Below are 115,343 nucleotides of genomic sequence, written 5' to 3'. Positions count from 1 at the left end.
TCGGATGGTTGGGATCCGACTAGAATGCCTGTTCTTCCGCAGCCTTACGGGGAAGAAGACGATACACCTCCGCACACATCGTCCAAAATAACACCGGAAACACCGAACGGCCTGAACGGCTGGTATACGGTGCCGGTTACTGTTGAATTGAGTGCGGAAGACGACGGTTCAACTGTTACCGAAACCGTCTACAGTTTAGACGGTACCACCTGGATTCCGTACTCGGGGCCGATCGTTCTGGACCGGGAAGCGGCCGCGGCTGCGATATACTATCGCTCCGTCAACGCTGCAGGTCTTGAGGAAAGCATCCAATCCATTGTATTGAACATGGATCTGTCCCCACCGGAAATTCACGTAGAAACACCGGCACAGGAGGGAGGATGGAATGTCTCCAGGGATTGGACGCCGATCATTGAAATGAGCGATTCTGTTTCCGGCGTCGACGACAGCCGGACGGTTATCAAGCTGGACGGTAATCCCGTTCAACCCGGTGAAGCCATCCCGCTGTATCAGCTTCTGCTCGGGAGTCATGTGTTAACCGTTGAAGGAGCAGATCTTGCGGGCAATACGTCAGTAGCTGAGATTGAATTTCAGACGGTGACGAGCACCGGCGATATGATCGCTTTGATCGAACGGTTCCTGAGCAGCGGAGAGATTGGGAATGCCGGTATCGCCAACAGTTTGACGAAGAAGCTGGAGAAGGGAAATATGGGCAGCTTTGAGAACGAGGTCCGGGCACAGCGGGGCAAACATGTGTCAGAACTGGCGGCGGACATCCTGCTGCGGCATGCCGAGGCATTAAGGGAAGGGATTATATTAGCTCTAAAGCCCTCAAATTTTGAATCACGCTGGATATCATGATGCTTCTATTCCAGAACAACACAAAAACAGGGATGATGAGATCCCTGTTTTTGTGTTGTTCTGGCTCCCGTAGTTCTCGGATCCTGAACGTTCACATAGTGTTCCATTTCAGTATGACTGCAATCACATGTACGGAGACAGGAGTTTCATATACTTGGGTTGTAAGAGTGAAATAGTTCACAAAGACGGGGTTTAGTCTAAGGAGGTTTGACTATGAGTTCATTCACGCTTCAGAGCCAGGTATCCGATATTGTTACATCCATCCCGCAAACGGCGGATTTATTCCGATCACTCCGGATTGATTTTTGTTGTGGAGGGCAGGTGCCACTGGAAGAAGCAGCTAAACAGCGTAATTTGGAACCTGCCGCCGTACTGGAGAAGGTTCAATCCCTGGAGAACAAGTTTGCCGACTATCAGGAAAGCCGTCCGGCTTCACTGAAGGAATCCGAATTGATTGAATACATCCAGCATAAACATCATGCCTTCTTGCTGGATGAATTACCTGCTTTAACGCCGTATGTGACGAAGTTGGCCCGTGTACATGGGGAGCATCATCCCGAGCTTCTCCGGGTGCAGGAGCTTTTCTCGGATCTGAAAAACGAACTGCTGGATCATACGAAGGATGAGGACGAGCATGTATTCCCGCTTATCTTGAAATTTGTTGCAGAGCCTAACCACCAAGCTGCAGCGGAGCTTAAACTGCATGTGTCTGAGCTGGAAGATGAACATGCTCACGCCGGCAGATTGCTTCAAGAGCTCAGGGAAGTAACCGCTGATTTCGAACTTCCCTCGGATGCCTGCGGCACGTATCGGCTGGTCTATCAACGGTTGGCCATGCTTGAAAAGGACACCTTCGAGCATATCCATCTGGAAAACAACATATTGTTTGAGTGGATTCGACAAGCGGTATAACGTTGGTTAGAACCCCTTCTAAGCTGGGTGAGGAATTGCTCGGATGACTATCGAACGTGTAAAATAACGCCCTAACAATAACGCCCTAACCTTATGGTTAGGGCGTTATTGTTAGAGCGTGATTAGCGTGCAGACTCCTTCCCCGGGAGGGAGAAGAGATCAAATAAAATTCACTTAACTATTCCCTGTATTCAGTCGATAAATATATCAGTTGGAATTATTCGACACAGGAGGGTTCATATGGATTATTCGAAATTGGGAAAACAATTCATAGGCGGGGAATGGCGAGACGGTAAAAGCGGTAAAACGCTGCCTGACATCAATCCATATAATGATGAGGTCATTACGGCTTTTCAAATCGCGAGCGTTGCAGACATTGATGATGCCTATCAGGCTGCCTATCAAGCTAAGCTGGAATGGGACAAAATTAACCCTTACCGTAAACGCGACATCCTTGAAAATGCTGTTCAATATATTGAGTCGCATGAGGAAGATATTACGTCCATTATCGTTCAGGAGCTGGGCGGAACGCGTCTGAAGGCGGCATTCGAGATCGGTCTTGTGAAAAATATGATTAAGGAAGCGGCTACGTTCCCCCTTAGAATGGAGGGGAAGATTTTACCTTCCACTGAAGATGGCAAGGAGAACCGACTGTATCGGATCCCGGCTGGCGTGGTTGGGGTTATCAGTCCATTTAATTTTCCTTTCTTCTTGTCCATGAAGTCCGTCGCCCCGGCATTAGGTGCCGGCAACGGCGTCGTGCTGAAGCCGCATGAGGATTCACCGATTACGGGTGGAACGCTGATCGGCAAGATTTTCGAAGAAGCGGGTATACCGAAGGGCCTGTTGAATGTAGTGGTGACAGATATCAAGGAGATTGGCGATGCGTTCGTGGAGCATCCGATTCCGAGAATCATTTCTTTCACGGGTTCGACTAAGGTTGGAAGCCATATTGGTCAGTTGGCCGTCAAGCACTTCAAAAAGCCGCTGCTGGAGCTCGGCGGGAACAGCGCGTTCATTATACTGGAAGATGCTGATATCGATTATGCGGTACAAGCGGCAACGTTCAGCAGATTCACGCATCAAGGCCAGATCTGTATGTCGGCCAACCGGATTCTCGTGCAGAAGCCGATCTATCAGGAATTTGTAGATAAATACAAAGCAAAGGTTTCCACCCTAACAACAGGTGATCCGAGCGATCCGCAGACCATTATCGGGCCCGTCATCAACCATCGGCAGGCAAAGACACTGCAAAAGCTGATTGAGAAGGGCATTGAGCAAGGTGCAGTTCCACTGGTGCAAGGGAATATCACCGGCAGAATGGTGGAGCCTACCGTCCTCGTTAATGTCAAACCGGATATGGAGGTAGCACAAGAGGAGTTGTTCGGCCCGGTTGTGTGTATCATCCCGTTCGAAACGGAAGAGGAAGGAATCGCAATCGCTAACGATACACGTTTCGGGCTTAGCGGAGCTATTCACACCTCCAATCTTGAACGTGGGGTTGAAATGGCGAAGAAGGTCCACACAGGCATGATCCATGTAAATGATGTCACGATTAACGACGAGCCGATTGTAGCATTTGGCGGAGAGAAGCAGTCGGGGTTGGGTCGTCTGAATGGACAATGGAGCCTGGATGAATTTACGACCATGAAATGGATATCGGTTCATTACGGACAAAGGAAATTCCCGTATTAAGGGTTGGGGGAGATAGGCATGAATAATGTGACTGAAGAGCAAACACAGCATGAGCTGATCAGCGCCTTTGTAAAGGTGGCTCCATTGCTGAAAAGTCTTACGAATGATGACATCACGATTGGCATTTATGATACGGAGAAGCTTATCATCAACATTCCAGGAAGAACCTTTTCGCTGAATGTCAAGCCTGGGGACCCGCTAGTGGAGGGGGATATCGTAACCGATGCCATCCGCAATAATAAAGCTTTATCGGCTGTCGTTCCGAAAGAGCTGTTTGGATTTCCGCTAGCTGCACGCGCGATCCCGCTTCACGACGAACAAGGCAGGGTTATCGGCGGTGTAGGCATGGGGACAAGTCTTGAAAAAGCGAATGCGCTGTTTGAGATGGCCGAGAGTTTTTCGGCAATTGTTGAACAGACCACGGCGTCCATTGAAGACATCAGCCAATCGATTGCTCACCTTACCGAACGTGTAACCGATGTAACGAATCAAATGACGGATGTCAGCTCCAGCGCGCAGCAGATTGGAAAGATTTCCAGCGTTGTTAAGGAGATTTCGGATCAGAGCAATATGTTAGGTCTTAATGCTTCTATCGAAGCGGCAAGAGCTGGGGAAGTCGGGAGGGGGTTCTCGGTCGTTGCCGATGAGATTCGGAAGTTGGCGACAAGCTCCAAAGAGAACGTGGATCAAATTAATGGCATTACGAAGAATATTCAGGAATTTTTGCAGCGCTTAAATCATGCTTTTTCCGATATCCACACGCTTACCGATACCCAGTCAAGGGCGATTCAGGAATTCTCTGCAACGATCCATGAGATTAGTATCAAAGCAGAGGAGTTAGCGCAGGTAGCTGAAGAAAGCCTGTATGCAAAAGAAAACAAGCAATAGAAACTCAGAATACTCTGTGTAACTTAATTTTATACAGGCCGATAGAGCAGAAATACACCTATGATGTATTTCTGCTCTTTATTCGATATGCTGTGGCAATGCACCATGATGCCGATGAACTCTCCGTCGTGATCTTCAAAAGATATCCGGTTCATATCTAATGTTGATATGCTTTTTAAGCTAATCGCTAGGGTATTTTCGATTAGTTGCTTGGTTTATCATTATGTAAGGGGTAGTTTTGAAAGCGGTAACATTAAGGCGTGACAAAGATCCGTATAGGTCCACGAATCCATTTGAAGAAAGGTACAGTGAAGAGGATGACAAAGACAAGCAAAACCATATTGTTTCAAGGTGACTCCATAACGGACGGGAAGTGGGGGCGCGACAACGATCTTAATCATATTCATGGACATGGCTACGTATATCTTATTGCTGCTCAGCTGGGCTATGCACTAGCGGAAAGCCAGCCACAGTTCATCAATCGAGGAATCAGCGGCCATCGCGTCTCGGATTTGTACGCGCGTTGGAATGAAGATGCGATTAGCCTGCGACCTGACCTGATCAGTATGTTGGTTGGCGTTAACGACGCAGGTCGGATCATCGAAGGCTCGCCAAGCGGAGCTACCGACAGGTTCGAAAAAGCATATCGTCACATACTGGAGGAAACGAAAGAAGTACTTCCACAGACGGGACTGGTTTTATGTGAGCCATTCGTACTGAAAACGGGCGCCACCGTGCAGAATTGGGACAAATGGCGTCAACGGCTGGATGAATATAGCCTAGTTGTCCGGCAATTGGCTCGAGAGTTTGAAACGCTGTTTGTCCCTCTGCAAGAAGCGTTTGATCATGCGGCAAAACGAGCAGGCGCAGAGTATTGGATATGGGATGGCATTCATCCCACGACAGCCGGGCATCAATTGATTTCACGTGAATGGCTGAGGGTCGTGCAGAATAGCCCATTCGCTATAAGTTGAACAGATACATAAAGTAACTCGCTCGAAAGTTCACAGATAATCAAGTCAGTCATGTTCTTGTGCTGGTTGCACCTTATGATTTTAAAAAATCGACTGTGATGATCCCGGCCGGTTCGAAGCCTGGCTGTGTGCTCAAGATTGGATCAGCTATAGATCATACGCAGATTATGGAGGGAACACTTCAAGAAAAGACACATATGCGAATCATGCACGTTCTGCCGAATCTTCATTCCATATTAGCCGCCACAGAACACGGTTCGGGAATAAGTGTCCGATATTTAATGAACATTGTTTTTTATCTGGCTAAGTGATAGATCGACTAAGCCATCTTCTATGATCCCTCTATGGGATGGGAATAATGTTGAAGCTCATCCCAATGAGGCGTAGCTATGTTCGCGCGTATCTTCAAATGATCAAAAGCTTGGTGTAACGCAGTCATCTCGTTTGATGACACAGCCTTATCACTCAGCAGGATTTTGCCAATCGGGGTTGACAACATTATCTTCAACAGGATGTAGAACAGCTTTCTTTTGTTGCGTGCGAATTGCTTTTGAGCGGCAGGTGAAACCGTATAGCCGTTTTTCTCCAATACTTGATGCCCTTCATCTACCGCATGAATGACCAGATTAAGAAGCTTCTTGTCTTTTGCGGCTCTGCGCAAATTACCGTTATATGAAGAAGCTATGGAATTCAAAGGCAAGATCATAACGAAATGACTTTTCAGCCACTCATCCATATTTGTAATGTAAGTCCATTTATATTTGGTGTTAACCAAAGCTTGATCGATCACTGAGCGCCATGACAGATCCACTCCTAAACCACCGATCGTTATGTTGGTTCTTGGGCCGCGCACGCTAATGATCCGGCCATTCTCCCTCCAGCCGGCAATCGACTGAAAAGCGAACGCAACCTGTTTCGCTACCGGACTATGGGTTTGCAAATACTTCTCCATTTCCCCAGGGCTTGCATTGTTACCCATTATAACGATATGGCAGCTATGATTCGCCGCAAGGGCAGGCAGCACAGCCTCGAAATCCGGATATTTCATTACAACAAAAATAAGGTCATAAACATCGTCCGGCTGTAGTTCTCGGATGACCCTTACTTGATTAACCGTGGTTTGAAACTGAAAATAATGCCGAATGACATTGCCGTTCTTTTCCAACTCCTCTGCTCGTCGTCCTCTTGCCAGCATCGTGACGTTGTGCCCTCCACACACCAGCTCGTGGGCTAAATAACTGCCCAGAACCCCTGCGCCGTAAACTAATATTCTCATCGTGGGTCCCTCCATTTTGGGTTAAACGATTGGATCAAACCATGTTTGCTCAAGCGCATCCCTTGTCTCTTTAACAAAGTTTTTAAATATTCGTTCCAAAATTTAAAAACCACAGCTTGATTCTATATGGACATCAACCAGGATGTCAATTAGTTTTTAAATATTGACTGTGAAATTTAAAAACTATTCGCATTATGTTAAACTACTTGTAGTGATGAACACGGGAAGTGAGTGAAGAGTGATGAATAAATTCGAAATCAGAACGCAGCAAAAGAAGGATGCGATCATTCATGCGGCATTAAAGCTTTTTAAAGAAAAAGGCTTCGTCCATGTTAGCATTAAAGACATTGCCGATGAATCCGGCGTATCGTCGGTATCGCTGTATAACTACTTCGGCAGCAAAGAAGGGGTGGTCAAGGAATGTGCGAATGTTCTGATGCAACATACGATCCAAATGGCTGAGGAGCTTTTGCATCAAAATATCGACTTTAAAGATAAGATATCTCGGATTTTGGAGATCTGTGCAGATCAAGACTATCAATTGCTTGGTACACCGGGTGCCGTGGAGGATCAGGTGCTAGCGAGCTTATATAGTGAAAACACGAATCAAATTAGAATTGCGCTTATTCAGGAATTTATTGAGCTGGGGAAGAAGGAAGGGGCGATTCATTCCTCTGTTTCGCTAGAGACCCTATTGGAATTATTAAGTGTCGTCGGGACGCTCCAAGCTTCATGGGCAAGAGCTGGGAATTATAAAACTAAGATGGCGGAACTTATCCAGCTTCTCTTATATGGTTTCGTTGGACGCCGCTAAAATCAATCATAAAATGACCTCCGATGATCCAAGTGGGAGGTTATTTACATACCGCGATGCTGACGAAACCACCCAAAAAAGGAAATTCGCTCCCCAAGGAGAACCATATATTACTTGGAGGAGGATGCATCTATGCCTAAAACCATACTTGTAGTCGATGATGATCCGGATATCATTGACATGCTTAAACTTTATCTGGACGCAGAGGGATATAAGACGCTCGAAGCTTTCGACGGGAAAGCTGCCCTTGAGCATCTGCGAAGCAGGCACGTGGATCTCGCACTCTTCGATATCATGATGCCGCTCATCGACGGATTCCAGCTGCTCCGCAAAATGCGGCAGGATTATAAAATCCCGGTTATTCTCATCTCGGCCAAAAATCAGGAGATTGATAAAATAACCGGACTCAAGCTGGGGGCAGACGATTATGTGTCCAAGCCGTTCAGCCCGCTCGAAGTGATGGCGAGAATTCAGGCACAGTTAAGACGCTCCTGTGAGTTTAATGAGCCGTTGGAAGCTCCAGCGGTATCCGAAACCTGCGTCGGGGACTTGCAGTTGGATCACCGGGAATGCATGTTATACATCAAGGGAACGCCGATTTCGCTGAGTGCGATCGAGTACAGATTATTGAAGCTGTTCATGGGGGAGCCGGGGCGCGTATTTACGAAGAAGCAAATTTTTGAGCATGCCTGGGATGAACTTTATTTGGCTGACGATAATGCCGTCATGGTCCAAATCAGCAGGCTTCGCGACAAAATCGAGGCTTGTCCCAGGAAGCCTGTCTATATCAAAACCATTCGCGGACTCGGTTACCGGTTTGCGAAGAAAGATGAGTTACAGCCATGAATTCACCTAATCGCCTGCAGCGATCGCTGATTCGCCAATATGTTTTTTTCTTTGTTACCATTGCGCTGATTGCCGCGTTTTCGCTATTTGTATTAAATGCGCTGATCATGGATTATTTTATGGAGGCTCCCGGACCGGTCAAGGCGGAGGCTGGAGCCATAGGCAGTCCGACAGCCGTGCCAGGCATGGACAGCAATCAGCATGAGAAGGTGTTTTATGGAATGGCACTGAAAACGCTGCTGCTGTTTCTCGCTTTGTTTGCAATTACCGTATATGTCTTCGGAAGATGGACGGCATCCCGGCTCACGACCCCGCTCCGATCGATTGCGGATGGTATCCGCAGCATTGCACGCGGACATTACCATGAAAGATTACATTTTCGAGCGAGCTATGAACTTGCGCAGATTCAGGATGATTTCAATGATATGGCTGAACGGCTCGAACGGATGGAGAGGGAAAAGCGAGAGCTTGCAGAGAGCAAGCAGCGAATGCTGATCGACATTTCCCATGACCTGAAGACACCGATGACCACCATTCAGGGCTATATCGAAGCGATGGAAGTGGGGCTCGTTGATTCGGAAGAGAGAAGGCAAAAAATCCTGCATTTGATTTCCGACAAAGCCAGTCTGATGTCGGAGCTGATTGACGGTATCTTCGAGCTGTCCAAGCTGGATAGTCCCGACTATCCTTTTGCCGTTGAGGCATCCGACATTACAGAATTCACACGGGAAATTGCAGCCGAGTATTACGAGGTGTTCGAAGAACAGAAGTTTCATTTCCTTTACGATATTCCTGATAGTGAAATCATCGTCCCATTCAACACGACCTGGTTATATCGGGCGGTTTCCAATATCCTGTCAAACGCTATTCAATACAATCCGCCCGGTACCGCTGTTGAACTGAAATTGGCAGCAACGGGGGGAGGAGTCGAAATTCACATTACAGACGATGGCATCGGAATCCCGGATGTGTTAAAGGAAAAGGTCTTCGATGCCTTTGTCCGCGGAGACCAGGCCCGAAAAAGCGATGGGGGGACGGGTCTGGGTCTTGCTATTGCCAAACAAGTGGTTGAAAAACATGGGGGTAACATCAGGCTGATCACGAACGGGTGCACGAAATTCATTCTTTTTCTTCCTAACGAATTGTAAGATAACTGAAAGATTAAGGAAAGTGGAGCGAAAGAGTTATCCGGTAACCTCAGAAGTAGAACCAACATTTTAAGGGATACAGGAGGACTGGAGAGATTGGAAATTCACAAAGAGAAAGAAAAAGAAAAAGGCGTTACTTTTTTTCGAAGAATCATGGCAAACCGGAAGCGACTTAGGCCGTTGTCCCCGGGGTGGAAAGGTGCGTCGCTTGGGCTCGGCGCCACCGGCTTTATTCTTATTCTGATACAGGCCAACTATCTATTGATGGGGCATGGTATCGCGATATTCAGCGTAGGCACATTCCTGTTTCTCTTTGCGGCAGCCCTTATAAGCGGCCTAGCATCAATGTTGCTGCATGGGGTCAAGAAACTACCAAGCCGTTATATTTGGATGTTGCTGTATTCCCTGATCATGTTTTTGTTCTGTTTTATTGTGCAGCCGGGCGTATCGGCAGTCTTCATCGTCTCTTTGGCCATTGTTTTATCTTTATTTGGTGCATTGGCTTATAAATTTGCAGCGGGAAGCTACAAGCAAGTGTCTAAAACCAGGAAAATCGGCGCGATGACCTGTTTGTCCTTGATCACCATCGCGATCTGCGCGGGCAGCTTCTGGCTGATTCGGGCCGGAGATGATGCCGCTCCGGACATCACATTGAAACAGCTGAAAACCTCAACCCGGTATGTAGATTCGACGATGAATAACCCGGCCGAACAAGGTGAGTATCCCGTCCAAAGCCTGTTATACGGAAGTCCTGACAACTATCGGACAGAATTTAACCAAAGCGGTTCCCTAACCACCCAAACGGTGGATGCGTCCAGGTTTGTTGAGAAATGGTCGTCGTTGCGCACGAAGTCGCTTGGGTTCGGACCCGAGGCCATGCCGTTAAACGGAAGAGTGTGGTATCCCGAAGGGGAGGGCACCTTTCCGCTTGTTTTGATTGTACATGGCAATCACTTAATGAATGATTATTCCGATCCGGGTTATGAATATCTCGGCAGGCTGCTCGCGAGCAAAGGGTATATATTTGTCTCCGTGGATGAAAATTTCCTCAATTTCTCCCCATATGAGGATCTATTCCTGATCAGCCCGCTGCTAAGTGAAAATCCGGCAAGGGGTCTGCTGCTGCTGGAGCATTTGCAAACCTGGAAGGACTGGAACAGCGATCCGGACAACCCGTTTTACCAAAAGGTCGATATGGAACGAATCGCCCTCATCGGTCATTCCCGGGGCGGCGAAGCGGTCGCGATCGCGGCAGCGTATAACAAACTTGGCCGTCATCCGGACCATGGGGATATCAAGTTTGATTATAACTTTTCGATCCGCTCGCTCATTTCCATTGCGGGAACGGACGGGCAATATAAGCCCCAAGGCAAACCTCTGCCGCTGCAAGACGTAAATTATCTGTCTTTGCATGGAGCTCATGATATGGATGTCAACAGCCTGGACGGTGCGAAGCAATATCACCGGATTCGTTATACCAAGGGCACAAATTACATGAAATCGCTGGTCTATATTTATGGAGCCAACCACGGCCAGTTTAACGGAGGCTGGGGCAGAGGGGATGGGGCAGGGTTGGGGAACCAACTGTTTAACCTACGTCAAATTATGCCACGGGATGAGCAGGAAACCATCGCAAAAGTGTTCATATCTTCGTTCCTGGATGCCACGCTGAAGGACCAACGGCAATTTAGGGAGGTGTTCAAGGATTTGGGTTACGCCAAGGAATGGATTCCCGACAATCTGTATGTGGGCAATTATTACGATTCGCAGACGACCTTGATCGCCGATTTTCATGAAGACATCGATCTGCTGAGCACCACGCTTCCTGGCGGCAGCCTGCGGGGCGAGAACCTGCAGCAATGGAAGGAAGAAAAGGTTAAGACAAAATGGGGCGAAGCGGATTACAGCGCGGTTCGCTTAGGCTGGAATTCGAACGGTTCGTCCGAGCCTGCGTCCTATACGGTTACTTTGCCGGATAACGGGGTGGAAACAGGAAGGGATAGCTCGATCGTATTTTCGCTGGCAGATGCACGCAAAACAGAAGAAAGCGGCGACCCGAAAGAGCTTATCAATTTTACGATTACGGTTGAAGATAGGAAGGGCCATCAGGCAACTCTTCCCCTCAGCCACATATCCAAGTTGCCGCCTGTTATTGAAGGTAAACTTCTCAAATGGCCATTTTCGTATGCAGGCAATACTTCAGAACCCGTATTTCAAAGTTATGATTTCCAATTAGACGATTATCACAAAATGAATCCGGACTTCAACCCGCAGCAGTTGAGCAAGATTCGCATCGAGTTCAATCTAACCAAGCGGGGAAGCATTCTGCTTCGTGATGTTGGCATTCGATCATAACATATATGGTCTGATAGGATGACTTTGATGACTGCCAGTCGATAATTACACTATACGCTGAAGAAGCCGCCATACTGGCGGCTTCCTTTGATTTAGGTTGAGTAGCGGGCTCAAACCGTTACAGCAAGCTGTGATACGTATCCGTTTTAGGAAAATGAATCGTGACCTTGGTATACGCTCCCGCCTCCGACTGGATGGATAAATGATGGCCCAGCTTATGCACTAATTGCTTTGCGAGGTAAAGACCCATGCCGGTCGATTTGGCATGGCTTCTTCCGATGGAACCGGTAAATCCTTTTTCAAAAACTCGATGAAGATCCTCCGGCTGAATCCCGATGCCCGAATCTATAATATGCATCCTTTTTTCCTGTCGGTCCTCCTCGGCGATGAATGTGATGGTTCCGCCTTCATTCGTATATTTCAAAGCATTCGCAACGATTTGATCAAGGATGAATCCGAGCCATTTCCGGTCGGTATGAACCGTTTGCCGAATGTCCTCCATATGAAACCGAATCCGCTTGTTGATAAACGTTTTCGCGAATTTTTTCGCGCAGGTTTTAATGATCGCGTCTAATGGTTCTTCCGTGATGAAATAATCTTTGGAGAACGAATCAATTCGAGAATAGTATAATGCCTGCTCCACATAATTTTCAATTTTGTCGAGCTCATCCTCAAGTTTATCGGCAAGGGAATCGGCTGTTTCCCCGGTGCTATTCTCCATTAACAAACGACTTGCCGCTATGGGAAGTTTCACCTCATGTATCCAGGACAAGATAAATTCCTGATGATCGATCTTCTCTTCATTCAGTTTCCGAAGGTCACGTTCATGCTGACGATGCAATTTGGTGAAAAGCTCGAGATACAGCCGTTGTTGCAAGTTTTGTGGTTCAGGGGCAACGACAGGCCAATCTTCTCGGTCCAGATGGATCAGTTGCTGAAGCTTCCGGTAATAGGATCTTCGATAATAATAGCCAATCAGCAAGTAACCTGAGACCAAGGCAAAGCAAACGATATGAATGTACAGCAAGTTGCCAGACACGAGGGCCGGGTTGAAGGATAAAGTCATGATTATTGAAATAAAGCCCATCATACCCGCGTACAACATCAAAAAATAACGTTTGTCCTTTATGTATTGTATGAAACTCATGGGACCATATAACCTTGCCCTTTCTTGGTAACAATCCAGTTTTCCTTGCCGATGCCGGCCAGTTTTTTACGCAAGCGGACGATGTTAACGGTTAACGTGTTTTCGTCCACGAAGCTTTCATCCTGCCAAAGATGACGCATGATTTTCTTGCGGTCAACAACCTTTCCCTTTTGCTGCATGAGGATTTTCAGTATACTGACCTCCGTTTTGGTAAGCTCCGCTTTTTCCCCTTCATACGAGAGAATACCTTTCTCCGGATGGAACATGACCCCCTCATGTTCGAGCACATCCGATTGCATGTCCGAATAGGAATAGGTTCGGCGCAGCAGCGCATTAACTTTAGCGGTCAACACATCCATATGGAACGGCTTCTGAATATAATCGTCCCCGCCCATATTCACTGACATAACAACATCCATGGGCGAATCGCGGGAAGAAAGGAAGATCACCGGTACATTGGAAATTTCTCTTATCTTCTGACACCAGTAAAATCCATCATACGAAGGCAGGTTAATATCCATGATCACAAGATGGGGTTGGTTATGAATAAAGCACTGTACGACAAGGTCAAAGTTTTCGACGATTACCGTTTCCAGGCTCCATTTGGTTAAAGCTAACTGGATCATCCCGCGTATGGTCGGGTCATCCTCTACGATCATGATTTTCATAAACGATCCTCCCGGGCGTTACTAGCGGCAAATTAAACACATTGTATACGATCTTCCCGCGGCAGACAAGCAAGTATCCGGGGCAGCTTCCTTTGTCTAATGTGACAGGAATGTAAGGTAGAGGGGGAAGTTGTAAGCTAAAGTAAAGGTGACCTGTATTAAGATCAGGATAAGGAATACATGATGTCGAAAATGTATTGACCTTGTTTCTATTTGATAACCAGGAAGGATAGATCAACATGAAAATGGTAGTGAACGCTTCTCAGATCAGAAAGGTTTATGGTGTAAAAGGAAATGTATATACCGCCTTGGATGATATCGATTTGACCGTGCAGGAGGGAGAGTTCGTGGGAATCATGGGGCCGTCCGGCGCAGGCAAGTCGACTTTGCTCCATGTGCTTGCGACAATTGATCAGCCTACCTCGGGAGAGGTGATGATTGACGGGGTAGACGTACTGAAGATGGATGAGGAGCAATTATCCGCTTTTCGCCGGGATAAACTGGGATTCATTTTTCAAGATTACAATTTGCTGGACACTTTAACGGTGAAGGAGAACATCTTGCTGCCCTTGGCTCTGGCCAAGATGAATGTCAAAGAACTGGAGCATAGAGTGGAGGAGATCGCGGACAAATTCGGCATCACCCCGATTCTGGAGAAATACCCGTATCAGATTTCAGGAGGGCAAAAACAGCGGACTGCGGCTTCACGCGCCATGATTTCCGGCCCCAGCCTGCTGCTGGCCGATGAGCCGACCGGCGCTCTGGATTCGAAATCGGCGACTGACCTGCTGGAGAGCCTGAAGGACCTGAATGAATATGATCAGGCTACGATTCTGATGGTCACCCATGACACGTTTGCAGCAAGCTATTGCAAGCGCGTGCTGTTTATTAAGGACGGTCGCATTTTCACGGAACTGACGAAAGGCGAAACATCCCGCAAACACTTTTTCAAAAAAATACTGGATGTATTGACCGTACTGGGAGGGAATGCAAGTGACCTTGTTTGACATCGTGAAAAAGAACATGAAAGGGAACTTCAAAAACTACACGATCTACTTCATTTCCATCCTGTTCAGCGTCATTATCTATTATACTTTTCTTTCTTTGCAATACAGCCAAGAAATTACGAGTTCAATCGAATCATCGCAGAGCATGCGATCCGTTTTTATGATAGCATCCATCATTTTGATCGTATTTGTTACTGTCTTTATTATGTATTCCAACCGTTTTTTCTCCAGGCAGCGTAAAAAGGAAGTAGGATTGTACGCGTTACTTGGTCTACCCAAAAAAAAGATCGGAAAAATGCTGTTTTATGAAAACCTGATCATTGGGGTAACGGTTTTAATCATAGGAATCTTGATTGGCACATTGTTGTCCAAGCTGTTCGCTATGATCTTAATCAAGCTGCTGGGGACGCCGGTACAGGTAGGCATGGCTTTCTCTCTTCGAGCTCTGATTCATACGCTCATCGTGTTCATGGTGATTATTTTGGCGACATCGATCCAAGGCTATCGATTGATCTACAGCTTTAAACTCATCGAATTGTTTCGAGCGGAGCAGGAAGGGGAGCAGGAGCCGAAAGCGTCGTTTCTATCGGCAGTGGGTGCAGTTCTCTTTTTGACTGCGGGATATGGATTCGCCTTTCGCGATTTTTCAGTCTCCGAAGAAATTCTTGTCAATCTGAGTGTGATGACTGTCGGAATTATCGCTGGAACGCTTCTGCTCTTCTCCTCGCTGGTCATTGTCTTGCTGAGAACCGCCAAGAAGAGAAAACGAAGTTATTATAAAGGCATGAATTTGGTCATCACCTCTAATTTGGTGTACCGGATTAAAGGGAACGCTCGTTTGTTAAGCGTCATTTCCCTGTTATCCGCTGCGGCGTTGTGTGCCTTCAGTGTCGGTTTAGGCGCATACTATACGTTTGACAAAACATCGAAGCTTACCGCGCCATTTAGCTACATGTATATTGCCCAGGACAACGCCTTTAATCAAAATGTAGACGATATCATACGCCGGGATGAAGCGCATCCGATTATCGCGCAAATGACGATTCCGGTGCTGGAGACAAAAGGGGAGGCTTCCAAACCGGAAATCCTTCCGGAGAGAATGATCGAAGCAGACAAAACCCCGCTCAAAGTGGTCTCGATCGATCAATACAACCAGGTGGCAGCTGCGCTGCGCCTCCCTGTACTTGATCCGATCGAACAGGATGAAGCTATAGCGATCCGGCCCATGTATACGGACTATGAATGGCCCGATTATGAAGGCGAAACGGTTGATATCGAATTGCCGGATCAACGAATAACCCTTGCCTTTGCGGGGATGACCGTAGAAAGAATCATCAATTGGAGTTATCCGGATGTGATGATTGTTGTAAATGACGCCATTTACGACAAAATGGAGGCGCAAGTTTCTCCGACCCGCTATGTCGGGTATGCCGTGCAGGAACAGAAGACGACGAAGCACACGGCTGATGCGCTGGCGTCGCTGAAGACTCCGGAATCGAATTTATCTTCATATTATTCCGAATATCGGCTTGGAATCGAAGAAGCGGCCTTTAATGTGTTTATCTTAGGATTTCTTGGGCTCGTTTTTGTCATGGCAACAGGCAGCATGATCTATTTCAAGCAGCTGACTGAAGCAACAGCAGACAAACCACGGTACGACATTCTAAAAAAAATCGGTGTAAGCGGAAAAGAAGTAAGTATCGCAATCATTAGGCAGAACGCATTTATTTTTGCTTTGCCGCTTATGATCGGGCTTGCACATTACATGGTCATCCTGCAATTGTTGAAAAGATTATTCAGCAATATGGCAGGTGCTAGTCTTATGCTGCCCATCCTGATCTGCGTGGCTGTGTTTTTCCTGATCTACACGGTTTATTATGTGCTCACGGTCAACTCCATCAGCAGGATCGTCAATGGAAAGTCTGCCCCCGTGGCTAGAATTGCGGCTATTGCAATCATGGTCTGTCTATTGGTTCTGATTGGAATCTTCTTCGGCACGGAAACCCCTGCAGCGCAGGATGAGAGGGGCCAGGCAGAGAAAATCCAATTACAGCTGCCAGAACCTACTGGAGAATATTCTGTGGGAACGATGGAAATGCATTTCAAGGATGACAACCGGGTGGACCCATGGAAACAGGACAGAGACAGGGAACTCATGATCAGCATATGGTACCCCGCCACGGGAAAAAGCGAGCAGAAGGCTGTGTACATGCAGCCCGAAGCAGCAAAGTATTACGATGAAAACGCAATCTCCACGATCGGATTGGATCCCGGTCGGGTCGATCTCTCCGGTATCGGCACTCACGCTTGGTTAAATGCACCGCCGGCGAACAACGACGTTGGGTGGCCGCTCCTCATCTACTCACCTGGCGGGTCTGTTCCAAGAAACTTCGGGACGGCTGTAGTCGAAGACTTGGCCAGCAGAGGTTATGTGGTCGTTACAGTCGATCATACGTATGAAACCTCTGCGGTCCAATTTCCCGATGGACGTGTGGCAACGGAGTCATTACCGCCTTTCAGTGCAGAGACGGTTTTGAAGATGCTGGAGGTAAGAGTGGATGATATCCAATATGTATTGGACCAACTCGAACTCATCAAGGAAGGCCGTCAACCAGGCGATCAACCATTGCCCGCTGGACTTCAACAAACATGGGACCTGTCTAAGATCGGAATATTCGGACATTCCGCCGGCGGGGCTACTGCTGCTCAGGTGATGTACGAGGATGATCGCTTTGACGCTGGCATCGACATGGACGGAACGATGGGGCACATGCCCGATAACCCGCTCCCGGTAGCGCAGCACGGATTGGATCGCCCCTTCATGCTCATGAATTCAGGCTACAATAAGGAGGGCGAGGTTGATTCCCATCTTACCGCGATGGACCGTCTATCGTTCTGGCAGCATACGACCGGATGGAAACTCGATCTAAGTATTCCCGAGGGAGCACATTATACGTTTACAGATTATCAGACGCTGCTTCCACAGCTTCAAGATAAGCTGAGCCTTTCGCCGCGAGTAGTCCAGCAATCTATCGGAACTGCCGAACCGAAACAGACAATCGCTGCCCATCGAGATTATGTCGCTGCCTTTTTCGATTTTCATTTAAAGGGTGCTCCACAGCCGCTGCTGGACTCCCCGTTTGAAGACTATCCTATGGTTGATTTTATAAAGTAAAGACATTTCCTTCCTCGGTTTTGTCACAATCTTGATCGCTTATCAATAGAAAAAAACAGTATAATAAAAACAAACAAAAACAAACAAAGACATTCGGATAAGGCGGTGGTAAGCATGAATCAGGAGTTTTTGCATCCGGCAGATCTGCTCCTTCAATTTATCAATCGTATTTATAACCATGGCATGACGACCACATCCGGGGGTAATCTGTCTATCAGGGACGAGAACGGAGATATTTGGATAACACCCGCCGGGGTGGACAAAGGCTCCCTTACACGGGGAGATATGGTATGCGTGAAGGAGGATGGTACGCCCCTCGGAATTCACAAACCATCCAGCGAATTTCCCTTCCACAGGCTTATCTATCAAGCCCGTCCGGATTTGAAAGCGATCATTCATGCCCATCCGCCAGCGTTGGTTTCGTTCAGCATTGTCCGGCGCATTCCCGATACCAGGCTGCTTCCGAACGAACGACAGATTTGCGGCGAGATCGGGATTGCACCTTACGCCCTGCCTGGAAGCGAACAGCTCGGGGAGAACATTGCGGCTGTTTTCAAGAGCGGGATCGACACGGTCATGCTGGAGAACCATGGGGTTGTGGTCGGAGCCGGGGATCTTCCGCAAGCGTTTAACCGGTTTGAAACCCTGGACTTCTGTGCGAGGCTGGAAATCGAGGCGCGGCGAATCGGAAATCCCGTCCTGTTGACTGATGAGGATTACGACATTGTCCGCAACAAAAGCACGCTGCAGCTGGATACGTATATCCGCGACACCTGCACGTCGGAAGAAAAAGAAATTCGCCGGGACATGTGCGCACTCATGCGGCGTGCGTATAAACAAGGTCTGTTTACAAGCACGCAGGGCACTTTTTCCCATCGTTTATTTGGTCATGATTTTGTCATTACACCCTACGGCAAAGACCGTAACCATCTGGAGCCGGGTGATCTCGTCCGTATAGAGAACGGCAAAGCCGAGGCCGGCAAACAGCCAAGCAAATCCGTCTTCCTCCACGAAGCGATCTACAAAATGCAGCCGCATGTCGATTCGGTGATTATCGCGCACCCGCCTAACATCATGGCATTTGCCGTAACGGATGCCGTATTCGATTCAAGAACGATTCCGGAGAGTTATATCTTGCTTCGCGGAATGCCCAAGCTTCCCTTTAATGCGGTTTACAATGAGCCCGAGCGTACCGCTTCGCTGTTTAGACCCGATACGCCGATCGCCATCGTGAACAATAATTGTGTCATCGTTGCGGGACAGAGCCTGCTCAATGCTTTTGATCGATTGGAAGTTGCAGAGTACAGCGCCAAGTCCATTCTGTCGGCCAGAACGCTTGGGAATGTCATACACATCGATGACGATCGGATTCGCGAGCTCGAATCAGCATTTAATCTGGATTAGTAAAAGAATGGAATATCTTCAGCTGTACCAAGGCTGCCGCGTGAATAGTGCGGCAGCCTTTCGTTTGTTCCGGCTTAGACATATCGACATCGGCCTTCACAGTATTTTGGGGAATCCGGCACATTCTCGGAAACGATTCGATATGCGTGTTTTCAAGCTGATATTTACAACAATATTAATTTTGTCTATTATATAAATAGATTAATTATATTTTTGTTTATCAATCGGTTTATATTAATATGTTCAAACCTATATCAAATAGGCAGCTATGAACACAGTTGTGGTTACGATTTAATTCTTAGAAAAGAGGAGACACAATGAATATACCTGCTTCTACAAATCATAAACCTGTGATTATTTCGGACAACTATGGGAAAGTGGATGGGCGATTCGCATATAAGACAGATGTAAGTGCATTATCTTTGGGTTTGAGCGAGCAGAACGAGGATGGTAGGGCGCATATTGCTGCCAAAGTATGGAGAGCTGCTGAGGAACAAGGGGCCGGTCCAATGGATGAGTTACCTCTTCATCGAATTCTGGATTTATCCATCCTCATTTGCAGTGCCCTGACACATTTTAGCGAAGCCTATAGATTTGAAGATTTATATGACCCGCAACATCCTGTGATCGACCGGATCGGATTGCAGGGGAACGCCATGACGGTAGCCGTTTGCACGGATAATGAACAGATTCAGGAGGATATCAAGCTGTTCAACGAGGCATTGAGCGACAACAGCGAGATGATAGGAGAACGTCTTCGCACTTTGACGAGAATGTTAGAAGAATTGGGTTATGTACGATGAGTAAGCTGCCGGATTGGGAGTGATGAACCCATTCCCGCGTTCAGAGTTAACGAGAGTTTGGAGGTGAGCGGTCATGAAAGACCAGAATAATAATGAAACTTACGTGCTGTCTCCTGGGAGAGTATTGACCGAGGAAGAAAAAAGTCTTGTCTGGAAAAAACCATTATCACATAAAGCAAGCGAGGAAGAACGGCGAATCACGAATGAAATCAAGCGTAATTGGCATCGCGGCGAGATGAAAATCGCCACGATTTTATTGGAAGGGGATGCCGGTTCCGGAAAAACGCAGCTTGCCAAGGCGTTGTCCGCAAACCTCAGGTTACCCTATACCAAAGTAACTTGTTTTGCCGATATGGATAAATCGGATATCCTCGGAGCCATTTTACCGGTTATTTCATCTGATCGAATGAAGCAGTTGGAATCAGCGGACCAAGCGGCCTTGAAAGCATTATACGAAAGCGACGGCTTTCGAAGCTCGACGGAGATTTTGATGGAGGCGCTGGAGATTACACAAGAGATGGCTTCCGCAAAGATGAAGCAATTATTGAAGCTGGCCGCGAATATGGCTCAGGATGGAGCTGTAGAATATCGATTTTACGCTTCCGAGATCGTCCGAGCTTTTCAGAAGGGCTATCTGCTGGAAATCCAGGAACCGAACGTGATTCGGGATGCCGGCGTATTAATGGCATTGAATTCCGCATTGGAGCCGGGTGGCAGTCTTAATCTCCCAACGGAGATCGTGCAGCGGCATCCGGATTTCATAGCGGTGATCACGGCAAATCGTAGTTACGCCGGATCCAGGCCGCTTAACGAGGCATTGCGTGACCGAGTGCAGCATACGGAGAAGATGGACCTCCCGACCAAAGAGATTATGATCGAGCGAGCGATGGCCAAAACCGGCTATCAAAATGATGAAATGCTGGATGTGCTGGCAAGGGTCATTATCCTATTGGATAAAACTGCCCGAGCTAATGCCATTAAAGGCGTGGCTGGCATGCGCTCTTATTTCTATTGGGTGGATGCCGTTGCGCAAGGTGCTTGTGCAACGGCATCCCTTTATCATAAGGTGATTTACAAGATAACAACCGATTCGGAAGAGATCACACTGCTGGAAGAAGCGCTGAAAGGCGAAGGTTTGCTGGATATGCTGGAGGAAGTCCCGGTTGAAATGAATAAAAAACGAAGCGCAGAGGCAGTGGAGATCGCGACATGGGAGAGCGATATAGACCTGGATTCCATTCCTGACGGGCAAGCTGAGGAAGAAGGGCTCCAGTTAAAAAAGTCCGCTGAAAGCGAAGACAGCACATCCATCCTCGCGAATGAATCAGCGGATATGGAAAGCACGGATTCGGGGGAGGACGGATCACCGCAATATCACCAAGCCAATCCTGAACCCATGACAGAGGAGGAGATACAGAAGGAGCGGGACTTCCGCAAAAAGCTGAATCAAGTCTCCAGGGCCATCGTGTCCGATTCGATTCATCAGGCTGTAAAGCTGATCGTTCACCGTCCTGATGTTGACCCGATCCAGCAGGAGGAATATCGGAGTCTGCGTAAGGACATTATGCCCATCGTGCGGGAAATCGCCAGACAGACGATGCCGCTGTTGGAGCACGAGATAATCACGGAATATGCCAAGAACCATTACTATGGTTCTAAGTTTCAGGCAGACAGCGTGGCTTACCGTGATTTCAGGTATTTTGCCAAGAAACGTCCTCCGACGGAATTCCCTGGTCTTGTCGTCGGTTTGAGGGTCGATGAATCTGCATCGATGGCTGCTTTCGGGAGACTCGAGGCGGCTAAGCGGGCGGTCATCGCGGTCTATGAATTCTGCCAAATTTGCCATATACCTGTTTTAATTTATGGGGATACTGCGGATGTTTCCCGTTTGGAGCAGATGTCCATCTTCGCTTATGCTGATTACGATCAACCGGATGTCCGCGACCGGTTCAGGCTGATGGGAATTCGGGCAAGAAGCAATAATCGGGATGGTATGGCTTTAAGAATTATGGCGGAACGGTTAGCAAATTCACCGAAACAAACGAAGCTGCTGATAAGCATCAGCGACGGGCAGCCTAAAGCCATGGATGACTATACCGGTAGTTTGGCGATTCAAGACATGCGGCAGACTCTATCCGAATACGAAAGAAAAGGGGTCAAATTTCTGGCGGCAGCCATTGGCCAAGACAAGGATGTCATTAGTCAGATCTATGGTGCCGAGAGGTTTTTGGATATAACCAACCTGAATGAGCTGCCAGCCAAGCTGGTGCGGATCATTTCTCGATACTTGTAACATCATACCGAACAGCTACAGCCTGCGTGTCATAGTGACATGCGGGCTTGTTTGCTACTGATGTCTGTGAATACCTAAACATATCTCCCGGTTCGTTCTTGGTAAACTGGACATGTGCCCCGTTCAAACATTATAGTTAAAAGAATGAAGAGCGCGTCGTTTTGTCGGTTTTTTTCGGTGTCGTGAATCGATGCTCAGCTTTACAACTTGAATATGTATACATAAGTAAGGGAGGACATGTATGGAGCAACCCCGTATTTGGCCGGACCGGTTCAAGCGCTTTTTTCTGAACAATAAATTTGTGCTTCTTTTGCTTGTTCTGTTGCTGGTTGGACTCAATGTGTTGGTTTTAAGCAAAATTTCGTTTGTGCTGCATCCGCTCGCCGTGTTAATCAAGACGATCGTTTTGCCGATCATTTTATCAGGAATACTCTATTATTTGCTGAATCCTCTGGTGGATGTGATGGGGAAATGGAAAATCAAACGAGGATGGTCCATCCTGATCCTCTATCTGGTTATAGCCGGTATTCTAACGATTGTGGTGCTCGCGGTCATTCCGGTGCTGCGCAACCAGATTATGGGGCTGATTGATAACTTTCCGACATATAGCGAAAAGGTTAGACAGCAGTTTGAAGATCTAACGGGCAGCGAGTTGTATAACCAGATTCAAGAAACCATGAACATTAACTCCCAGGAATGGTGGACCACCGTCACGCAGAAGGCAACGGAACTTCTAAACCACACGTGGAGCAGAGTTGGCGGGTTTCTGGGTGCATTCACAGAGGTTGTGTTGTCGATCGTGACGGTACCTTTTGTACTGTTTTATATGCTGAAAGACGGCAAGAAGCTCCCTCTGAAAATATTGTCTTTCCTGCCGACGAAGAGTCGTTCCGGAATTTTGCATGTGCTTCAGGATATCAATCATCAGATCAGCTCGTTTATCCGCGGGCAGATTATTGTGAGCTTCTGTATTGGTATTCTGCTGTATATCGGTTACATGATCATCGGTTTGGATTACGCGTTGATTCTGGCGATTATTGCATCATTCACCAGCGTGGTGCCTTATCTGGGACCCGCCATTGCGATTACGCCTGCGCTCATTGTGGCTCTGGTTACTTCTCCGGTGATGCTGCTGAAGATGGTGGCGGTATGGACGATCGTGCAATTAATCGAAGGGAAGTTCATCTCACCGCAAATCATGGGTAAAACGCTCAAGATTCACCCCATTACCATTATCTTTGTTATACTCACGGCCGGCAATCTGTTCGGTGTGGTTGGCATTTTGTTAGCCGTTCCCGGCTATGCGGTCCTTAAGGTTTGTGTATCGCATATCTTCGAATGGTTCAAGGACACGTCGGGATTATATGATCCTCGGAATAGCAACACGCCGAAATAGTCTTTTGGCTTGTGTCAGTCCATATGATTTGCTCTTAAAGTCGCCATGTTGGCGGCTTTTTTTAACCATATTCTTCAATGAATCAGAAGGTAAGTTTAGCCATGCTCATCCATGAAGCGTGGATTCATTGCAAAAACAAATCCGATTTACTATAATGGATATCATAGGTCTATATAATTCGAATTTAAGGGAGGTAACCGCTATACAGTTTTCCAAAAGCGTTGATTACGCTCTGCACGCATTAATCCACTTGGCTCATTCGGAGCGTGATCAGAACATCGGAATCAAGGAGTTATCGGCGACGCTGGGCGTCTCGGAAAGCTACTTATCCAAAATCATGTCCAAGCTGAGGCAGGATGGTATCGTGCGGGCTGTACCGGGAGTGAACGGAGGCTACGAGCTGGCCAAGCAGGCCGATCAGATTACATTCCTTGAAGTGATACAGGTCATTGAAGGAAGACAGCAGTTGTTTGAATGCTCCAATCTCAATTCGCGGCAGCATCGCCTGCTAGCCGAAGAGAAGGCTGCCAAGATGCACGAGGATAATCCCCGGGAGTGCGTATGTCTGGTCAAACAGGTGATGGACGGCGCCGAACGGCAATTGTACCAATACTTGGAGGAGCAAACGATCCAGTCGGTATTGGATGCGGCATCGAAGCGTGGCAGCTGTGCGGAAAACAAGAAGTGATGAACTTCTTGTTTTTTAATATGATTAAGCCGAAAGTTTGGGAGGGATCGTAATCGATAAACTCTTAGAGAAATTAAACGGGTTTAGAGAAAGAGAACATTGGCTTTTACTTCGTCACCTGCTGAATACTGCAATATACGATTCGACGAATGGTGAGCATGAAGACAGAGTGTTCGGTCAGAGACTGTATAACCTGATGGAAATACACATAGATGCCGTTAACAACCAGCGACTGCAAGAAGAGAAACGTCAAACTCATGTCCATGTTGTGTTCAGTCTCTCTGAAGCCGGTTCATTAAAAGTTGCGCTTAGTAAAGTTGGTAAACGGGAGGAATCTCGGGTAGTCGCGTTTAATGATTGGTTTTCAGTCGGTCCGATCACGGAATTGAGCACAAATGAAGGGCAGCTCCGAAGGCGAATGTGGTTGATGGAACATGACAGGGATTCATATTATTTAGACATTATAAACCAGGAACACCAAATTGAGCGTATGATAGATACACTAAAGAATATACCGGAGAACAAAACCGTTGTGATATGGTGCGGAGATAACGCCCATGATCAGACGGGACTTCGTTTTGCAATGTATCTGCTGAGGGAGCGGAAGAGTCCAGTCCATGTGGTCAATGTGACACAAATACTCACAGAAACGGGGCAGGGTAATCCTCCAATAGCGCAGGCATTGGTCGAACGAGACAAATACATCGATATTGTTAGAAATTATGGTGAGGGGATCCTTCTGAATTCTGATCTAAGGAAGCGATATGAATCAGAATGGATGGAGTTGGCAGGACAGGATGATGTGCTTCGACTCTGGGAAGAGGGAAAAGTGATAGGCTGCCAAGAGGATAAACTGGACGAGGTTATTGTTAAATCGGTCATGGAGTTGCTAGATAAACACCATCCAGGTGCTTTGGTTAACGCTGGAGAAGTCGTGACAAAATTAATGGAAATTTCACAGCAACGTATAAGTTATCCCTTCATTATGTACAGAATCTGGTGTTTAGTCAGTGATCGTATCCTGACGTTCAAGGGTCAACCGGGCTTTCCTCATCAATTCTTGCTAGGATTATCGCGTGTTTAAGAAGTCGCCACTGGCGGCTTTTTGTTGTGACTTTGACTGTTCTTAACCCATTTAAGAAAAGCAACTCGGATTTCATGCAATTTAATATTGACCGAATGTTCAGTCTTAAATTATATTAGAATCATAATCTGGATGAATCATCCATTGGAGAGAGGAGTTTTCAAATGGATTTAGCTTATCAAACTCAAGGCAGTGGGACACCTGTTGTGTTGGTACACAGTCCAGGTGTGGATTCAAGAGAATGGAACTATATTGCCCCGCATTTAGCGCGGAGCCATCAAGTCATCACGTATGATGGTCGGGGAACGGGAAGATCCCCAGCGCCGCAAAAACCAACCAGCTTGGTTGAAGACCTTCGGGCATTGCTCGATCATCTGCAAATTAACAGCGCTTCGCTTGTCGGTCATTCCATGGGAGGGCAGGCCGTTACGGATTTTGCCTTGACTTACCCTTCCAGGGTTGACCATTTAGTATTAATCGCACCATCGCTAACCGGATTCGATCACGCCCAGCCATTCATCGATTGGATGGCCCAAGTAAATGCATGCGCACCCGATGTTGACCGTCTGGTCGAACAATCGTTGAGCGGGCCTAATTATCGTGTGACGATGTCCAGCTCTGAACGGGACTTTTTGCGCGAGATGCACACGTTGTATATGACCAGAGTGTTTAGTGAGTGGAAGAGCTTCGAGGTGATATGGCCCATGCCGCCAGCGATCGAGCGGTTGGAGGAGCTTGCTGCAGGGACGCTGTTTATTCAGGGAACGGTTGAATGGGAGGATATGCAACGAATTGCGGAACAGTTCAAGCGTGTTCAAGACATCCGTTTCGAGGTAATCGAGGGGGCTGACCATATGGCTACCCTGACGCATGCAGACGAACTTGCTGGTTTGATTGCTGCTTTTTTAGCGAGAGGATAATGGAACAATCGCGGCATGAATTACAAGGGAATCAATAAATTTTTTGCTTGATAGAGAGGCAATGTATACACGCAAAAAGCCGCAAAATTGCGGCTTTTTAATGATTTTATACAGTTAGAGTAGATGAAACGACATAAATTCATTGCGACTTGTTTAATAACGGTATGTGGGAGCGACACGGTTCCAAACTCCCCGATCGCCTCGATTCCTCACTTTTTGTCTTTGTTCCCCGGTGCAGACGGTTGCTCTTTTTTAGGCGTTTCCTTGCTCGTCTCAAAGTTAATCGGCGGTAAGCCGTTTGCTTGCCACACCGTTCCTCTACGCTCGTACTCGAATAACTTCTCTATGGCATTCGCAATCTGTGGTCCGACTTCACGCTCAACCAAATACAATGCCACATCAAGTCCGGAAGTAACACCTCCGCCAGTTACCAAGCGAGGGCCATCTTCCACGATTCTTGCATCGACCGGAATTGCACCGAGAGCCCCTAATGCACCCATGCCAATCTGATTGGTGACAGCATATCTGTCTTTCAACAATCCATCCATAGCCAGCAGCAATGAACCTCCACACACGGTAGCCACCGTAACGTCCTTATTATTCATAGCTTGTTTCATCATCGTTGTTAACCCCGTATCCTTAGCCTGCCTCAATAAGTTGGGAATAGCATCTGCGGTATTCCCCGCTGGCTTCCCCGAAGCGCCAGGAACTACAATAACCCCGGAACGATTAGGGTCTAACACATCTTGCGCTTCGAGGGCAGGTCCATTCAGCCCGCTCGGTACCGAACGCTTACCTTCTGCAGATACTAATTCTACAGTGACTTTTCCACCAGTGTACATTCCGGCAGCAGCAAATACTTCATATGGCGCTAATGCGTCCAGCAGATCAAACCCATCGAATAATACGATTTGTACATGCACGCTTTTACCCTTGGATGGATCTGGGTTCTTGTTTCTTTCTGCGCTTGCTGCGGGGGCTAATAGACATAGAACGAGCGTTAACGACGTGAGTAAACTAAGTATTTTTTTCATCCTGATACCAATTCCTTTCGATTTGTTCTGATGATGATTTCAGGAATAACTAGCAGCAGCGCAATCGAGCCGTAAACGCCGATGGTGTAGCTAGTAGGGTAAACGTACCCGAATCCCTGATGAAAAAGGGAAGTAATGAGATGGATCAACATGTTTGTGAAGCAAAAGGCATAACTACGAATCATCCAGTTGCGATGTCGAACGATCCTTTTCCTCTTGATTTGCACGAGCGCCGTAATGGTGATAACCAGCCAGATCATATTCAGCAGATTGAATCCCATACTGCTTATTTTGCCGCCTGTCGCGTAGGGGGCCATATATCCGGAAGTTAGCACAACCAGCAGTACGGATACGATATATACATAGCCGTTTATGCGATGCAGCCTGCGGCTTCGTTCAAATATTCGATTCGAAAAGTTAATCAGTCCCGATGCCATGGCCACACATGCGAATGCAACATGAACGTACATGACATTAAGCCAGACCGGGAGATTGAGTTCGCGCTTCAGCCCGGACTTATGGATTAAAAATCCCGAAGCATCTGGATCGATCCAATAGTTTTTCACCAAGGCGTGTAGTATAAATAGAATGCTGACACAGGCCAGCAATAGATATAACGATTTTCGTTTTTTCATCCGTTCGCAACTCCCGAAGCTCCATATTTGATACACACCATTTCAGAATACGGAAAAACACGATCGACATACATACCTGGAAGCCAGAGCGCGTGTATGCCGCGGATTTTCTTTCTTACGATTAGGTAACCCGATTTCCTGTTAACTTGGATGCAGGCAGTAAGCCAGCTTTGGCTATACCAACCATGTGATCTCCATCGGCGACAACTTCAAACTTGAGATTCAAGCGCATGGGTTTCGTGATTCGTAGTGACCAGGCCAGCTTGTTATCCTGAAGTACAGGGTTCATAAACTCAATGGTTTCATCCCCCTGCGTTGCCGTGCCATGGATCAAATCGTCCCTTGTCAATATAGAGAGCTTGACCTCCATCTTCCCGACGGGCGTAGCGATAGTGGTCTCCCAATCCCCGTCGAAGACCGATGCCTGTATGATTTTGTTATGCTGGGAGCTGGGCGTGGGTATCATTGCTGTTTTGTTCAACGCGGCATTTGGTTCGTCGCTCGTCACTGATTTATTAACGTTAGGCTTTATCCCTGTATCCTTCCAAACCGTGCCTCTTCGTTCATATTCGAATAATTGCTCAACCGCGTGAGCGATACGAGGCCCAAGTTCACGTTCCACCAGATATAGCGCTACATCGAGTCCTGAAGTTACACCGCCACCGGTAACCAGATTGCCGTCGTCCACAACGCGAGCCGAGATGGGAACTGCTCCGGTTGCACCAAGTAAGTCCATGCCCAGATGGTTCGTTACCGCCGGCCGGCCTTCTAAGAGGCCTCCCATTGCAAGAATCAGGGAACCGCCACAGACCGTAGCGACTGTAATGTCTTTTTGCTGGAGAGCCTGCTTGATCATGCCAGTCAATTCGGTATTCATGGCCCGGCCCAGAATAGCCGGAACCGAATCGGGCCCATCTCCCTCGACGTCGCCGGACGCGCCAGGTACGAGAATGATGCCCGCTCGTTCAGGGTCCAGTCTGCCACTCGCTTCAATCCTCAACCCGTTGATGCCGCTGGGCACGGATCTTGGTCCCTCGGCGGTGACCAATTCTACGTTTAAGGCATTTTCAGCATTCATGGCTGCAGCACAGAATACCTCGTAAGGCGCTATCGCATCCAGAAGGTCGAAGCCGTCAAACAACACAATTTGAACGTTAAGCATCCATAAATCCTCCAAGTCTCTATTTAGTCAAAAGATCTTTCAGCTTGCGATACTCCGTCTCATCAATTTCACCATTGGCCATTCGGTTCTTCAGAATCATAGCGATGTCATTCTTTTGATGACCGTTTTTGTAACGATAACGAATCGCGTATACTCGAACCGCCAGGAAAGAAAACAGCGTGAGACAAAACAAAGCGCCGAAAGGAAAGAACGAGAAGGCGTTATTTTCCAAACCCATATGTATACCTCCTTTATCAAGGTGTGCGGGACGATCACCCGAAGTTGGGGCTGGTCGTGTGCGCAAATAGAAGCATACCAAACGAATATCTCAAACAAAGATGAAAAAAGGTCACAAAAGTATAAACAAATCATCACAATACATCCGCTCGCATTAGTTCTTATTAAAAAAAATGATAAACTAGGAAAGCAAAGGTGGGATAAACATGAGCGAATCAAAGACGATTCTGGTTGTAGACGACGACCAGGATATTGTTGAGCTATTAAGGGATTTTCTAGAGAATGACCACTTTCAAGTGAAAACCGCTTGCGACACCGCTCAAGCGTGGGACATATTTAAGGAAAGCTCTGTTGATTGTATTGTTCTTGACATTATGATGCCGGGACAAAATGGATTTGAGTTTTGCCGCCGGATTCGGGCGGAGAGCAATGTACCAATCCTGTTTTTGAGTGCTCGCAGCGATGATGTGGATAAGATTCGAGGCCTTACTCTCGGAGGCGATGATTACATCGTCAAAACCGCTTCGCCGGGTGAGATCGTTGCCAGAGTAAAAGCCGTATTGCGGCGTTCCGCTTCCCCACAACAATTGGATAACAGGGTCTTGGATTACGGCCGCATCAAGTTAAACCTGTCCACTAGAGAAGTACTAGTGGATGGAAACAACATCGTGCTCACACCCAGGGAATATGAGCTGCTGCGGTTATTTGCGGAACATCCGAGACATGTTTTCTCCTATGAACAATTACTTGCAAAGTTTTGGGATGGGGTGGGCGACAGGCATACAATTCGGGTCCATCTTAGTCGGCTTCGCGAGAAAATCGAAGCTGATCCGAATAAACCGATATTCCTGGTCAACGTATGGGGAGTAGGGTATCGCTTTGAGGGAGGGTAATATGAGGTCACTCCGCATTCGTACGTTTACTATGCTTTGCTTCTTCTTTATCCTCTTATTGCCGTGGATCTTCTTTGTTACTGCGCACTTTATGGAAACCAAGACACTCAGCTTCGAACAAGGTCGGCTGCAAAACGAGACCCTGCAACGAAATATATCGGAAATGACGCAGCGAATTGAATCGGACACAGACCAATGGACAGATCCAGTCTGGCAAAACCAATTGTATTCCGCGCTTCGTGAAGCGAAGATGGATGTGCTCATTCAATCCGCAGAAGATCGGGAAATTTATCGTTCCAACCCTGACCGACGAGGCACTAATTTATCAACCGAGCGGTTCTCCGTCATCGAGGACGGCCAGCTGCTGGGAAGGGTTATTCTGTACTTACCTAAGTCTAATCAATTTCAAGTGATGTCGGCTTTTGTCGGGCTGCTGCTTGCGATCTTTGTTGTCGGCATGGAAATGAGGCGATTCGTTCTCAAACCACTCGAGAAGATGGGAAATGCAGCAAGACAAATTGCAACAGGGGATTGGGATGTTCGGTTACCCATGTCCAGGGTCACCGAAATCGCTGAAGTCCGCGATGGATTCGATGTTATGGTCAAGGGACTTGAGCAGTCCTATCGAAAACAGGCTGAACTGGAAGAGGAACGCCGATTCGTCATTGCGGCTGTTGCGCATGATTTACGGACACCGTTGTTCGCTTTGCGAGGCTACTTGGATGGTCTGGAGCAAGGGATCGCTCAATCTCCGGAGAAAATAGTCCAATATGTTGCAGTCTGCAAGGACAAATCGGCCCAATTGGATCGTTTGGTAGAGGATCTTTTCACTTTTACAAAAATGGAGTATGTGGAGTCGCAACTGAATAATAAAACGGTGGATTTTAACCAGGTCGTCCGGAATTCGATGGATAGTCTAAGTCCGCTGGCTCGGCAAAAAGGAGTTTCCATCTCGTTCCATGTAACGGATCGGTGCATCATCCATGGAGATATGCATTTATTAGAGCGAGCCATGAACAATCTTCTGGATAATGCCGTAAGACACACAGCTGCGGGTGGTGAAATCGAAGTCCAGTGTAATAAAGTCGGTGATAAGGTTAAGTTTACGATACGCGATACCGGGCCGGGCTTCTCTGGGGAAGAGCTTGAGCGTGTATTTGAACCTCTATATCGCGGGGAAGCATCCAGAAGTCGTTCAACCGGTGGCAGCGGATTAGGCTTAACCATTTCACAAAGAATTGTTAGGCAGCACGGAGGCGAACTTGCCGCAAGCAACCATCCGGAAGGTGGAGCACTGCTTGAAGGATGGCTACCTGCAGCAGCTTCAGGACAGTTGGAATCGGATTGAAAAAGCCGCGAAAATGCGGTTTTTTTTGTTTTGAAGGAATCAAATGCATGTCCGTACGGACATTTCTCCCTTTACAATTGCAGCACCATGTTGTACAGTTGGTTATACGAGTAATCAACCTAACAACTAAGGGGATGATAACGGTCAGAAAGGAGGCTTCACCTTGAAAGCTTTGTTGGATGAATCCCAGCCCATTTTTCAACAAATCGCTCAAATGATAATGGATGATATTGTGGATGGTGTAGTGAAGGAAGGAGAGCGCGTCCCTTCTGAGAACGAGTTGTCCCGATTTTATAACATTAACCGTGCTACTGCGCGTAAAGGGCTTCAAGCCTTGGTAGACCTGGACATCATTTACAAACAGAGAGGAATAGGAATGTTTGTAAAGGAAGGGGCCAGGAAACAGGTGCTGCGTGACAAACAAAAGCATTATCGGGAGTATTATATTCGTCCGATGCTGGAAGAGGCGAGGCGAATCGGCATGACGGTCGAGGAGGTTATGGAGTGCATAGTGGAGGAGGAGGGGAACTTATGATTTCTTTAAAGCAGGTATCTTTTTCCTACGAAGATGTTCCCGTGATCAAGGAATTGTCATACGTTGAACAAAATCCAGTCATTACGGGATTATGGGGACGGAACGGTGTGGGCAAAACGACGTTGATGAAACTGATTGCGGGGCATCAGATTCCTAGTCAGGGAAACATTGAGGTTATGGGCCACCGGCCATACAATAACCAGGAAGCCCAACGACATTTGTGTTACATGCAGGAAGATCATCCATTCAGTGATATTTGGACCATACGCGATGCCTTGCGGTTTTATCAATATTTCAAACCGAACTGGAATCAGGAATTGGCAGAAGAGCTGCTGGAAACGTTTAAACTGCCGCAGCATAAAAAAGCCAAGAAGCTGTCGACCGGGATGAAAACGGCGTTACAGGTTGTGATCGGTTTGGCCAGCCAGGCGGATGTTACGATCTTGGATGAACCGACCAACGGGCTTGATGCAGGAATGCGAAAAAAGTTCTATGAACGGCTGCTGGATAGCTATGATGCGTTTCCTCGCCTGATCATGGTGTCGACACATCAAATCGAGGAATTACAACCATTGCTGGAATCCATCGTGGTTGTTCATGACGGAAAGCTGCTGTTACATGAGCCGATGGAAGAGGTGCGGGAACGGGGGATCTGGATAACCGGTGAACACGAACGAGTGAATCAATTAATCGGTAACCAAAAGATCCTAAATGAAAGCACCATCGGTTCCGTGAAGAAAGTTATGATTGATGTCCCGTTCTCCGACGAATGGAGAGAGCTAGGCCGCAGTAATGGAATTTCCGTGGAGAAAGCGCATCTTCAGGATTATTTGCTTCATATGACGGATAATGTGAAGGAGGGGGTACGATGAGCGCGACGTACGGCACGTTTCGTTTAATCTATGAAGATGCAAGCTGGTTCTTGGGGAAGCTGCTTCTGCTGTACATTACGCTGCCATTAACCGCAGCCTGGATTATTATCGGGACATCCTTTGATATGGATAAGACACTCAGTTCTATTTCAAGCCCCGCGTATTTTTTCTTTATCCCGTTCTATGGGATCATGGGGTTCAAAAGCCTTCTACCTATTGCTGTCAGCCTTGGAGGCACACGAACTCAAATGCTGAAAAGCTTTTATGTCATCGGCGTTTCAAGTGTATTTGTGTATATGCTAGTCTTAAACCTCTTACAATGTATATTATGGACATTATACGATCGCGGAGTCAGCTCGGTATCCATTACGCATGCGGGGATGTTTCATTCCAGTGAGTACCAATTTTTGCCTTACTTATGGATCGATCTCATGGTCGGACTAATCTTGTTCGGCGGCGCTTTTTTTATCTACTGCATAACGTATCGTGCGGGCATGACAAGGACATTAATCGGTATCATGATCATTGCCATCGCAGTTATGTTTCTTTACTACTCGGGAATGCTTGAAGCACCTATAGTATGGTTGTCGACATTAAATATGAATGCAATGACCGGTTTCACGATAGCCGGAATCGCAGGTTTGGCAGCGCTGTTAACCACCTATCCGATGATGCGTAATGCTTCACTGCAACCGAAACAACAGAGAGAGTGACTACAGCATCCTCCCCGTTCACATATCCGGATAATAAGGACGCGAATATGTTCCCCTTTAAGTAGACAGTGTGTTTCCCGGCGCATCAAAGTCTATTTGGAGGGGATTTCTTTCATGGGTTCAATACAAATTCTTGTAATGTATTGAGTTCCCAATCAGCCGGATTTGGAAGAGCGAGACCTTTTGATTAAAATAATCAACGCTAGAATCAAAGGGACCCAGATCTGGAAGATAGGAAAATGGTATTTCAAATTTTGAGCAAACCCGATCCAGATATGATAAATAAAGTTCGGAGAGACGAACGAAATGGTAAAGATGAAAGCACCCACGATCACGGTTGTTTTTTTATGGCTGACATTGATCAGGCTGGAAAGACCGAGTACGGCGCCGAGGTAGAATGCGGTCATTTTAACGAATATGCCAATATAGATCAGCAGGATGATTAACGGGTCCAGACGCTCCAGAAAATCGGCAATTTCAATGAGACGAACCGACCGAAGCAGCGGAAAAGTCGATATGCTCGTTATGGTGGGATCCAGAATCGCAAGATTTAAAATATTGAATATCAATAAAAAGATACCTACGAATATATAGGACGACAAGGATGCCTTGGACAGCGTTTTCTTGTCTTCGAGATGACTCCAAAACATGAGAAATACTACGATCTGACCGAACGGAAAACTAATCACCTCCGGCAATGATGCTCGCAGCACGGGCAGGATTCCGTTTTCTAATATGGGCATAAGGCGCTCAAGATGAATGATATTTGAACCGATGAACATGAGAACGATCAGGATATACCCGATCAACGTGAAAGGAAGCAGGAATTCGGTGACGCGAAAGAATACCTCAATGCCTTTCCATACGGCATAACCGGACAGCAACACCATTAAGAGAATCAGGAAGTACAGCGGTGTGCTGGGGAGAAAGGAGATATTGATAATGTCCGCGAACTCGCGGGTATTCCTCATGGATTCATACGCAAAATAAACGATATAGGCTGCAGTAATGATGGAACCGATATATTTGCCGAAGTGCTGATTTAAAATTTGGGGAAGAGCATGCTCCGAATTTTGGTTCTGGATATATAAATAGATGAACAGCAGTAACATTCCCGTGATCATCGCAACCAGCACGACCAGCCACGCATCTTGTTTAGCTTCAATCCCCAGTTCATACAAAGGGGTGCTGCCGATCATAAACAAGATGGTCATGGCAATGATTTGGTATTTACCGATCTTCTCCATTTGGGACCTCCTTGTTATAGGTATCGATAGCGTTCTACTTATTGGGTTCAATCAAATTCGAGAAGGGTTTATTGATCATATTCGTGTGTTCAACGGTGACTTTTACATTCAGTTTAAGTTCCAGTTCCTGGAGCGGTCTCTCCGAATTTGTAAGGTGTTTGCTGGCAGCAGGATACTTTCTGTGAATCATATCCATGAAACCAACCACGTCCACATTCAAATCCTTCATTCTCTTCCACGAAGCCAGCACCTCATCCTTGATCTGCTTGGCAATCGTATCCTCGAGTTTCGAAATAACGTCCGGGTTCGTCAAATCCATCGTACAGCTGGTTTCATCGAGAGCCCCCACTGTTTGAATATGGATCATCATGTTGACCGAACCGTTGACCATTTTGGGGTCCACTTGGGTCGATGATTGGATGACTCGGTAACTCGACAACCGGGAAGCGTCTCGATCGCTGCATGGGGTAACAATGATCAGGTTATGGACGCTGTTCGAGAGCCAAGCGACGCCTCTGCTTTCTTTACGCTTCATCCATCCCACCAGTTTGTCTCCTCGAAATACGCCCAAATCGCCAAGTTTGAGTACCGCTTGATTACGCGTTGACTTTAAGGCATCCAAGTTAGATTGTTCCTCTTGGTTGCCGGACACCCTTAACTCTGGAGCCATGGCGCTTTTGTAGGGATTGGCGACCATCGATGCAAAATCAATCAATTTAATATTTTTTACTTGGGACAGATTTTCTTGTCCTTGGGTAATGACCCGTTGAATCGCGTTTCCTGTTATTTTCTCTAATGGAATGAGCACTTCCAATAGATTGGAGGCTTTATCCTTGGTCAGGAGAACCGACATCGTTTCCCGACTTTCCACCGGACGGAGGAAAAAATCAAGGATTTGCCGTACGCCTTCATTCCGAACGACTTGTTCATTGATAATCAGTACGGAGTTATGGGCAAAAAACAGCGCACGCGGCGCTTCTAAATTCGCGTTCTGCATCGCTTCGCGAATGGTCTTGCCCCTGGTGGAGAAGATGGTGATCGGAGATTGGCTTCCCCCGGCTCCGCCGCCGGTCTGGGTGGCGATGGACTGCGGAATGACGACTTGGAAGGAGATGACCCATTCGTCCTCGCTGCGGTCTATGGACGTCGCCGATACAATACTAAGCGAGTTTAACTCTTGACTATCCCAGCAACCATTGAGCAGCAGTGAGGCAGCCAACATGAGAATCAGGAGATTCAGCTTCCGGTTCATCTGTTCTTCACCTCCGAGTTATACCGGTTATATATTATTTCTTGCCATCGGAAGGCGATGGACGCTGGTTCATTTTTTGCCGTTTCGCGTTAGTACGGTTGATAAGGGTCGGTCTTGTCAGCATGGCCCACCATGGAACACGGACCAGAACGTCTTTTTGGTCTGATGGGATAAATGGAGCGAACGGAGTAAGATATGGCAAACCGAATGATCGCAAGCCGGATAGGTGGATCAGCATGGCGATTAATCCTGCCATAATTCCAAAGAGCCCTAAAGTTGCCGCCAATATCATAAAACCAAAACGGAGCAGTCTGGCGGAGTTGGCTATGCTCACAGAAGGCGCAACAAAGCTTGCAATGGCGGTAAATGCAACGATGATAACCATGGCAGCAGACACTAAGCCGGCCTGTACAGCAGCTTGACCCAGAACCAACGCGCCTACGATGGAGATCGCGGAGCCCATTGCTCTTGGCATACGAACACCGGCTTCCCTTAATACTTCGAACGTAATTTCCATAGCCAAGGCTTCGACAACGGCGGGAAAAGGGATGCCTTCCCGCTGTGCTGCAAGGCTGATCAGCAAGGTCGTTGGCAGCATTTCTTGATGAAACGTGGAGATGGCAATATAAAGTGAAGGGAGAAGCATCGATACCATAAAGGAAATGATGCGCAACAGCCGCAAAAAGGTCGCGATATCGAACTTTTGGTAGTAATCCTCGCTCGATTGAAACAGTTTGAAGATGGTGATGGGGGCGATCAACACAAACGGTGTCCCATCAACCAAAACGGCAACTTTCCCTTCCAGAATCGCACCAGCGATAGCATCCGGGCGCTCCGTATTAGTAATGGTAGGGAAGGGGGTGAACGTTGTATCTTGTATAAACTCTTCGATATACCCGCTCTCCAGGATGCTGTCGGTATCGATCTGGTCTAAACGATTCAATATTTCTTGCACGATCTTATCATTGGCGATGCCATTCAAATACATAACGGCAACATCCGTTTGGGTGACGCGGCCAATCTTGCGGTCCACGATCCAGAGGTCTGGGCTTTTAATTTTACGACGGATTAAGGCCGTATTCGTACGGATATTTTCGGTGAATCCTTCTTTCGGGCCGCGAACGACGGTCTGAGATTGGGGCTCTTCTACACCGCGTTCCTCTCCACCGATAGAGCTGGCGATAATGCCTCGGGATGAACCGTCTATGAGAATGACAGTATTGCCTTCAAGCATAGCGGAGATCAAGGATTCCACATGCTCAAAATCGCTAATGCTGCCTATGGATAAGAAACGGTTTTTGATGATGGACAAGATTTCTGCAGGGTTAGAGGTATGATGCAGCTTTTCATCGAAATCCTTTGAGGTTAAGGATTCCATAATCGAGTGATTGATGGTGAGCGTATCAACCAGTCCATCGATATAAATGACGGCCAGGGTGCAATCGCTTCCGAACATATGACTTAGGGTGCGAATGATGATATCCCGACTGTGGCCGGTTTGTTCTCTGATTCTATGTAAATTCTGATCCAAGCGGTCGGAGAGACGAGAGGATTCGGCGGTTTGCTCCGTTTGCTCGCTATGATGAAGGAGTGCCGTTTTCGAATGGGTTCGCTTTGTTCGTTTAAAAAAGGGCATGGGATCAGCTCGCTTTGACAAGATTCATACGATCTAAAGTTCCCTATTTCGGGTTTAATATTCTTTGCAAGGTGAAGACTTCATCCATATTTGGAGGCAGGTTAGTTTATCTATAAATGTTTTGTAGACTGACAGATCGACGAATCGGTGGTACCTTATAATTAGCTGATATCTCGCTAATAAAAGGATGAATGGCTTGGAGGCTTAGGGCTGTGAAAAATAAGCTTGAAACACGAATCGAAGGGGACCGCATAGTGCTCCGCCCCGTAAGGGAAGATGAATTTGATGCCTATTTCGGATTATTGCAGGATGCCGAGTCTAACCGGTTAACGGGAACGCAGCAGGCGTTTACCAAGGATTCGATTGCCGCCTGGATTCATAAAATCGGATACGCCCATGAGGATCGACTGGATATGATGATTGCGGAGAAGGAAACGGACGGTTTAATTGGTGAAGTGGTCCTGAACGAAATCAACCTCAACAACCGCAGCTGCAATATTCGCATATCGATCTCCGGTCAGTACAGCAATAAAGGATACGGCACGGAGGCCATGAAGCTCATGCTGCGTCATGGTTTCGAAAGTTTACGTCTACACCGAATAGAGTTAGGTGTATATGCGTTTAATCCTCGGGCCATACATGTCTATGAAAAGCTTGGTTTTAAACGGGAGGGTATCCTGCGGGACTCGATATGTTGGGACGGAAGATTCCATGATATGATTTTGATGTCGATTTTGGAGGAAGAATATCGGCAACTGCCATAGTTATTCGTATATGCTTTATATCAACAGAACAAAATTACACAGGTACAAGAAGTCGCCAGTATCGGCGACTTCTTTTTTTGCTATTTTAAAAGGAGTTTCTTTTTCTTAATGAAAGGTGACGAGAACCGAAATTTCATGGGGCTCAGCCCAACCAGCAGAATCAAGCTGTATGCCCAGAAGAGCCAGGCTGCCAATAGGGGGAGGCTCTGCTCTGAGATTAAAGGGAAAGCGACATCATGGAAAAGAATCGAAAAAATGTCCATGAACATGCCAGGCAGAGCAATCTGGACGGAACGGCGGATACGATCTGAATACGGAACCTTAAGAAATGAGAACAACGGTGCGATGCATCCATAAATTAAAGGGATGGCGGCAGCAAAACTCAAGGCGGTTCTAAACGGGTGCCTGATATCAATCAGCAGGTTCCCCCCATAATGAAAGATGATCGTCGCGATCAGCCAAAGGACGAATCCCCACAATAAGAAAAGACCAGCATGCCGGCTTTTGATCCGTTGTGCGTTCATCGCTTCACCTCATTGGTCATGAAATCAAAAAACACGTGCAAAGCGGTAAAAACATCCTCCTTCGGAAACTCCTCGTCCAACAAAGCCTGCACGGCCAGCCCGTCTATTATAGCATTCATTAAAATTCCCCACTGATCCATGGATATGTTCTTTATGGGTGATTCCCCCCACCGGGCTGTAAGAATATCAGTCAGATGTTTGTTTTCTTCTTGAATCATGGAACCCATTCGATTGCGGTTCTCTTTGATCTGAAAGCTAGCAGCTAATGAAGAGAAAAACAATCGATGGTAAACAGAATGATAATCGCATCTTTCCTTGGCTTCTTGTATGGCTTCTTCAACAGATCGATTGTTATGCTCCACTGAAACCCATGAAGCATTACATAGGCTCTCAACGAGTTCAATTATTAATTGCTCTTTGGTTCGAAAATGGTAATAGACCGTTCCCTGACTGACATTTGCTTGATCAGCCACTGCTTTCAAAGTTAATTTATCCATACCTTTTTCTGCAACACACTTTTGGGCAGCTTCGAGCAGTTCTTGTTTGCTGATGACGTTTGGTTTCGCCATGACCGTTTCACCTTCCTTGTATGTGAGTTATTCGAACAACTAACTCTAATGTATAAAAAATAAACTCGATTTGTCAAATGGAGGAATCGGAATACGCTCTGCTATTCTTGTTAACAGAATTATTTACATGTGTCCAAAAGTCGTAATTTAAGCTATCGTAATCCGTCAGCTTAATCATCTATCGGTCTTGGGCGTTCAGCTTTCATTCTCCTGTGTATCATAACCCTTCCACTTCTCTCCCCAATCTTGCATGGTGTAGTACACCCGAAGGAAATCCTTTCCCTTATCTGACAGGGAATACTCGACGGTTACGGGTACAGTTGCAAACACTTTACGATGGATGATATGGGCCTGCTCCAAGGAGCGCAGAACATCCGTTAACGATTTGGTGCTAATGTTACCTAAGCCTCTCCTTAGTGCATTGAATCGTCGAGGAGCTGTAGCAAGTTCACCGATGACCCAGAACGTCCACTTACTCCCAAGTATTTGCATGGCCTCCTCCATCGAAACAGAACATTCTTCTTTTTGGCTGTGTGTATACATCGAACCCACCTCGCTATTACTTATAGTAAGCAGCTTTATCTAATTAAACTAAATAAGAATAAAGTGCCTTCTGTTACCTCATGGTTGATTCCATTATACTTCGTAGTAATTCAATCATGGGAAAGAAATATATCGTTGAGGAGAGAATCACAATGCGTACGATTGTAATAGCCGGAGGAACCGATGGGATCGGAAGAGAATTAGCCTTACAACTTCTACGTAATGGAGAGCATGTCATTATTATCGGTCGTAGTTCTGAGAAAGGCGATGATTTGCGACTAGAGGCAGCCCGGTTAGATGGAGAAGATAGATTCTTATTTCTCAAAGCAGATTTAAGCCTCGTCTCTGAAAATATTCGGATAGTCAACGAAGTGAAGCATAGAGTGAACGACATCGATCAATTGATTCTCTGCGCTCAATCCCAAAAATTCAACAAAGTATATCGTGAGACGAAAGAAGGATTTGAACATCATTTTGCATTATATTATTTGAGTCGATTTACTCTGAGCTTTAAATTCCAAGAGCTACTTAAAAGAAGTGCGGCCCCGCTTATTATCAACGTATGTGCTCCGGGCGTGAAGGGGGACATTAGATGGGATGATTTGCAGCTGCAAACTGAGGAGTCATTTAATAGCATTAAAGCTATCATGCATGGAAGCCGACTTAATAACCAGCTAGGCTTGGCATTTGCCCAAAGTGCTGCAGATACGAATATAAAGTATGTATTATTCAATCCCGGAGCCGTTCAAACAAAAGGGGTGATGGAAGCATTCAGTAACAAGCTGTTACAAATATTGGTCAAATTCATTTATAAAATTATCGGACTGCCAGTCCAGAAAGCAATAGAACCGATTCTTCATTTCATAAAGTTGCCGCCTAAAGATTCACTGACTGCTTATAAACAAAACAAGAAATTAGATATTGCTCAAGTTATATTAAACAAAAATCAATCCGAAAGGCTGCTTCGCCTCACATTAGAATTGATTAAACGAAAACACAGTGAATTCAAGATCAACTAGGATTGTGGTAGCTCTTGCGAGTTATTAGCTTCGGATTACAAGCAGTGCCGATTTGAACCCGGTACCTTCGGGAGGTATCAATTTTGTATCACGACGATCCACTCGTATATTGTCTGCAATCTTCATTAATATGCTGTATAATAACGTTTCGAGTATTACTCGCATGGCAAAAGAACGAAGCCTACAGCTACCGTGATGACTCCTGCAACTTGGCTGAGCTTAATATAAGAAGTCCAATACAGGATGACAAACTTCATCCTTTACACGATCGAGAATAAATAACATTACAATAAACCGTAGTCAAAGGAGCATTATATATGAAGCCATATACTTCTGACCGAATTAAAATCCCGCCGGGATTATGGGAAGGAATACAACAATTAGGGATTTCCGCCCATGCCGTGGCACGCAAAGCGGAATTGCCGCTCACCGTCATTACTGAGCAGGAAGTCACCACCGCCCAATATTTCGCGATCTGGCAGGCCTATTCCGATCTCATGGGGGACGCTGCCCAAGGCATCATCCAGCTTGCGACCGCTTTTGAAACGGCGAAATACCCGCCGACCGTCTTAGCTCCTTACCACGCTCGTGACTACCGGGATGCTATAAACCGAATGGCTCGGTATAAGCAGCTATGTCCACCCGAAGGCTTGCTAATCTCCGAGGAGGGCGAACGATGTACCATCGAGCTGGAATGGCTGAACCTAAGCGATCAACCTGGTCCGGCGCTGCTTGTTGGTATTACACTGGCATGTCTTCTGGAGCTTGGACGACGGGGCACAGGTCAACCGCTGACCGCGCAATTGGTTGAATTTTCGCAGCCTATGGGCGATTTACAAGCTCTTGAAGCTTATTTTGGCTGTCGCATCCGGACGGGCGCAAACCATAATCGATTAACGCTCTATCGAAGAGATCTGGACCGACCTTTTATCTCGTATAACGAAGAATTGCTGGAGATTCTGACTCCCGCTCTGGATCGTTCGCTTGATGAACTACAGAGCCACCGCTCCATTACTGACCTGGTCAAATGGATCATGAAACGCAGTCTCACAGGAGGGCGCCCTGACATTCAGTCCGTGGCGAAGGAGCTCAATATGAGTGATCGTACGTTACAGCGCAGGCTGACGGATGCAAATGCAAGCTTCAAGCAATTGTTGACACAAGCAAGACATGAGCAGGCCATCGAGTACTTGGCAGACCCCTCGCTCGATATCAAAGAAGTTGCCTTTTTGATTGGATATGAAGATCAGAACTCGTTCTACCGAGCATTCCGTCTTTGGGAAGGAGATACTCCATCCCATTGGCGCACTGAACATTTTAATAGTCTTTCGCTATCCGAACACCGACAAGATATGCTGACCATGGATTCATAACGTTTGGACATCAAAACACAGGTTTCTTTATCAATTACCATTGGCGTGTTATACAAGTACTTTGGCGCGATATGCTAGTTACCCAGCTATCTATACAATGTAATATGAACACTATCCAGAGCACAAAGGAGATATGTTTATATTATGGATATGGGATTAAACAATAAAACAGCGTTGGTTACAGGATCTACGAAAGGGATAGGCAAGGCTATTGCCATTGAACTTGCCAGAGAAGGTGTCCATGTTCTTATCAACGGACGAAATGATGAAGAGGTACAACGAACCGTTAATGAAATCAAGTCGGATTTCCCGAATACAAGTCCTCAGAATGCGACCGCCGATTTGGTGGATATCGGGCAAAGAGAGGCTATATTTGATAAATACCCTCACGTGGATATTCTGGTTAACAATATGGGGATATACGAAATCATGCAGTACGAGGATGTTAACGATGACGTTTGGGATACCTACTTCCGTACGAATGTGCTTGCAGCCAACGGATTAACTCAATTTTATTTGCCAGGCATGCTAAAGAACGATTTTGGACGTATTATCTTCATGGCGAGTGAAGAAGCCATGATGCCTTCTGGACAAATGCCGCAGTATGCCATGACAAAATCCATGCTGCTATCCTTGGCAAAAAGCTTGTCCAAATTAACGAAAGGTACAGAAGTAACAGTCAATACGATTTTGCCCGGCCCGACGCTCTCCGAGAACGTGCAGCATATTATCGAGGGCATATACGCCAATGAAGATATGACCTTTGCGGAAAAAGAGAAAGCTTTCATGAGTACAAACCTGCCTCAATCCGAAATTCAACGATTTATTAGGCCGTTCGAAATCGGAAGACTGGCTGCATTCCTGTGCAGTCCTTATGCATCCGCGTTTAAAGGTTCACCAATCCGTATGGATGGGGGAATGGTGCCTACGATTTTCTAACTTATATACATCGGCTATATTAAAAGCTTGGGATCTAAAAGAGATCTCCAAGCTTTTTTAGTATTCATACGCAGCGTCCCTGATCCGAAGCTGGTTTTTTACTCACCTATTAATTCCAGCCTGGTCATTCTTTTCTGATATACAATTCGAGACAATCCAACGCTGATCTCATATAGAAGGAACAGGGGCACAATGACGAGGATGTCCGACACGATATCCGGCGGTGTAATGGTTACGGCTGCAATCGTCAGCAGCAAATAGGAGATTTTCCGCATTTTAGCTAAGCGGAGCGGATTCAGGATGCCAATCGAGGTCAAGAACATGATAACGACGGGCATTTCGAACAGCACACCAAACGGTACGGTCATATGCACCATAAAACGGAAGTATCTCTCGGCGGTATATGCTGTTATGAACTGGTGCGACAGCGAATCCAGGAAGGACAGGACCATGGGGTATATGACAAAGTAGCCAAAGGCCAAACCCAATAGAAAAAGGGCTCCGATCGCAGGAATGTAAGCCAGGGATGCACGCCGCTCAACAGTACTCAATCCGGGTACGACGAACCGCCATACCTGAAATCCGGCAACAGGCATCGTCACCGCAAGAGCTATAACGCCTGCAATCATGAAGTATACCCAAATCACGTCCGTTGGTCCCAGTATCTGAAGCTGACCCTCCACGTCGCGAGTCAGCATTTCATACAGCGGTTCAACATATAGAAAAGCGGCACAAAGGGCTACCAAAAAGGTGCCCAATGTGATGAGAATCCGCTTGCGGAGCTCTGTTAAGTGCTCTATTATATGCTGCTCCTGTTCTTGCTCGTGCTGGGTCATTTCAATTTATCTCCATCATGGATATCTTCGCTCGAAACCAGTTCACGCGTTGAGTTTTTGAACTCGCTCAGTGTTCGACCGAAGGCACGGCCCAGTTCAGGCAGCTTCGAAGGACCGAAAATAATCAAGGCGATCAACAGAATGAGGATCAGCCCTGTCACTCCGATGTTTCCCAGAGGCATATGATCAACTCCTTTATTTATTTTTTATCCGATGCCATATGCAGCAGCTCAGTAATATCTCTGGCGATCGACTCGTCGCGCGGCGCATCATGCAGCTTCGAGGCAATTCGGTCGATCAGCGCAGGAGCTTGAGGATTCGTTACCGTTAGAATTTGCACTTCTTCATTAAACATCTTCTTCACTTGCTCTTTGGCTTGCGACATATTATCGTTGTCCACGTTCTTTGCTCCGCTTACTCCTTCATCCGGCTCGCCTTTGCCTGACATTCCTTCCGTCTGACTTAACACCTTTTGCTGCATGTTGTCATAGTGGTTAGAAGAAACGCGTGATTCTGCACGTGCCAGAATAATCGTGTCATTGAGGACAAAAGCTTTCACTCCATCAATGCCCAGACCTGCAAGTCTTGACTGGACATGGGAAGAGACACCGCCTTCATGCAGGCTGGATGAGCCGATCATGCTGTACACGGACATGCCCATCCCGCTTGTGGTATTGCCATGGACATTGGTTGTTTCGGTTTTCGGTCCATGATAGCTAGGGATCACGTCGGTGCTGTGCAAGTGAACGGCATCGGCATTATTCTGCTCCACGGATTGCGCGTTTTGTTGAATGTCGTCGGTTTGATTTAAGCAGGCTGTTAAAGAAAGAAGCAGTGCCGAGCCCATAATCGGGCCTTTCCACCTGCTCCACAATTGATTCATGAGCATTCGCCTCCATATCGGTTAGTAATTTTATCATGCCCGGATGGAGAATAATGTATGAATGAAATTTTGATGGGGACAATACCCATTATTCAAAAATGAAGAAGAGTAGGGGTGCTGAGAGTTTGAGCGAACAAAACGAACAACAAACCAAACCATCGAAGCCTGACGGCTCGCAGACGATGACACGGCGGAAGTTTCTGAGAAACTCCGGTTATGCCGTGGGAGGTGTCGTGCTGGGCGGTGTACTCGGATATCTTTTGCCGAAGCGTGAAACCCCGCCTGCAGCACCGGCACCTGAACAGAATGATAACAACTACAACCAAGCATTAATGTTCTTTAACCAGGAGCAATACAGGATCACGGAAGCAGCCGTAGAGCGTATTTTTCCTGCGGATGAGAACGGTCCGGGCGCTAAAGAGCTCGGCGCAGCATTCTTCATCGACCACCAACTGGCCGGTGACTGGGGGTTCAATGCAAGAGATTATATGCAGCCCCCATTCTATGTTGGAGAGAAAACGCAAGGTTATCAGGGCCGATTAAGACGACGGGAGATATTCTACATTGGTCTGCGCGAGATTCAGAACTACAGCCAAAAGAAGTATCAGAAAGATTTCCCCAGCCTGTCACCAGAGGAACAGGATGCCGTGTTAACTGCCTTCCAGAACGATGAGGTCAAATTGACAACGATCTCGGCCAGCGGGTTCTTTAACCTGCTCCGCAGCAGCACATTGGAAGGGGTCTACAGTGATCCGTTGTATGGCGGGAACAAAAACATGCAGGGCTGGACGATGCGTCAATATCCGGGTAACCAAATGGCGTACACGAATATTATCGAGAAGAATTTCACCGTCATCCCGCCGAAGAGTTTAAAGGATCACCTATAACAGCTCATCTATAGCGAAAGGAGTACGCATATGGCCAAAAAATTACCGAAAACGGATGTTGTCATTATCGGCGTCGGCTGGGCTGGCGGGATTATCGCTTCGGAATTGACCAAGAAGGGATTATCCGTTGTCGGATTGGAACGAGGTAAAGAAAGGGTAACGGAAGACTATTACATGGCTCACGATGAACTCCGTTACGCGCTTCGATACGATTTGATGCAGGACCTCTCCAAAGAAACGATTACATTTCGGAGCACCGAAAAAATACGTGCACTGCCGATGAGGCAGTATGGATCGTTTCTGTTAGGGGAGGGACTAGGTGGAGCCGGCGTACACTGGAACGGGCAAACGTTCCGTTTCCTGCCCTACGATTTTAAAATTCGGAGCATGACGGAAGAACGATATGGGAAAGATAAAATACCGCCGGAAATGACGATCCAGGACTGGGGCATTACCTACGATCAGCTCGAGCCGTTTTTTGATAAGTTCGAGAAGACGACCGGCATCTCTGGCGAAGAAAATCCCATGGCAGGAAAACGTTCGAATCCGTATCCGACACCGCCTATGCTTCACACGCCATCCATGAAGATGTTTGCGGAAGCGGCGAAAAACCTGAAACTCAATCCGTATACGGTGCCTTCAGCCAATTTGTCGGAAAGCTACACGAACCCGGATGGCATTTCAAGAGCGGCCTGCCAGTATTGCGGATACTGCGAGCGGTTTGGCTGCGAATACGGAGCGAAAGCGGATCCTGTCGTTACCGTGATTCCTGTTGCGAAAAAAACCGGAAAGTTCGAAATCCGCACCCATTCCTATGTTCGTAGAATTCTGCATAAGGGCGGTAAGGCAACGGGCGTCATGTACACGGACCTAACGACCGGTGAGGAAATCGAACAGCCGGCCGATATCGTTGTCTCGACGGGATATGTATTTAACAATACCCGTTTGATGCTTCTCTCGAAAATCGGCAAACCATACGACTCGTCCAGCGGGACGGGCGTGATTGGCAAAAACTATGCCTATCAGGTGATCAAGGGGAATGCCGCCGGATTTTTTGAGGACAAATTCAATCTGTTTGCCGGTGCAGGAAGCCTAGGGATGAGCGTGGACGATTTTAACGGCGACAATTTCGATCACTCGGACCTGAAGTTCATTCATGGGGGGAATATTGCCCATACGGTAACCGGCCAACGACCTATTCAAAACAATCCGGTTCCGGAGGAATCACCGCGTTGGGGTAAAGAATTTAAGGCGAATTCCTTGAAGTATGCCAACAGTGTACTGACCGTAGGGTCTCAAGGTTCCTCGATGCCTTATCGGCATCATTACCTGGATTTGGATCCCACCTATAAGGACGCATTCGGAGACCCGTTGATTCGAATCACGTTTGATTTCGAAGAGCAGGATCGCCAGTTGGCCAGGTATCTTTCCGATCGCTGCGCGGAGATTGTGCAGGAGATGGGAGGCCAGAATATCATGAAATTGAAGGAACTGGGACCTTACGAAATTACGACATACCAATCGACTCATAATACCGGCGGGGTGATTATGGGAGAGAACCCTGGCAATTCGGCCGTCAACAACTACATGCAAATGTGGGATATGGAAAACTTGTTTGTGGTAGGCGCATCCGCTTTCCCGCATAATAGCGGCTATAATCCGACCGGCACGGTCGGGGCTCTTGCTTATCGCACAGTGGATGGAATTATGGAATACAGCAAAAAGGGCGGGCTGTTAGTATAGCTTGCATTTTACAAAAGGAGGCAGTTTCAACCATGTTCAGAAAAGGATTACTGTTAGTATTGCTATTGACTTTTGCTCTTGCTGTGGTGGCATGTGGTGGTAATGATGCAGCAGATCCGGCTCCGGCTCCAGCAGATAATGGGGGACAAGCTCCACAGGAAGGAGCAACCGGCGGGGATGCCAACAACGATGCAGCGATGACGCTGTACAATGCCAATTGCATGGCTTGCCATGCTACCGACTTAGGCGGGGGCGGAAACTTTCCCAGCCTCCAAAACGTAGGCTCCAAGCACGATGCCAGCGAAATTGCAGGTATCATTTCGAATGGGCGGAATGGAATGCCGGCATTCCAAGGCAGGCTGACGGAAGACGAAATTAATGTGCTGTCCCAATGGTTGGCTGCCAAAAAATAAGGCGAACAGGATATGAAAGTGTGAGGACCCTCATGCTACAATGCAGATATAAATCGCGTTGTAGTCATGGGGGTTTTCTCACATGGTTACAGCGTAAGAATGGAACACTTTTGGAGGTGGACTGTGAAGTCATGACAGAGATTTTCGTATCCTCCTATAGCACATGCTCGATAAAGTGCCGGACGGTGGTGTGCTTTTTTGCCGGTGTCCTGACCTATCGAAATAATTTTGAAGATGCTGCAAGCGAGGTTGCCCGAAGATACCCGAATGCCAAAATCTTGATGATCTTTCCTTACGGGATGGCAAACGGCATATCGGGTTCCTCGTTAGTCCGTCTACTGGCCCGGCAGCTTACGCAAGTCGGCTATGATTTGGTTCGAGAGCAGTCTCAGCGGGTTATGGAAGCAGGACAAATCATCCATGAGCATGCAGCTGGTGCGAAGCAGCTGATCCTGATCGGGCACAGCGCTGGAGGCGTGATCGCTTATAAGGCAGGGCTTTATTTGGAGGAGAAGTTTAATTATCGGGGAATCCATGTGTTTGCTGTAGGATGTCCAAGGTTTTATTTGAAGGATATTCCTTACAATGACCGGTTTACATATATCACGGGTCAGAATCCGGACAGGATCACTAGAATTGGCAGTTGGCGCATGCCGGGTTCCAAGGTGTACCGTGGAAGGCCGGGGCGTGAGATTCAACTGGATTTTAATCCGGATCATCAAGGATGGCGGTTTCATGCCTCTTATTTTCTGAAATCGGCCTGGACGGATTCAAACGAAGCATTCCATACCAATTCAGTCGATCTTATATCCAAAATCCATGAATTACACCCTAAAAAGTAAACATTACGTAATAAATATTATGTAAACTAAATGTGCAAGCATCCACTGGCAGATAGAGTTGGTCCATGGTGTATTGTATGTACAAAAGAAGCCGTTCCTCTCGTTAATGGTTTGGGTCGCCCCTCCATAACAGCTAAATAAAATGACGTCATGGATTCGCCAAGTGACCGGGGATGATCCGGGCAAAAATATGGGGCCACCACCCGGGCTCTTTATAAGTCCGCTCTCGCTAACAACCTGTTAACCGTTATCAAGGAATAAGAGGCATTAGAACTATCATGCTTCCTTCTTAACTTTGCGAATTTCTTAAGTTGTTTCCTTAGCAGAAAAGGTTATACTTATCAATAGGTTAATTTGAAAGTCATCAGGGGGATATGTTAATGGCAAAACAAGACGAAGTTTCATTACAGAAGAAATTGAGGCCAAGGCATATCAGCTTTATGGCGATGGGCGGCGTCATCGGCACCGGGATATTTAAAGGAAGTTCCGAGACGATCAGTCTTGCCGGTCCGGGCGTTATTTTCTCTTATATCTTTGCAGGACTGCTGCTTCTGGTGGTTATGGGAGCAATGACGGAAATGGCTACGGTGTATCCGGGCCGGAACATGAAAGATTTTGTACGGGAAGCCTTTGGAAAAAGGGTTTCTTTTGTCATGGGCTGGATGTATTGTTTCATGTGGCTGTCGGTATGCGTGATTGAAGTGATTGCGGCAGGCAGCTTTCTGCAATACTGGTTTCCGGGGGTTCCGCTCTGGATGCTGAGCTTGGCAAGCGCAGCGCTCATTATTTTAATTAATATGATGAGTGTTGGGAGCTTTGGCGAAGTGGAATTTTGGCTTGCCGGGATCAAAATCGCCATGATTATTAGTTTTATTGTGCTGGGAAGTCTTCTGATGTTTGGCATTATTCCGAGTTCAGACACCCCATACCTTCAAAATTTCACCGCTCACGGCGGGTTTTTACCAAACGGATGGTTCGCCATATTCTCGGCTCTGCTTGTCGTTACCTTTTCGTATGGCGGCTCCGAGCTGATAGGTCTCACATTAACCGAGACTGAGAATGCGGAGAAAATCCTGCCGAAAGTGGTGCGCAATTTTATTTTGCGGGTGATATTGTTCTTTACGCTGCCGATTCTGATCATATGCGGATTGATTCCGTGGAATCAGCTCGGGGGAGAGGCAAGTCCCTTCGTTCAAGTGTTGTCCGCTACGGGTTTGCAGGGAACAGCCCACATTATGAATTTTATTTTGGTGACGGCTGTGCTGTCGGCAGCCAACTCCGGTATCTATGGTGCGACGCGCATGATCTATTCCATGGCAGCCGCCGGGGAGGCTCCACGGAGCCTGGCCAAGACCACGAGCAAAGGCATTCCGCTTAATACGCTGAAACTCTGCGCGATCATACTATTAGCGGGTTCCATGCTTGGATTGATTGCGCAAGATCAGCTGTTTCGGGTTCTGATGGCGGTGCCGGGGTTTGTCGTTGTGCTCGTGTGGATCTGTATTTGCTTCTCGCAGCTGAAGCTGCGCAAAGCTTATCCGATGCAGCCAAGCTTTAAGGTATGGGGATTCCCCTATATAACCGGGGTCACTGCGCTCTGCCTGTCGGTGATCGCTGTCCTGTTTCTGATAGACGGACAGAACCGGGTCAGCATCAGCGTATGTCTGTCCGTCCTGCTGCTATTGGTTGTCTGGTCCATCATGAAATTCAAAAAAGGGAATAGAAACGGATAGCGGAGCGGATGTCAGGCTTCTATTTCACGTTAAATCGGACAAGCTGAATATAGTGTCATGATCCGGTTGCGAGCCGCATTGCTGCAATCAAGAAAACAGAATAAACAAAGAGTAGGCGACAGAGGAATCAATCCTCTGTCGTCTTTTTATATGTGTGAGAACAAGTAAAGAAAGTGAAAGGAATGTAAAAAAGGAGTAATTGATAGCGCTTTCTTCTGGAAATTATAATGAATTATACATAAATTGGAGTCGCCTAGGTAGGAGCGTGTTCATTAAAAAAGCTATTGACAAGGGTGCTGATGGGTATGATGGTACAGAAATTTTGCAGTCTGAAATGGCTGTATACAGCCGGAATCTTAATTTTGATCATCGTGACTATCATTTTTATCGCAAAGCCTGAATTTTCACAACCATATCATGAGGACACTTATATCGCGACAGTTGACGGAGAAGTGATTCATGTGAGCGAATTTCAAAGAGCTGTTCATGCCAATCGAGCTGAAATGATCAAGTATTTCCATGAAAAATATGATGCAGCGCAGTCGACCGAATTTTGGTCCACGCCATACTTAAATGAAACTCCGCTTGAGTTGATCAAAAAGAAGGCGCTCGAAGACAGCATCCATCTTAAAATTCGACAGATCCTTGCCAAAGAGCAGGGCGTGCTCTCTGATATCAGTTACGACGGTTTTGTACAAAACCTCATGCTTGAAAACGAGAGAAGGCAACAAGCAATCAAGAAAAATCAGGTTGTTTTCGGACCCGCTCAATATACGGAGGAAACCTATTTAGAATATGTGATGGGAACCACGGCATTAGCGGTCAAAAACCACCTGATGGAGCGTGACTGGAAGCTGAATGAACAACAGCTAATCACGTTTTACGAGGAGAATAAGAGACGGTTGTACCATGCGCCACCAACCGTGAAGGTGCGACAATTATCATTATCTTTTCTTGATGCCAATCGGAATGTCGATACCCTTCTCAAAACTCGGGTGATAAGAAAATTAGAGACTGCTAGGCAGAAAATAACATCCGGTATTTCATTTGAGCAAGCAGCAAAGGACATCCATCAAAATAGCCAGATTACGGAGCAGTTATATAACTTGGATAGCCACAGGCACAACGCCAGAAGTCCGGTAGCTCAAGCTTCTGCCGACCTTCAACCAGGAGAGGTTAGCGAAATAATTGAAGAGAACGGCCGCTTCTATCTCATCCAATGCGTGGAGAAAGATCAGAGGGGAACCAAGTTTCTGGCATTTGACGGAATAAGAGAACAAGTGTTAAAGGACTACATCGATAACAAATATGAAGAGTACATACGTGAGCGAATAACCGATGCGCACGTTGTATTGAATGAGGAGTTGTACAGTAAATTTCAAATGTAACTGCCCATTTGGCATTACATAAATAAAAATGAAAGGAATGAAGATGATTGAGGCAATCGTTTATCAAAAAGTTGATCTGTATGGTTTCTATCTTTTCCTTGGTTTGCCATTGGGTTACCGCTTCACCGTCGGACGCTTTAGCTGCCGGAACCACTTATTATGTGGACAGTACAGGGGGGGATGACAGGAATAACGGCACAAGCCAAGACTCTGCGTGGAGATCGTTAGACAAAGTTAACGCGACTACCTTTGCCCCAGGCGACAAAATCTTGTTCAAAGCCGGGGAAAGCTGGAATGGCAGGCTGTGGCCTAAAGGTTCCGGTTCAAGCGGAAAACCGATCATTATCGATATGTACGGTTCCGGAAGCAAACCGCTAATCGCAGGGATAACGTCCGAACTGGAAGCCGTCTTTTTGAAAAATCAGGAGTACTGGGAAATCAACAACCTGGAGGTGACAAACAGCTCGCCGCTGCCTTTTGATCGAGATTGGGAGAATCCGCGGGGCCAAAGGCGTGGTGTTTATATCTTGAATGAGGAAGCTGGTATATTAAAACACATCTATATCCAAAACATGAACATCCATGATGTCGATGGATCGTATACAACACGCTCGGGAGGCATTATTTTCGATTCGGTTGGATCGACTATGCCCAGCGCATTTAACGATATTCTCATTGACGGTAATATACTGACGGACGTGGATGCCTATGGCATTTACATTGGCTCCAATTGTATCTTGCGCTACGGAATGGGCGATTTATGGCCGTGGGTACCTAAACCATATGGACCTTGGACGCCGTCCACCCAAGTGAAAATATCCAATAATACCGTCATCAGAGCAGCAACTGGAGGGATCGCCTGGAATGTCACCGATGGAGCGGTGGTCGAGCGCAACACCGTCCAACAAGCTACGTATCTGGCAACCAATGCTTCCATTTGGTGGGCGTATGCGGACAATAACCTCGTTCAATTCAACGAATCGTTTGCCAGTGTGAACGGCGCGGAAGACGGGCATGGCTTCGACGTGGATGCAGGAAACATCAATTCGTTGGTTCAGTACAATTACAGTCATGATAACGCTGGCGGCTTCATGCTGTTCGTAAACGACACTTATAACACAATCAATACCATCGTCAGATACAACATCAGCCAAAACGACAGAAAAAGCATATTCCGTTACAGCGGATCCATTGATAACGTCTACAATTACAATAATACGATTTACGTAGGAAAATCATCAGGCAACCCGGTGATGAGCGATTACTTCACCAAGGCTTCGGGAGCCCCGCGCAACATTCATAATTTTAATAATGTGTATTACAGCGTAGGCGATAAGGGATGGGACTTGACGGGTCAAACGTTTGATTACAACGCATATTACGGAGGAAACACATTGGTGCAGGCTGATGCCCATAAGATAACGGACGATCCAAAATTTGTTGATCCCGGAAGCGGCGGCAATGGCATGGATACAGTGAATGGGTACCAATTGCAAGCGACTTCACCATTAATAGGCGCAGGCATACGCATAAACGATAACGGAGGAAGGGATTATTTCGGAAACCCGTTATATAATGGAGCTCCTGATATCGGTGCCCACGAATATGAGGGTAGTGTTCCGCCAGCCGGGAACATGCCTGATCCGATCGTCATCGTTCCGAAACGGCCTGCCAGCACACCTGTGGACAATCTAGCTACGCAGGCAGCTGCAAGTACGACATTTCAAACGTCGTCTTCAGGACCAATTGAAAATATTATTGATAATGATTACGACACGGCATGGGAAACCGATACTTCGCCTTCATTTCCGAACGATATCACGCTTGATTTTGGCGAGCAAACGCTTATGGCCAATCAATTGAAGCTTAATACTAGATACGGAAAAGATTTGGGGATTACGAACTTTGATCTTGAATACCGTAATGGTTCGGCATGGATTCCCCTACGCACCAATATCAATCTGACTTGGGATTTGAACACGGGCGCAAATGAGATCAAATCCGTGGAATTTCCACTTACTCGATTCTCTCAAATCAGATTGAAGGTCCATGAGGGTGCTAACCCATCGGGGCGAATCGCACTGAACGAGCTTGAATTGTATAACAATCCTGAACTATCCAAAGATATGGTCACCACGACCTTTGCGACGGGGGCAGGTACCATTACGAACATCATCGACAACAATTTGAACTCTGCATGGGGAAGTACCGGAGATGTAACCTTTCCAGGTTATATTACCCTTGACTACGGCAATCATAGGGTACCGGTCAACAAGGTTACGTTAGTCACGTTTTTTGGGATCGGCCAGGGTATTACTAATTTTGACGTGGAGTATTTCGACGGTAGCCGTTGGGTGACGGCATTATCTGGCACATCGGTGGAATGGAAGCTGAACGACAGCACCAAAGAACGCCAGAGCGTTTCTTTCCCAACGGTAAACGCCTATAAACTTCGGTTAAAGGTTAATGACGGGAATCGGATATGGGGGAACATCGCGTTAAATGAACTCATCGTTGAGCATACCGCAGATAACATACCCGTTACTGGAATAATAATGGATACACCGGAGCTTGTGTTTAATTCCTCTTCCGGCCGAAGTAAAGAGCTCCACGCAGCGGTTATGCCGGATCATGCAACCAATAAGAATATGAAATGGAGCACGAATCAAGAGCAGGTGGCAACGGTAGACGATCATGGCATCGTGACTGCCGTAGAGGAAGGAAAGGCTGTCATCACGGCCACGACGGAAGATGGTGATTTTCAGGCCTCCAGCCACATTACGGTGGATTGGACAGCTCCGGAGATTACGATACATCAAGTTGTAACATCAGAATATAACACGGGTGTGTTTCAACCCATATTTGAAGTGGCAGACCTTCTGTCAGGTGTCGACCAAGCAAAAACCGAAGTCATCTTGGATGGAAACGTATTAACGGATTTAACTGAAATACCGTTATATAAACTTGAGCAGGGTACACATACGTTTACGGTAAAAGCAATTGATTTGGCAGGGAACTCATCTATACAATCCGTAGACTTTCAAGTGAAAACAAGTTATGCCGCTCTTGAGGAACTGGTTCATCGTTTCGCAGACGAGGGAACCATTGATAGCAAAGGGATTGCTAACAGTCTGCTGAAAAAATTGCAAAAACAAAATCTGCGCAGTTTCATTTCAGAAGTCTATGCACAAAAAGGGAATCATATCACCGCCGAGGTTGCGGAATATTTGTTACGAGATGCAGCAACTTTACAAGAGTTATAACCTAAAATTCCAATTATTTATCTCGCATTCTCACAGCTAGAACGGATTCATATAGAAAAGCCGGGTCTTCCTACATGAAGGAATCCGGCTTTTTATGTTTGATCAGTGCGTTATTTCTTGGATGGCACATCCGTTTTGTATTCAATAACTTGTAATACTTTTGGTTCAATAGCTTTTAACATTTGTTCCATTGAAAGGTTGTTGTTCGGAATTTCCCCGTTAGCTTCACCTTGGATTTGTATATCAACCTGAGTTTTTGCAATGACATCCACAATTTGTTGTTTCGAGACATTTTTAGAGGCTGCGATCTCCACTACAGATCTACCTTTTGCTAATTCTTGTTTGAGTTCAATTGGGCTCATGTTTAGTAAAGAAAAGAGTTTGTCGTCATTCAAATAGGCATCTGCAAAATAATCTGGCTTGCCATTGGTAGTGTAGAAACCTTCTACTTTATGGTTTGCAGATTTCGTTTCACCTCCAATTAGAGAAACACTGATTGAATTGCCCTGAACGAATACCTGATATAAGGGTGTTTCTGATCCCTTTTGGGAGTAGTTCAGCATCAACGTTTTTTGATCCGGGTTCTCCATTTGCTCCATAGCAAACTCATACTCTTCGATATTGCCATACATTTTATTTATGAGATGATCAACCTTCGACTTGATGTCTTGATCGGTTAAAGCAGTGAGTGGCTTCTCCTTAGGCTCCCAATTCTCTTGAATCACATGTTCAATCTCACCTGTCATACTGTTTGTATGCAGTGTAATCTTTTTGCCGGTTCCCCCTTTTTCCTGGAGGATGATGCTGGTTTGGACACCTTGAACGTTGCTTGCCTCGATAATCTCAAACGATTTTGTTTCAGGAAATGCGCGATACAGCTTCTCAAGTGTTGCTTTGCCAACCTCATCCGTTTTGACTTGTTCAATCGTCATCGGTGTTCTAGTTAGCATTTCAATGAGCGGAGGGGCAGCAAATGCTGCGGTTGGAATCAAAATCGCAGTCGTCACTATTCCAGCTATTAATCGTTTTTTCATAGGTTTCTCGCTCCTTTTTTGTTGCACATATTGTGAATAGGATCGTGCTATTCGGTTGGAAATTGCCGGAGGGCAATCCATCGTTTCTGCTTCCTTGCGCAAGTGTTCACGGATAATGCGTTCAATAGTCATTGATCTTTTCCATCCTTTCCGGGGGGAGATTCCATATGTTTTTTCGAAGCGCCTGGATGCCTGCATGATATCTGGACTTGACTGTACCCAGCGGGATGTCGATTATGGTCGCGATTTCCTCCAGCGTATAGTCGTGAAAAAAGCGGAGGATAATGACAGCTCGCTGTTTATCCGTCAGTTTTTGGATAGCCTGCGATATCATTTGGTTCGTGCCGTCCATCAACACAGAAGGTTGATCCCAATGCGGCTCTTCCCGAGAGAAGGAACGGATGCGTTCAAAAATTCGGAATCTCCGCCAGCGCTTGACCCGAAATCTCTGCACTTGACGGATGACCAAGCCGTGCAGCCAGAAATGGAAAGGCCGATTCGTATCGTAATTGGCAAGTGACGTCCACATTTGCATATAAATCTCATTCATGACATCTTCCCGATCCTGCTGATGATCTACCAGAAAGGAAACGGTTCGATAGACGTCCTGATAGGTGGCATCATACATCGTATGAAATGCCTGTTGATCACCGTCTTTCATTTGTTTGAGTAATTCGTACATACATTCACTTTGCATTCAGAGGGCCCTCCTGGGTAAGCGGCTTACACCCTATATTGTCTCTCTATTTAAAAAAGGTTCGGTTTTTCTCTTATTTTTTTTGAGAAGAAGTAGGACAACCCGGCTACTTTAACTATTATATAGTCCGTCTGCATATGTCTTATCTTCGACTGCACAGATAGGTGCAATGTCACAAAAGCCTTGTTTAGTTAGAAATTTATATTTCTTTCATATTTAAAAGAATCAAGCAGATTGAGGAATAATAGCGAAACTAAAAAAACTCGTATCCTTTCACGGATACGGGTTTTTTAATCATGGAGAGATTTCGAGGTGTCAGATATCTTTCAAAATCAATTACGTCATGCAGGTAATGGCGAGATCATTGCAGATCTCGAAGAAGAGAGTAGATTGAACGTTAATGGTTAATATCGCATTTGTTCATAATGAAGGAGATTTGATTCTCCAATCGGTTGAGTTGTTCCTGTGTTTCCTGGTCTTCTGTACCCTGTTCCCGCAGAGCGGCAAGCTCTAGCTTGAGCTGATGGAGATCGTCGCTGGCATTCGCGCAGTTATAGTCGCTTTCCAAATTGTCGAGCATCATCGTTCCTCCTTGGTTGTATGATGTTGTTCATCACTAGTATGGAGGATACTTCCAAAGTTATTCATGGCCTTCCGTTAAACGAGCTTTTTTCGAATCGCGCCCGAAATCAAGTCGATCAAGGTAATCATGACGATAATTCCGAGCAAAATAATGCCGACGCGGTCCCAATTTCGTGAGCTCAGCGCGAAAATAAGCGGTGTCCCGATGCCGCCTGCGCCGATCACGCCCAGGATGGTGGCGGAGCGGAGATTAATTTCGAAGCGGTAGAGGATATACGACAGAAAACCGGGCAGTACCTGTGGCAAAACGGCGAACCGGACGATTTGCAACCGTGTCGCGCCAGTAGCGATCAATGCTTCGGTCGGGCCCGTATCGATCTGTTCCACCTCTTCGGAGAACAGTTTGCCGAGCATGCCTACTGAATGCAGACCGAGTGCCAGCACACCTGCAAAAGAGCCGGGGCCCACTGCCTTAATGAACAACAGTGCCATTACGATTTCAGGAAAGACGCGGACCAGACTGAGCAGCACTTTGCCTGATCCGGAGGCGAATATGGACCCGGTCATATTGGCCGCGGCCCAGAAAGCGAACGGGATACAGATGACCGCCGAGATGATCGTCCCCAGAATGGATATAGCCAGCGTATCCAGCAAGCCTCGCAGCAAATCCTCTCCGCCTGGTAAATAGACAAAATCCCAATCGGGTGAAAGCAAACCTGAGAAAATAGCCTTTGTCACCTGACCAGCCGTCTCCTTAATGCCAGAGTACGGAATACCGGAGAAGGCCCAGACATAAACGACGGCCAGCATAACGTAGATAAGCCAGCGGAGCGGGCTTTTTTTCGGTTGGGGAACGATGTCGTCCCATGATTGGCTCATAACAATTTCTCCCGCAATTTCGCACTAAGATAGTCGATCAAGAGGACAACCATCAGGGTGAAGATGATGATCATGCATGTCTTGTCGTACTCAAAAAAACCGAGTGTCACTTCATAATAATGACCGATCCCGCCAGCTCCCACCAGACCGAGCACGGCAGCGGCACGGACATTGATTTCGAACGTGTACAGCGTATAAGAAGCGAAGTGTGCCCGAATCTGCGGGATTGCACCGTATACGATCACTTGCGGCAGATTTGCTCCGGCAGCGGTCATCGCTTCCAGCGGTCCAGGATCTATCGCTTCCAGCGCTTCATAGGTGAGTTTAGCTATCAGACCCAGTGAAAAGACGGATAAGGCAAAAATCCCCGGTAACGGACCGAGTCCTGCTATGGCAACAAATAAGGCGGCGAGCAGAAGGTCGGGAATCGCGCGGATCAAGTTTAGCAGAAAGCGAACCGGATAGGTGATCCACCGATTTTTGACCATGTTATCTGCACAGAGCAGCGCCACCGGAACGGCCAGGACGGCGCCCAGCGTGGTCCCGATCAGCGCCATGCGTATCGTTTCCAGCATGGCTTCCAAAATGTTGTCGAGATAGCTCCATTTCGGCGGGAACATTTCCCGCAGCAGGTCGAGCATATTCGGCAGACCTTCCACAAGCTCCATGAAGGAAGCGTCCGTCTGCAGCGCACTGCCCCAGACGAGAAGGAGCAGGAAAGCCGTAGTCATGTAATACTTCAGTTTTCCAGGTGGTTTCGGGCGAAGAAGGGGAGATTGAGCTGATGGTTTGAACGGCGCCGTTTCCAGTTCCATCTTCATACAGCCGTATCCTCCAATACCTCATTCTTGCCGAATGGTTGTCCGTATATTTCCGTAAACCGCTCGTCCGTCGCTTCCGATACAGGTCCGTCAAATACAACTTCCCCGGCGCGTAATCCGATAATCCGCGTAGCATACTGCCGGGCCAGATCGATCGAATGCAGATTCACGATCGTCGTAATTTCGGATTCCGCGTTAATTCGTTTTAAATCATCCATGACCTGCTTCGTAGTCAAAGGATCGAGAGAAGCAACCGGCTCGTCCGCCAGTATGATCTTGGCTTCCTGCGCGAGCACTCGGGCAATCGCGACTCGCTGCTGCTGCCCGCCAGATAGCTCGTCGGCCCGGGCATAGGCTTTCTGGACGATGCCTACCCGGTCGAGTGCCTGAAAAGCGAGATCTACATCGGCCTTTGGAAATCGGCCGAGCATGGTAAGCAGGGTGGAGTGGTATCCGACGCGTCCGGCGAGCACATTGCGGAGCACGGAGGAGCGCTTCACAAGGTTAAAGCTTTGAAAGATCATGCCGATGTCTCTACGGATGCGGCGAAGCTCTTTGCCCTTGGCCGCTGTGATCGATTTACCGTCGATCACGATTTTGCCTTCGGTAATGTCGTGAAGCCGGTTCATCGACCGCAGGAGGGTCGACTTACCGGCGCCGGACAGCCCGACGATCGCCACGAATTCGCCGCGGCCGATCGTCAGATTGATATGGTTCAGTCCTTTGGTTCCATTGGCGTAAGTTTTCGAAACGTTGTGAATTTCAATCATGGCACCCATTCCCTTATCGTTTACTCGGTCTTAACCTTGTTGCCATATTCACGGACAATCTCGAAATGACTGTCATCGGATTTGACATAACCTTCATGCGTGTAAATTTCGGAGATAATCTTGTGGCCTTCTTCGTCCTGGCCGATCTCGATAAACGCGGTTTGCAGCTTCTCAATCCATTCCGGGCTCATATCGGAGCGCACGGTGATCGTATCGTTCGGAATTTCCTCCGTATAAGTCAGTACGCGCGTATCATCAAATACGGTGGGGTAATCGTTCTTGACGACATTACGGGCATCCTGGAAAATGGCAGCTGCATCGACATCGCCGTTCAACACGGCAAGGACGGCTTGGTCATGGCCTTTTACGGTAATCGGCTCGACGTCCTTCAGCGGGTCGATCCCGTTATCCATCAACACCGCGGCTGGCCACACATAACCGGCAGAGGAAGAAACGTTTTGGTAGGCGATTTTTTTGCCCTTCAGGTCGGCCACGGATTGGATGGCGGAATCCTTTTTCACGATCATCATCGCCTTGTAGAAATCCACAAGCTCATCCGTAGGCTCGCCGGTTTCATCCTTGACGCCATAACGTTGGGCCTGCAGAATAACCTCAGCAGCGCCTCTCTCTTTGGCAAGCACATACGCGGTTGGCGGCAGGAAACCGACGTCCACCTTTTTGGAAGCCATCGCTTCTACAATCGTGTTATAGTCAGTCGATACGCTGACCGCAACGGGGATCCCGATTTTGTCGGACAGCAGCTTTTCGAGCGGCTTGGCTTTGGCTTCAAGCGTGTCGGCATTCTGGGAAGGAACGAATTGGACCGTCAGTTTATCAGGGACATACCCGGTAGATTCTGTGGTCGTGCTGCTGCCTGTATTTGTGCCTTGCGAGTTCTCCTGCCCGGCGTTCGCCGCGGCTTTGCCGCCGGTGTCGGTATTACCGCCGCCGCATCCGCTGACAGCGACGCACAATAACAGGGGCATGGTGAATTTCATCCATTTTTTCAAAACAATGACCTCCATTTATAAGTTAATGACATGTCTTACCTGCTCCACTATACGGAGGGAGTGTTAATGGTCTGTCAATGAAATGATAACTCTTTGTAAAGTTTTGGAATTTTAATATAAAACTGCATTCCAGTTGATAGAATGGCTTGAATATGTTGTGAACAGGAGAGATGGTATGAACCCGACGAATAAAATGACGATTACCGTGCTGGCCACCAGTGACTTACATGGACATCTGTACCCTACGGATTACCGGACACGGGAAGAAAGGGATATAGGACTCGGCAAGCTGGCGACCCTGATCCGTGAAGAGCGGCTTATCCATCCGGATCTGCTGCTGATCGATAACGGAGATTTGATTCAAGGCTCTCCGCTGGCTTCCTATGCAGTTAAAAGCAGTACGGATATCCATCCGTTGATTGGTGCGCTGAATGAGCTGGGCTACGATGCAGCTGTTCCGGGTAACCATGAATTCAATTATGGTATGGAGACGCTTGAAAAAGCGGTGCAGTTTTCCCGGTTCCCTTGGTTGTCAGCCGGAATCCGGTTGCAGGATAGCAAGGAGCCCGCCTTTGGTAAGCCTTATCTAATCAAGCACATCGGTGGCATCCGGGTGGCGGTTCTGGGTGTGACGACACACTACATTCCGAGCTGGGAGAATCCGTCCCACATTCAGGGTCTCGAATTCCAAGATGCATTGGAAACCGTGAAGGAATGGGTGCCGCGCATCCGTCTGGAGGAGCAGCCCGATGTGATGATCGTTGCGTACCACGGTGGATTTGAGTGCGATTTGGAAAGCGGGGAGCCGGCGGAAAGCATCACCGGGGAGAACCAGGCTTATGCCATGTGTGCCGAGGTGAAGGGCATTGATGTGCTCATCACCGGGCATCAGCATCGGCTGCTGGCCGCGCAGGTCCACGAAGTGACAGTTGTCCAACCCGGCTTCAATGGTCAGGCCATCGGCAAGATCCATGTGGATCTGGTTAAGGAACAGGAACGCTGGATTATTGTGGAGAAACGTGCCGAGTTGCTGCGACCAGACACTGGGACAACGACTGACACAGTGGTGTTAGCTTCCAGCCAGCAGTTGGAAGAACGGACCCAGGCATGGCTCGACGAGCCGATCGGACGAGTCGAGGGTGACATGGGCATATACGATCCTACAGCCTGTCGGCTGGCGGAGCATCCGTTTATCGAGTTTATCCATCGCGTGCAGATGGAATATGCGGGTGTCAACGTTTCATGTACGTCATTACTCAGTGAAGATTCCAAGGGGTTCGGAGACGTTATCACAAGACGGGATATCCTTACGAATTTCATATATCCGAATACGTTGGTCGTACTTCGTCTGACCGGACGCGACATCCGGGACGCGCTGGAACAGACAGCCTGTTATTTTACGGTCGGCCCAGTCGGGACTCCTCCCGTGAACCCGGCATATATGAAGCCGAAACCGCAGCACTATAATTACGACATGTGGGAAGGCATTGAATATACATTAAACATTGCATGCGCGCCGGGATCAAGGGTCAGCAGGTTGAAATATAACGGCGCAGACTTGCCGGGCGGGATGGAGCTGGATGTGGTCCTGAACAGCTACCGGGCCAGAGGAGGAGGAGATTACAGCATGTTCCAAGGGAAGAGAGTGATACGGGAGATACTGATCGACACCGCGGAGTTAGTGGAACAGTATATCTCGGAGCGCGGAAGCATCCCAGCTGCTTGTAATCACAATTGGAAAATTGTCATAGAGAGGCAATAGCTTGCTGGTGATTGTTAACTTAAGGAGAGGCTTTAAATGGATCAACATGTGTCACGGAACAGTCCCTACCATCGCGGCTTGCGTACAAATTTAATTAGCCCTCTTGACTTTATACCTAACTAGAGAGTTTATACTCTAACCAATAAATTAAGATAGAGGGTGAAAGCATTGTTTAAAATCAGCGAGTTTTCCAGGCTGAGCCGAATTCCGTTACAAACTCTGCGCTATTATGATCAGCTCGGAATCCTGAAGCCGGCCATGACCGATGAATCGACGGGATATCGGTATTATTACGCCGAACAACTACTGGAGATCAACCGTATCGTCATATATAAGGAATTGGGATTTACATTACAGCAGATCGCGCAGCTCCTTCATGAAGATATTTCAACAGAACAGATTCGGGGCATGCTGAGGCTCAAGGAGAGTGAAATCGCGCGGCAGCTTGATATGGAGCGCTCTAGGCTTGTCCGGGTAAAAGAAAGAATGCAGCTCCTGGAACGGGAAGGAAAAGTAAATAATAAACAAGAGGTTGTCTTGAAGCGCGTTGAAGCCATGCACATGATCACGTATGCTTCCCATGGCACCGTTGAGGATATCCCAAGCCTTTTCGAAATGTTCGATGGGCTGCATGATGGCCGAGCCAAGTCTCTATTATACGGTCCGCAGACGTTGTTGTGGAACGTATCCGGCAGCAAGGAGCATGTGTTTGAGTTCGAAGCCGGTTATGCCGTGAAATCGGATATCTTCAAGCTGCCGGAGCATCTCCAGTATCGATCCCTGCCTTCTGAGACCATGGCCACACTGTTATTCCGCTCGGATTCGGTGTACTCCGAATCGGCCTGCCTGGGTCTTGCCGAATGGATTGAGCAGCATGGTTATCTCGTTCGAAGCGACCAGCCCGGAAGAGAAACCTATGTGCCCTTATCAGGTGAGCCGGGGGTTTGTCTCATCGAAATTCAATTGCCAATTGAATACGAAGAGGAACGAGCATGAGTAATAAATGGATCGTTTATTTGCTTGCCCTGGCCGTGTTTCTCATTGGAACGATCGAGTACATCATAAGCGGAATTCTTCCCATCGTAGCGGAAGATCTAGGCATTGCGACGTCCACCGCTGGATCATTCGTAACGACATTCGCCCTTTCTGCAGCGATAGGCGCACCCGTAGTGGTCGCCGCAACCATCCGGGTGGACCGAAAAAAAATGCTGCTTGTCATGCTCGGCATATTTATTTTCAGCAGCTGTCTCGTCTATGTTAGTGACTCACTTGAAATGATGCTGATGACTCGAATGATCCAGGGACTCAGCGGTGGAACAGCCACGGTCATTGCAATGGCCGTAGCCACGCGTATGGTTGAAGAACGGAATCGGGGCTGCGCGATCGGCACCATATTGATGGGACTTAGCAGCTCTCTGGTGCTCGGCGTGCCGATCGGCACGTTCTTGAGCGAAACCATGGGGTGGAGAACCTTATTCGTCATTGCTGGCTTGCTGATGGTGATTCCGTTCTTGGCGGTCGTTTCCAAGGTTCCGTCCATTACGGAGCAAAAAGCCATTACACTTAGAATGCAGCTGTCGATATTAAAAGATAAAAAAATGGTGCTGGCTGTAGTCATTACGCTGTTTTATATCGGAGGATACTCATCGCTATTTACGTTTATATCCCCCTATCTTCAGCAGAATAGTGAGTTATCTGCAACGGCGCTTTCCGGTATTCTATTGATCTCGGGGATATGCAGCTTTGCTGGCTCCAAATTCGGAGGGGGGTTAGCGGATACGAAGGGATCCAGATTCACGATCTACGCCGGACTGTCCATCCAAGCGGGAACGTTGCTGCTGTTGTCTTGGTTCAACGGCTCGATCTACGCTGTTGTTCCATTAATCATGTTATGGATGGCCGCCACATGGGCGACATCTCCAGCACAGCAGTTGTATTTAGTTACCCTGGTCCCGCAATCGCCGGATATAGCCTTAAGCGTCAACACTTCGTTTATCCAATTTGGCTTCGCCCTCGGCTCAGGAATCGGCGGATTGGTGATCAGCAGCTCCTCCATTGACAATCTGGGTTGGTCCGGGTTTGTCATGGTTTTGGTGGCGCTCTTGCTTGCAGTTCGGTTGTTCGCTAATGATAAAAATAACTATGACAACCCTTGTCACTATTAGCAGATATGATGAACTTAAGGATGATCATCTTACATCCTATCCATCAAATATTGAACTTAGTTTCTTAGAAAGGGATGAATCAATCATGTATACAACCGTTTCTGATTTTATTACAGAATGGAAGAGGGAAGCAGAATTAACACAAAAGGTGTTAGACAGTTTGACGGATGAATCTTTACAACAGCAGGTATATCCTGAAGGCAGGACGCTGGGGAGAATTGCTTGGCATTTCGTAACGAACACCCCTGAATATTTGACTGAATTCGGGCTTGTTCTCGATCAGGTGCAAGATTCAGATGATGTACCGGCCGCGAAACAAATCGCCGAAACTTTTAGAAAAATAAGTTCAGAAGTAGCGACGGCTCTGGAAGGACAATGGACGGATGAGAGTTTAAAACAAATTCAAAATGCTTTTGGACGTCAGGAATCAAATGCTACCATCTTTATGGGATTGATTAAACACATTGCTCATCATAGAGGGCAGGTTACCGTTCTTATGCGTCAGGCTGGATTGAATATCCCTGCGGTATATGGTCCTTCAAAGGAAGGTTGGATACAAATGGGAGTAGCCAACCCGCCGCTTTGAACATGAATGAACTCGAATAACAAGAACATACACGCAATAAAGTCGCGAACAATCGCGGCTTTTTTGTTTTTAAGATGTAATTACATGAACAAATATCATCCCCGCATTGCAGTTTTTATAGTAAAATGGAAATTGCGGGTTTTGCCATAGATGAGTGTCGTGACTTTAAGGAAGAGGAGTTATTGAGGCAAGTGAAAAAGTTATATTCAACATGGTTCGGAGGTTATTGGAGCCCATATCTGGTTATGGCTTTGGCCGGTATTCTCAGCGCGGTTTACTTCGGAATCACCCATACGGTGTGGGCGGTAACCGGTGAGTTTACCCGTCTCGGGGGACATATTCTGGAATTCATCGGGGTGGATGTGTCGGATTGGGCGTATTTCGACCTCGTACATATGAACGGAACGACTTGGACGCGGACCGACGGCTGGATCGTATGGGGCATGTTTATCGGAGCCCTCATTACGATTCTGCTGAGCAGCAATTTCAAGATCCGAATGCCGAGACAGAAACGGCGGTACGTTCAGGGATTTGCAGGAGGAATCATCGCGGGCTTCGGAGCCCGGCTGGCTCTGGGCTGCAATCTCGCAGCCTTTTTTACCGGCGTCCCACAATTCTCCCTTCATTCCTGGATCTTTATCGTTGCTACCGGCGCGGGCACATTCTTAGGTGCTCGGTTGGTTAACACAAGATGGTGGAAAGGGAAGCCCGTCCTGAAAATGGGAGGTACCGCGCCTTCCGTTAAACCGGGTAAGAACAGGCAACCCCTATTCGGGGGTGTGCTAGGTCTTGCCTACATCGCGCTGATCGTATACTTCTACGCAACTGGTCACACGATGCTTGGAACAGCCGCCCTTTTCGGAGCGGCATTCGGTATTCTGATCGAACGGGGCCAGATCTGCTTTACTTCCGCTTTCCGCGATCTGTGGATCAGCGGCCGGGCTACGATGACAAAAGCGATTGCCGTCGGTATGGCAGTCAGCTCTGTCGCTACACTTATCGTTATTCTTGTATACGGTCTGGACCCGATTACAAAAATTGCCGCCCCAAGCACCTTTATCGGCGGATTGCTCTTCGGCTTGGGTATTGTTATGGCCGGAGGTTGCGAAACCGGCATGATGTACCGGCTGATGGAGGGACAAGTTGTCTTTTTACCCGTGTTTATCGGCAATATAATAGGTGCAACTGCTCTGGCATATGCATGGGATCATATGGGGGTATTTAACCTTCTCGTGAAGAGCGGCTCGCCTGTCAATCTGATCACCGTCATGGGTCCGGCTGGTGCATTGATAATTACGCTGCTTGTACTCGGGGGCGGATTCGCTGTCGCCGCATACTGGCAAAAAAACTACCGCTTCGGCGTTGGATTCAAGAAAGGGGATGCAACCCATGTCCGTTGATTTCACACTTGATCTCCGGGGGGAATCTTGTCCTTACCCGGTCATCTACACACTCGAAACACTCCGTGATATGAAAAAAGGGCAGACGCTTCAGGTCATTTCGGACTGTCCGTCCGCTTTTCGGAACGTGCCTGAGGAAGTCGTTAAACACGGCTATACCATGGCACAGGAGCCGATCAAAAACGGCCAGGAATTCAGCCTGTTTATCCAGGCGTAATACCATAATCATAATTGCGTAAAAAGCCTCCCTTCTAGAAGGGGGCTTTTTTCATGCGTGACTGTTCTGACGCAACTGAAAGCAACATGAGATGTTATCCTTAATTACTGGTTAACTCGGAAAATGACTTTATAATGAGAACAAAGGATGTGAGCTCCATATGATTAATATGAATTTGAAGAAATTGCGAAAGATGCACCGATTCACCCAAGAAGAAGTTGCCGAAAAGATCGGCGTTTCAAGACAAGCCGTGGCGAAGTGGGAAAGTGGAGAGACTGTACCGGATATTCAACATTGTACAGCTCTTGCGGATCTGTATGGCGTGGTATTGGATGATCTGGTCCATTATTCCGATAAGCATTCAGACATCGGCCTGCGTCCGAAGGGAAAACATATTTTCGGCATGGTACGGGTCGGGGAACGTGGTCAGATCGTAATTCCCAAAAAAGCCAGGGATATATTCGATATACGCCCCGGGGATAGCCTGGTGGTTCTGGGAGACGAGGCGCAGAAGGGAATTGCCATTATGAAAAGCGAAGGCGTGCTGCAGTTTGCAGAGGATATATTAAATGCGCAGACATTCAAGGAGGAAGATGAGTAATTGCCATCCAAACGATGAACGTTGCACGGGTCTGGGTGTCATGTCAAGGCGTCAGCTTTGGCCGGTTATATAAAAACTCAAGGGAACATCGCCATTTCAAGCTGTAGAGTTTGAAAGGCTCTCCAAGTTATTTTGAATAACTTGGAGAGCCTTTTTAATGTGAAAGATCACATTTGAATCAGAACTTGATTTTAAGTGTGTCACCATCAAGATAAATCCCCTCGGAACGCATAATCGGCAGCTTCTGTTCCGCCGAAAAGCCGATGGTTTCCCCGTCCCTAAGTGTGACGTTCTGTTCAACGATATATAAAGAAATATCCATCAGGAATTCACGAAGCTCGGCAGGTGTTACCTGGCTGTCCAGCACTTCGATCTCGTCTTTACCAAAGGCTCTGAGTCCATAGGTATAACCATTAACTCCGGATTCCGTGCGTACGAGCCCGAAGTATACGAGATTTAACAGCGGAAACAGATCGTCGGATTTCATGGTTTCAGCCATTTCCACAAAGAGCTCGGGCTGAAATACCGTGCCGGATGAATAGAGACCGACGGCATTAGGCAGTTTCAAACAGCTCGCCGCCAGCTTGGTATACATCCTGCCGCTATCAAGCGGGGAGGCAGCACGCGAAAACACAGCCAGAATAAGCTGACTGACATGGGTTTTGGTTACCTCTACAGCCTCTGGCCACAGGTAATTTCCTTGCGCGTAATGCTCAGCCTCGCCATCCGGTACCGGAGCATCAACGAAGCTGACCGCGACCATGCAGCCGTCTGCTTCAAAGACCAGAATACCTTCCTTTTCCTCTTCGGAGCTGCCATTCTCCGGGGAAGAGGAAATATTCCAATCGTGCTGAAGATTTGCCTTGATTTGCTCCAGGTCGCATTCCGATGAATTCAACAGAACGAAGCCGTTAAATATACCGGATGATTCATTGGAGTCCATCGGGGTATCCTCTGGAGTTTCCCCTGCCTCATAGAGTGCCGCCTGCTTCATCCAATACTCACGAATCATGTTAACCATGGCTACAGCTTCTTGTTCCGCCGTGGCAGAATGATAAGGCTGCATCTCACTGAATACATGTCCGCAATGCTCGGTGTCTGACGGATTTTCATAACCGCCACAGACACCGACCAGCCATTTGCCAAACAGGGTCTTTTTATATTTGAAAATATAATAATGCATGTCGTGAAGATCGAATTCCCCAGCTAATTCGATTTTGCTGGGCTTATGACCGAGCTCTCGTTCATTTGCCAGCCATTCGATCATGGAATCCATTGCTGCTTGTTGTTGAACTTTCATTGTGTTCCTCTCCTTATATATGTACGATAATATAACTGTTATATTCTACCAATCATCACGGAGTTGAGCAATACTAGAAAAAGGCAAATAATTACCAATGAGAGAATGATCCTCGACCGCCGTTTTCTCAAATATGGGTAGGATCCATATACACCATGTTGAATATATTTTTACATCCATACAGAGATCAAGGAGGTGGACATGTGGAACTTTTAAAGGTTTCATATGAACAGAAAACAGTATTACGTAACCTCATGGAACTCTATCAATACGATATGAGTCAATATGAAGCTGAGAGTGAGAATGACGTTAATGAATATGGTCTGTACGATTATAAGTATTTAGACCATTACTGGACGGAAGAGGGGCGGTATCCTTACTTTGTTATACAATCAGGGAAGCTGGCCGGATTTGTATTGGTGAGAGAAATAAAAACAGCAAGGGATTCCTCTCGAAAGTACTCCATGGCGGAATTTTTCATCTTAAAAAAATACCGAAAGCAGGCAATTGGTAAGAAAGCAGCCTTTAAAGTATTCGAAATGTTTAAGGGCAAGTGGAGTATTGCCTGGTTGGAAAAAAATCGGTCAGCCCAGGCATTTTGGATCAAAATCATCTCAGAATACACGATCGGCGAATATTCCGAAACAACGTTTTCAGGTAACCCTGCAATTGAATTTAATGCCTAACAGCTCGTTTGAAAATACGACGCATACGCATGATGAGCCATTCAAATAAAGATGAAGAAGCTCGATATAAATCCGATCGGGACGGTCGCCTAACCGTCCTCCACTGAATATATCTGAAGTATCAGATGATTCAAGAGAGGATGTTGGCCTTGCAAGCTGTTTCTCATGATCTAGATCAAGGGTGGATCGCCTATACATCGAATCGTGCCGGATCGTTCGACATTTGGCTGTACCGACCGCAGGATAGACTTCATGTTCAACTTACCCGGGGACTTGGCGCGGAATTCTCCGTTCCCTATTGGTCGCCGGACAGCAGGAGGATTGCATTTATCGGAATTGGAAATGTGGTCCATTTGCTGGATACCTCCACGCATACCGTAGCCAGGATCGACCAAATCGAACCTTACACGCTGTTGGACTGGTCTCCTGACAATCGGTCTCTGGTCTATGTTAAAAATGGCCGAATCGTCGTTTATGATACGTTCACACATCGGAGCTATACCATCTCAGAGCCTGGAGCTAGCGATGTCCAATGGTTCCCTTCGGGTACAGAGCTTCTATTTGCGGCTCCGGATGCCAGTGGCATTACGCAGCTCTTCCGCATGCAAAGCGATGGCAGTAATCGGAGACAAATCACACGGAATACGAATGGACCGCTCCATAACGTTCGGATATCCCCGGACGGTGCCTTCGCACTCTATACATTCCCTGGTGCAAGCATCTCCCTGATATCAACTGTCGATTTGGCAACCGGAACCGTCTATACGCTGGAAGGCGGACCGCTCGCCAAAAACTATTTTCCGTCATGGTCACCGGATTCCCAGAACATCGCCTACAGCGCAACCGCTTATGAAGAGCCATATTATTATTCTCTTATCCAGATTGACAGCCGCACCGGACAGAATCAAAGGACGATTGCGGTTTCCGACTGTTTTGCCACCCCTGTCGGGTGGTCGCCGGATGGTGCGAAAATCGCATATTTGTCGGGATGCGGAGGTGTTGAAAGCGCTAGTCAGCTCTGGATCGTGGATATCAGGGATCAGATGCCGGTGAACGTTGTCAGCGGCGGGCGTATTACCGCCGTGCAGTGGTCTCCTCGCGCCAGAAGGCTTCCGGAAAACATTTTCACCAGCCTCGTTTACCGGGTATCCTTTCCATATCCTGCAAACTGGCGTCAGGTAAGTGATGAAAGATACGAAGGGGCCGACGGTTTTTTTCAGGTATCCGCGATTTCATCAAGTGACCCTATTACCGAAGTATGCCACGCCGAAGCTTTTCATCCATTAATGCCTTACGGCTCATCACCAACTATTATCGATGTGAAGGTGCAACATCAAGACGCGTGTTTCATCTTCCCGTCAGCCGATCAGCCAGCCGAGATGAATAAGCAGTCCGCCCTGATCGTAAGATACCCCCGCCCTGTCCAAATCGGGGAAACGTTCTACAATTATTTTATCTTGTTTGCTGACGTCAACCATATCCGTCAAATGGGTGCGCGGTTGTCGTTTTTATAATGCTAATCATTGCTACATGGATGAATTTTGTTTAATCCCTACTTGACAGGTTGAATTAATTGGTTTAATCTAGCCACAGGAATCACCACTTCAGTCATCATTAAATGATCATTCATTATCTTAGCATTGAAGGATGTCAGCCGATTGGTCCACCAAAGGCTCCTGTTTACTCCTTTGTCGTTAGTACGACGAAAGGGGTAGATGGGGGTCTTTCTGTATTTTCAAGAGTTAGCGATGGGGGATAAGGACCGGCAAACGGAGGTTCATGACCCGAGAAAGGAGCGACATGGAAGATAAGAATTGGGACTTGTTGGAGGAGGCCGATTGGCATTTTCGCAAAGTGGTACGCAGGTTTGTCAAAGAACGTGACAAGATTTCGGTAGAAGGCATAACCTTGCCAGGCTTGTTGATTCTCAACACGATATACCGGAATGGAGAGCAGAGGCTTGGCGAGCTGGCGGAACAACTCGACTTCACATCCGGAGCTGTAACGGCGATATCCGATAAGCTGGAGACTTCCGGGTTCGCGATCAGAAGGCGTAGCAAGACGGACCGGAGAGCGATTGCCTTAGATATTACAGAAGCAGGAAGAGAGATGCTGCAGCGTAATGAAAATGTTGGCGGGTATATGATTGACCTCATCTTCGGCGCATTCTCGCACGAGGAGCTCAGGGAACTCATTCATTATTTTAAACAGCTGAGTGAACATCTTGAAGGTTTCTCGGATTCTGTGCTTCAACAGTGTGCATTATTTACCGAGCCAAACGAAAGAAATGCACAAGGTAATCGTGGCTCCGTGAAACGATCAAATGCCTTTATTTCTTACTAAAAATCAAATTTGAAAGGAAGTTGTGACGATGGGACACCCGACGATTTATCCAACAGGTACAACGGTTTATAATCCGGAGAAGACTTGGAGCGGTTACACGATATATCAAGCAGCGGATACAGGAGCTCTCCTCATTGACATGAATGGGAGAGAGGTTCATCTGTGGAAAGGGCTTCGAGGATTTCCCAACAAGCTGTTTCCGGGTGGTTACGTGCTGGGAAGCACCTCCGAGCGCGACCCGAAATACGGGTTTCAGGATGAAACCAATCTGGTGCAGGTCGACTGGGACGGCAATATCGTCTGGAAATTTGACCGTTATGAATACATAGAGGATCCGGGGCATCCGCCGCAGTGGATGGCACGCCAGCATCACGATTATCAGCGTGAGGGCAATCCCGTCGGTTATTATGTTCCAGGGCAAGATCCGAAGGTGGATTCGGGCAATACGCTCATCCTGGCTCACAAGAATGTGAAGCGTCCCGAGATATCCGACATCGAGCTGCTGGATGATACGATCATCGAAGTGGATTGGGAAGGAAATGTGGTGTGGGAATGGGCCGTTAGCGATCACTTTGATGAACTGGGATTTGATGAGGATGCAAAGCTCGCATTATCCCGCGATCCGAACACCCGCGGCTTTGGAGCTCATGCGGGCGATTGGATGCACATTAATTCGGCTTCGGTGCTCGGGCCTAACCGATTTTATGATGCGGGAGACGAACGCTTTCATCCCGATAATATAATCTGGGATGCCAGGGAAACGAATATTATTGCCATCATTGATAAAAAAACCGGGGACATCGTCTGGAAGCTTGGCCCGGATTATTCCACGGAGGAAACGAAGCATATCGGCTGGATTATCGGCCAGCATCATGCCCATCTCATACCGCAGGGCCTTCCGGGCGAGGGTAACATTTTGATCTTTGATAATGGGGGTTGGGGCGGTTACGGAAAGCCGAATCCGGAAGCGGCGGATGGTTTGAAAATAGCTCGGCGTGACCATTCGCGCATCCTGGAAATCAACCCCGTGACTTTAGAGATTGAATGGCAATATACGCCGACGGAAGCCGGATTCCAGGCTCCGCTTGACTCTTACCGCTTTTACAGCCCGTATATCAGCTCGGCACAGCGGCTACCCAATGGCAACACCCTGATTACCGAAGGGGCTGACGGACGAATATTCGAAGTGACACGAGCTTTCGAGCTGGTGTGGGAATATATTTCGCCTTATAAAAACAGCCGCAACTCCAACATGGTCTATCGCGCATACCGGGTTCCATATGAATGGGTTCCTCAGCTTGAATTGCCCGTTGAGACGGAGATTGCCCCGCTGGATGTTGCCGATTACCGTCTGCCGGGCGCCGCGCCGAGAGGTGCCGTTACAAGTGTGGAAGTCGAAGGTACAATCTCATACGGTGAGGGAGCGCTTTGCGTGGCCAGAACGGATGAAGTCGTGCAAAAAGAGAGGGATCGAGATGAGTAGACATCAATCTTTGAAGCAATGGAGTTTTCGGCTGCTGTCGGTAATTCTTATCATGAGTATGCTAAGCGGGTGCGGCAATGCTTCGGGTGAGCAGCAGGGGAATCGGCTCAAACTGAAAATCGCAGACATTTCAACCAATACCGTGTTTCGTGTAGCAAAGAGCAAGGGTTTCTTCGACAAACACGGAATTGATGCCGAATTGGTAAACTTCGCTACGCCGGCTGAAGGCGTGAACTCCTTATTCATTAAACAGGTAGACGTTGCGTTCGGAGCGGACTTCCCGCTCCTGAACGCTGTCAGCAAAGGCGATTACTCCATCTTTGCTTCATCAGGAACGGCAACGGATTTAAGTGCGAGCGAATGGAAGCTGTTCGTTCGTAAAGAGATTGGAAGCGCTGCGGATCTCAAGGGGAAAAGGTTAAGTTTCTCAAGAGGCACTTTCATCCCCTATCTATGGGATGTGTATTTGGCCGAAAACGGAGTTGCGCTCTCGGACGTGGAGCTGATCGGACAGGGAGGTTTCGACGAGGCGTATGTAGCTCTCAAAAAAGGCGACATTGACGCCGCCTGGGTATATGGAGCAGTGCTGAACGAGAAGTTCGGTGCGCTTACCGAAGCCAAAGAAATGTCGGATATGTCTAAGACACCCGTAAGGCTTGGTACCGGATTGATCGCTTCGAATGAATTGCTCAACGGCAACAAGAAAGGTTTCGTAGCGCTGCTGAAAGCGCTGGATGAGGCGTCAGCTTATGCCCAGGCGCATCCGGAGGAAACGGCGGATCTGATGTATGAAGAAGTCAAGCAGCCGAGAGAAGCGACGCTAAAGGATCTGCCGAAGAATCCATGGAATCTTGGTTTTACGGAAAAAGCCTACGAAGGATTACGGGGACAGAAGGAATATATGGTGGATAACGGCATCATCGAAAAGGATTTCGAGCTGAACGAGAAATTGAATCTGGATTTGGTGAGGGAAGCATTCCCGGATCGAGTCATTGAACTGAAGTGAGGAGATGAAGACGATGAGAGCAGCGTCAAGGCAGAATGAAATCCATATTGAACAGTTGAATAAAAGTTACGCACAGCAAACCTCGGCAGGTGACTTGCACTATATTATCCAGGACGTCAACTTGGCGGTAAAAGGCGGCGAGTTCTTTGTTCTGCTGGGTCCAAGCGGGTGCGGCAAGTCGACGCTGCTTGGTCTGATCGCCGGCTTTGTATCCAAGACTTCGGGTCAGGTGAGAGTAGGCGAGAAGGAGGTGGACCGTCCGGGCCAGGATCGTGCCGTCGTATTTCAGCAAGCCGACTCCTCCTTGTTCCCATGGCTGACCGTAAGAGAAAATGTGGAATTTGGACTTCGGATGAAGCGAATACCTCCCGCGAAGCGAAAGGACATATCCAGTCAGTTTATTACGTTAGTGGGTCTTGCGGGGCATGAGAGCAAATATCCACGCGAGCTGTCAGGCGGTATGAAACAACGGGTACAGCTGGCAAGGGTATTGTCCAATGATCCAGCGATTTTGCTCATGGATGAACCATTCGGCGCATTGGATGCGATGACAAGACGGACGATGCAAAGAGAGTTGGTACGCATATGGCAGGACACGGATAAAACCGTCATCTTCGTGACGCACGATATTCAGGAAGCTCTTCTACTCGGAGGACGTATCGGCATCATGTCAGCGGGTCCGTCCTCAAAAATAACGGATATCTACGAGGTGCCTCTCGCCTATCCGAGAGATATATCTGATCCGGCTTTCCATGCGCTGTATAACCAAATTCAATCGCATTTTGACGAGTAGAGAGGAAGGGAACCCATGAGCAAGAAAATTAAGAAATGGTCGCTTCATATCCTGGTGTGGATTGCTGGTCTTGCCGTCTGGCATTTGCTTTCCCTTGCGTATGGGCCCGAAATTCTGCCGGGTCCTATCTATACCGCCAAGGGCGGATATGAATTGTTGATGGACGGCACCCTGATTCAGTATATCGGGATCAGTTCATACCGGGTGCTGCTCGGCTGGACCCTTGGTAGTCTGATTGCAATTCCGGCCGGACTCATCATCGGGAAGGTGGGGCCGATCCGCGCTTTCGCCGAACCGTTCCTCAATTTCATCCGGTTCATTCCGCCGATTGCCTTCATCACCTTGTTTCTGGTCTGGTTCGGCATCGGGGAAACATCGAAAGTTATGCTTATTATGTATGCAACCTTCTTTATTGTGGTAATAAATACGTTGACGGGTGTGTTATCCGTAGAAGAGGATAAGATTCGCTCCGCCCGCAGCATGGGGGCATCCGAGTGGCAGATTGTGCAACATGTCATCATTCCTGCAACGATCCCATTTATGTTCACCGGCATCCGGCTTGCCATGGGAACCTCGTTCATGGCGATTATCGGGGCAGAGATGATTGCTTCGAATGAAGGCGTGGGGTATCTGATCTGGAATTCACGTTTGTTCTTCCGTACGGATTGGATTTTTGTCGGTTTGATTTGTCTGGGATTGATGGGGTTCATAACGGACCGTGCCGTAGGTCTGCTGGGGCGCAAGTGGTTGTCCCGTTACGGGGTAGTCAGTACGAACTCACTCCGTAGATGAACGTAGTACTATTATACGAAGCCGCAGCTCCCTCTTATGAAGGGGCTGCGGCTTTTTCATTTGGAATAATGGATCACCATACTTAATCGGTTCATGGAGGCGCCGGAGTTATGGTAAACATGCGGTTTATCGGCCTTAAATCGAATGGATTTACCAGGAGTCACCGTATATTCCTCGTTTTCGACACGAATGGTGAGCTCTCCTTCGAAAACAGTAATAAATTCTTCCGTCCCCTCAATGTGAGCCTCTGCACTTAAATAACCGCCACAGTCCATTTCTAACGAATACATTTCAAAGCGCCGCCCTTCCTCAAAAGGGAAATAAGGATAAATTCGAACTTTTCCGTGATCCTCCACCAGCGCTTGCACCTCTTCTTGAGATACCACGACCGTTTCGGATTGAGGCTCATTAATCAAAGACGTAAAAGAGAGCTTTAACCCGTTCGCAATTTTCCATACGGTTGTAATAGAGGGACTCGATTCTCCTCGTTCGATCTGGCCCAGCATCGTTTTGCTGATTCCGGTCATCTCCGCGACTTTATCCAGGCTTAGCTTCCTTTGCTCCCTTAGCAGCTTCATATTATTCGCCAATACTAAATGAATCGGCTTCAACATCAAACACCGCCTTTTTTGGATTGTGCGTTATAACATACATATTGTATAATCATAACGTACAGACGCTATAACGTACAATTATTACTACTATAACATACGCGAAAGGAGGGAGCGCGTGTTCATCGTTGCGCTGCTTACCTATGCGATTGTCGCTTCATTTACGCCCGGACCCAACAACATCATTTCGATGACGAATGCACGGAGCCACGGATTTAAGAAAACGATGCGCTTTATCGGAGGGGTAGCAGCTGGATGCTTGGTCATTATGCTGTTGTCCAGCTATTTCAATCTGGTATTATATCCATTCATCCCGAAGATCAGGTTTGTTATGAATATCATCGGATGCGTGTATCTGATCTATCTTGCCATAAAAATCATGCAGAGCAAGCCCTCTCATGCAGATGATAAGGCTCGTGGATTCAATACCTTTTATTTCGGGTTCATCTTCCAGTTCATGAATCCGAAGGTTATTTTATACGGGATAACAGCTGTATCGACCTTTGTCATGCCGATCTCTACTTCCCATGCCCAGTTGATATCCTACTCGTTCTTGCTCACGATCGTCGGCATTTGTGCCAACATGACCTGGGCGCTATTCGGTTCGCTGTTCCAGCATCTGTTATCTCGATATGAGCGCCCGTTTAATATATCGATGGGATTGCTTCTGCTTTACAGCGCCTTTTCTATTTATGCCACGAACTGATTGTCTAGCTACATCGTAAGGTCATCGCACCTCAGCCAAAAGTACAAGGCTTCCCGAATCACACATCCGGAAAGCCTTGCTTTGTTTTATTCGAAAATGTTGGAGATCTGCTCTTTCAGTTTGTTAGCAGATGCATGAAATTGGGTTAATTCCTCGTCATTAAACTCGAGATTCAGAATTTCCCGAACGCCTGTACGATCAACCACACAAGGCACGCCTAAGTATACATCAGACACACCGTGGTAGTCCGTGAGCAGCGTGGATACATTGAGAACGGAACCTTCGTTTTGCAAAATGGAGACGATGATCCGATCGAGTGCCAACGCGATTGCATAGGAGGTGGAACCCTTGGCGTTAATGATTTCATAAGCCGCATTCTTGGTGCGGTCGAAAATATCTTCTTTTTCACCGTCAGTCAGATCGATTCCGATCCCCGCGATGTTGGCAATGCTCCAAAGCGGCAATTCGGAATCACCGTGTTCCCCGACGATATGGGCGTGAATGCTGCGCGGATTAATGCCTTTGTTTTGACCAATCAAATACCGGAAACGGGCGCTATCCAGCAAGGTACCGGAGCCGATCACGCGATTGACCGGGTAGCCGCTCTTCTTCAACGTGACGTAAGAGAGAATATCCACCGGATTCGTAGCCACAAGAATGATGCCGTGGTCATTGTATTTCACGATGTTTTGGATAATATCGTCAAATATCGCCGTATTTCGCTTCAATAAGTCAATTCGCGTCTCGCCGGGTCTTTGGTTGGAGCCTGCGGCAATGACAATGATGTCGGCATCCTTGCAATCGCTGTAATCTCCAGCCCACAGCTTGACGCCTCCGGCAAAGGGGAGGCCGTGATTCATATCCAAGGCTTCACCAAGCGCTTTGTCATGGTTCGCATCGATTAATACCAGTTCAGATACTCTTTCGCGTAAGAATAAGGTGTACGCAGTCGTTGCTCCCACAGCTCCTGTACCGATGATCACCACGCGGGACGGACGCTGAGCTCCATTTTGTGTCATAAGTGTTTCGCTCCCTTGTACTGAGTTAATGAAATTTGGTGAATGGTATACTTCTGATGAATTACCCTAATAAAAGGCTGCCGGAACAGTGAATCCCTAAGGCTTCATCGATAGTAATGATAACATATTCAGGAAGATTTAAGCAGCGGGATTGTGATATATTTCATCCTGTGTGTTCATTTTTAACTTTGACACTGTCAGAAACCATACACATTCATCAGGGGAGGGGATCACGCTTATGCCAAACGCGGTCACAGGTTATTATCGGTAATTCTATCAGGTATAAACGAAGCAAGCAGTTGCCTTATTTCCTGAATCATGACCCTCTGATATTCATTACCCTCATGGTATAGCTCTCCGATCTTCATGTACGTTTGGTCCAGTTGCTCTTGATAGGATGCAGCTTGTTTATCGGGGTGGTTCCTCTTGAACTCATCCATAACGTTCTGGATATACGCCGGACGAGCGCCCCAAGTTCCGAGTACTTCTCCTGTGCTTGCATGGAGGAAGACAGCAATCGGCTGTGCGCGTCCGCCATCCGTTAGAAATAGGTCCATTGTTTCCATATGATCTTCCATGATGAGCACGTCGGACGGAATTCGGCTATATTCCAATATTTTAAATAGGACAGGCACATTCCATATGACATCCGGGCACCAATCCGTACAGAGAATCAGGCAGTGCAGATGGTTGAATGGGTTTCGCTCAGAAGTAAAGAATCGCTCGGTCTCTTTGTTCTCCCACTGGAAGCGATCATATACTTGTCTGAATAGTTCCTTCGTATTTGGGATTCTGCTCAATTTCATTTCCCGAATCTTCATATTCTCCATGAATTGGAGAGGCGTTAAACCCTGGCCGATCTTTTGTTGGAGATGGAGGGGATGAGACATAGGATCATACGTCCTTTCATAACGTAATAGATTCATATTGAGATACATCCAATTTAACGTTAGCTTAAGACAAAACTGACCATACAGAAATGGTCAGTTTTTATCTGTTTATGAAAGTCAGATATACTGAAGGTTGTGTTACCGAATGAAGCGATTCGTGAAATAGGATGCGCTACATGGGCTGAGTTTCATGTATAATTCATTAAACATACCTACCATTACGACAGTAAATTTTATTAATATAATGCCTGAGGTGGTCCCACTTGTTTGATATTCTTCTACCGGAGCAAAGCGAGTTCCCATTATACCAGCAGTTATATCTGCAAATTCGTGAGGGTATCCGTAATGGGGTCATTCCCGACGGACAACGATTGCCTTCCGTTCGCGCCCTCCAGCTTCAGCTCAATATAAGCAAAACACCGATCGAGACGGCTTATCAAATGTTAACGTCAGAAGGGTATGTGATCAGCAAACCGAGGTCGGGGCTATATGTCATAAATCCATACAAGGAACTATCTCACCATCATCAACAGCAGACCCCCTCTATAACAACGATGTCAGTTATGCATTCCAACGGGCACTTGAATCAAGATCAAGGCGTTATTGACTTTAATCCCACTCGATTAGATCAAGCGTCTTTTCCGGTACGAACCTGGAATAAAATGCTCAAGGAAGCGTTGGAACAGCACGTGAGTGAAATGGGAATGTATGGGGATCCGCAGGGCGAATACGGGCTTCGCACCGTGGTTTCGGAATATCTGCGAAATTCCAGAGGGGTTATTTCAACACCTGATCAAATTGTGATCGGCGCCGGCACGGCCTATAGCATGGGGCTACTTACGAGAGTACTTCCAGGACTTAAGCATATTGCGGTTGAGGAGCCGGGTTACAGCTTGGTACGAGATCAATTTCACTTGAATGGCTGTGATTTACTTCCGATTACGCTTAGTGATAAGGGAATCTCGCTTGACCAGCTGGAGAGCAGCCACGCACAGCTCGTATATGTAACGCCATCTCACCAATTCCCGACGGGAAGCATCATGCCTTATCCGGAGCGGGAACGATTACTGGAGTGGGCCAATACCAGAAATGCATACATTATCGAGGACGATTATGACGGTGAGTTTCGTTACCAGGGAAAACCGATTCCTTCCCTGCAAGGATTGGATCATAATGGGCGGGTCATATACGCCGGCACGTTCTCGAAAGTGTTGACTCCGACACTGCGTATGAACTATCTCGTTCTGCCACCGGCGCTGCTGAATCACATATCCCACAAACGTCAGGAAGTATTATTTGCCCCTTCACGCGTGGAACAGTGGGCAATGACCGCGTTTTTTGAACAGGGGCATTGGTACCGTCATATTCGTAAAGTTCGTAATCTGTACAGGAAGAGACATCATCAGTTGATTGAGTTGATTGAGACTTATCTCGGCAGGTTTGTTGAAATTACGGGTCAGAATTCAGGGCTCCATATTCAGCTCATCGTCAAAAAAGAAGTGTCCTCGGAGGAATTGATTCAGAGGGCGGCAAACGTCGGGGTTATCGTGTACGACCTGCGAAAAATGTGGATGAACCATCAGCAAGATGCGAATATGTTCCCGAGGTTATATATGGGATTTGCAAGCTTGAACGCAGCTGACATGGAAAAGGGGATACGGCTTCTGCAGAAGGCCTGGAACATGGATTGAACACGGCTTGTTTATACCTGTCTTTTATAAAATGTTGAAACTGACCATTTCATAAGGGTCAGTTCCTTGTTTATGATAAGCAAAAAAAGTAGGAGTGCATGCTATGATCACCCAAAGTGAGGTAAGGGCATATTTAAACCGTTTAGGCATTTCGGATATTCAGGAACCGACGAAGGAATATTTATTCGAGCTGCATAAAGCCCACGTGGCACAAATACCTTGGCAGACCTTGGATATTTTTGCCGGGAAACCGACATCCATCGATATAGAGGAATCGGTACAACTTATGATCCATCATCGAAGCGGTTATTGTTTTCATCTGAATGGAGCCTTTACCGCGCTTCTTCGAGCCTTAGGTTATAAGGTATATTGGCATCGGGCAGGAGTACAGCCTTTAGGGCAAGAACCACGGATTAACGGCTTCCATCTCGGGATAACGGTAAGTTTATTGAATGAACAACTTGGGGAAGAAGAGCGGTGGCTCGTGGATGTCGGACTTGGCGATATGCCATGGGAACCGATCCCATTGAAATTCGGGGAATACATACAGGGACCTTTTCAATATACGCTTGAGCCGTCTCGCATAACGGATGATGGCTGGAGGCTGATCCATGATCCCCATTATTCATATGTAGGCGTAGATTATGCCCCTGATGTTGTGAACAGCTTGGAACTATTTAAATCAAACCATGCATTTTATAGCCGATCACCGGAATCCCCGTGGATGGAGCTGTTCATTGTTAGGCAACGGCACGAGCAGGGCATGAACGAGCTCAAAGGCTGCATATGGAGAAAGTGGAGCGGCAATACCCTGGATAAGGTAGAGATTTCATCGAAGTCGGAATGGTTCGAGATCCTGGCGGACATATTTCATGAGCCGCTCGTCAACTATTCCATGATCGAACGGGACCTGATATGGGATAAGGTTAACAGGCAGCATCAGAATTGGAAGAAGCTTATGGAGAATGAGCGAGCATAGAAGACACCGAATGATTCACCTTATTTTAGTTCCCCAGCTGATCCTCAGCGGCATAGAACATGCTAAACCAATCTGTCACTTGAATACCCGGAAACGCAGATGATAAGATGGTACATAAAATTCGTGTTGTGAAGCATTGTCTTATTGCTTCATAACCTAGCTGTAAGGAGATCTATAGTCATGGCAACCATCGAAGATTTTACCAAGCTGGATATTCGGATCGGGACGATCGTGGAAGCAAAGCCATTCCCGGAAGCGCGCGTTCCCGCCATCAAAATGAAGATTGATTTCGGCCCGCTCGGGATCAAGCGCACCAGTGCCCAAATTACGAATCGATATGATGCGGACACCATCATAGGTAATCAAGTTGTCGCTATCGTCAATTTTCCGCCTAGACGCATAGCTGGCTTTCAATCCGAAGTGCTTGTCCTCGGCGGGGTACCGGAGCAGGGAGACGTTGTGCTTCTGAAGCCGGATGTTGATCTGCCGAATGGCACTCCCATCGCTTAAACCTATTTCATCAGTCGGTGCGGTCGCTTGCGGCTTGGACCGACTAGATGAACCTCACCTCGCTGCGTCTCTTCAACAATTCAGCCGCTCCTTCCGCAATTTTCTGAACACCGATTTCGATGAGTTCCTCCTTCACCTGAGATACGCTTAGTCGTATCATGGATTCGTTCTTAAACTCAGGCAAGAACATGCTGCTGGCATCCTGAACATACACGTTCTCATTCTCCAGATAGTTAACCAATTGATATGCTTTTAATGGTTCTGGCAGCTGGATCGTGGAATAAAATCCGGATGGCGAACCCGTAAAGGATAAGAAAGGTGGCAGGTGAGTTTGGTAAGCCTGCTGGAGCAGAGCCCCTTTTTTACTATAGGTCTGCCTCATCCTCTGAATATGTGCTCGGAACATCCCGTTCTTCAGATAAATTTCGAGTGCGCCTTGCATGAGCACCGGACTGTGTATGTCCGCCGCGTGCTTCGCCCGCTGGAATATTTCACTCATCGCTTCGGGGATCACAGCCAAGCCCAGCCGTAGTCCGGGGAGCATGACTTTGGAAAAGCTCTTCGTGTAGATCACCCTGCCAGAGGGATCGAAGGCAAACATCGGATCATGTTTCGAATCCGGATCCAAATCTCCCATATAATCATCCTCGATGATATAGACATCATACTTCTGCGCAAGCTCTACAATCCTCTTCTTCTCCACATTGGAGTAACTGTAGCCTGTAGGGTTATGGAACCTTGAGACCGTATAGAAAAACTTGATATCCCTGGTTTTAAAAATGTCCTCCAACCGCCCAAAGTCGATGCCGTTCTTCGTAACCTCAATCCCGTATGTCACGGCTTGATGAATCTTGAGGGAGTCCATCATGCTAAAGTGCGTGGGCTGCTCAACACAAATATTGTTCTTTCCGTTAGGAAAAGGAAGGGAGACCAGCAGATGCAGCGCTTGCTGCGAACCGGACACAACAAAGATCCTTTCAGGAGCCGTGAAGACCTGCAAGTCGAGTAAATGCCGGGCTAACTCAACACGAAGTGACTGCAAACCCGGAATTTGGGAATAGGTGAATAACTCTTCTTGATATATTTCGATCGCTTGGTTCATGCAATGCTGAAAGTCTCGGTAGGGCATGACCGTTTTATCAGGTCCCGCCGATCGAAAATCGATCACTTGGTCCGCTGGGTTCGAGGGAGTTATGTTACCTCTGCCCTCCACGACATAGTAACCACTCTTGGGAACAGCATAGACAATATGTCTCTTTTCCAATTCAGCATAGGCCCGTAAGGCTGTATTTTTACTGCATGAAAAGGATTCTGTCAAAGCGCGGATGGATGGCAGTTTGCTGCCGGGTTTCAATAAACCATCCAGTATTTGGCGTTCAACTGACTGAATAATGTCGGTGTATTTCATATCTTGTTATACCTCCATTCGATCTGTACGGGTACAGAGCCGGAAAACATGCATTCTCACAACAATATGCTATAAGTATACTCTACAATGCAGCATGCTTTGGTTCGATATTGCTGTTGATGTTGATTGGAATGGATTGTGTGCTGATCATGGTCATTTTCATCGTTAGGAGAACGATGTAATGACGATTAATACCAGGGTTGAGGAGTGGGATCGATGCATTTAAAATGGATATGGCTCTTCTTGTGCCTGATTGTGATGGTAATCCTTACGGGTTGTGACCGAATCAAGGAATCGGATCCGCGAGAAATTGTGAAACAGTATGTGGAATGGTGGGAGCAGGGCAGCTACGAATCGATGTATGATGTGTTGTCACTGGAGTCCAGACAGAAGATGACAAAAGAGGATTTTATAACGCGATTTCGGAACATTTATGAGGGGATTGGAGCAGAAGACCTCACCATCACGACAGACTTTACGGCTCAGGAAGCAAGCGGAACAAGGGAAGAGCGGGTGTTCTATCCCTATCAAATCCAATTGGAAACATCGGCAGGTCGGGTGCAGGCAGAAGGTTCGTTTGAGCTATTACAAGAGGGCGATCCAACCGAGACTAAGAAGCTGTCTTGGCGAATGGTATGGCAACCTTCCTTGATATTGCCGGCTATGGATGCCTTGGATAAGGTGAACGTGCAGACGTTACCATCCAGCAGGGGCGAGATTTTGGATCGTAACGGTCACGGTCTGGCCATTAATGGCACGATTGAGGTCATCGGTATCGTTCCCGGTAAGCTCGGCGCCGATGGAGAACAGACCTTGGTTGAATTAGCTGAACGCCTGGGAATTTCGACCGAGATTATGAAGCGTAAGCTTGATGCGCCGTGGGTGAAAGACGATCTGTTCGTACCCATCTTGAACCTCAATGCCCAGCAGGGCAGAATGGATTACAGTGATCTGCCAGGCGTTGTAAAGAAGAAGGAACGTGCTCGAGTCTACCCTTACGGCGCGGCGGCAGCACATCTAACAGGCTACATCCGACAAGTGACAGAGGAGGATTTGGCCCATGCGCCCGAGGCGCAGTATGGACCGACTGAACTTATAGGTAAATCAGGATCCGAGCAGGTATATAATGAAGTGCTGCGTGGCCGGGACGGTAAGCGGATCTCGATCGTGGATTCCTCGGGTAAGGTCAAAGAAATCGTAGCCGAGAAGGAAGCAGTAGATGGTCAGGATATTCGTTTAACCATTGATGCTGAACTTCAAAAATCCATATTTGCTTCATTTCGTGAGGATGCAGGTACCGCAGCCGCCATCAACCCCAGGACCGGGGAAATCATGGCATTGGTTAACAGCCCGTCCTATGATCCCAATGCTTTCATTGTTGGATTATCGACAGAGCAGTGGGATGAGTGGAACCACAATCCGGATAAACCGCTATTGAATCGATTCACGAAGCTGTACGCTCCAGGCTCGGTATTTAAACCGATCACGGCTGCGGTTGGTCTGAAGCTCGGGGTCACTACCCCTGGAAAGGTCAGGGAGATCCACGGCTTGCGTTGGTCCAAAGACCCGAGCTGGGGAAATTATTACGTGACACGCGTGAAGGAAGTACCCGTTCTGAATCTGAGAGATGCTCTTGTGTATTCAGATAACATCTATCTGGCGCAGGAAGCATTGGAGATGGGTGCGGATCCTTTTCTGAAGGAAGCTGTAAAATTCGGGTTCGAAGAGGGTTTGCCGCTTCCATTCCCTTTCCCGAAAGCAAGCTTGGCTAATGAGGGGATCAAGAACGAAATTCAACTCGCGGACTCCGGATATGGCCAAGGGGAAGTGCTCATGAGTCCTTTACATTTGGCTTTGGCCTATACCCCCTTCATTACTGGCGGGAAGCTGATTCAGCCTGTACTGGATTTATCAGAGCAGGAGAACAAGCCTCAGAAGACAAGAGAGGTGTTGGATGAGCACACTGCCGGAATCATCAAGCGTATGCTCGTCGATGTGGTTCAGGATCCAAAAGGCAGCGGACACGGCGCTGATCTATCGGGTATTGAGCTTGCAGGGAAGACGGGAACCGCCGAACTGAAAATCAACAAAGGCGAAAAAGGACAGGAGAACGGATGGTTCGTTGCGTTTGACACGAGGGAGTCCAAGCTCCTCCTTGCGATGATGATAGAGCATGTTGAAGATCGGGGAGGCAGCGGGTATGTGGTGAACAAAGTCGCGCCGATCTTGCAAAAATATTACGAAAAAAATATCCTTGAAAATAAGCTGACGAAAAGCTCTTGTTATGCGAATTGGACGGTTGTAATATGGAATAAAACTAGTCGGAGATGATCTTATGAGTAAGATTCAATTCTCAGTCCAAGTTCGATTGGTATCCGATCTTACCCGTTCCAAACAGTTCTATGAAGAAGTACTGGGTTGTGAAGTGAATGACGTATGGGCGGTAAGGGATGATTTTGCGCTCGGATTCAAGCTGATTCAGGCGGAATCCCGCGCTGATGTCACACCCAATCCAGCGGGGAAGGACCATGCGACGCGCTGGGATACATACGCTTACGTGGGTACACATTATGATTTGGATGCGTTGTATGAAGAACTGACCTCCAGGGGGGCCGAAGTGGCACAGGAACCTGTATTCATGGAAGCGGACTGGGGCGTGTGGAAGGATTTTGCGATTCAAGATCCAGACGGCTACGTCATTGGCTTTGGCTCCGGGATAAAGGACTAGGTGGGTGCGATGTCGGACATTGATATGAAGAAGGTCCTTATCAGCAGCGACCCTTCGCTGTTGGACTTGGATGCCATTGTACATTTTTTGCGGCGAAGCTACTGGGCTAATGAGCGTTCTGACCAAAAAATCAAAACATCGTTAGAAGGTTCTACGTGCTTCGGGGCATATTACGCCAACCGACAGATCGGTTTTGCTCGCGTGGTAAGTGATGGCGCAACCGTCTATTGGCTGTGTGATGTATTTGTGGATGAGGCATATCGTGGAATTGGCGTGGGGAAGAAATTAATCGAAACGATTACGACCCACGAGGATTACCGAAATGTATTCGGTATATTGGCAACGCGGGATGCCCATGGTCTGTATGAGCAATACGGTTTTGTCCGCGATCATGGAAAAACATTGACTCGGATGCCGGATTTTCTCCGGAAGGATTAGTTGAAATAATAAGGAGTTTATGATGGTTAGTATTCGTCGTATTCATTATGATGATTTAGATGATCTTATCCTGTTATATGAAGAGTTGGATGAGAGTACCGTTGACGCAATCAAAATGAAATCTCTATTTTTAAAAATACAAGAAAACGATCTTTATTATTTGCTCGGTGCGAAGAATGAGGAAGGCTCATTAATTGGGTCGGTTATGGGGATACAATGCTACGATCTGACTGGTGATTGTAATTTCTTCATGATGATTGAGAATTTAATTATATCCAGTGCTTACCGGCGTAAAGGAATCGGTAAACAGCTTATTATGCGCATTGAAGAAATTGCTATCGAACGAGGTTGTCATTTCATCACACTTGTTACTGGGAGCAAGAAAGCCGAAAGTCATAAATTCTATAAATCCCTCGGATATGAGGACGGTATCATTAAAGGGTTTTATAAAAGCTTGCCCTGTTAAGAAGGGGGATCATCTATGATTATATGGGTTAACGGCGCATTTGGCTCGGGCAAGACCCAGGCTGCGCATGAGCTTCAGCGAAGAATCTCGAACTCGCACGTGTACGATCCGGAGAATGCAGGTTACTTCATTCGCGATAATGTGCCAAGGGATGCCAAACGCGACGACTTTCAGCATTATCCGATGTGGAGGGAGTTTAATTACTCCATGTTTAAGTATATGGATCAGGAATCGGACCAATTGATTATTGCTCCGATGACCATTACAAACGCGGAATATTTCGATGAAATCGTTGGTCAATTGAGACGTGATGGCGTGGAAGTACAGCATTTTACTTTGTGCGCTTCCAAGGGAGTGCTCCTTAGACGGCTGCGGAGCAGAGGAGAAGGTTCGAATTCATGGGCCGCACAACAAATTGACCGGTGTATCAGCGGATTCTCGAATGAAGTGTTTCAGCATCATATCGACACGGATCATCTATCGATCGATGAAGTGGTCGAAACGATCGGTGTTTTGGCAAATGTGAAGCTGTTGCCTGATCATCGCAGCTCCGCCAAGAAGAAACTCGATCGAATCAAAACCAAATTTGCGCACATCCGATTTTTTGGATAACAAGTGGATGGATTATGACATTTGAAGGTTTATTCGAAAGTTGTAGTGTAGAGTTTTAGCGATAGCGGGAATATAACTAAAGAAAAGACGATTTCTCATATTGGGAAGTCGTCTTTTTCTGTCTGTAAGGTAACAGAAAATCTCACACCCAAAATATTTTATATGCAGCTAAATATTTTTCCTTAACGAAAAACAAGCTATATATGTACGAATATTCTCTATGAAATCAAGAAGAAATGGAGAAACCCATTAGAAGGAGATCTGCAAAATTATAAAATTCCATTGACAAAATCCTAAAGATGGATTATTTTTTGTACATGGGAATTAAAGTTGCGTCAGAGCAAAATAATTGGATCACGGCAGGACGAGGTTTGAGAATGTCCGGGATCGTCTAAGGATTGAGCAAACTCATTATTGATGTGGAGTGGAGGAGAAGAAGATGAAGAAGAGAACGAATAGAAACAGGATATTATTAGGGGCAGCCGCCATTCTGAGTTTGCTGCTGGTGTTAACCGCGTGCGCTTCGGGAGAAGTGAAGCAGGAAGGAACAGCGGGTGAGCAAGGGGATAAGAAAATTCGAGTGGTTACAACCATTGGACAGATTGCGGAACCCATCTCCGTTATAGGGGGAGATCGGGTCGAGGTACTGAGCTTGATGGGGCCTGGCGTCGATCCGCATTTATATAATGCTACCCAAGGCGATATCAAGAAACTGGATAGTGGCGATGTTATTTTCTATAGCGGGCTTCATCTCGAAGGCAACATGACGGAAATATTCGAACAGATCGGTAAGAACAAACCTGTACTGGCGATTGCAGATGCCATCCCGAAGGATCAATTGCTGCAGGATGATACGCAGGCCATTGATCCCCATGTGTGGTTTGACATCGATTTGTGGAAAGTGTCTTTGGATTCGGCTGTAGAGGAGCTGAAGTCCCTTGCTCCGAATGATGCTGACTTTTTTGAAGAGAACAAGCAGAAGTATTTTGCCCAGCTGGATGAATTGAAAGCCGAGGCCAAGGATAAGTTGAGTCAAATTCCGGAAGAACAGCGGGTGATGGTTACCGCTCATGATGCCTTTGGGTATTTCGGCCGCTTGCATGGTCTGGAGGTAGTTGGACTGCAAGGATTGAGTACGGAGGATGAAATCGGCCTCTCGGACATTAACGGAACGATCGATATCCTGCTGCAGCACAAGGTGCCCGCCGTATTCGTTGAGAGCAGCGTCAATCCAGCTTCCATTAATGCCGTTATTGAAGGTGCTGCCAAGAATGGGCTGGATATAAAGCTTGGAGGAGAGCTTTTCTCCGATGCCATGGGCGAAGCGGGAACAACGGAAGGAACTTATGTCGGAATGTATCGTCATAATGTCGAAACCATCTATCATGCATTAACAGGAAGTGGTGAATAACATGTCTGTACTTCAAGTTCAAGACCTTAATGCATCCTATCGTAAAAATAAAGTGCTCCACCATGTCTCCTTTCATGTGGAACCAGGCTCTTTAACCAGCATAGTCGGGCCGAACGGTGCCGGTAAATCAACGCTGTTAAAGGTCATGCTGGAGCTTCACCCCAAGCTGTCCGGGAATGTGTCATTCTTTGGATCAAGCTTAAGCAAAATCAAGACCCGTGTCGGCTATGTGCCGCAGCGCGGATCCGTGGACTGGGATTTCCCGACCGATGCACTGGATGTTGTCATGATGGGTCTATACGGCCGGGTGGGCTGGCTGAAACGACCGAACATGAGCCATAAGGAAAAAGCGATGGCATCGCTGGATCAAATGGGCATGGCGGACTTTGCCGACCGCCAGATCAGCCAGCTCTCCGGCGGACAGCAGCAGCGCGTATTCCTCGCTAGGGCGCTTGTCCAGGATGCCGACCTCTATTTCATGGATGAACCGTTAGCTGGTGTTGATGCGGCAACCGAGCGGGCGATTATGAGCACGCTGAAGGATCTGAAAATGGCCGGTAAAACGGTCATGGTGGTCCATCATGATCTGCAAACGGTTGAGGATTATTTCGACCATGTGCTGCTTCTGAACCGTACGGTCATTGCGCATGGGAAGACGGAAGATGTATTCACGAAGGAACATGTATACCGCGCCTACGGCGGTTCGCTTCGCTGGATGAAGGAGGCGTAACGCATGCTGAATTCATTATTATCTCCGAACACGCAATGGGTGCTATTGAGCACATTAATTCTGGGCATGGCAGCCGGCATGATCGGCTGTCTCGCCTATTGGAAGCGGCAAAGTTTGATGAGTGACGCATTGTCTCATGCGGCTCTTCCCGGTGTCGTGGTTGCATTTGCATTGACTGGAAGCAAGAATCTGCTGGTGATGATACTCGGAGCTGCTGTCAGCGCCTTAATCGGAGCCTGGATGATCCAGTGGATCCGTACTTCCAGCCGCATTAAGGAAGATACGGCCATGGGCATGATTCTATCCGTATTTTTCGGACTGGGCATTATGCTGCTTACCATTGTGAACCGTACAGCAGGCGGGAATCAGAGCGGACTGGATAACTTTATTTTCGGTCAGGCTGCCTCCATGGTTCGTAAGGATGTTTTTACGATGCTCATTCTGGCTGCTTTAGTTATTCTGGTTGTCTCGATTGGCTTTAAGGAATGGAAGCTGTTTCTGTTTGATCCTGATTTTGCCAGGGGATTAGGGATGAATAGCCGTCTGATGAACTCCCTCTATATGGGGGTGCTTGTTCTTGTCATTGTCATTGGTATTCAGGCTGTTGGCGTTATTTTGATGGCGGCCATGCTGATCATACCTGCCGTAAGCGCAAGATATTGGACTCAATCCTTTAGAATGATGGTCATTTTGTCGGCAATATTCGGAGGCGGCTCCGGGTTTGTCGGCACCTTGGTCAGCACGATCGGAAAAGGATGGCCTACAGGACCGTTTATCGTTGTCGCCTCTTCCGTATTGTTCACGGTTTCTCTGGTCTTCGGTGCCGAGAAAGGACTGCTAATCCAGGCGCTGCAGCTCCGCTCTCAGAAAAAAGAACATATGGACTCCAATAACCCATCGGTTCTAAGTCCGCGGTTGTCCGAAAGGGGGAGCAATCAATGACCTATACAGGATGGATATTGCTAACGGCTTCTCTCGTCGGATTATCTTGCGGTATCGTTGGCGTGTTCCTGATACTGCGCAGAATGGCGATGATGGCCGATGCTATCAGTCATACTGTGCTGCTTGGGATCGTAACGGCTTTTATCGTCACAAGAGAACTAAGCGGACCTCATATGCTGATCGGTGCGATTATTGCCGGTTTGCTGACGGCAGTCCTCGTTCAATGGTTTCATTCCCGGGGCGTTCAGCAGGATGCTTCCATCGGTGTTGTATTTACAACCTTGTTTGCGATTGGCGTCATCCTGATTGCAACCCAGGTTGGCAATGCCCACCTGGATACCAAGCATGCCCTCATGGGTGAGATTACGTTTGTGCCTTGGGATGTGATGCACGTTCCTCTGTTAGGGGAAGTGCCAAAAGCTACCTTCATGCTGGCAGCCGTGCTCCTCGTTGTACTGATCGTCATCCTGGCGTTCTATAAGGAATGGAAGATTACGTCCTTTGATCCGGCTTTGGCGGCCAGTATCGGTATTCCTGTCGTGCTTATGCACTATGTATTTATGTCGCTGGTCTCCATCACGACGGTTGCATCGTTTGATGCCGTGGGAGCGATCATGGTGGTGGCTATGCTTATAACACCTGCCGCAGCAGCCTATCTATGGACGGATAAACTCTCCATCATGCTGGTGTTAAGCGGTGCCTTCGGCGTCATTTCTGCATTCATGGGTTACTATGTCGCGTTATGGCTGGACACCTCCATCTCAGGCTCTATGGCATTTGCTACCGGAATTGTATTTATTCTCAGCTTCCTGTTCTCTCCGAGACATGGCGTGCTTTCCCGTTATCTTCATAAATTTAATACGCATCGCAGTGAAGAGAAACTGGACGGTGTATCCTGAAATAAGGGATGCTGCATGAAGCTTGGGCGATGAGATGCCCAGGCTTCTTTTTGTCTTCCAAAACCTGAGGTGTGTTATAATCAGGAATTAATGCCGTGGTGTGAAGAAGGTTATTTCAAAGGAGTGAGTACATATGCAGATGGAGTCAACAAGACTGGTGATCCGGGATTTTGAGGAGGAGGATTTTGCTAGTATTCATGCCTATGCCTCTGACCCATTAGTGACCGAGTATACGATGTGGGGACCGAATACGGAAGAGGAAACTTTAGAATATTTAAAGGAAATCCACCAAATGAAAGAGCAGTGCCCCCGTGACAGCTATGAACTGGCGATCGTTCTAAAAGATAGCGGCCAGTTAATCGGCGGTGTAGGTCTTCACCGATCCAAGACAAACGCAGAGCTTGGGTACTGCTTGAATTCCGCCTATTGGCGACAGGGTTATGCTTCGGAAGCTGCTAGCGTCATGTGCCGTTTTGGTTTTAATGAGCTCGGCGTTCATCGGATTTACGCCACCTGCAGGCCGGGAAACATCGGGTCAGCTGCGGTTATGCGCCATATCGGAATGAAGCAGGAAGGGCATCTTCGTCAGCATCTATGGTTTAAAGGGGCTTACCATGATTCCTATTTATTCTCCATCCTCAAAGATGAATTCGAAGTTTAAATCTATCATATGGTTAAGGAGCTCCTGCCTGCATGGATAATACCAAATTGTTGATCCGTCATAACGGAATTTCGATTTACGAGGAAGCGTCAGGTAAAGTGTATTATACGAAAGAGAATCATGTGTCCGTTGTTGTTCTGGCTAAGCATGGCGATCAACTGCTGTTGATCCGTCAATATCGCGCCGCCGTGGATGACTACGTCATTCAGTTACCCGGTGGTGGCGTAAGCGAGGAGGAGGATCTGGAATCGGCAGCACGCCGTGAGATGCTGGAGGAAACGGGCTGCACCTGCGGCAAGCTTCATTATCTGGGCAAGCTCTATCCGGCGTCCTGGAGATGCAATGAGATTGCCCATGTTTTTTACACGGATGAGGTAATCAGTCAAGCGGATCAGCAGCTCGAAGGATACGAGGACATCGACCTAGTAAGAATGAGCGTAAAGGAATGCCTGCACCGGATTCAGGAGAATGAGCTTCAGGACTCCGAGCTGGTCTTTGCGATAATGCAAGGTTTGCTCCAGGGATTTATTCAGAATAATTAATGGAGGTTTCATATTAAATGGAGTTTGTTGTGATTTTCATGACCGTGTTAAGTATCTTCGTTGCCATCATTGTCATTCGTTACGCGATCAATTCATCCAAAATCATCATTAGAATGGATGCCATGATTCAAGAGATGAGAATGCTTCGAAAGGATGTAAATGAGCTTAAGGAGAACAAGCATATCGTGGATAAAAGAGTATAAGTCGATCTCGATCCACCATGAACTACAATCCGTACGAAGAGCCGTGCCGATACAGAACTTATCTGTATGAGGCGGCTCTTTTTTTCGTGAATTATGGACAAATTCATCATTTATGCCGCGGTGACAAACTTGGCGGCCTTGGAACGAATATAATTCACTATGAGCATAAAGGAGTGTTCGTCCCATGGGAAGGCATCTGCTGATCTATGATGTGGAGTGGTGGATTTTAGGTAAACATGCAAAGGTCATTCAACAGTTTCACCCATCCCTGGATCTGATGTCCATCGGGGAATTGGATCGGTTTCTGGAACAGCACAGCAGCGATGATATCAATCAAGCCTATGACCGAATCGGTGCAATGTGCTTGGGAATCGCAGCCTATTGTATTTTCAAGCATATTCGTATCGATGCCTCGGCAGCGGTCTCTTATTATTATTTCAGTCAGAATTACGAAACCTTTCGCGAATGGATCGGTGACGAACTGATCCCCGACCCGGAGTTTCTCAGGCTGGTCATTCCCCGAATCGGCGTAATCGGTGCGATGAACCAACAGCTGACCCAAGCGCTTAGACAGGTGGCTCCGGAGGCTAACGTGGAATATATCGGGCATTTTGTAGACCATCGGTTATTCCAACCATCCATGATATTGAGCAGGGGTAGTGCTCCGTTTGTCATAGGCTGGGCTGGAGATCCTGCGAAACGATCCAAAAATTACGCTACATTATGTAAGCATATCCGTGACCATTTCCGCCAAGATGAACGGATTCGATTTATTGAAACAGCCGGAGCTTACTCCTATGAAGAGATGCCTAAATTTTATCATCAGCTGGACCTGCTGCTCATCACTTCGGCAAATGAGGGCAGCGCAGCTCCTGCACTGGAGGCCTATGCATGCGGGGTACCCGTATTAGGAACTAATGTGGGTAACATTAAGGCTGCCGCTCATCCGGATGCACACGGCTTGATCTTGGACAGTGACAATCCGGAGGATTTTATCAACCTGATCGATCAATGGATGGGACAGCGGCGTAAGCTGGCTGACATCGGACAGCAGTGCAGGCACTACATTGAGTCATATTGGACAATAGAACAAGTGATAGAGCGCTGGTTAAGGGCGTTATTCCAATGGGAGAGGCAGTCGTGAAGGAGGGGAGCCTGTGTTAGATCGAGTATCTGTGCTGATTCCGTATCAATCGGATGGAAATGGACCCAGAGATACAGCGTTTGAGTGGGTATTGGGCTTCTACGCACGGATGATGCCGGAAGTCGAGGTATGTGTAGGCGAAATAGCGGACGCAAGGGAGCTCTTCAGCAGATCCAGGGCGATCAATCGTGCGTATCACCAGGCTACCAAAGACATTATCGTGATTGCGGATAGCGATATTGTATACGACCCGAATCTGTTGAGGAAATCCATTACTTACGTGAACAGCGGGCAGTGGGTGATTCCCTTCAGCCGGATCCTTCGTTTATCCAAAGAAATATCGCATTTGCTGCTGCAGCAAGAAAACATATGGCCATTGGCCGTTAAAACTGAAACAGCCGCGGAGCAGGCGACCGCATTTGTTGGCGGATTTAATGTGCTTGGCCGCGAAGCCTATGAAACGGTAGGAGGATATGATGAACGATTTGTCGGTTGGGGCGGGGAAGATGAGGCTTTTGCCTATGCGCTGGATACCTTGGTCGGCCACCATATCCGCCTGGAAGGGGAAATGGTTCATTTTTGGCATCCATTCGTAGGACCTGACGGGAATCCCAATTATGATTCCAATTATGCGCTGTATCTGCGCTATCTAAAGGCGCGCGGCAATCAGGAAGAGATGCGGCTATTGATTCAGGAACCATCTTCTCAATAAGGAGGGGCGAATAGCTTATGAGGCTGTCAGTAATTGTACCGGTATTAAATGAAATCACCTTCGTTCCATTGTATATAGAAAGTGCGATCCGTTACGCGGATGAGATTATCATTGCCGACGGCGGCAGTACCGACGGGACCATTGAGGAAATCGAGCGCCTTCAGCAGCGCTATGCGATTCGACTGTTCCATGTCCAGCAGAGCGGAATGCCATACACCGAGGATTGGAACGAATCCGTGGTCCGTAATTTTTTGATTGATCAGGCCCAAGGAGACTGGATCATGAATCTGGATATCGACGAACTGATGGATGATCGATTCGCTGATGTTTTGCCGGAGCTCATGAACCGATCAGGTGTGGATATTTATCAGTTTCCCTTCGTTAATTTCTGGAGGGATCCATGGACGATCCGGGTGAATAGTCCCGGTGATGAACGCTGGTCAAACGACATCACCAGAATGTGGCGGGCCAAACAAGGAATACGCTATCGTGACGAGAAGCATCACTGCACGCTGGAAGCTGCCGAAGGCCGGAGTATATGGAGTATCCCCCGCGGGCGATCCGATGTGAACGTGTATCACTACCACTATGCACTTGGCAACAAAATCAAGTTCAATGATAACCGCCGAGGGGATGTCAATGTGCAGATGAATCTCGGACAGCCGGATTGGACATTCAAGCCTGAAGCCTATGATATCGTCACAAAGCCTTATGAGGGCAAGCATCCTGAGGTTATCATGAACTATCTAAATCGGCGGGATGCTTTAGGATCTTAACCGAATAATCAAGAAATAACCCCTCCATGACCTGATTGTAGAATCAGTCATCTTGAAGGGGTTACTTTTATTATTCCGTTGTCATTTCTGTTGCAGCGTGGACAGACGAGCATAAGTGGCTGACAGCTTGAATTACCCCGACCCGGTCCAATACCTGCAGATTGGATATTTGAGTTAGCAAGGAATTGAGCTGCTGTTCATGATAGCTTAGGGAATCCACCCAATAATGATCGGAGTGGACCTGCGTGTGGACATCTGTAGAGCCGCAATAAACGACTTGATCAAATCGAACCTCCGAGAACAGATCGATCCGGTTTGTAAAATACAGCCGCGGGCCTATTTTTCGGGTCCCTACGATGAGATGGCCATGATATACATGGGTGTACACAACTACTAGCAGATTCTCGTTCTCGCTCAAACCCTTCACAATCTGCTGCCAGCGTCTGGAATTGGTCTCCCAAACGGTAAGACCGAGCACCAGCACCACTTTTGTTCCGGCTTGATTGACTCTGGACGCGATTTCATCCGGACGATCTACCATATGAAAAATGCTATCCGGTCCTTTTGGCGACCTCCACGGTTTGTTCCATTTTTGTTCATAATAGGATTTATTCTTATTCCATAACTCGTTATAGACATGATTCTTAAGCTTCTTGATCGTAACGCTCCCGTGATGATAAACAAAGGCGTCTTCCACGATGGCCAGGCGGTACCCTGCGTTCCGGACACGTTCACAATAATCATCGTCTTCAAACATCCCGAGCCCATAAGCGGGATCCAGTGTCCCCACACGTTCCCATACATTCCTCCTAATGGCTACACAGAAAAATCCAAGCAGATCGGTATAACGGTATCTTCGCCGGTAACGCTCGTAGAATTCGCTAAGCCAGCGGGGATGAGCGCCTTGAACAGCATCCCCTATAAAATGATCCAACGCTTGATCGTTCCCCACGTGATTAGACATCGGACCCGTCATAGCTAACATTTCGTCTTTCTGAAAAGGTCTCAGCAGGCGCGAGATCCAGCTTCCATCCGGAACAAGCGTATCATTATTGAGCAGAATGATAAATTCTCCGCTTGATTGCGCGCATCCCAGCGTGTTGCCAGCGGCAAAACCGAGATTCGTAGGGGAGGTGATCACTTTGATCAGCGGATGATTTTGACTCCTGAGATAGGCGGATGTCTGATCGTTTGAGGCATTATCAACGATGATTATCTCCAGGTTCGGATAATGACCCGGTTGAAGGAGTCGATGAAGGCATTGCTGTGTATAAGACCAGTTATTATGAACAACCAGGATTACACTGACTTTGGGGAACAGGTACTGCACGATCTCACCATGGAGCACTTCATATCGATGATCCCAATTGTTAAGCTCTGCAAACTGCTGGCGCTGTTCAATGACGTTGTGCTCGGACTGTAGAAGGGCAGCTTCAATCGCCTCTTCAAATTGCGCGGGAGTATCCGCAATCTTGACCAGTTGATCTGCAACGGTTTTCACTTCAGGAAGTTCCGTAGAGATGACCGGCTTGCCGGCTGCTAAATATTCGTACAGCTTAACTGGATTGGTAGCTTGCGTCAGCTCGTTCTTCTTGAACGGAATTAAAGCGACCTGGAAGCGATGCAGATAAGCAGGGAGTTCATGGTACGGCTTCTCACCTAGCAATAATACGTTACTCAGGCCCTCGATCCCCGAGGTGTCACAGCCGAAAGTATTTCCAATGAGGACAAACGTCCAATCCGGCCGATTTCTGGCGAGTGACTCCATCAGCTGAATGTCAAACCAGTCGGATATTGCCCCGTAGTAACCAATTATCGGCTGATCAATAGACTCAAGCTCTGGCAGCGCCTCATCAGGCGGCTTCGAGAAGTGAGCAGTATCTGCTGCATTGCGGATAAGTACCGCCGAAGGATTGTACTGGGAGGCCCAGTCATGCAGATGCTGGGAGGTTGTTACCACGAGCCCTGCTTCTTGCAGCAGCTGTTCTTCCAGCAGGAGCATCGTCTTGTCGTTCGTTGAGAAACCGGCATGATGATCCATGCAGTCGTAGACGATATGATGCTGATCCATAGCGGTAACGAGTGGAGTCCAGAATGGAAGATCCACGATGGAGACCAGTTGGGATAATCCAAATTTATCCCTTATATGCTCTACCGACCACTTCAAATACTGGATATCCCAATATTCCATTCGATCCTGGTACAAATTCAAAGGCTGATTGGCGCACAAGGTGACTAGCCATATATTACGATCAATATTTTTAACTTTAACATGACGGCTGATTTCTTCTCTTGACGCTTCCTCTTTTCCTAACCCCACAATCTCGGGATTTACGTAGAACACTCGATGCCCCTGCTGAGCGAATTGCTCTGACATTTGCTGTGGGCGCTGCCATCGGAACTGCCAATCAATGACGGGAAACCGCATGATGTCGTACAACAGCATCGTACCGGGCTCGGGCTGCTCGCCAGCGGGCATGCATACGTCCACGGCCTGGACAGGTGCCTGTTCCATTAGTTGTATGGATCGCGGGTATGTCATTGGTAATGTGTACGCAGGAGTTGAAGGTGGAGCGGAGCGCTTCCTCCGGATATATTTCAGGGCAAGTTGGCGCTGTTTCCATTGACGCAAGGCCGAGCGATGGGTTGAGGATTTACGTCGGCGGTAAGGCTTGATTTTATTCAAGGTTAGCCTCCTCTCTGGTGCAAGGGTCTATTTAACAAACTATGTATCATTCCAAATATCTGTATGGGTAGAACACCAGATGAAGGGGAAATACCGGGAATGATCGGAAGGGGCACCACTGATTGCAGGCTTCCGGTGTCCAGGAATTTAGGCCATTTCCTTATCTTTGACCTTCCAGGTAGCCATTGTCCCGGCATTCACATAAGGTACCAATGACTAAACAAAGGGAGGGGCACTTGTGAGGAGATACTGGAACAGGAGTCTTGATGGGGGATGCAAAGAAATCACAGTCCGAAAAAAGAAAAAGCGTAAAAAAACCTCGTATTCGATATGGAGTAAATTTTTATCTCTGCGTCGAAAGCTCATCCGCAGTATTGCAGGAATCCGATTGCAGATTGCTCGATTGAATGAACGGCTAAATGCGCTTCAAGAGCAGGTGAACGGTTTACGAGGTGGAGCAAGTCCAGGGGCAGGTCCAAGTGCAGGTCCAGGAGTAGGTCCGGGTCCAGGTGCAGGTCCAGGCAGCAGCATCATTGCTTTTTTAAGAGGCAGGTTGAACAGCCGGGTTACAGTGGAAACAACGGCAGGCACCATATTCGGAACGCTGATCGCGATTGGAGAAGATTATGTTCAGATTGCAGAGCCGAACGGTAGTATCGTCATAATCCCGCTCCGCAGTTTCTTGTCTATCGCTTGATAAAAGATGGGAGGAAGCAGATAGTATGGACTTTTCAGAAATTCTGGCTACTTTCGTGGGCAGAACGGTAGAGGTTGTTCAGGTCAATCAATTTCTGCAAGGTCAGTTACGGTCCTCAGCAGACGGATTAATTACAGTGGAAGTGGTAAGCTCGAATTATATCCCTACTTCTCAAGTGGTCACTGTGCTTAATGAGAGTATTTCATTCGTGCGCATTCTGCCTCTCTGAAGGATTGCCATGTTTCAGTGTTTCGGTCTCGTCAATAATGGAATTCTTCCATTTCAAGTAATGATGGGGGTGTCGATGCGTCAAGCTGGTCATTCTTAGTCTTCGGTGGTATAATGCCTCCGCTACGTGGCATAGCTTGTGTGTACCGGATAGCTTCATTAATTGTCCGATATCCTCATACAATCTCCCTTCAAAGAGAGTATGAGGATCCCAGCCATCGACCTGCTTAAGTATGGGAACATTGAACATGCGCGGAGCTACGGCTGGGGCCTCGTGCAGCAGCACATAAGGAGACAAGGAAGAGGGCGCTGCTTTAACTCCTTGATACACGAGCTGTTTATTTGCTCGCTCCAGCCACTCCGTATGATTAGCATAAACGACGGCGGTATCCTGTTGGCTGCCAGCCGCCCTCAGGAGGATCTCCAGCGCATCAGGAGCAAGCCAGTCATCGGCATCCAGCTCCAGTAACCAGGGGGCTTTTGCTATATTCAATATTCTGTTCAGAGCTCGTGATTTGCCTATATTCTCTACTTGCCGAATCAGCTTAATGCGTGGATCCTGAGGCAGTCTCATCAGATAATGTGCGGTCTCTGCATCGGTTGACCCGTCATCGAGAATCACAAGCTCCCATGCCCCGAGGGTCTGCGCTAATACGGACCGCACAGCCCAAGGAAGATAAATGCCATCATTATAGGTGCACAAAGCAATAGTCACCAGAGGAGGGCAGTCAATATCCGGTGGCTGTGATTGTTCTTGGGCACCAGCTTCGAGAAGAGGGAATAAGGCCTGCCATTCCTCAGCTTCTTTCATCCAGGCGGGCGCCTGGCGTTGAAGGTACAAGAATCCATCGGAATCAACTTCCGTCCATTCATACCGCGTGGATAGCTCGAATTGTTTATCGATCAATACGTACCTCTGGAATGGCAACTGCTCTCTAGTTCTGAAACCCGGTGTCTGTCCGTTCATGACAGTCTTCGTGCGCCATAACAGCGGACCACGGGGAATCCGTAAAGGTGAAACGTATCTGTTCCTAGATGGTGACAACTGATCTATATTCGAAGCTGGATTCATGATATAGCCGGCAGAGTACTCGTTACAGGACCTCAGCCAACGTTCAATCTCTTCCTTGGCATGAGGCTGGACAGTATCTCCGGCATGGAGCGTTATGAACCACGGCTTAATCTCCCGGGCAAGTGTCTCATTCAGGATCGATCCGGTCAATTCTTCACTAGGAATTATCACAGGAAGGGCAGCGGGGAAAACGCGTTTTATCGAGGCGGCGGTATTCTCGCTTAAATGGGGATATGAACCTGGAAGAATAAACACCAGCATAACCGTTCAGTTCCTTTCTATATCTATATCTATATCTTTATCTTTGCCGTTGTTAAACCCAATTCGTTAAACCCAATCCTGTTTATCGTATGCCCGCAAGCGCTAGGCGGATACAACAGCCTATAACATACTGTTAGTTGCGACGTTCTGGTAAATCGGGAATAATAGAACCTAGAGGCAAAAGCCGAAACCTTTAGATGGGGGAACACGAATCAGATGAACTCGACGCATAGTCAAATACTTCAGCAAGCTCAAGGATTTGCCCGCTCTGTGCACGAACAGGATGCAAGCGGTCATGATTGGTGGCATGTTCAGCGTGTCACCCGCATCGCCCGACTCCTAGCTTATCTTGAAGGGGCGAATGCATACATATGTGAATTGTCAGCATGGCTCCATGATGTAGCCGACGAGAAGCTGAATGAATCGAAGGAAGCGGGTTACGAACGGGTTCAGCATTGGTTGCAACAAGCCGGTCTGGAAGCTTCCGACCAGGAGCACGTGTTGGAGATTATCAGTACGATGTCGTTCTCAGGCGGAACAGGGAGCGTCATGCGTACATTGGAAGGACGAATTGTACAGGATGCAGATCGTCTGGATGCGATTGGCGCAATTGGGATTGCCCGTACTTTCGCTTATTCCGGATGGAAGGGACAAAGCATGTACGATCCATGCATTTCCCTTCGGCAGCATATGACACGAGAGGAATATCGAAAGGGCAAGAGCACGGCCATTAACCATTTCCATGAAAAGCTTCTGAAGCTGAAGGATAAAATGAATACGGAATCGGCAAGGCTGCTCGCAGATGGCAAGCATCAGAGTCTCGAGCTCTTTCTCCAGTTATTCGATAAAGAGTGGGCGTTGGGGAATGAAGCCTACCTGCACGAATCCCCGATTCATCGCCGTAATGTATCACGTGTCCATATTGCCTTCGATGATTCAACGGCAGGGTCGTTAAAGATGATGCTGCGCTCGAAACCGGGAGAGATCGTGGTTACATTGGGCGATAACCTTATGGTAGGGCCGCTTCCCAAAGACCAGGATTTCTCCCGTTCATTCTCTACCCGAAATAAGTGGTTTCAGGAACGATACAGCATTGCTCATGTGGAAGATAGAAAATTAACGATGCTGCAAGCCGCCTTCGATTGGCTGACCTGGCCCCAGCAGCTGACCGAGATGCCGTGCTTGATATGGGCTGGCGATTCCGCTTCGGAACAGCTAGGTTTACGCAGGTTGTTGTCTCTGATACCAGATCATCCTGAAGTCATATTGGTAAATGCGACAAGCGTTCATCGTCAGCAAGATCCAAACAGTTGGTATCGGGGAACGTTTGAGATGTCTTCAGATAAACTTCAAATGGTGCTGGATACAGCCGAGCAAGTTCCATTGTCGTCGCAGGATCAGGCTGGCTATCGTGCGGATTGGCAGCGTCTCATAAACGACGATGGGTTCCTGCGCGTCCTTCAAGGCGAGCGGCTGTGCACCGTTCCTGAAGCTTACTATGATGCAGATATTCTGCAAGCAACTTATCGTCTTGAGGCCAGACATGGGTTCTTCAAGAAATCAGCCCGCATTATTGGCGAGGTGATCGGCATGGGTGAATTAACCGTTTCCGACTCTTTTATCGAGTATCGGGTTCGCCACCTGATACAGGAAGGTGCATTAACCTACTCTGGCGAGCTGGATGCCATGCGAAATTACAGCATATCTCTTGTGGATGCATCGACTCCCGAGGAACAGTGGAGCCATGAACAACGCTTGGCTAAGATCGTGAAGCTGAAGTCGCTGCTGCATGAGATGATGGAAATTAACATTGCAGAGAGTGGATTCATGGAAGAACTACGTCAATTGGATGCAGAGGGTCTGGGAGCATCTGTTTCCACCAACCAAGAAGCTGTTACGACCAGCATCCAATCTCAAATCGAGGGCTTTATGAGTTCGTATCAACATCATCAAGAACAACGTATATCCTTGATGGGTTCCCTGGAGAAGGTGTTAACCCAGATCGATGAAACGGCTCCGATAGAATAGATGAAACACATTCGAACAAGGCCTTAATTGTTATATCATTCAGACTAAGAAATGAAAGTGGAAAGCGGTGGAGTTATGTTATTTACAGCACAGCAGATTCAAACGATAAGAGAACAAGCGCTTGGGATGGACAAGCGTCGACAAGTAACACCCGAAGTGTTGGCAGCAATATATGATCAGCGTTTGTTTCACTTGTTTGTGCCCGATGAGCTTGAAGGAAGAATGACCTCACTGCCGGAGGCTGCGCGCATTTTTCAGGAGAGTGCCAGGATCGACGGCAACCTGGGATGGCTGGTTACGATTGGTGCAGGTGGAGGATTCTTCGCTGCGCTGATGAGCCGGGAGGTGAGCCGCCGCGTATTCGCGCACCGCGAAGCGGTGATTGCGGGCAGCGGGATGCCAACAGGTACGGCAAGACAGGTAGATGGCGGATATATTGTGAACGGCAGCTGGAAGTATTGCAGCGGTTCTACCTATGCAACGACCTTTACAGCCAATGCAGTTATTGAAACGGGTTCCACGGTACAAGATGCAGCTGATGTACCGACTGCGGACCAGGACGAGTCCCGTATTCGATCCTTTATCCTGAATCCTGATCAAATCGAGATTCTGGAGGATTGGAATGCCTTCGGACTGCGGGCAACGGCGAGTCATACGATATCCGCTGTGGAGGCGTTCGTGCCGGTGGAGATGACGTTCTCCCTTACGGAAATCCAAGCGTATGAGAACGAAACGATCTATCAATATCCCTTCCTTCCGTTTGCTCAAGTATCTTTTGCTGGCGTCGCTGCAGGCATCGCCGAGCATTTCCTTGAGGCAGCAGAATCGCTTGCGACACAGCGAGGTAGCTCTTCTTATGTGTTCAGCAAGCTGGAGGAGCGTAAGGCTGCTTTGGAGCTATCCGTATCGGATTTTTATAAGACGGTGGAAAGCTCATGGGATGAGCTGCTGCGTAATGGTGAAATATCGAATGCAACAGAAGTAGAGGTAACCGCCCGCAGCATAGCAGCAGCCCAAACCGCGTTATCCTGCGGCCAGCGGTTGTTCCCGTTGTTGGGTTTATCCGCTGCGATGGAAGACGCCGAAATCAATCGCTGCTGGAGGGATCTTCAGACGGCATGCTCGCATTCGCTGCTAAGAAATTTCTGATGGAGAAGCAAAACCATGAGCTGCATACCAAGCAGCTCATGGTTTTTATGTTTCGGCATAGCCAGAGATATGTGCATTCGCTTTATTTGAGAGGATTTTATTTCACGTATTCGTTAAACCAGGAAATAACGCTGCGATAAAGGCAGGTGGGAGGATGGGGCGCTTGTCAGCTTCTCACCGTTAACGGTTACCGCATAAGTCACCGGATCGACCATAATTTCCGGTGTCTCACCATTGTGAACCAGGTCGGCCTTTCTTACGGTTCGGCAGTTCCGAACAGGCAGTAGCTGTTTGCGTAATCCTAATGGATCAAGCGTGCCCAGCTGCAGGGAGGACTGGGATACGAATGTTGCGCTTAGTGCAGCCTGCGCTCCGCCATAGCTGCCGAACATCGGCCGATACATATAAGGCTGCGGTGTAGCGATAGAAGCGTTCGGATCGCCCATGACCGCGTGTACGATCATGCCGCTCTTCAGTACGATCTCCGGCTTGGCTCCGAAGAAGGCGGGTTTCCAGAGTACGAGGTCGGCCATTTTCCCGACTTCGATGGAGCCAACGTAATCGGATATGCCATGGGTCATGGCAGGGTTAATGGTGTATTTGGCGATGTAGCGCTTGATTCGGAAATTGTCCGATTTCGTATCCGATCCTAGCGAACCGCGCTGTTGTTTCATTTTGTCCGCCGTTTGCCATGTGCGAATAGCGACTTCACCTACACGGCCCATCGCTTGTGAATCGGAGCTGGTCATGCTGATCGCTCCAATGTCATGGAGTATATCTTCAGCCCCAATGGTCTCTGCCCGGATCCTTGATGCGGCAAAGGCAACATCCTCCGGAATACGCGGATCAAGATGATGGCAAATCATCAGCATATCCAGATGTTCGTCAACCGTATTTACCGTATAGGGCATGGTCGGACTGGTCGAGGAGGGGAGGACATTCGGCATGGATGCTACCCGCAGCAGATCCGGGGCGTGACCGCCTCCCGCACCCTCGGTATGATAGGTATGAATCGCCCGTCCGTTAAAGGAGCGCAAGCTGTCTTCAACAAAACCCGCTTCATTCAGCGTATCGGTATGGATGTTAACCTGCACATCCAGTTCTTCGGCAACGTTTAAGCATTTGTCAATCACATAGGGCGTGCTGCCCCAGTCTTCGTGAATTTTGAGTCCGGCCGCACCTGCATGGACTTGTTCCGCCAGCGCTTCCGGACGGCTGCTATTCCCGCGGCCCAGAAACACCATATTTATCGGAAGAGCATCCGTCGCCTGCAGCATCCGCTGCAGATTCCATACCCCGGAAGTGCAATTGGTTGCCAGAGTTCCCGTAGCAGGCCCGGTGCCTCCCCCAACAAAGGTAGTGACACCGCTTTGGAGCGCGATTTCGACTTGCTGTGGACTAATGAAGTGCACATGCGAATCCACACCGCCAGCTGTTACGATCATGTTCTCGGCGGAGATAACTTCGGTGCCCACACCGATAATCATACCTTCGGTGACTCCATCCATCATGAGTGGATTTCCCGCTTTTCCGATACCGCAGATGAACCCGTCCTTGATCCCGATATCCGCTTTAACAATTCCCCAAGTATCGATAATGATGGCATTCGTAATGACCAAATCCAGTGCGCCTTCCGCGCGGGTCGCGAGGGGATGCTGTCCCATGCCGTCACGTATCACTTTACCGCCGCCAAATACGCATTCATCCCCGTAGACGGTATAATCCTTCTCGATCTCAAGCCAGAGGGAGGTGTCAGCCAGCCTTACCCGATCCCCAGTTGTAGGCCCGTACATGCTGGCATAGGCAGCACGATCAATTGTTGTCATAAGCTCACCACCCCATTGGTTTTTCCGTTCGTTAAACCTGCAAAACCGTGAATCTCCTGGCTGCCGCCAATTTGAACAAGCGTGACCTCCAAGGTTTCCCCGGGTTCGAACCTGGTCGACAATCCGGAAGCAATATCTAGCCTGTATCCCTGCGTGCCGTTCCGATCAAATAACAAGGCGGGATTGCATTCGTAAAAATGGAAGTGCGACCCTACCTGAATCGGTCGGTCTCCACTGTTGGTGACTTCACGCATAATGCGAGGGCGGCCGGGTACCAGCTCAATCGGCTCATCTCGCAGGTCGTATTCGCCTGCAATAATGCCGGGTGCGTCCGACGCGCCTTGAATCGGGTCATGTACGCTGACCAGCTTGGTACCGTCCACAAAGGTGGCTTCGACCTGAACTTCCCTAAGCAAGTAGGCGACGCCGTCCATCACTTGATCCGCTGACAGCACATGACGTGCTTCTTCCATTAATTCGGCTACAGACTTACCGTCACGAGCTCCTTCAACAACATAACCTGAAATGAGTGCGGCCGCTTCCGGGTAGTTCAATTTCAAGCCGCGGGCTAACCGTTTCTGCGCTAGTTCCGACGCGAGGAAAAGCAATAATTTGTCTCTTTCCTGGTAAGTGAGATGCATCCTAGCCACTCCTTTTACATTTTGTTTGTTAGAATACATTACACACCTAGGGGTGTGTATAGAAAAAATGATGCATAATGGTGTTTGTTTTGGATAAATGTAGCACTACCTAAATAAATAGTCAATATAAATGTAAGGTTTTATTACATTTACTTCACTTCTCTATCAGATTAACTACAAGCATGATAGAGGATTTCTTATAAGCACAAAAAGACCCTATTCGGGCCTTTCCCATTTTATCGAAACTTGCCGTAATCTTTAATATGCACTTCAACCAAACATTCCACCGGCAGCTTCTGAAGCTCCTGTCGCCAGTTCATCTTTTTCCACTGCGCATAGCCAACGCGGTTACGGACAACTGTTCCTATTCCGAGGTTGTCTACCTGATGCTGCTTCATGAGCGTAATGATCCGATCGCCTTTTTTCGAAATATACTTACTGATTCGCTTCTCCAGCTCATGCCTTTCCCGATCGTTGCTCAATCTGGCATCGCCGATGTATTCCAGAACAGTGCCGGTCACTTTAATATGATACGTAACTTTGTCAACGCCCTGAGCTCCACGGGTGACTTTCACTTTACGTGAGCTGATCAATGAACTGAACATGACGTTTTCCTTCGTGTCACCGGGCTCCGACAGTTCGATATTAATTTGGCCATCTCTGAATTTGCCTCTCAGAAAAGCGAAGACCAATGCATCCTGAGGTTCGATCTTCGTTACATAACGATCATCTCGAAATAATGCGATTCCATTCGTCGTAATGTAATTATTCTCATGCTTCTTAATAATCGGAGCAACGGGGTCTACACCCTGATCGAAAAAATCCCTGGCAAAGTTGAACAAAGTTACCTTTGGAATCGTCTGCCCCAGCGCTTCTTTTTCAAGCAGCATGTCGATATATCGACCAGTACGCGGATGCTGCCTGTAATCGTCAATCAATAGTTCGCCTGCATGTCCTTCAACCACACTCACTTTGACCTGTGATGAAATGGAGGGATCTCTGAACAAGGTGTCCAGATGTCCATGAAGTCCATTTTCCGCCATCGAAAGGCCGAACAATACGTTGCGGATTTGTCCGCTTACCAGCAGCATACCCGTTCTCCTGGACATGATCATTTTCGCTTCTTTGCTGCTATTGGCGGTCGCCGTCAATACCTCCCGTTTTGCGGTGGTTTCCGGATCCGCTTGCGGAATCGAGACCGAGATGGCTAGTTTGCCATCCGGCAGTAAATCGTAACTGGTGGTCTGGATGAAACCGAGATCTTCCAGTATCCGCTGATCTCCGCAACCTGATAAAGGGATGATACACAGCAGGAGGAGCAAACAGGTACATCTTTTTAACATATCACATCACGCTGCCTTTTTTTCGCTGCTGCCATAGCAGCAGAATGATTAATATCACCGGTACAATATAGGCGAATCCGATCTGGATATAACCCAGATACAAAATCCATTCTCGAATGGTATTCAATACGGTTGGAATGTAGGATATGAGCAAGGCAAAAAGAATGATAAAGAAATAGTGAACATTGATTTTGATCTTCGGGAAAACTCGTAGGGTGCTCTCACCGGCTGCCCAAAAGTAAAGGACGAGGGTGATGATGGTGGTGAACAGGAAGAAGCCGTAGAAGAGATTCTCAATTCGCTCCATGAACGGCAGCTTGATATAAGCCAATAAATCGAGTAATGGAAACAACATAACCTTCAACATATCGCTGCCAATGACTCCAAACGAGACAAAACCCAAGAGAACGTAGGATACTGTACGAATAAGATGACCGTAAATAACGGCCCTGAACAATTTCGTCTTCTTATCGGTGTAGGGAAAGAATAGTAAACACAGCTCATATCCCATATATGCCAAATAGATATGAAAGAATCCTTCGGTCATATTGTAGCTGTCTTGAAAAATATAAGGCGTTAATCGCTCGAATCTGAATTCCCCAGTATAGTAAATAAGCAGCAAACTCATCCAAATGGTGCACCAGAAGAAAACAGTCGAAGCCTTGGAAATGTTATAGAGTCCTTTGGTCAGCAGCATAAAGGCTAGAACATCGATCGCAATCTTGAATACCATCGGGTCGGTTGTCGGGAAGGCAAACATCTGAAAAATCAGCACATATTCCTTAGCAACGAGACAGCCGAGTAGTGCCCATACCATGCTAAAAGCCAGATAGAAGGGGACCAGGATGAACTTGGGGATGCTTTTCTCCAGTATTTCAAAGATCGATTGACCTTTGCCCAGCCGATACACCCAATAGATTAGGTAAATATTGAGACAGACCAGAATGGATATCGGGATCACAACAAGCCAGCCATTTGTCCCGAAATACTGGGCTTCGATCTGCGCGATGCTGAATACGTAGACGCCCGTTTGAATCATATAGATGAGGATCGCTGTATGAAATTGGGATAGTTTTTCTTTCAATTGTCCTCACCTCTTCATTTTTAACTTCTCTTTGTTTCTCGTTTTAACTTGAGTTGGCCGCTTGGCCAGGGTGGAAAAAGGCAATCTCATAAATACGTCTTTCCAGTCATAGGGCTCAAAAGGAGCAATTGGCGATAAATAAGAGCTGCCAATACTCGTCAAACCGCTAAGGTGAACGACGATATACGCCAGTCCAAAGGCCAGACCCAGATTGCCCCAAAATCCTGCCATAATGATGAGTCCGAATCGGAGCAGGCGAAAAGAAGCGCTCATGACATAATTGGGAATAACAAAGGAGGCAATAGCCGAGGAAGCGACGGCGATAATCAGAATGTTACTGGTTAATCCTGCCTGCACGGCAGCTTGTCCTATGACGATACCGCCTACGATACCAATAGTCTGACCGATCTTGGTGGGTAGTCTGGCCCCGGCCTCCCTTAGAAGCTCAATGGTTGTCTCCATCAGAAGCGCTTCAAAGATCGGGGGGAAAGGCACTCTGCTTCTGGACTCGGTTAATGTCAGGAGTAGATTCTGTGGAATCATTTCATAATGAAAAGAGGTCACCGAGACGTAAAGGGCCGTCAATGTCACCGTGATGATGAGCGCTGCAAACCTCAGGAACAAGGTCGCTGTACCAATGCTCCACCTCTGGTAATAATCATCGGAGGATGAGAAGAACTCAAAAAAGTTGACCGGAGCGCTGAAGGCAGTCGGACTCCCGTCCATAATCCCGACGACTCGACCTGAAACCAGCTTGGATGCAATCGTATCCGGGCGCTCGGTGGTCAGAAATTGTGCGAAGATCGAATAAGGAGCATCATCAATGCACTGAATTAGCATGTTCGTATCATGTATAGCATCGATTTCAATATCCTTAATTCGCTTTATCACTTCATTTACATATTTCTCATTCGTGACGTCCTTGACGTACAGAACATAGACATCTGATTTCGTGACTTCTCCCACGGAAAGTTTAATGACTTTGAGATGAGAACTCTGAACTCTTTTTCTAATTAAAGACAGATTCGTATAAGCTTGCTCGGTAAACGCCTCGTGCGGCCCGATAATGATGGATTCCGTTTCGGATTCTGCAACCGTACGGGACACCGGGAATATGACATCGATCATGAATGCATTTTCCTCGTAAAAGATAGCCGCCATGCCGCTAAGAATGCCTTCAACACATTTTTTGGTATCCGTTACTGGTTTAAATTGGGATTGTTCCGTTAACAACGCAAGCGGCGCTTCAGCGGTCAACACAGGGGGAAGCAGATCACGCTCCAGCCGATCCTCATTGACTAAATGACTGAAATACAGAACATGCAGACGTTCATTAAGATAGGATTTATGGACAAAATCGGCGGCATGATCAAATTGATCGATGATATGCTGCAGTGTCAGCGTTGCTCCCTCCTGAGGATGAGGGTCCTGTTGATTTTCTTGAGCCGGACCTTTATCGGCATGCTCATGGTTGACCAGAAAGATGGATTTTAACTTCTGCTTCATTCCCACGTCTTTACACCTCGGATTCCTGCATAGTCTGTCATAGTGTGCGTACTTTGCCCTGGATCTATCCAACGAATCCCATATCGAATTAGGAAGACCGTTAGCGGGAATCCTAGGCTTGAGAGACGAAGCCAGATTGTATCTAGAAGTGTAAAGAGGAGGTTTACTATGTTGGGCAGTATCTTAATGGCCGGTGCTCTATTGCTTGGGATTAGTCCTGATCATGATCAAGGGATTAACAAACTTCAGGATTCTTATAATCAGCAGGTCATCTTTGAATCCGGTGGTGAGCTTGTGGAGGAGGCAGTGAGGGCGTGTGAGAAACATTTCGGTACAGCGGTCTACTTACCGCCGAAGTTGCCGCCCGTCGCTTTCACGCATCAGTATGGCCGCTGTTATGACATGGAGAGCGGATTGGACGAGCACTTGGAGATCCATTATCTTAACCGACATAAACCTGATAATGACTACAAAATCGAATTATATCCGCTGGAGAATAAACAGCAATTGAAACATCTATCTTTTCAGGAATCGGAGCTGACAGATCATACAACCGCAAAGTTTTACAAGGGGCCGACCAATACGTTGCAACTGTTCGTATTTGAAAAGGGGAACTGGCAATACCTTTTAACTGCTGCAAATGGCGCTTCTTCAGAAATCAGACAGCAGGAATTGACAGAAATTGCAGAGTCCTTGACCCAAGCGGTGAACAGCAAAGACCCTGCTTACGCCACGTGGGGAACTCTTGCCGTCACGGAAGCAAAGCGTAAATACAATATGGATGTAGTCGACTACCTCTATATGGGAAGAACCAAGATCTCTGGTGAACTGGCGGAGGAGAAGTTTAAACTTTGGCTTAAGGAGGGGGCTCGTGAATTTGGCGTATATGTAACAGTTGCGTTTCATCCGACAACCCATCAGTTCATATCGATTCGGTTCGAGGAAATCTAGCCGGAAAAACGAGCTTGTTAGCAGGAATAAACACGATTTCCTGAAAGAGATTCACGGTTGCTTTTTTTGAAAGTCGTGTTTTCCTGCTGTTCAGACGCATACATATGGTGTACCATATTTGGTGAAACTTGCCTCCGTAATTTCTACATTTTGCGCCAGTAATAGTGGTTTAGGAGTGATTCGCTTTGTCTTTTATAGTACTTAAGCTCCTATTTGTTCCATTGATATCGGTTTTTATTATGGTGTCATCGGTTTATCTTGGATATCAAACGTCAATCCCTATGATGCTGCTCACGGCATCGTTACTGTATGCATCCGTTATTTTTGATCGAAAGTTCAAATGGCTTCGAAATATTCAATTTCTCTTTCTCGGGGCGTTTCATTTTGTCAGCCATTTGAATTGGTGTATCTTGTTGTATTACATACTCATCATCAACCTCATTCATAAAAAAGAGCGTTTCATAGAATCGTTGCCGCTGTGCCTTCTTATGATCCTTCAATATTCCATCATTCGTCTGACTTATGTGCCGATTACAAAGTACAACATACTGGTCGCTGTATTTGATTGTTTGTCTTCCTTTGTCATCGTGGTTTCTTTTCACTTTGTAAACTTTCTCGAATCGGAGAAGAAGAAGTTATATAAGCAAAACGATTATTTGACCTATCACGATCCCTTGACGGGGCTACTGAATTATGATGGATATTTGCATAAAGTCCAGCATCTCGTTGAGTTGAACAAGCCTTTTCAGTTGGTGCTGCTCGACATCAACAATTTTAAATCGTTAAATGCGAAGGACATCTCCACAGCCAATGAGATTCTGATCAACTTCTCTCGTGCGCTGCGCAGGCTGTTCCTGAGTGATATGCTGGCAGCCTCCCGATATGCAGGGGATCGCTTTGCTGTGCTGCTCCCCGAGCATGTCAACATCGACAGCAGCTTGTTCAATTTTGAAAGTATCGGCGTACAGGTGACCTATAGCATCACTTGTTACCCGCATGAAGCCTTAACTTATCAAGAGATGATCAGCACGGCAGAGGACCGGATATTTCAAATGCGGCGAAATTCCTGGATGAGAGGCCAGGAGGAAATGATCCGAACTGAAAAGATGAAGATGGTCGGGGAATTGGCTGCCGGAATGGCCCATGAAATTCGGAATCCGCTTACCTCTATTAAAGGCTTCATCCAACTCTCCAAAAATCAAGGTTATAACATTCAGCCTTGGTATGAGGTCATTATGGGGGAAATCACGCGCGTAGGGGAGCTGACGGCAGAATTTTTGCACTTTTCCAAGCCGCATGCCAGCAATATGAGGGTTGAATCACTAACGGATTGTTTGACCCGGGTCTATTCCTTGTGTGAATCCGAAGCAGCTTCGCGCGGTCATTTGTTTAGGCTGGACTTAAGTGATGAGCCGATTAAGATTGTCATGGACCGTGATAAGATCATTCAGGTGCTCATCAACCTGATCCGTAATTCTTTTCAAGCGATGGAGCACACCGGTACTGTCCGACTCTCGCTCAGGGCGGAAGAACGAATGGCTGTCGTGGAAGTTGAGGATACCGGAAAAGGCATTGCCGATGAAAATCTGGTCAAGATTTTTGATCCGTTCTATACAACCAAAGAAGAAGGGACCGGCCTTGGGCTGTCCCTGTGTCAAAAAATTGTAGAGGACCATGGCGGAAGAATAACGGTTCACAGCGAGCTAGGGATCGGCACGACGTTTACCCTGCGGATTCCACTGGCTTAGAAAATTTGGATGGCAATCGACCGAAATATATCCTATGATAGGATAGTTGTTTAGCAAATCCAACATGGTTTTGCAAAAATTATATACTCATGCATCAATGTGTTGCAGAAAGGAAGTAACAGTCGTATGTCGATGTCCACGAAAGAAGCCGGTTCAACCATGGTTCTATCTCGCAGGAAGAGGCTTCAGTTTGCCTTGATTCTCGGATCTCTTTCGGCTTTCGGGCCACTTTCCGTTGATATGTATTTACCTGCACTGCCTAAACTCTCCGAGAGTTTGGGTTCGCCAGCATCGTTGGCCCAATTAAGCCTGACGGCATTTCTACTTGGTCTCGCACTAGGACAGCTTGTAGCAGGCCCACTCAGCGATATTCGGGGGAGAAGAGCACCACTCATCATATCCTTGATTATTTATTCCATTACCTCTTTGCTGTGTGCGTTTGCCCCAAGTATATGGGTTCTGGTTGCGCTTCGATTTGTACAGGGAGCAAGTGGAGCAGCCGGTATCGTCATATCCAGAGCTGTCGTCCGGGATTTATACACCGGTTCGGAGCTGACCAAGTTTTTTACATTGCTGATGCTGATCAATGGTTTGGCACCCATTATCGCTCCAGTATTCGGAGCGTTTATCCTTAATTTTGTCTCTTGGCGCGGCGTTTTTGTCGTCCTGTTCCTGATTGGATTGCTTATGCTGCTCGCGGTATGGTTTGGTCTTCCGGAAACGCTCAATCGGGAGAAAAGGGCCAATGGAGGGATCAAACAAACCTTCCGTACCTTCGGTACGCTGATTCGGGACCGCGTATTTGTCGGCTATGCGCTCTCTCAAGCGTTCGTATCCGCCGCGATGTTTGCGTATATCTCAGGGTCACCATTCGTGCTGCAGGATATCTTCGGCGTATCCCCTCAAATGTACAGCCTGTTCTTTGCCGTTAATGGGGTTGGCATTGTGCTGTTCTCTCAAATTACGGGTAGATTGGCCTCTCGCACAGGGGAAACCAAATTGTTGACAACGGGTCTCATCATTGCGGCCTTTGGCGGGACTTCGCTGTTCGCGATCACCTGGCTCGGCGGCGGATTGCTGCTGATTGCCCCGATGTTATTTCTGATTGTTTCTGCCGTCGGCATGGTCAGTGCAACGACAACATCACTGGCGATGCAGAAGCAAGCAGCTCATACATCAGGCAGTGCATCCGCGCTTCTTGGATTACTGCCTTTGTTATTAGGCGCAGCCGCAAGTCCACTTGTGGGCCTGGGAGACGGAACAACTGCTGCACCTATGGGAACGGTTATCGGGATTGCAGAATTGCTGGCTGTAAGCTCGTTCCTGTTCCTTGTTATGCCCTTTAGCCATAGGAAAGAGACTCCGGTCTCACTGTAAATTAAAGTCAGAACATATAAAGAAACCCGCACATTACATGGTGCGGGTTTTCAGGCTGTCGAGAAAGTCTCGACAGCTATTTTTTATACATTTAATTCAACACG

Annotated in this window: 108 protein-coding genes (1 of these 108 running past the window's edge); 73 read left to right on the top strand and 35 right to left on the bottom strand. The window is 47.5% G+C overall.

Annotated elements, in window-relative coordinates; translation table 11 throughout:
* The 5 genes from M4D81_RS15820 to M4D81_RS15800 form a co-directional block, all read left to right on the top strand.
* Positions 1–861, top strand: partial view of a pectinesterase family protein gene (locus tag M4D81_RS15820; RefSeq protein ID WP_260067229.1) — the 3' portion only. 4,770 nt of this gene lie to the left of the window's left edge; 861 of the gene's 5,631 nt are visible here — the last part of the coding sequence; its start codon lies off the left edge, out of view; it ends in the stop codon at positions 859–861.
* Between the two features lie 213 nt (positions 862–1,074).
* Entirely contained in the window at positions 1,075–1,773 is a 699-nt protein-coding gene (gene ric / locus M4D81_RS15815) for an iron-sulfur cluster repair di-iron protein (protein ID WP_260067228.1), read from the top strand.
* Positions 1,774–2,013: 240 nt separating this feature from the next.
* A complete protein-coding gene (yfmT, locus tag M4D81_RS15810; protein WP_260067227.1) occupies positions 2,014–3,468 on the top strand; it encodes a benzaldehyde dehydrogenase in 1,455 nt (484 codons plus the stop codon).
* An 18-nt stretch (positions 3,469–3,486) separates the two neighbouring features.
* Complete coding sequence (locus M4D81_RS15805; protein WP_071220980.1) at positions 3,487–4,356, top strand: methyl-accepting chemotaxis protein; 870 nt, start codon at positions 3,487–3,489, stop codon at positions 4,354–4,356.
* Between the two features lie 317 nt (positions 4,357–4,673).
* A complete protein-coding gene (locus tag M4D81_RS15800) occupies positions 4,674–5,330 on the top strand; it encodes an SGNH/GDSL hydrolase family protein (protein ID WP_260067226.1) in 657 nt (218 codons plus the stop codon).
* 331 nt (positions 5,331–5,661) lie between these two features.
* Here M4D81_RS15800 and M4D81_RS15795 read toward each other — a convergent pair whose 3' ends face one another.
* Entirely contained in the window at positions 5,662–6,606 is a 945-nt protein-coding gene (locus tag M4D81_RS15795; protein WP_260067225.1) for a ketopantoate reductase family protein, read from the bottom strand.
* Between the two features lie 241 nt (positions 6,607–6,847).
* On the opposite strand from M4D81_RS15795, the gene M4D81_RS15790 reads away from it, so the two are divergent.
* The 4 genes from M4D81_RS15790 to bahA all read left to right on the top strand — a co-directional run bounded on the left by M4D81_RS15790 (position 6,848) and on the right by bahA (position 11,769).
* Positions 6,848–7,420: a TetR/AcrR family transcriptional regulator gene (locus tag M4D81_RS15790; protein WP_260067224.1), complete on the top strand. Its 573-nt coding sequence runs from the start codon at positions 6,848–6,850 to the stop codon at positions 7,418–7,420.
* Positions 7,421–7,552: 132 nt separating this feature from the next.
* Entirely contained in the window at positions 7,553–8,266 is a 714-nt protein-coding gene (locus M4D81_RS15785; protein ID WP_071220984.1) for a response regulator transcription factor, read from the top strand.
* Positions 8,263–9,414: a HAMP domain-containing sensor histidine kinase gene (locus M4D81_RS15780; protein WP_260067223.1), complete on the top strand. Its 1,152-nt coding sequence runs from the start codon at positions 8,263–8,265 to the stop codon at positions 9,412–9,414. The genes M4D81_RS15785 and M4D81_RS15780 overlap by 4 nt, the downstream gene beginning before the upstream one ends.
* A gap of 96 nt (positions 9,415–9,510) precedes the next feature.
* Complete coding sequence (gene bahA / locus M4D81_RS15775) at positions 9,511–11,769, top strand: bacitracin amidohydrolase BahA (protein ID WP_260067222.1); 2,259 nt, start codon at positions 9,511–9,513, stop codon at positions 11,767–11,769.
* A gap of 118 nt (positions 11,770–11,887) precedes the next feature.
* Here bahA and M4D81_RS15770 read toward each other — a convergent pair whose 3' ends face one another.
* Together M4D81_RS15770 and M4D81_RS15765 are read right to left on the bottom strand one after the other, a co-directional pair.
* Positions 11,888–12,916 (bottom strand): sensor histidine kinase, encoded by a 1,029-nt coding sequence (locus M4D81_RS15770; protein WP_260067221.1) that lies wholly within the window; start codon positions 12,914–12,916, stop codon positions 11,888–11,890.
* A complete protein-coding gene (locus M4D81_RS15765; protein WP_260067220.1) occupies positions 12,913–13,584 on the bottom strand; it encodes a response regulator transcription factor in 672 nt (223 codons plus the stop codon). Before M4D81_RS15765 ends, M4D81_RS15770 begins: the two co-directional genes overlap by 4 nt.
* A 239-nt stretch (positions 13,585–13,823) precedes the next feature.
* On the opposite strand from M4D81_RS15765, the gene M4D81_RS15760 reads away from it, so the two are divergent.
* The 9 genes from M4D81_RS15760 (at position 13,824) to M4D81_RS15720 (ending at position 26,354) form a co-directional block, all read left to right on the top strand.
* Complete coding sequence (locus M4D81_RS15760; protein WP_260067219.1) at positions 13,824–14,591, top strand: ABC transporter ATP-binding protein; 768 nt, start codon at positions 13,824–13,826, stop codon at positions 14,589–14,591.
* Positions 14,578–17,766 carry an FtsX-like permease family protein gene (locus M4D81_RS15755; protein WP_260067218.1) on the top strand — a complete coding sequence of 1,063 codons (3,189 nt, stop codon included), beginning with the start codon at positions 14,578–14,580 and terminating at the stop codon, positions 17,764–17,766. Before M4D81_RS15760 ends, M4D81_RS15755 begins: the two co-directional genes overlap by 14 nt.
* A 114-nt stretch (positions 17,767–17,880) precedes the next feature.
* Complete coding sequence (locus tag M4D81_RS15750) at positions 17,881–19,170, top strand: class II aldolase/adducin family protein (protein ID WP_260067217.1); 1,290 nt, start codon at positions 17,881–17,883, stop codon at positions 19,168–19,170.
* A gap of 317 nt (positions 19,171–19,487) precedes the next feature.
* Positions 19,488–19,973, top strand: coding sequence for a DUF6530 family protein (locus tag M4D81_RS15745; RefSeq protein WP_260067216.1), 486 nt, complete (start codon positions 19,488–19,490; stop codon positions 19,971–19,973).
* Positions 19,974–20,046: 73 nt separating this feature from the next.
* Complete coding sequence (locus M4D81_RS15740; protein ID WP_260067215.1) at positions 20,047–22,266, top strand: AAA family ATPase; 2,220 nt, start codon at positions 20,047–20,049, stop codon at positions 22,264–22,266.
* Between the two features lie 241 nt (positions 22,267–22,507).
* Positions 22,508–23,662 (top strand): AI-2E family transporter, encoded by a 1,155-nt coding sequence (locus M4D81_RS15735; protein ID WP_260067214.1) that lies wholly within the window; start codon positions 22,508–22,510, stop codon positions 23,660–23,662.
* Between the two features lie 202 nt (positions 23,663–23,864).
* Positions 23,865–24,350, top strand: coding sequence for an RrF2 family transcriptional regulator (locus M4D81_RS15730; RefSeq protein WP_260067413.1), 486 nt, complete (start codon positions 23,865–23,867; stop codon positions 24,348–24,350).
* A gap of 37 nt (positions 24,351–24,387) precedes the next feature.
* Entirely contained in the window at positions 24,388–25,434 is a 1,047-nt protein-coding gene (locus tag M4D81_RS15725; RefSeq protein ID WP_260067213.1) for a DUF1835 domain-containing protein, read from the top strand.
* 164 nt (positions 25,435–25,598) lie between these two features.
* Positions 25,599–26,354 (top strand): alpha/beta fold hydrolase, encoded by a 756-nt coding sequence (locus tag M4D81_RS15720; RefSeq protein WP_260067212.1) that lies wholly within the window; start codon positions 25,599–25,601, stop codon positions 26,352–26,354.
* A 209-nt stretch (positions 26,355–26,563) separates the two neighbouring features.
* Here M4D81_RS15720 and M4D81_RS15715 read toward each other — a convergent pair whose 3' ends face one another.
* The 4 genes from M4D81_RS15715 to M4D81_RS15700 all read right to left on the bottom strand — a co-directional run bounded on the left by M4D81_RS15715 (position 26,564) and on the right by M4D81_RS15700 (position 29,423).
* Entirely contained in the window at positions 26,564–27,388 is an 825-nt protein-coding gene (locus M4D81_RS15715) for a DJ-1/PfpI family protein (protein WP_260067211.1), read from the bottom strand.
* Positions 27,385–28,023: a DUF2306 domain-containing protein gene (locus M4D81_RS15710; protein WP_260067210.1), complete on the bottom strand. Its 639-nt coding sequence runs from the start codon at positions 28,021–28,023 to the stop codon at positions 27,385–27,387. The genes M4D81_RS15715 and M4D81_RS15710 overlap by 4 nt, the downstream gene beginning before the upstream one ends.
* 121 nt (positions 28,024–28,144) lie before the next feature.
* A complete protein-coding gene (locus tag M4D81_RS15705) occupies positions 28,145–29,185 on the bottom strand; it encodes a DJ-1/PfpI family protein (RefSeq protein ID WP_260067209.1) in 1,041 nt (346 codons plus the stop codon).
* 19 nt (positions 29,186–29,204) lie between these two features.
* Positions 29,205–29,423, bottom strand: coding sequence for an SHOCT domain-containing protein (locus M4D81_RS15700; protein ID WP_071221668.1), 219 nt, complete (start codon positions 29,421–29,423; stop codon positions 29,205–29,207).
* Positions 29,424–29,628: 205 nt separating this feature from the next.
* Between M4D81_RS15700 and M4D81_RS15695 the strand changes: the two genes are divergently transcribed.
* From M4D81_RS15695 to M4D81_RS15675, 5 genes are all read left to right on the top strand, one after another.
* Positions 29,629–30,315, top strand: a complete 687-nt coding sequence (locus M4D81_RS15695; RefSeq protein WP_260067208.1) for a response regulator transcription factor — start codon at positions 29,629–29,631, stop codon at positions 30,313–30,315.
* 1 nt (position 30,316) lies between these two features.
* Positions 30,317–31,663 carry a sensor histidine kinase gene (locus M4D81_RS15690; RefSeq protein WP_260067207.1) on the top strand — a complete coding sequence of 449 codons (1,347 nt, stop codon included), beginning with the start codon at positions 30,317–30,319 and terminating at the stop codon, positions 31,661–31,663.
* A gap of 163 nt (positions 31,664–31,826) precedes the next feature.
* Complete coding sequence (locus tag M4D81_RS15685; protein ID WP_216531529.1) at positions 31,827–32,198, top strand: GntR family transcriptional regulator; 372 nt, start codon at positions 31,827–31,829, stop codon at positions 32,196–32,198.
* Positions 32,195–33,070, top strand: coding sequence for an ATP-binding cassette domain-containing protein (locus M4D81_RS15680; RefSeq protein ID WP_260067206.1), 876 nt, complete (start codon positions 32,195–32,197; stop codon positions 33,068–33,070). Before M4D81_RS15685 ends, M4D81_RS15680 begins: the two co-directional genes overlap by 4 nt.
* Entirely contained in the window at positions 33,067–33,783 is a 717-nt protein-coding gene (locus M4D81_RS15675) for a hypothetical protein (RefSeq protein ID WP_260067205.1), read from the top strand. Before M4D81_RS15680 ends, M4D81_RS15675 begins: the two co-directional genes overlap by 4 nt.
* Before the next feature lie 155 nt (positions 33,784–33,938).
* Here the strand turns inward: M4D81_RS15675 and M4D81_RS15670 are convergent, their stop codons facing one another.
* The 3 genes from M4D81_RS15670 to M4D81_RS15660 are packed head-to-tail and all read right to left on the bottom strand — an operon-like array spanning position 33,939 to position 37,918.
* Positions 33,939–35,030, bottom strand: coding sequence for a GerAB/ArcD/ProY family transporter (locus M4D81_RS15670; protein WP_260067204.1), 1,092 nt, complete (start codon positions 35,028–35,030; stop codon positions 33,939–33,941).
* Between the two features lie 34 nt (positions 35,031–35,064).
* The gene (locus tag M4D81_RS15665) at positions 35,065–36,282 is read right to left on the bottom strand and encodes a Ger(x)C family spore germination protein (RefSeq protein ID WP_260067203.1); all 1,218 of its coding nucleotides are present in this window, start codon (positions 36,280–36,282) and stop codon (positions 35,065–35,067) included.
* Between the two features lie 34 nt (positions 36,283–36,316).
* A complete protein-coding gene (locus M4D81_RS15660) occupies positions 36,317–37,918 on the bottom strand; it encodes a spore germination protein (protein WP_260067202.1) in 1,602 nt (533 codons plus the stop codon).
* A 212-nt stretch (positions 37,919–38,130) separates the two neighbouring features.
* On the opposite strand from M4D81_RS15660, the gene M4D81_RS15655 reads away from it, so the two are divergent.
* Positions 38,131–38,682: a GNAT family N-acetyltransferase gene (locus M4D81_RS15655; RefSeq protein WP_260067201.1), complete on the top strand. Its 552-nt coding sequence runs from the start codon at positions 38,131–38,133 to the stop codon at positions 38,680–38,682.
* A gap of 80 nt (positions 38,683–38,762) precedes the next feature.
* Here M4D81_RS15655 and M4D81_RS15650 read toward each other — a convergent pair whose 3' ends face one another.
* The 3 genes from M4D81_RS15650 to M4D81_RS15640 all read right to left on the bottom strand — a co-directional run bounded on the left by M4D81_RS15650 (position 38,763) and on the right by M4D81_RS15640 (position 40,267).
* Complete coding sequence (locus M4D81_RS15650) at positions 38,763–39,206, bottom strand: DUF5367 domain-containing protein (protein ID WP_260067200.1); 444 nt, start codon at positions 39,204–39,206, stop codon at positions 38,763–38,765.
* Entirely contained in the window at positions 39,203–39,775 is a 573-nt protein-coding gene (locus tag M4D81_RS15645) for a TetR/AcrR family transcriptional regulator (protein WP_260067199.1), read from the bottom strand. The genes M4D81_RS15650 and M4D81_RS15645 overlap by 4 nt, the downstream gene beginning before the upstream one ends.
* Before the next feature lie 195 nt (positions 39,776–39,970).
* Complete coding sequence (locus M4D81_RS15640) at positions 39,971–40,267, bottom strand: winged helix-turn-helix transcriptional regulator (protein ID WP_311200662.1); 297 nt, start codon at positions 40,265–40,267, stop codon at positions 39,971–39,973.
* Between the two features lie 203 nt (positions 40,268–40,470).
* On the opposite strand from M4D81_RS15640, the gene M4D81_RS15635 reads away from it, so the two are divergent.
* The 3 genes from M4D81_RS15635 (at position 40,471) to M4D81_RS15625 (ending at position 43,649) form a co-directional block, all read left to right on the top strand.
* Positions 40,471–41,337 (top strand): SDR family NAD(P)-dependent oxidoreductase, encoded by an 867-nt coding sequence (locus M4D81_RS15635; protein WP_260067197.1) that lies wholly within the window; start codon positions 40,471–40,473, stop codon positions 41,335–41,337.
* A 317-nt stretch (positions 41,338–41,654) separates the two neighbouring features.
* Positions 41,655–42,710, top strand: coding sequence for an AraC family transcriptional regulator (locus M4D81_RS15630; RefSeq protein WP_260067196.1), 1,056 nt, complete (start codon positions 41,655–41,657; stop codon positions 42,708–42,710).
* Positions 42,711–42,854: 144 nt separating this feature from the next.
* Complete coding sequence (locus M4D81_RS15625; RefSeq protein WP_260067195.1) at positions 42,855–43,649, top strand: SDR family NAD(P)-dependent oxidoreductase; 795 nt, start codon at positions 42,855–42,857, stop codon at positions 43,647–43,649.
* Between the two features lie 98 nt (positions 43,650–43,747).
* Here the strand turns inward: M4D81_RS15625 and tatC are convergent, their stop codons facing one another.
* Genes tatC through M4D81_RS15610 form a run of 3 tightly spaced genes read right to left on the bottom strand, consistent with a single transcriptional unit; the run spans position 43,748 to position 45,368 of the window.
* On the bottom strand, positions 43,748–44,485 hold the full coding sequence (gene tatC / locus M4D81_RS15620; protein ID WP_071221679.1) for a twin-arginine translocase subunit TatC: 738 nt from the start codon (positions 44,483–44,485) through the stop codon (positions 43,748–43,750).
* Positions 44,482–44,667, bottom strand: a complete 186-nt coding sequence (gene tatA, locus M4D81_RS15615) for a twin-arginine translocase TatA/TatE family subunit (protein WP_071221680.1) — start codon at positions 44,665–44,667, stop codon at positions 44,482–44,484. Before tatA ends, tatC begins: the two co-directional genes overlap by 4 nt.
* Positions 44,668–44,684: 17 nt before the next feature.
* Positions 44,685–45,368, bottom strand: coding sequence for a hypothetical protein (locus M4D81_RS15610; RefSeq protein ID WP_260067194.1), 684 nt, complete (start codon positions 45,366–45,368; stop codon positions 44,685–44,687).
* A 125-nt stretch (positions 45,369–45,493) separates the two neighbouring features.
* Here M4D81_RS15610 and M4D81_RS15605 point away from each other — a divergent pair, with 125 nt between their 5' ends.
* The 7 genes from M4D81_RS15605 to M4D81_RS15575 all read left to right on the top strand — a co-directional run bounded on the left by M4D81_RS15605 (position 45,494) and on the right by M4D81_RS15575 (position 55,637).
* The gene (locus M4D81_RS15605) at positions 45,494–46,255 is read left to right on the top strand and encodes a gluconate 2-dehydrogenase subunit 3 family protein (protein ID WP_260067193.1); all 762 of its coding nucleotides are present in this window, start codon (positions 45,494–45,496) and stop codon (positions 46,253–46,255) included.
* 30 nt (positions 46,256–46,285) lie between these two features.
* Positions 46,286–47,998: a GMC family oxidoreductase gene (locus M4D81_RS15600; RefSeq protein WP_260067192.1), complete on the top strand. Its 1,713-nt coding sequence runs from the start codon at positions 46,286–46,288 to the stop codon at positions 47,996–47,998.
* A 32-nt stretch (positions 47,999–48,030) separates the two neighbouring features.
* Positions 48,031–48,411: a c-type cytochrome gene (locus M4D81_RS15595; RefSeq protein ID WP_260067191.1), complete on the top strand. Its 381-nt coding sequence runs from the start codon at positions 48,031–48,033 to the stop codon at positions 48,409–48,411.
* Between the two features lie 131 nt (positions 48,412–48,542).
* Complete coding sequence (locus M4D81_RS15590) at positions 48,543–49,253, top strand: alpha/beta hydrolase family protein (RefSeq protein WP_260067190.1); 711 nt, start codon at positions 48,543–48,545, stop codon at positions 49,251–49,253.
* Between the two features lie 380 nt (positions 49,254–49,633).
* The gene (locus tag M4D81_RS15585; RefSeq protein ID WP_260067189.1) at positions 49,634–50,986 is read left to right on the top strand and encodes an amino acid permease; all 1,353 of its coding nucleotides are present in this window, start codon (positions 49,634–49,636) and stop codon (positions 50,984–50,986) included.
* Positions 50,987–51,291: 305 nt separating this feature from the next.
* Positions 51,292–52,374 carry a peptidylprolyl isomerase gene (locus M4D81_RS15580; RefSeq protein ID WP_260067188.1) on the top strand — a complete coding sequence of 361 codons (1,083 nt, stop codon included), beginning with the start codon at positions 51,292–51,294 and terminating at the stop codon, positions 52,372–52,374.
* A gap of 47 nt (positions 52,375–52,421) precedes the next feature.
* Positions 52,422–55,637 (top strand): discoidin domain-containing protein, encoded by a 3,216-nt coding sequence (locus M4D81_RS15575; protein WP_260067187.1) that lies wholly within the window; start codon positions 52,422–52,424, stop codon positions 55,635–55,637.
* Between the two features lie 110 nt (positions 55,638–55,747).
* Here the strand turns inward: M4D81_RS15575 and M4D81_RS15570 are convergent, their stop codons facing one another.
* The 7 genes from M4D81_RS15570 to M4D81_RS15540 form a co-directional block, all read right to left on the bottom strand.
* Positions 55,748–56,803: a hypothetical protein gene (locus M4D81_RS15570; RefSeq protein WP_260067186.1), complete on the bottom strand. Its 1,056-nt coding sequence runs from the start codon at positions 56,801–56,803 to the stop codon at positions 55,748–55,750.
* Positions 56,793–57,368: a sigma-70 family RNA polymerase sigma factor gene (locus M4D81_RS15565; protein ID WP_260067185.1), complete on the bottom strand. Its 576-nt coding sequence runs from the start codon at positions 57,366–57,368 to the stop codon at positions 56,793–56,795. Before M4D81_RS15565 ends, M4D81_RS15570 begins: the two co-directional genes overlap by 11 nt.
* A gap of 397 nt (positions 57,369–57,765) precedes the next feature.
* Positions 57,766–57,948, bottom strand: coding sequence for a DUF2524 domain-containing protein (locus tag M4D81_RS15560; RefSeq protein WP_260067412.1), 183 nt, complete (start codon positions 57,946–57,948; stop codon positions 57,766–57,768).
* A 77-nt stretch (positions 57,949–58,025) separates the two neighbouring features.
* Entirely contained in the window at positions 58,026–58,829 is an 804-nt protein-coding gene (gene phnE / locus M4D81_RS15555; RefSeq protein ID WP_260067184.1) for a phosphonate ABC transporter, permease protein PhnE, read from the bottom strand.
* Positions 58,826–59,650, bottom strand: coding sequence for a phosphonate ABC transporter, permease protein PhnE (gene phnE / locus M4D81_RS15550; protein ID WP_260067183.1), 825 nt, complete (start codon positions 59,648–59,650; stop codon positions 58,826–58,828). Before phnE (M4D81_RS15550) ends, phnE (M4D81_RS15555) begins: the two co-directional genes overlap by 4 nt.
* Entirely contained in the window at positions 59,647–60,420 is a 774-nt protein-coding gene (phnC, locus tag M4D81_RS15545) for a phosphonate ABC transporter ATP-binding protein (protein ID WP_260067182.1), read from the bottom strand. Before phnC ends, phnE (M4D81_RS15550) begins: the two co-directional genes overlap by 4 nt.
* Positions 60,421–60,440: 20 nt before the next feature.
* Entirely contained in the window at positions 60,441–61,430 is a 990-nt protein-coding gene (locus M4D81_RS15540) for a phosphate/phosphite/phosphonate ABC transporter substrate-binding protein (RefSeq protein WP_260067181.1), read from the bottom strand.
* 175 nt (positions 61,431–61,605) lie between these two features.
* On the opposite strand from M4D81_RS15540, the gene M4D81_RS15535 reads away from it, so the two are divergent.
* From M4D81_RS15535 to M4D81_RS15505, 7 genes are all read left to right on the top strand, one after another.
* Complete coding sequence (locus M4D81_RS15535) at positions 61,606–63,192, top strand: bifunctional metallophosphatase/5'-nucleotidase (protein ID WP_260067180.1); 1,587 nt, start codon at positions 61,606–61,608, stop codon at positions 63,190–63,192.
* 168 nt (positions 63,193–63,360) lie between these two features.
* The gene (locus tag M4D81_RS15530) at positions 63,361–64,188 is read left to right on the top strand and encodes a MerR family transcriptional regulator (protein ID WP_260067179.1); all 828 of its coding nucleotides are present in this window, start codon (positions 63,361–63,363) and stop codon (positions 64,186–64,188) included.
* Positions 64,185–65,357 carry an MFS transporter gene (locus tag M4D81_RS15525; protein ID WP_260067178.1) on the top strand — a complete coding sequence of 391 codons (1,173 nt, stop codon included), beginning with the start codon at positions 64,185–64,187 and terminating at the stop codon, positions 65,355–65,357. The genes M4D81_RS15530 and M4D81_RS15525 overlap by 4 nt, the downstream gene beginning before the upstream one ends.
* A gap of 85 nt (positions 65,358–65,442) precedes the next feature.
* Positions 65,443–65,943, top strand: coding sequence for a DinB family protein (locus M4D81_RS15520; protein WP_260067177.1), 501 nt, complete (start codon positions 65,443–65,445; stop codon positions 65,941–65,943).
* Positions 65,944–66,134: 191 nt separating this feature from the next.
* A complete protein-coding gene (gene yedE / locus M4D81_RS15515; protein ID WP_397376698.1) occupies positions 66,135–67,343 on the top strand; it encodes a selenium metabolism membrane protein YedE/FdhT in 1,209 nt (402 codons plus the stop codon).
* Positions 67,333–67,560 (top strand): sulfurtransferase-like selenium metabolism protein YedF, encoded by a 228-nt coding sequence (gene yedF / locus M4D81_RS15510; protein WP_100536992.1) that lies wholly within the window; start codon positions 67,333–67,335, stop codon positions 67,558–67,560. Before yedE ends, yedF begins: the two co-directional genes overlap by 11 nt.
* 160 nt (positions 67,561–67,720) lie before the next feature.
* On the top strand, positions 67,721–68,161 hold the full coding sequence (locus M4D81_RS15505; protein WP_260067176.1) for a helix-turn-helix domain-containing protein: 441 nt from the start codon (positions 67,721–67,723) through the stop codon (positions 68,159–68,161).
* A 178-nt stretch (positions 68,162–68,339) separates the two neighbouring features.
* On the opposite strand, the gene M4D81_RS15500 is transcribed toward M4D81_RS15505, so the two are convergent.
* Positions 68,340–69,461 carry a DUF4261 domain-containing protein gene (locus M4D81_RS15500; protein WP_260067175.1) on the bottom strand — a complete coding sequence of 374 codons (1,122 nt, stop codon included), beginning with the start codon at positions 69,459–69,461 and terminating at the stop codon, positions 68,340–68,342.
* A 203-nt stretch (positions 69,462–69,664) separates the two neighbouring features.
* Here M4D81_RS15500 and M4D81_RS15495 point away from each other — a divergent pair, with 203 nt between their 5' ends.
* The 7 genes from M4D81_RS15495 to M4D81_RS15465 all read left to right on the top strand — a co-directional run bounded on the left by M4D81_RS15495 (position 69,665) and on the right by M4D81_RS15465 (position 76,564).
* Positions 69,665–70,147 carry a GNAT family N-acetyltransferase gene (locus M4D81_RS15495; RefSeq protein ID WP_260067174.1) on the top strand — a complete coding sequence of 161 codons (483 nt, stop codon included), beginning with the start codon at positions 69,665–69,667 and terminating at the stop codon, positions 70,145–70,147.
* Between the two features lie 140 nt (positions 70,148–70,287).
* A complete protein-coding gene (locus M4D81_RS15490) occupies positions 70,288–71,661 on the top strand; it encodes a hypothetical protein (RefSeq protein WP_260067410.1) in 1,374 nt (457 codons plus the stop codon).
* 286 nt (positions 71,662–71,947) lie between these two features.
* Positions 71,948–72,490 (top strand): MarR family winged helix-turn-helix transcriptional regulator, encoded by a 543-nt coding sequence (locus tag M4D81_RS15485; protein ID WP_260067173.1) that lies wholly within the window; start codon positions 71,948–71,950, stop codon positions 72,488–72,490.
* 28 nt (positions 72,491–72,518) lie between these two features.
* Positions 72,519–73,973, top strand: coding sequence for an aryl-sulfate sulfotransferase (locus M4D81_RS15480; protein WP_260067172.1), 1,455 nt, complete (start codon positions 72,519–72,521; stop codon positions 73,971–73,973).
* A gap of 52 nt (positions 73,974–74,025) precedes the next feature.
* Positions 74,026–74,979 (top strand): ABC transporter substrate-binding protein, encoded by a 954-nt coding sequence (locus M4D81_RS15475; protein WP_397376701.1) that lies wholly within the window; start codon positions 74,026–74,028, stop codon positions 74,977–74,979.
* A 13-nt stretch (positions 74,980–74,992) separates the two neighbouring features.
* Positions 74,993–75,772: an ABC transporter ATP-binding protein gene (locus M4D81_RS15470; protein WP_260067170.1), complete on the top strand. Its 780-nt coding sequence runs from the start codon at positions 74,993–74,995 to the stop codon at positions 75,770–75,772.
* Between the two features lie 15 nt (positions 75,773–75,787).
* Positions 75,788–76,564: an ABC transporter permease gene (locus M4D81_RS15465; protein WP_260067169.1), complete on the top strand. Its 777-nt coding sequence runs from the start codon at positions 75,788–75,790 to the stop codon at positions 76,562–76,564.
* 56 nt (positions 76,565–76,620) lie between these two features.
* Here the strand turns inward: M4D81_RS15465 and M4D81_RS15460 are convergent, their stop codons facing one another.
* On the bottom strand, positions 76,621–77,175 hold the full coding sequence (locus M4D81_RS15460) for a helix-turn-helix domain-containing protein (protein ID WP_071220691.1): 555 nt from the start codon (positions 77,173–77,175) through the stop codon (positions 76,621–76,623).
* Positions 77,176–77,293: 118 nt separating this feature from the next.
* On the opposite strand from M4D81_RS15460, the gene M4D81_RS15455 reads away from it, so the two are divergent.
* Positions 77,294–77,881 carry a LysE family transporter gene (locus M4D81_RS15455; protein ID WP_260067168.1) on the top strand — a complete coding sequence of 196 codons (588 nt, stop codon included), beginning with the start codon at positions 77,294–77,296 and terminating at the stop codon, positions 77,879–77,881.
* Between the two features lie 86 nt (positions 77,882–77,967).
* Here the strand turns inward: M4D81_RS15455 and M4D81_RS15450 are convergent, their stop codons facing one another.
* Both M4D81_RS15450 and M4D81_RS15445 read right to left on the bottom strand, forming a co-directional pair.
* A complete protein-coding gene (locus tag M4D81_RS15450) occupies positions 77,968–78,900 on the bottom strand; it encodes an L-lactate dehydrogenase (protein WP_260067167.1) in 933 nt (310 codons plus the stop codon).
* Positions 78,901–79,151: 251 nt separating this feature from the next.
* The gene (locus M4D81_RS15445; protein ID WP_397376697.1) at positions 79,152–79,706 is read right to left on the bottom strand and encodes a thioredoxin family protein; all 555 of its coding nucleotides are present in this window, start codon (positions 79,704–79,706) and stop codon (positions 79,152–79,154) included.
* A 347-nt stretch (positions 79,707–80,053) separates the two neighbouring features.
* Between M4D81_RS15445 and pdxR the strand changes: the two genes are divergently transcribed.
* From pdxR to csaA, 3 genes are all read left to right on the top strand, one after another.
* Entirely contained in the window at positions 80,054–81,481 is a 1,428-nt protein-coding gene (gene pdxR / locus M4D81_RS15440; RefSeq protein ID WP_260067165.1) for a MocR-like pyridoxine biosynthesis transcription factor PdxR, read from the top strand.
* A gap of 103 nt (positions 81,482–81,584) precedes the next feature.
* Positions 81,585–82,460, top strand: a complete 876-nt coding sequence (locus M4D81_RS15435) for an arylamine N-acetyltransferase family protein (protein ID WP_260067164.1) — start codon at positions 81,585–81,587, stop codon at positions 82,458–82,460.
* A gap of 180 nt (positions 82,461–82,640) precedes the next feature.
* On the top strand, positions 82,641–82,970 hold the full coding sequence (gene csaA, locus M4D81_RS15430) for a chaperone CsaA (RefSeq protein WP_260067163.1): 330 nt from the start codon (positions 82,641–82,643) through the stop codon (positions 82,968–82,970).
* A gap of 43 nt (positions 82,971–83,013) precedes the next feature.
* Here csaA and M4D81_RS15425 read toward each other — a convergent pair whose 3' ends face one another.
* Positions 83,014–84,378, bottom strand: a complete 1,365-nt coding sequence (locus M4D81_RS15425) for an aminotransferase-like domain-containing protein (protein ID WP_260067162.1) — start codon at positions 84,376–84,378, stop codon at positions 83,014–83,016.
* Positions 84,379–84,594: 216 nt separating this feature from the next.
* Here M4D81_RS15425 and M4D81_RS15420 point away from each other — a divergent pair, with 216 nt between their 5' ends.
* The 15 genes from M4D81_RS15420 to M4D81_RS15350 all read left to right on the top strand — a co-directional run bounded on the left by M4D81_RS15420 (position 84,595) and on the right by M4D81_RS15350 (position 96,642).
* Positions 84,595–86,709 carry a penicillin-binding transpeptidase domain-containing protein gene (locus M4D81_RS15420; protein ID WP_260067161.1) on the top strand — a complete coding sequence of 705 codons (2,115 nt, stop codon included), beginning with the start codon at positions 84,595–84,597 and terminating at the stop codon, positions 86,707–86,709.
* A gap of 4 nt (positions 86,710–86,713) precedes the next feature.
* Positions 86,714–87,106 (top strand): VOC family protein, encoded by a 393-nt coding sequence (locus M4D81_RS15415; RefSeq protein ID WP_194542538.1) that lies wholly within the window; start codon positions 86,714–86,716, stop codon positions 87,104–87,106.
* Positions 87,107–87,115: 9 nt separating this feature from the next.
* Positions 87,116–87,544 carry a GNAT family N-acetyltransferase gene (locus tag M4D81_RS15410; RefSeq protein ID WP_260067160.1) on the top strand — a complete coding sequence of 143 codons (429 nt, stop codon included), beginning with the start codon at positions 87,116–87,118 and terminating at the stop codon, positions 87,542–87,544.
* Positions 87,545–87,563: 19 nt separating this feature from the next.
* Entirely contained in the window at positions 87,564–88,010 is a 447-nt protein-coding gene (locus M4D81_RS15405) for a GNAT family N-acetyltransferase (protein ID WP_260067159.1), read from the top strand.
* 15 nt (positions 88,011–88,025) lie between these two features.
* Positions 88,026–88,622, top strand: a complete 597-nt coding sequence (locus M4D81_RS15400) for an AAA family ATPase (RefSeq protein ID WP_260067158.1) — start codon at positions 88,026–88,028, stop codon at positions 88,620–88,622.
* A gap of 439 nt (positions 88,623–89,061) precedes the next feature.
* Entirely contained in the window at positions 89,062–90,033 is a 972-nt protein-coding gene (locus M4D81_RS15395) for a metal ABC transporter solute-binding protein, Zn/Mn family (protein ID WP_260067157.1), read from the top strand.
* Position 90,034: 1 nt separating this feature from the next.
* Entirely contained in the window at positions 90,035–90,763 is a 729-nt protein-coding gene (locus tag M4D81_RS15390; RefSeq protein ID WP_260067156.1) for a metal ABC transporter ATP-binding protein, read from the top strand.
* A gap of 3 nt (positions 90,764–90,766) precedes the next feature.
* Positions 90,767–91,705 (top strand): metal ABC transporter permease, encoded by a 939-nt coding sequence (locus tag M4D81_RS15385; protein WP_071220638.1) that lies wholly within the window; start codon positions 90,767–90,769, stop codon positions 91,703–91,705.
* Positions 91,702–92,604: a metal ABC transporter permease gene (locus M4D81_RS15380; protein ID WP_260067155.1), complete on the top strand. Its 903-nt coding sequence runs from the start codon at positions 91,702–91,704 to the stop codon at positions 92,602–92,604. Before M4D81_RS15385 ends, M4D81_RS15380 begins: the two co-directional genes overlap by 4 nt.
* A 133-nt stretch (positions 92,605–92,737) precedes the next feature.
* Positions 92,738–93,265 (top strand): GNAT family N-acetyltransferase, encoded by a 528-nt coding sequence (locus M4D81_RS15375; protein ID WP_260067154.1) that lies wholly within the window; start codon positions 92,738–92,740, stop codon positions 93,263–93,265.
* A 32-nt stretch (positions 93,266–93,297) separates the two neighbouring features.
* Positions 93,298–93,807, top strand: coding sequence for an NUDIX hydrolase (locus tag M4D81_RS15370; RefSeq protein ID WP_260067153.1), 510 nt, complete (start codon positions 93,298–93,300; stop codon positions 93,805–93,807).
* 17 nt (positions 93,808–93,824) lie between these two features.
* The gene (locus tag M4D81_RS15365; protein WP_260067152.1) at positions 93,825–94,010 is read left to right on the top strand and encodes a hypothetical protein; all 186 of its coding nucleotides are present in this window, start codon (positions 93,825–93,827) and stop codon (positions 94,008–94,010) included.
* Positions 94,011–94,194: 184 nt separating this feature from the next.
* Positions 94,195–95,154, top strand: coding sequence for a glycosyltransferase family 4 protein (locus tag M4D81_RS15360; RefSeq protein ID WP_260067151.1), 960 nt, complete (start codon positions 94,195–94,197; stop codon positions 95,152–95,154).
* A gap of 13 nt (positions 95,155–95,167) precedes the next feature.
* Positions 95,168–95,866 carry a galactosyltransferase-related protein gene (locus tag M4D81_RS15355; protein WP_260067150.1) on the top strand — a complete coding sequence of 233 codons (699 nt, stop codon included), beginning with the start codon at positions 95,168–95,170 and terminating at the stop codon, positions 95,864–95,866.
* 17 nt (positions 95,867–95,883) lie between these two features.
* A complete protein-coding gene (locus tag M4D81_RS15350; protein WP_260067149.1) occupies positions 95,884–96,642 on the top strand; it encodes a glycosyltransferase in 759 nt (252 codons plus the stop codon).
* Positions 96,643–96,712: 70 nt separating this feature from the next.
* Here M4D81_RS15350 and M4D81_RS15345 read toward each other — a convergent pair whose 3' ends face one another.
* Complete coding sequence (locus M4D81_RS15345; RefSeq protein WP_260067148.1) at positions 96,713–99,328, bottom strand: glycosyltransferase; 2,616 nt, start codon at positions 99,326–99,328, stop codon at positions 96,713–96,715.
* Between the two features lie 238 nt (positions 99,329–99,566).
* On the opposite strand from M4D81_RS15345, the gene M4D81_RS15340 reads away from it, so the two are divergent.
* Positions 99,567–100,025, top strand: a complete 459-nt coding sequence (locus M4D81_RS15340) for a hypothetical protein (protein WP_071220646.1) — start codon at positions 99,567–99,569, stop codon at positions 100,023–100,025.
* A 202-nt stretch (positions 100,026–100,227) separates the two neighbouring features.
* On the opposite strand, the gene M4D81_RS15335 is transcribed toward M4D81_RS15340, so the two are convergent.
* Positions 100,228–101,586: a glycosyltransferase family 2 protein gene (locus tag M4D81_RS15335; RefSeq protein WP_260067147.1), complete on the bottom strand. Its 1,359-nt coding sequence runs from the start codon at positions 101,584–101,586 to the stop codon at positions 100,228–100,230.
* A gap of 216 nt (positions 101,587–101,802) precedes the next feature.
* Between M4D81_RS15335 and M4D81_RS15330 the strand changes: the two genes are divergently transcribed.
* Positions 101,803–103,614, top strand: coding sequence for a DUF3658 domain-containing protein (locus tag M4D81_RS15330; protein WP_260067146.1), 1,812 nt, complete (start codon positions 101,803–101,805; stop codon positions 103,612–103,614).
* A 75-nt stretch (positions 103,615–103,689) separates the two neighbouring features.
* The gene (locus M4D81_RS15325) at positions 103,690–104,763 is read left to right on the top strand and encodes an acyl-CoA dehydrogenase family protein (RefSeq protein WP_260067145.1); all 1,074 of its coding nucleotides are present in this window, start codon (positions 103,690–103,692) and stop codon (positions 104,761–104,763) included.
* Between the two features lie 113 nt (positions 104,764–104,876).
* Here the strand turns inward: M4D81_RS15325 and ureC are convergent, their stop codons facing one another.
* The 5 genes from ureC to M4D81_RS15300 all read right to left on the bottom strand — a co-directional run bounded on the left by ureC (position 104,877) and on the right by M4D81_RS15300 (position 111,169).
* A complete protein-coding gene (ureC, locus tag M4D81_RS15320) occupies positions 104,877–106,589 on the bottom strand; it encodes an urease subunit alpha (RefSeq protein ID WP_260067144.1) in 1,713 nt (570 codons plus the stop codon).
* Positions 106,586–107,230, bottom strand: coding sequence for an urease subunit gamma (gene ureA / locus M4D81_RS15315; protein WP_071220651.1), 645 nt, complete (start codon positions 107,228–107,230; stop codon positions 106,586–106,588). Before ureA ends, ureC begins: the two co-directional genes overlap by 4 nt.
* A 236-nt stretch (positions 107,231–107,466) precedes the next feature.
* On the bottom strand, positions 107,467–108,573 hold the full coding sequence (locus tag M4D81_RS15310; RefSeq protein WP_260067143.1) for a Ger(x)C family spore germination protein: 1,107 nt from the start codon (positions 108,571–108,573) through the stop codon (positions 107,467–107,469).
* Between the two features lies 1 nt (position 108,574).
* Positions 108,575–109,657 carry a GerAB/ArcD/ProY family transporter gene (locus M4D81_RS15305; RefSeq protein ID WP_260067142.1) on the bottom strand — a complete coding sequence of 361 codons (1,083 nt, stop codon included), beginning with the start codon at positions 109,655–109,657 and terminating at the stop codon, positions 108,575–108,577.
* 6 nt (positions 109,658–109,663) lie between these two features.
* Complete coding sequence (locus tag M4D81_RS15300) at positions 109,664–111,169, bottom strand: spore germination protein (protein WP_483874639.1); 1,506 nt, start codon at positions 111,167–111,169, stop codon at positions 109,664–109,666.
* A gap of 162 nt (positions 111,170–111,331) precedes the next feature.
* Between M4D81_RS15300 and M4D81_RS15295 the strand changes: the two genes are divergently transcribed.
* The 3 genes from M4D81_RS15295 to M4D81_RS15285 all read left to right on the top strand — a co-directional run bounded on the left by M4D81_RS15295 (position 111,332) and on the right by M4D81_RS15285 (position 115,239).
* Positions 111,332–112,114 (top strand): YqzG/YhdC family protein, encoded by a 783-nt coding sequence (locus M4D81_RS15295; RefSeq protein WP_260067140.1) that lies wholly within the window; start codon positions 111,332–111,334, stop codon positions 112,112–112,114.
* Between the two features lie 185 nt (positions 112,115–112,299).
* Positions 112,300–113,862, top strand: a complete 1,563-nt coding sequence (locus tag M4D81_RS15290) for an ATP-binding protein (RefSeq protein WP_071220655.1) — start codon at positions 112,300–112,302, stop codon at positions 113,860–113,862.
* Between the two features lie 126 nt (positions 113,863–113,988).
* The gene (locus M4D81_RS15285) at positions 113,989–115,239 is read left to right on the top strand and encodes a multidrug effflux MFS transporter (protein ID WP_071220656.1); all 1,251 of its coding nucleotides are present in this window, start codon (positions 113,989–113,991) and stop codon (positions 115,237–115,239) included.
* The last annotated feature ends 104 nt before the right edge of the window (positions 115,240–115,343 follow it).

Source organism: Paenibacillus sp. p3-SID867, assembly GCF_025142895.1.
GTDB lineage: Bacteria > Bacillota > Bacilli > Paenibacillales > Paenibacillaceae > Paenibacillus_AQ.
Note: the sequence above shows the minus strand (reverse complement) of the source record. Positions and strands in the feature narration are given on the sequence as shown.

Coding starts and splice junctions, on each gene's coding strand:
- ric (WP_260067228.1), top strand. CDS start 1,075: ATGAGTTCATTCACGCTTCAGAGCCAGGTATCCGATATTGTTACATCC.
- yfmT (WP_260067227.1), top strand. CDS start 2,014: ATGGATTATTCGAAATTGGGAAAACAATTCATAGGCGGGGAATGGCGA.
- M4D81_RS15805 (WP_071220980.1), top strand. CDS start 3,487: ATGAATAATGTGACTGAAGAGCAAACACAGCATGAGCTGATCAGCGCC.
- M4D81_RS15800 (WP_260067226.1), top strand. CDS start 4,674: ATGACAAAGACAAGCAAAACCATATTGTTTCAAGGTGACTCCATAACG.
- M4D81_RS15795 (WP_260067225.1), bottom strand. CDS start 6,606: ATGAGAATATTAGTTTACGGCGCAGGGGTTCTGGGCAGTTATTTAGCC.
- M4D81_RS15790 (WP_260067224.1), top strand. CDS start 6,848: ATGAATAAATTCGAAATCAGAACGCAGCAAAAGAAGGATGCGATCATT.
- M4D81_RS15785 (WP_071220984.1), top strand. CDS start 7,553: ATGCCTAAAACCATACTTGTAGTCGATGATGATCCGGATATCATTGAC.
- M4D81_RS15780 (WP_260067223.1), top strand. CDS start 8,263: ATGAATTCACCTAATCGCCTGCAGCGATCGCTGATTCGCCAATATGTT.
- M4D81_RS15770 (WP_260067221.1), bottom strand. CDS start 12,916: ATGAGTTTCATACAATACATAAAGGACAAACGTTATTTTTTGATGTTG.
- M4D81_RS15765 (WP_260067220.1), bottom strand. CDS start 13,584: ATGAAAATCATGATCGTAGAGGATGACCCGACCATACGCGGGATGATC.
- M4D81_RS15760 (WP_260067219.1), top strand. CDS start 13,824: ATGAAAATGGTAGTGAACGCTTCTCAGATCAGAAAGGTTTATGGTGTA.
- M4D81_RS15750 (WP_260067217.1), top strand. CDS start 17,881: ATGAATCAGGAGTTTTTGCATCCGGCAGATCTGCTCCTTCAATTTATC.
- M4D81_RS15745 (WP_260067216.1), top strand. CDS start 19,488: ATGAATATACCTGCTTCTACAAATCATAAACCTGTGATTATTTCGGAC.
- M4D81_RS15740 (WP_260067215.1), top strand. CDS start 20,047: ATGAAAGACCAGAATAATAATGAAACTTACGTGCTGTCTCCTGGGAGA.
- M4D81_RS15735 (WP_260067214.1), top strand. CDS start 22,508: ATGGAGCAACCCCGTATTTGGCCGGACCGGTTCAAGCGCTTTTTTCTG.
- M4D81_RS15720 (WP_260067212.1), top strand. CDS start 25,599: ATGGATTTAGCTTATCAAACTCAAGGCAGTGGGACACCTGTTGTGTTG.
- M4D81_RS15715 (WP_260067211.1), bottom strand. CDS start 27,388: ATGAAAAAAATACTTAGTTTACTCACGTCGTTAACGCTCGTTCTATGT.
- M4D81_RS15710 (WP_260067210.1), bottom strand. CDS start 28,023: ATGAAAAAACGAAAATCGTTATATCTATTGCTGGCCTGTGTCAGCATT.
- M4D81_RS15705 (WP_260067209.1), bottom strand. CDS start 29,185: ATGCTTAACGTTCAAATTGTGTTGTTTGACGGCTTCGACCTTCTGGAT.
- M4D81_RS15700 (WP_071221668.1), bottom strand. CDS start 29,423: ATGGGTTTGGAAAATAACGCCTTCTCGTTCTTTCCTTTCGGCGCTTTG.
- M4D81_RS15695 (WP_260067208.1), top strand. CDS start 29,629: ATGAGCGAATCAAAGACGATTCTGGTTGTAGACGACGACCAGGATATT.
- M4D81_RS15690 (WP_260067207.1), top strand. CDS start 30,317: ATGAGGTCACTCCGCATTCGTACGTTTACTATGCTTTGCTTCTTCTTT.
- M4D81_RS15680 (WP_260067206.1), top strand. CDS start 32,195: ATGATTTCTTTAAAGCAGGTATCTTTTTCCTACGAAGATGTTCCCGTG.
- M4D81_RS15675 (WP_260067205.1), top strand. CDS start 33,067: ATGAGCGCGACGTACGGCACGTTTCGTTTAATCTATGAAGATGCAAGC.
- M4D81_RS15670 (WP_260067204.1), bottom strand. CDS start 35,030: ATGGAGAAGATCGGTAAATACCAAATCATTGCCATGACCATCTTGTTT.
- M4D81_RS15665 (WP_260067203.1), bottom strand. CDS start 36,282: ATGAACCGGAAGCTGAATCTCCTGATTCTCATGTTGGCTGCCTCACTG.
- M4D81_RS15660 (WP_260067202.1), bottom strand. CDS start 37,918: ATGCCCTTTTTTAAACGAACAAAGCGAACCCATTCGAAAACGGCACTC.
- M4D81_RS15650 (WP_260067200.1), bottom strand. CDS start 39,206: ATGAACGCACAACGGATCAAAAGCCGGCATGCTGGTCTTTTCTTATTG.
- M4D81_RS15645 (WP_260067199.1), bottom strand. CDS start 39,775: ATGGCGAAACCAAACGTCATCAGCAAACAAGAACTGCTCGAAGCTGCC.
- M4D81_RS15640 (WP_311200662.1), bottom strand. CDS start 40,267: ATGCAAATACTTGGGAGTAAGTGGACGTTCTGGGTCATCGGTGAACTT.
- M4D81_RS15635 (WP_260067197.1), top strand. CDS start 40,471: ATGCGTACGATTGTAATAGCCGGAGGAACCGATGGGATCGGAAGAGAA.
- M4D81_RS15630 (WP_260067196.1), top strand. CDS start 41,655: ATGAAGCCATATACTTCTGACCGAATTAAAATCCCGCCGGGATTATGG.
- M4D81_RS15625 (WP_260067195.1), top strand. CDS start 42,855: ATGGATATGGGATTAAACAATAAAACAGCGTTGGTTACAGGATCTACG.
- tatC (WP_071221679.1), bottom strand. CDS start 44,485: ATGACCCAGCACGAGCAAGAACAGGAGCAGCATATAATAGAGCACTTA.
- tatA (WP_071221680.1), bottom strand. CDS start 44,667: ATGCCTCTGGGAAACATCGGAGTGACAGGGCTGATCCTCATTCTGTTG.
- M4D81_RS15610 (WP_260067194.1), bottom strand. CDS start 45,368: ATGAATCAATTGTGGAGCAGGTGGAAAGGCCCGATTATGGGCTCGGCA.
- M4D81_RS15600 (WP_260067192.1), top strand. CDS start 46,286: ATGGCCAAAAAATTACCGAAAACGGATGTTGTCATTATCGGCGTCGGC.
- M4D81_RS15595 (WP_260067191.1), top strand. CDS start 48,031: ATGTTCAGAAAAGGATTACTGTTAGTATTGCTATTGACTTTTGCTCTT.
- M4D81_RS15590 (WP_260067190.1), top strand. CDS start 48,543: ATGACAGAGATTTTCGTATCCTCCTATAGCACATGCTCGATAAAGTGC.
- M4D81_RS15585 (WP_260067189.1), top strand. CDS start 49,634: ATGGCAAAACAAGACGAAGTTTCATTACAGAAGAAATTGAGGCCAAGG.
- M4D81_RS15580 (WP_260067188.1), top strand. CDS start 51,292: ATGATGGTACAGAAATTTTGCAGTCTGAAATGGCTGTATACAGCCGGA.
- M4D81_RS15570 (WP_260067186.1), bottom strand. CDS start 56,803: ATGACTATTGAACGCATTATCCGTGAACACTTGCGCAAGGAAGCAGAA.
- M4D81_RS15565 (WP_260067185.1), bottom strand. CDS start 57,368: ATGCAAAGTGAATGTATGTACGAATTACTCAAACAAATGAAAGACGGT.
- M4D81_RS15560 (WP_260067412.1), bottom strand. CDS start 57,948: ATGCTCGACAATTTGGAAAGCGACTATAACTGCGCGAATGCCAGCGAC.
- phnE (WP_260067184.1), bottom strand. CDS start 58,829: ATGAGCCAATCATGGGACGACATCGTTCCCCAACCGAAAAAAAGCCCG.
- phnE (WP_260067183.1), bottom strand. CDS start 59,650: ATGAAGATGGAACTGGAAACGGCGCCGTTCAAACCATCAGCTCAATCT.
- phnC (WP_260067182.1), bottom strand. CDS start 60,420: ATGATTGAAATTCACAACGTTTCGAAAACTTACGCCAATGGAACCAAA.
- M4D81_RS15535 (WP_260067180.1), top strand. CDS start 61,606: ATGAACCCGACGAATAAAATGACGATTACCGTGCTGGCCACCAGTGAC.
- M4D81_RS15525 (WP_260067178.1), top strand. CDS start 64,185: ATGAGTAATAAATGGATCGTTTATTTGCTTGCCCTGGCCGTGTTTCTC.
- M4D81_RS15520 (WP_260067177.1), top strand. CDS start 65,443: ATGTATACAACCGTTTCTGATTTTATTACAGAATGGAAGAGGGAAGCA.
- yedF (WP_100536992.1), top strand. CDS start 67,333: ATGTCCGTTGATTTCACACTTGATCTCCGGGGGGAATCTTGTCCTTAC.
- M4D81_RS15505 (WP_260067176.1), top strand. CDS start 67,721: ATGATTAATATGAATTTGAAGAAATTGCGAAAGATGCACCGATTCACC.
- M4D81_RS15500 (WP_260067175.1), bottom strand. CDS start 69,461: ATGAAAGTTCAACAACAAGCAGCAATGGATTCCATGATCGAATGGCTG.
- M4D81_RS15490 (WP_260067410.1), top strand. CDS start 70,288: ATGTTGGCCTTGCAAGCTGTTTCTCATGATCTAGATCAAGGGTGGATC.
- M4D81_RS15485 (WP_260067173.1), top strand. CDS start 71,948: ATGGAAGATAAGAATTGGGACTTGTTGGAGGAGGCCGATTGGCATTTT.
- M4D81_RS15480 (WP_260067172.1), top strand. CDS start 72,519: ATGGGACACCCGACGATTTATCCAACAGGTACAACGGTTTATAATCCG.
- M4D81_RS15475 (WP_397376701.1), top strand. CDS start 74,026: ATGAGTATGCTAAGCGGGTGCGGCAATGCTTCGGGTGAGCAGCAGGGG.
- M4D81_RS15470 (WP_260067170.1), top strand. CDS start 74,993: ATGAGAGCAGCGTCAAGGCAGAATGAAATCCATATTGAACAGTTGAAT.
- M4D81_RS15465 (WP_260067169.1), top strand. CDS start 75,788: ATGAGCAAGAAAATTAAGAAATGGTCGCTTCATATCCTGGTGTGGATT.
- M4D81_RS15450 (WP_260067167.1), bottom strand. CDS start 78,900: ATGACACAAAATGGAGCTCAGCGTCCGTCCCGCGTGGTGATCATCGGT.
- M4D81_RS15445 (WP_397376697.1), bottom strand. CDS start 79,706: ATGAAATTGAGCAGAATCCCAAATACGAAGGAACTATTCAGACAAGTA.
- M4D81_RS15435 (WP_260067164.1), top strand. CDS start 81,585: ATGATCACCCAAAGTGAGGTAAGGGCATATTTAAACCGTTTAGGCATT.
- csaA (WP_260067163.1), top strand. CDS start 82,641: ATGGCAACCATCGAAGATTTTACCAAGCTGGATATTCGGATCGGGACG.
- M4D81_RS15425 (WP_260067162.1), bottom strand. CDS start 84,378: ATGAAATACACCGACATTATTCAGTCAGTTGAACGCCAAATACTGGAT.
- M4D81_RS15420 (WP_260067161.1), top strand. CDS start 84,595: ATGCATTTAAAATGGATATGGCTCTTCTTGTGCCTGATTGTGATGGTA.
- M4D81_RS15415 (WP_194542538.1), top strand. CDS start 86,714: ATGAGTAAGATTCAATTCTCAGTCCAAGTTCGATTGGTATCCGATCTT.
- M4D81_RS15410 (WP_260067160.1), top strand. CDS start 87,116: ATGTCGGACATTGATATGAAGAAGGTCCTTATCAGCAGCGACCCTTCG.
- M4D81_RS15405 (WP_260067159.1), top strand. CDS start 87,564: ATGATGGTTAGTATTCGTCGTATTCATTATGATGATTTAGATGATCTT.
- M4D81_RS15400 (WP_260067158.1), top strand. CDS start 88,026: ATGATTATATGGGTTAACGGCGCATTTGGCTCGGGCAAGACCCAGGCT.
- M4D81_RS15395 (WP_260067157.1), top strand. CDS start 89,062: ATGAAGAAGAGAACGAATAGAAACAGGATATTATTAGGGGCAGCCGCC.
- M4D81_RS15390 (WP_260067156.1), top strand. CDS start 90,035: ATGTCTGTACTTCAAGTTCAAGACCTTAATGCATCCTATCGTAAAAAT.
- M4D81_RS15385 (WP_071220638.1), top strand. CDS start 90,767: ATGCTGAATTCATTATTATCTCCGAACACGCAATGGGTGCTATTGAGC.
- M4D81_RS15380 (WP_260067155.1), top strand. CDS start 91,702: ATGACCTATACAGGATGGATATTGCTAACGGCTTCTCTCGTCGGATTA.
- M4D81_RS15375 (WP_260067154.1), top strand. CDS start 92,738: ATGCAGATGGAGTCAACAAGACTGGTGATCCGGGATTTTGAGGAGGAG.
- M4D81_RS15370 (WP_260067153.1), top strand. CDS start 93,298: ATGGATAATACCAAATTGTTGATCCGTCATAACGGAATTTCGATTTAC.
- M4D81_RS15365 (WP_260067152.1), top strand. CDS start 93,825: ATGGAGTTTGTTGTGATTTTCATGACCGTGTTAAGTATCTTCGTTGCC.
- M4D81_RS15360 (WP_260067151.1), top strand. CDS start 94,195: ATGGGAAGGCATCTGCTGATCTATGATGTGGAGTGGTGGATTTTAGGT.
- M4D81_RS15350 (WP_260067149.1), top strand. CDS start 95,884: ATGAGGCTGTCAGTAATTGTACCGGTATTAAATGAAATCACCTTCGTT.
- M4D81_RS15335 (WP_260067147.1), bottom strand. CDS start 101,586: ATGCTGGTGTTTATTCTTCCAGGTTCATATCCCCATTTAAGCGAGAAT.
- M4D81_RS15330 (WP_260067146.1), top strand. CDS start 101,803: ATGAACTCGACGCATAGTCAAATACTTCAGCAAGCTCAAGGATTTGCC.
- M4D81_RS15325 (WP_260067145.1), top strand. CDS start 103,690: ATGTTATTTACAGCACAGCAGATTCAAACGATAAGAGAACAAGCGCTT.
- ureC (WP_260067144.1), bottom strand. CDS start 106,589: ATGACAACAATTGATCGTGCTGCCTATGCCAGCATGTACGGGCCTACA.
- ureA (WP_071220651.1), bottom strand. CDS start 107,230: ATGCATCTCACTTACCAGGAAAGAGACAAATTATTGCTTTTCCTCGCG.
- M4D81_RS15310 (WP_260067143.1), bottom strand. CDS start 108,573: ATGTTAAAAAGATGTACCTGTTTGCTCCTCCTGCTGTGTATCATCCCT.
- M4D81_RS15295 (WP_260067140.1), top strand. CDS start 111,332: ATGTTGGGCAGTATCTTAATGGCCGGTGCTCTATTGCTTGGGATTAGT.
- M4D81_RS15285 (WP_071220656.1), top strand. CDS start 113,989: ATGTCGATGTCCACGAAAGAAGCCGGTTCAACCATGGTTCTATCTCGC.